Genomic DNA, 115,343 nt, shown 5'->3' with positions numbered 1-115,343 from the left:
GAATGTAATAACTATAACGCAGGCCAGTAGCAAAAACACACTTGCCACCATAATGCCATAAAATTTCTTGTCGAATTTTAAATGCATAAATATCAGCAATACCAAAACCGACTTGATACTTGCCAGTAGTAATGCCATGGTAACCGTATATGGGCCCAAATCAATTTCTGTTACTGCTACTGATACAAATGTCATAAACAGCAGTGCGATCAAGACATATACATATGTTTTGTATTTTACGATGTGTGTATGTTGGTCTTTTTCCATAGTGCTTTATTTAGGTAATGAGATAAAATAATGGGAAAAGGAAAATCCAAATTAAATCGACAAGGTGCCAATACAGTCCACTATTTTCGAGAATGACGAAATTATCATGCTGCACCTCATTTTTAACAACCAAGTGCATTACATATCCAATAAATGCCATACCTATAACAATGTGAAGAGCATGTAAGCCTGTCATTGCGTAGTACAATCCAAAGAATAGTAATTCACCTCTACTTGCTTCTTGCAATGTCATACTTCCCGGATAAATTCCATGAGAGATTTTACCACTCCATTCGAAATATTTGTTCACCATAAAAGCCAGGGCCAACAGAAGAGTAACCCCCATTAATATCAGCGTAAGCTTTTTGTTCTTGTACTGAATGGCACTAATCGACATGGCAATAGTCATACTGCTTACCAGTAGAATAACTGTATTGATTGTACCCAGAGTAGTGTCCAGCTCTTCGGCAGCCAAATGAAAAGCCAAAGGATTTAAATATCGATAAACCGAATAGGCAATGAATAGTCCACCAAATAATAGAAGTTCGGTGAAAATGAAAATCCACATACCGGTTTTAGCACCTTCATCGTCTCTGTGTTCGTCTATGTGTACCTGATGATCATTCATATCCGTATGGGTGTTTGGTTACAGTTGGAATTTCTTCAAAATTTTCAAGGCTTGGAGGACTTGCCACAGTCCATTCCAGAGTTTTGCCTTTCCAAGGATCAGCCACGGCTGGTTCACCATGTTTTGCAGAGCGTACTAGGTTGGTAATAATTATTATCAAACCTGAAATCATTAGTAATGCACCTAGTGATGATACGATATTTGGGCCATGGAATTCATCAACATAGTCGTAATATCTGCGAGGCATACCTGTCATACCCAAATAGAACATTGGCAGGTAAAGGATATTGAATCCTGTAAAGAATATTGCCAAACCAATATTCGCCCATGATTTGTCGTACATTTTGCCAAACATTTTAGGATACCAATAATGAATGGCTCCAAAGAAGGCATAGCCTGTTCCACCAAATACAATAAAGTGGAAGTGAGCCACAACAAAAGCGGTATCATGCAAATGCACATTGGTTGATAATGCTCCCAACACCATTCCCGATAATCCACCAACCATAAAGACAAACAGGAAGCAAAGTGCCCATAAGAATGGGGTTTGAATATCAATAGATGCCTTATGAAGAGTTGCCACCCAGTTAAAAATTTTAATTGCACTAGGTATGGCTACGAAGAATGTTAGTATAGAGAATGTGTAAAGGGCGGTACCACTCATTCCCGAGGTAAACATGTGATGTCCCCACACAAAGTAACCAACAAAAGCAATGGCCAATGTAGAAACCACAATTGCCTTGTATCCGAAGATGGTCTTACGTGCAAATGTTGGAATGATTTCAGAAATCACACCCATGGCAGGTAATATCATGATGTATACAGCAGGGTGGGAGTAGATCCAGAACAGATGCTGATAAAGGATTGGATCGCCTCCTAATGCAGGATCGAAAAATCCAATCTGCATGGTGCGTTCCAATACAATCATTAAAAGGGTAACACCTACAATCGGAGTTGCCAGTACTTGAATCCAGGAAGTTCCGTATAGTGCCCAAGGGAACAGTGGCATTTTCATCCAAGTCATTCCCGGAGCACGCATTCTGTGAATGGTTACAATAAAGTTAATACCTGTAGCAATGGATGAGAAACCTAAAACAAATGCACCCGTAACCGCCGGTAGCATATTGGTTCCTGTTCTGAAACTATATGGAGCGTAGAATGTCCAACCTGTATCTGGAGGACCATCACCTATAAACTGAGCTGATAATGCAATGAAAGCTCCAATAATATAAATCCACCATGAGAGTAGGTTTAACTTTGGGAAGGCTACATCTTTTGCTCCAATCATGATTGGCAGAAAGAAATTCCCAAAAACAGCTGGCAAGCCTGGTACCACAATCAGGAATATCATTGTAATACCATGCAGTGTAAAGAAGCTGTTGTAGGTTTGAGCATCCATAATGGTCTTGCCCGGAGCAATAAGCTCAATTTTCATGGCAAGTCCAAGCAGGGCTGCTACACTAAACAATACTAACATGCTGTACAAATAGAGCAGACCAATGCGTTTGTGGTCTGTCGAGAAAATCCAGGCAAACAGTCCTTTGAATCGTCCTTTGTATTCAAGGTAACTCACCTCGGTGTGCTGATTTACGGCTTCTGACATATGTGTAGGTATTAATTTATTTGACTACAGATTACACGATAATTACTGTTTTTGAATGGTGTAATTTGTGGTTAACTTCTTTTTTTTCGTGGTTTTCTAATCACCAGTAATAGGAATATGATGATTCCCATTGCAAGTATGATTGTACCTGTAATTTTTGTAATATTTAAAACATAGGCCTGTCCTACAGGATCATATGAATAACAATATTGTAATATTTTATTGATGGTAGGTCCGGCTTGACCTTTGGACGCCTCAAGCATGGCCAGCTTAAATTCGAATGGAAGAAAATAAGTTCCATTTAAATATCGGGTAATCTTACCTTCTGGACTCAATACGATAACTGTAGCTGCATGTGTATAGTCGTTACCAGTTTTTTTGTAACGAAATCCCATGCTTTGTGTTGCTTTAGCTATGTTAAGACTGTCTGCAGTGAAGAACTTCCAACCTTCTTCGGTGTTTTTTTCTTTTACCAAAGATTTGTAGTTGTTTTTCTTTTTAATGGCCAAGTCAATGGTTTCTGTAGGATCAAAACTGATTGTGATTACTTGGTAATCTTCGGAAAGTTCTAAGTCACTTTTTTCAATAACTTCTGCCAATCCATCCATTAAGGGACTGCAAATTCCGGGACATCGGTAGTATACAAATATTAATGCAGTAGGCTTATCGATCTGCTTTTTTAGATTAACCAATTCACCTGCTTCGTTGGTAATCATTATGTCCTCAGGGATATATTCTTCAAGGTGTTCTATTACACCTACCTCAAAGTCATAATATAACTCTTTAGCATTTTGACTAACCGAAATAAAAGATTGAAGAAGAAAGGCAAGGCAAATAGCAAGTTTTAACTTCATAGTTATTCCTCCAAATTTTAGGGTTAAGGAGAGAAAATGGGCAATAATCCAATAAAATTATTCTCGTCCGGTTAAGTGGTTCTATATAAATATATAAAATAATTTTGTAGTTTTTTATGCTTAACTTTCTTTTTTTACGACACTTAGCTATTTAGATGATAGATTTATTTTGATAATATCACTTGTGTTGATTATTTTTATTAGGTCTAAACAAGAATCTGAAGCATGAAATTAATAAACCTAATATTTGTCTTTTTCTCATTCTTTCTAGTTACGGCTTGCGGAGGATCTGATAAAAAGAAGACAGTAAGTACAGATCAGAATATAAGTTTGTCGGAACAGGACTTAGAGAAAGGAGCAGTTTTATATCGAGCGAAGTGTATGAATTGCCATATGAAGTCGGGGAAAGGAATAGAAAAGTTTTATCCGCCTTTGGCAGATGCTGATTATTTACGAGAGAATTTAGAAGATGCCATTTACATGGTGAAGTTTGGAAGTAATAAACCTATAAAAGTAAATGGAGTGAAATACAATAGCCTGATGCCTGCCTCTGGATTGACTGATGAGGAATTGGTTTTGGTATTCAATTACATACTAAATTCTTGGGGAAACGATTATGGAAGTATCACTCTCGATCAGGTTAAGGTAGTAAAAAGAAAATAAAAAGAGATCATTCGTTAGAATGATCTCTTTTGAGAATATTTTAACTTACACTGGTTCTAACTCTAAAATGCTCTTTTCTTAGTTTTTTTACCGATAAGATTTTAATTTCTTCTTCGCCTGTTTTTTCATCTATTTTTCGAACCGCAATTTTGCTTCTTTTTTGATGATCTGGATAATGACAGGATTTGTATTTTTTGCCACTATCGCAATAGCACTTTTCATTGCGTTCCATTTTTACGTAGTAAAATTCTTCCTCATTAGTTGAATTGAAGAAGTTTAAAATGTTGTCGAGTAAATTCTTCATTGTACAAGAGTTTTTAGGATTACATTTTGGGTTCTATTAAGTTAATGTTTATCCTAATTGGAAGCAAATGAAATTGTAAATTTAACCGTGTACACCTAATATTTGTCCACCATCAACGCTAATGGTCTGACCAGTGATGTATCCCGAAGCGGGAGATAATAGCCAAGCTGCCAATTGCCCTAAATCATCAGGATTTCCCATTTTTTTCATTCGAATTCCTGCTGCTATTTTATCTTTGGCTTCCTGTGTTGTGATATTTTCCTGCTCAGCTTTTTTATCCAATAAACGATTGATGGCCGGAGTTTCATGATAACCTGGTCCAACAATATTTAAAGTTACACCCGAATCAGCAATTTCCTGAGATAATGTTTTTACAAATCCTACCACGGAAAGTCTTAAGGATGTACTTAGAACCAAATTGTCGATAGGCTGTTTTACAGATGAACTTTCCAGGAACACCATTCTTCCATAAGATTCTTTCATCATTAAGGGAATTAGGGCTTGCGTAAGTGCTACTTTCCAACGCAGTAATTGATGATAGGCATTGTCCCAATCTTCAATTTTTGTTTCTAAGGTTTTCATAGCTGGCGGACCTCCGGCATTTACAAATACACCTGAAATTTTCCTGTTATTTATTTTATCCAGTAAAACTTGTATGCTCTCAGGTACGGTAATGTCAGCACTTAACCTTTCAATGGAGTTGGGGTACTCTTTCTCTAGTTCAATTAGTTTTTCATTGCTACGTGCAATAGCAATTACTTTGGCTCCATCCTGAACCAGGTAGTTTAATACTGCAGCTCCAAAACCAGAAGTTGCACCGCAGACTACAAAAAGTTGATCTTTAATATTTAAATCCATGTAGAAATTATTTTTAGATTGAATTTCTACTAAAAATACCTTTTTCTTTTTGGATTTTATTCTTGACTTGTAATGATTATGAGTTTTTTAACGGAAGAACTCATTGATGATTTGAAGAAATACGAATATCATAGGTGAAACAAGTAATATGGCATCGAATCGATCTAATAAACCACCATGACCAGGGATCAAGTTTCCTGAATCTTTGATGTTAATGCTTCTTTTTAGTAAGGATTCTACCAAATCACCCATGGATCCGAATACCACAACAATAGCTCCGCCAATGATCCATTGTGCAGAAGTTAATTCCTTTGAGTATAATGAAATCAAATATGCAATGGCAAGTGTAATTACTGCACCTCCAATGCTTCCTTCCCATGATTTTTTAGGAGAAATTCTCTCGAATAAACGATGTTTTCCAAAGTTTACTCCAACCAAATAGGCTCCAGTGTCATTCGCCCAAATTAAAACGAAAATGCCCATTAAAATCTCCCAATGAAATTGATTATCTCCAAAAGGGAACACCATGAAATTCAAAAGAGAAAAGGGTAACGCTACATACAACAATCCCATAAATGTATAAGCTATGTTCCCAAAAGGATTTTCTTTTTTTCGGTACATCTCAATTATTGGGATAAGTACCAGTAAAGGAACAAACAAGGCAAATAGTGTGGAATTGTTATAATGAGTGTATGCAAAGCATGATGTGAACAAAAGTGCTGCGCCAATTAATCCTGTGGCAATTTGAGGAACGCAATTGTTTTTTTGAATGAGCTTGTAGAATTCAAAGCTAGCTAGAATTGTAATACCCATAAATACTGCAAAAAAAGCAAAGGGATGAATAATGATTCCTGCTATAAGTACAATTACGAATATCGCTCCAAATAATGTTCTTGTTAAAAAGTTCCCCACGTGAAATGAATTAATAGTTCTTTGATGCAAGCATCAATTTGTTCAGTTAGTGTTTCAGCTTTCAAAAATAGTGTTTTTTCACGACTTATTTGAGTAAGATCTTCTGAGATCATGTTTTAACAACATCTTACAGATTGTTTGTCAGCATATCTTTAAAATGTGTCAAAAAGAAAAGCTGAATTACCATTGGTAATCCAGCTTTCAAATATTCAGTTAATACAGATTAAACTGCTTTACTTTCATTATCACCTTCAGTGGTTGGAGGAACAATTTTCTTTTCTTCTACTTCTTGCTCTTTGCCAAAATTTCTTTTGCCAAAGATTTCTTCAAGATCCTCGCTAAAGATTACCTCACGTTCTAAAAGAAGTTCTGCCAATTTATTATGACCTTCTTCATTATCACGAAGTACTTGTTTTGCTCTTTCGTAGCTGTTTTCAATCAAAGTTTTTACCTCTTGATCGATCAACTCAGCAGTTTTTTCACTGTAAGGTTTCGAGAATGAATAATCAGATTGTCCCGATGAATCGTAGTAACTAACATTACCAACCTTATCGCTCATACCAAAGATTGATACCATTGCAATTGCTTGCTTGGTTACTTTCTCTAAATCGTTCTGAGCACCTGTTGATACTTTGCCAAAAGTAATTTCTTCGGCAGCTCTACCTCCAAGAGTAGAACACATTTCATCAAGCATTTGCTCTTTGGTTGTAATACTTCTCTCTTCAGGAAGGTACCAAGCAGCACCAAGAGCTTTACCACGAGGAACAATGGTAACTTTTACCAAAGGATGAGCATGCTCTAGCAACCATGAAATTGTGGCATGACCAGCTTCGTGAAAAGCAATTGTCTTTTTCTCTTCTAAAGAAATGATCTTGTTTTTCTTTTCAAGACCACCAATAATACGATCGATCGCATCAAGGAAATCTTGTTTTTCAATGATATCTTTTTTCTTTCTAGCCGCAATCAAAGCAGCTTCATTACAAACATTGGCAATATCAGCACCCGAGAAACCTGGAGTTTGCTTTGCAAGAAATTCCTGATCAATTTTAGGATCAAGCTTTAATGGTTTTAAGTGTACATTAAAGATCTCTCTTCTTTCGTTCAAATCTGGCAATTCAACATGAATCTGACGATCGAAACGACCTGCACGCATTAAGGCACGGTCAAGAATGTCAGCACGGTTGGTTGCTGCCAAAATAATAACTCCTGAATTGGTATCGAAACCATCCATTTCTGTCAACAACTGGTTCAAGGTATTCTCACGTTCGTCGTTCGATCCCATATTTGGGTTTTTACCACGGGCACGACCAATTGCATCAATCTCATCGATAAATACAATACAAGGCGCTTTCTCTTTGGCTTGTTTGAACAAATCACGAACACGGCTTGCACCAACACCTACGAACATTTCAACAAAATCGGAACCCGACATGCTGAAGAAAGGAACGTTTGCTTCACCAGCAACAGCTTTTGCCAATAAGGTTTTACCAGTTCCCGGAGGGCCTACAAGTAAAGCTCCTTTAGGAATTTTACCACCCAATTTAGTATATCGTTGTGGATGTTTTAGGAATTCTACAATTTCTTCTACTTCCTGTTTGGCTTCAGCAAGACCTGCAACATCATTAAAGTTTACATTGATATTTGATTCCTTGTCAAAAACTTTAGCTTTCGATTTACCAACGTTAAAGATGTTACCACCTCCGCCACCGCCACCGGCACCACGGCTCATTCTGCGGAAAACATAGAACCAAATTCCGATGATTAAAGCAAAAGGAAGTATCCACATAATAAAATCACCAAAAGGATTTTCCTGAGTGGTATATTCAGGCTCAATTCTGTCGTATTCAGAGATTTTTTCTTGTGCTTTCTCTAGTTGCTGAGCAAATTGTTCAACAGTACCAATAGGAAAGGTATAATGTGGACCTGATTTAGATGGAGAATCAAAACTAGATTCGAAAAGATCAGGATACTTGTCTAAACTTTCTTCTCTTAGGTAAACGTTTACTTCTAAAAGATTTCTGATCACAACAATTCGGTCAACATCCTGGTTGCGGATCATTTCATTTTTAACCTTTTGCCAACTGGTTTCTTTTGGGCTCTGTCCCAAGTCCAGCAAGTTAAGGGCAATAAAGGCTACTGCGATTAAACCATAAATCCAATAAGCATTGAATTTAGGAGGCTTAATCATGTTGTTCCCATTTTTCCCTTTTGAAAAAGGAGATTTATTTTGATTATTATTCTCTGTCATTCTTTTTAGTTAAAGGTTATTGATTAGGCTGAGGATCCTCCATTCGGGTTATTGGAGCATCTGCCCATAAACTTTCTAATTGGTAAAAATCTCTATATTCTTTTTGGAAAATATGAACTACAACATCCGCATAGTCTAAAAGGATCCACTGTGCATTTTGCAATCCCTCTTTTTTCCATACTTTTTCGTTAATTTCTTCTCTTACGTAATCTTCAACGGAATCAGCTAAACCCGTAACATGCGTAGTAGATGTTCCGTGACAGACTATAAAATATTTACATACCGAGCTGTCAATATTTCTTAAATCTATTTTTACAATATCTTCTGCTTTCCTCTCTTGCAACCCTTCAATAATTGCATCTGCCAGCTCCTCTGAGTTATACTCCTGCTTTTTTGTCATATTTTAATTTTACTTACAAAGATAATTTTTTTTTATTCTCAATAACTTCCTTTTGCATATTGCTTGTCGAAAGTGATATAATTTACTAATCTACAGATTTTATAACCTTTTAAGCGTTATAATTGTTTAATCTTTCTTCTTATTTTTGTCGATCAGGAATGTATTATTTTTAAAGATAGTAATTCCACAAATCATAAACCAACAAGCCATTACATGCAGCAAAAATTATTTACTCCCCAATTAATTGTACGCAAGAACGAGATAAATTCCACAAATAATTTTGCCTTGGAATTGATAAAATCCGCAAATCCTGCAGCCGGAACTGTCGTTTTGACATTAAATCAGACAAAAGGCCGCGGACAGCAAACAAATTCTTGGGAAAGTGAAAGTGGCAAAAACCTTACCATTAGTATCATTCTGAGACCAGAATTTCTGCCAATACCCGATCAATTTAATATTTCGATGGTTATTTCTCTTGGTGTATATGATTATTTGAAAGAATATGTAGATGATGTATTCATTAAATGGCCCAATGACATTTATCTGGGTGATAAGAAAATTGCAGGAATCTTGATCGAACACTCCATAATGGGATCTGTATTGAGCACATCAGTATGTGGCATTGGATTAAATATCAATCAACGCAAGTTTATTTCCGATGCTCCAAATCCAATTTCTCTATCAAACTGTACAAATCAAGAGTATGATTTAGAAATAGAACTTTCAAACTTATTGGGTAAAATTGAAAATAGATATTTCCAACTTAAGGATGGTGACAAAAAACAGTTGGAAAAAGATTACTTAGACACGCTTTATTGGATGAATGAAATACATTCTTATAAGGATGAAAATGGTATGTTTTCAGGAGAAATTGTGGGAATTACAGAATGGGGACAATTGAGAATTGTTGCAGAAGGAGAGGAAAGAATTTACAATTTTAAAGAGGTGAGTTTTATAAGATAGAGATTTGTAATAGCTATAAGCCTCAAGCTACAAGCTTCAAGGGGGAAAATACTTGTGACTTGTAACTTGGAGCTTTTTAGCTAAAAGCTGTCAGCTCTCAGCGTCAGCAAAAAAGTGCTGTTAGCTGAGAGCTGAATGTTGTAAGCTAGTATCTATACTAAAAATTCAATGACAATTTTACATTCACATTTCGTCCTGGATTGTAAAATCTTAATGGTTTAATACTAGAAAGGTGATCTATGTATGTTTTATCGAACAAATTGCTTACACCTGTCAATAGCTTAGCATCAAAGTTTCCAATTTTAAACGAAGTTCCTGTCTGAATATTAAACAGATGATATGCTGCAGTTTTGGTTTCGAACTGAGCAGGATCATCTTGATCCATAGCATATTTCCATTCAAATTTGATAAAAGGATTCTTAAATTGTTTGTTGCCCTTCCCAAAGAATTCCAGGCTCGTATTCAATTTGTGTTGTGGTATAAAAGGCAATCTTCCGCCATCATCTTGCTTACCAATTACCATTGAATAATCGGAATGAACTTTTAGGTAATTTACTGGTACTATATTTATCGAGATTTCACCACCATATAACTTGGCATCTTGCTGATCGTAAGCATAAACAAATCCAGCTCCTTCTGGTGCAGGTTCATCAGTTGGTGCCAGGTAAATAAAATCGTACACCTTATTGTAGAAAAGTGAAAAATCGATATTGTGGTTGCTTGTATGGTAATGCAGTCCCAAATCGGTTTCGAAACTTTTCTGAGCATCCAAGTCGGTATTTCCTTCCTCGAATCTGTTACCATGAAGACCATGTTGTGAAAGTTCAGCTAAATTTGGTACACGGTACCCTGTAGCAAAGTTGGTTCTCATTAATAATGATTCAGAAAGATGAAATGTTGCACCTAAGGAAGCATTCAGGTTATCAAACTTACGATTGATATGCACCATTTCTTCTTCATGATGCTCACCTTCTTCCTCATGATGTTCTTCTCCCTCTTCTTCGTGGTGATCACCTTCCTCTTCATGATGCTCATCTTCTGGTTCTCCGTGAGAGTGTCCACCCGCTTCTTGTTCAGGAACGTAAAGAGATCTGTGATCATACCTAACTCCAAATTGAATATCGGCTTTTCCAATTTCTTTTTTCAACAAAGAGAATAAAGAAAAGTCATCAATTTTTGCATCGGGAATAATTCTATTTGGTGCTCCCTGATTTTTATTGGACTGATGCATTCCTTGAACTCCTACCAGGAATTCGGTGTTTTCTCCTGTTGGGAAATACAACTTACTGTCATAGGTGAAAGTTTTTAAATCCATATCCACCAATCGAAAATATTCTGAATTAGGATTACCTTTTAATTGTCGGTTATTGAATTGATATGCAGCATTCACTTCCAATTTGTAATTTCCCAGAAATAATCGATTCCTCGACGAAATAAGATGTTGAGTTAAATCCTGAAACCAATAGTGATTCTTTCGATTACCTTCACCAACTACCTCTAAAGCTTCACCGTTTGTCATGCCTAATTTAGGCTGTAGGTAGTCATAATAAAGTTTAAAACTTCCGAAGTTTTTAATCATACCTAAACCCAATTGTAAACCTTCCGAATTGAAACGGGTATTTGGTACATAGTCACCGTTACCATCTTTGTAATCGCGGTGAGATTGTTTTGTTGCTCTTACCATCCAGAACAAACTATTCGAACTTCCTTTAACGCCAATGTTGTGATTCCAACCATTGGATACAGAATGAAATTCAGAAGAAACATCTGCTTGAACTGAATTAGCCGGAGCAGGTTTTTCGCGAAGAATATTAATCACACCACCCATTGCATCCGATCCGTAAAGCAATGAGGCTGGACCTTTTATCACTTCGATATGATTGGCTCCTTGTTCATTAACCAAAAATGGATGATCGGTTGAAAACTGGAAATTTTCTAAGCGAACACCATTGTTAAGGAAAATGATGTTGTTTAAGGATAATCCTCTGATAACAGGAGTACTTACAGCCGGACTTCTTGAAATTACATCAACACCAGGTATGCTGGAAAGCTTTTCTCCCAGCGAAGGATTCACCAAATTTTCCAATTTCTCTTTATTAAGAACTGAAATTTTAATGGAGTTTTCATGCTGAGCAGAAGGAAAACCACCAGAAACTACAATGTCTTGTGTGGTAACTGAGGTAAATTCTAGATCCACATTGAGTTGTGTGTTTTCAGACTGAATGTTAATTGTTTTGATAATTGATTCGTAACCAACAAAGGAAAATTGAACCGTTAACTTCCCTTGGGGTAAGTGTTCCAATACATAAGTACCATCAGAATTACTTACTGCACCTTTTTGTAATTCAGGTACAAAAATACTTACTCCAGGTAGGGGAGTGCCATCGTTTTGATCTGTAACAGTCCCGCTTAATTTGTTGTTGCTTATCTCTACTGATGAGAAAGCGTATAAAGGCAATAGTAATAATACTGCCAGAAAATATCTGATCATGATATGAAAAGAGTTTTTTGATTTAGTAAAAATAAATGTACAAGCCAATGAGTGATATCAACATAGATTCACTTCAAATGCATAATTTTAAGACTTGTTTTTTAAGGTTATTTATATGTCAAAAAACTCTGGAGGAGCACGTAAGCTAAAATCAAACCTGGGAGGAGTTTGAATTTTAATGGTTTGTTTTGCTTTGTGAGATATCAGTTCAATACTACTAACAGCAGGTATGTGAACCATATCAGTAGAATCAAAATAGAAGTAGTCGAAATCTTGAATTGCACAAATGTCAGCTACATCAGGAGCATGATTTGTACAAGAATGACAATGATGCTCGTGATTGGGGAACATCATGTGCTGAGCTTTAATTACTATTGGCATTACAAATGCCAAGGCAAGCAAAAAGCCAAGAATTCTATATCTATTATTTAGATTCATTTAAAACAAATCTATTCAAAATATTGGAAGACACAAAAAAAGCCGTTGAGTTATTCAACAGCTTTTCAAAATTACTTTGCGGTACTATTCCATATTCTGAAGCGCACTGAAAGGAATTTGTGTCAATCCCTCAGCCAGTTGATTGATGCCTTTTTCCAATTTCTTTTTCAGCATCATTTTCATCATGGCATTTAATTCAGCATGCACGGTTAATCGAACTCTAGTGTCGTAAGGTCCTTTATCAATTAATTGAATCCATAAATAAAATTCGAATGGACTTCTGCCGTATCCAGTTAATTTTAAGGTTTTATTTTCTTCTTTTTCGACAAATTGTAATCCAGCTTCACCGAATCCTTTAATCACAAATGTACAGTTGTCTTCAGTTGCTTCCCAATGTTCGATGTGTTCTTTAATGTTCATCTTCTTTTTGGTTTGAGCTTCAATTTGCTCTTGCACCTGAGGATTTTCTGCAGCCAATTCAAAAACTTTGGCAATTTTTCTAAAATCTGATAAGAAACCATATACATCGCCTACCAGATGTGGAATCTTATGTACTTCACTTACAATTTTTGTTGTCGACATTAGTCTTCGTATTAAGAATACAAAAGAGGGTACTCCATAGGAATACTCTCTTTTCTAAAATTATTTTTTAATCGGTAAACCAGTGATTAAACTCCCCAGCTTGCCGGATCTTTTCTCCATTCTTTCAATTGATCAACATCTTCAGCTTTAACGTATCCAATTTCTTGAGCACGATCAATCATGATGTTGTATTCACTTAAAGTATCAAGCTTACAATTGTTTTCAGTAAAATTATCAACTGCTTTTTGGAAACCATAAGTAAAAATAGCTACCATACCTAATACTTCGCAACCAGCTTCTCTTAAAGCCTGAACCGCTTTTAAGCTACTACCACCAGTTGAGATTAAATCTTCGATAACCACAACTTTTTGTCCTGGCTTAATTTCGCCTTCAATTAAGTTGGTCATTCCGTGAGCTTTTGCCGATGAACGAATGTAAACCATTGGTTTGTTCATTTCTTCAGCAACCAAAGCTCCCTGTGCAATTGCACCGGTTGCAACACCTGCAATTACTTCAACTTCAGGATATTTTTCCATTACAACTTCAGCAAAAGCTTTCTTAATATAGGTTCTAACCTCTGGGTAAGAAAGGGTTTTACGGTTGTCACAATAAATAGGAGATTTCCATCCCGATGCCCAGGTAAATGGGTTTGTTGGTTCTAGTTTAATTGCCTTAATTTGTAGCAAATATTCAGCGACTTGTTTAGCAGTATCTTGCATACTTTCTCTGGATTTATGGATTGTTATACGAATTCAAAACACGGAAATTCAAAGCATTATGTTTTTCCGATGTATTTGATATGGTTTTGTTAACAAAATTACTAAGACATATCATGCCGATAGATTGCTTACACTCAATTATAAACGCAGTGCAATAAGTGAGTAGATTAAGCAAAGAATCGGTATTAAAAATCTACCGCAAATGTATAAAGTATTTTTTAAAGATCGATTGATTTTTTTAGGTGATAAAAACGAAAGTGTGAATTTTGAAGGAATGGTTTATGCCTGGACGGAAGGAGAATCTTTGGAAGGCCTGATTCATCAGTTTGATGAGGAAGAACACAGAGAGCAAATTTTTGTGGTTGCCGACGATCTTGAAGCGCTTTTTGCTCATTTTAAATCGTGCTTTAAATACATTGAAGCTGCAGGTGGAAAAGTGTACAATTCGAACCATGAGATTTTAGCCATTTACCGATTGGACAAATGGGATTTGCCAAAGGGAAAAGTGGAGAAGGGTGAAGAAATTCCGGAAGCTGCCATTCGAGAGGTGGAAGAGGAGTGCGGAATTTCAGGTGTTGAGATCGAAAAGGAACTCAACTCGACCTATCATACCTATTGGATGAAAGGAAAGTTTGTTTTGAAACGCACCTATTGGTATCAAATGACCTATTCAGGTTGCGAAGAATTGGTTCCTCAAACCGAGGAGGATATTCAGGAAGTAAAATGGTTGGGCCAAGATAATTTGCAAGCGTTTAAAACCAATACTTATGCTTCCATACTGGAAGTGATTGCATAACCGATAAAATTAGAGAATGCTTAATTGGAGAATACTGGATTGGAAAAAGAAGCTAAATAAAAGAAGCAATACCGAATTGCTTGCTTTATTTCAGGAAAGCAATAGAATTAATATCGATCCACAGATATATGCAGGTAATTTACTATTTGAAAGAGGATACAATCCTACCGAACTGCTAAGAATAAAGAATGATCTAAAGAATGCTATTGAAGCTGCATTTGAGAAAATGCATGGAAAAAGTTATTCAGAGATTGTTAGGGAAAATGTGATAAGAGAATTGTTTTATTGTACAATGTTGGCTGTTTTGCTCACATTAGGTTACAGCAGACAAGGCTTTCTTGAGTTTGATGATTTATTTGAGAGTAATATTCCAGTATATGTGGTTTTGGTATGTATTTCCTTCCTTCGTATGCTTTTTATCAAGCGAAGCAATCAAATAGCAATTCAAAAATATCAAAAATCCTTACAGGAAAAGCAGGAATTAATTTCTAGGATTGATAGGGAATTGAAGTTTTAATTCTTCTGTCCCTTCCTCGCAGCATCCCTGGCAATTTTTATAAACTCCAAATGGATGTATTCCTTTGGTGCCTGCGCAGGTGCTTTTACGATATTTCCCTTCGGATCGATTAGCACATAACTAGGAAAAGCTTTCACGTTGTATTCATGAATTAGCTGATGCTGATCGCCAATGGGTATAAATTTCCAGCTGTATTTGTTGGTTTTAGAGAACTCCAACCACTTTTTCACATCCCAATCGCAAACAATGCTTAAGAACTCAATGTGCTGTCCGAATTGTTGCTTTAGTTTTTCAATTTCTTTAAAATCTTGCAAGCAAGGGTAAGATTGTGTGTTACAGAAATTCAGGTATAGGTATTTTCCTTTGTAATCATCCAATTGAACTCCAGCAAGATTGAAATCGGGAGCAGGGTAGTTTTTCTGCAAGTGAGTAATATTGGAAATGTAGTTGCGGCAAAGCTTTTTGTTGTAAGTGTGGTTCGATGCTTTTATGACATCTTGTAGAATCGAAAGCGTTTTTTCTTTTCCAATAAATTTTCGCGTATAGGAATCAAAAGTGGAGGTTGCAATGATCATATCCAGCAATTGAGCATTGTTATAGGCAGGGTATTTTTGCATCAACTTTTTGATTTCGGCATAGGTGTTTTCTGCTTTGTAAGCATTGCTTAATGCCAGGCTTTCTTTCTGTTTAAAATATCCGTTAAAAAAGTTCCCATACTGTTTTTTATACAAACTCATATAGGCTGGATTGTTCAGCTGAATTTTCTGATTCTGGAAAAAATTATTCTCAATTTTCAGGAAAGAATTTGGGTTCGATAAAAACTCCAAAAATCCCAATCGGTATCGAAAATATTCGGTAAAAAACTTATTTTTTATGCTGCCAAACTCCTGTTTTAGCTGTTCTGAGAATTGAATTCCTGCTGATTTCTCTTTTTTTCTGTAAATCTTGTAAAAGTTCTGATTGATAAAGGAATCCATTTTGTCATCCAATGTGCGAATGATTCGGTTTAATTCGTTTGGTTCGACGTTCGCAATTCCAATCATCAATTCATCGGCTTCGAAAAAAGGATTTAGCTTTTGTGCCGGTGTTAGTTCTTGCTTTGGAGGTAATCTTAGCTCATATTTTTTGCCAGGTTCAACATACATGAAAGCTTTGTACACTTCCAAAGGAAGATAGATAAGTTGGGTTTTATCAATATCCAACTCTACGGAATATTCGCCATTTACATCCACTTTAAAATCGGTAATTTTCTCACTCGTATAGGTAAAAGCATCGGTATGATACATGATGCTAATGGTACTTCCAGCATAAGTTTTTGCTGTTCCCGAAAGGATTACTTTTTCGGCGTTAGCGGCAAAGGAAATCAATAGGGAAAAAGTAAGAAAAAACAGATTTTTCATGGCGAAACTTTCAGAGGTTCTCTATTTCAGAATTTTTAAGGCGATGTCAACATACTTTGGAATATCCATGGTAATCGGACCTTGTTTAATTTCATCTTTTGCTTTACCAAAACGAACTACCACTGCATTTTTCTCAGCAATAGAATAGATGTATTGTCCACGATGTCCGCGCATATACGGAATATTCATGTCTTTGTAGGGAAGAATCCAGTATTGGTATCCGTAATGATCGAGCGGTGCAGTTTTTTCTTCGTTTAACAAATATGCTGCAGTTGTGGTAGCATCTGCTAAATATTGCTCTGAAATTAACTGTTTGCCATTCCATGCACCTTTGTTCAATACCAATTGACCAAAACGTGCCGCATCGCGAGCATTGGTGTTAAAACAGCAGAATGATTTTTCGTCGCCATCTTTTTTATCCAAACTCCAAAGTGCCGTATTTACCGCGTGCATTGGTTTCCAAAGTGTTCTTTCAGCATATTTCGAAATGGTTTCGCCGGTGGCTTCTTCCACAATAAAAGCCAATAGCTGAGTGTTTCCACTTTGATATCTGAAACGAACCCCAGGTTTCTCGATTAACTCCTGATCGGTACTAACCTGTCGCAGCTTCTTGCCATAATAGGCTTTTGTAGTAATGGATGTTGGGCTGCTGTATGCTTCGTCCCAATCTAAACCTGAACTCATGGTAAGCAAATTCTTAATAGTTACTTTACCACGTTCATCATAGGCAAATTCTTCCAGGTAATTTCCAATCGGTTCATCTACCGATTTAATTTTGCCTTCGTCAATTGCGATACCAATCAACAGACTTACGATACTTTTGGTAGCAGAAAAAATATTGGAATGAGAATCTGAATCATATCCATCCCAATATTCTTCGTACAATACTTTTCCGTCTTGTATGATCAAATAAGCAACTGTTTCATGATTTTCCAGATATTCACGATCTGAAGATTCCAATTCATATTTGTTGTATGAATCAGCCTCTTTCCACTCTCTGCCATCGGCAACATTAACTTCGGTATTTTCGAAAATCTTGTAATCGTCGATATTGGCATACCAATAAATAAGACTCGTTCTTAAATAATTAGGAGCTATAAGCATCCAAAGTGCCGTTAGTAAAGCTAGAATTAAAACAGTTTTGCTTATTCTTGACATGGTTTATGGATTTAGTTTGTATGCATCAGGATCTGTTACTTCCGGTAAAAATTGCGAAGCATCGCCACCATGACGAATGATATCGCGAACAATGGTCGAGGTAATCATGGTATGCTCGGGTGTGGTTAAAAGAAAGATTGATTCTAACTCGTAAACCATTTTTTTATTGATTTGAGCAATTGCACGTTCGTACTCAAAGTCGGCAGCGGTTCTCAAACCTCTTAAAATAAAGTGTGCATTTTTCTTTTTACAGTACTCAACTGTAAGTCCTTCGAAAGTTTCTACCTCAATTTTTGGATTGTTTTGAAAAGCTTCTTTAATCCACTGTATGCGTTTATCAATTGGGAAAAACTGTCTCTTTTCAGAGTTATATCCTATTGCAATAATAATTTTATCGAATAGAGGTAAAGCCCGGGTAACAATAGATTCGTGTCCGATAGTAAAAGGATCGAATGATCCGGGAAAAATAGCAATGCGTTCCATTTAGTTGTAATTTTTAAAGCAAAAATAGACATTATTCTGCTTTAATTTTTTTAATCAAGTTTATAAAATAATCTGCTGCTTGCAGCATGTGCGATTCGTACCACGAGAACATCTCTCCATCTACCAATTTAATTTTAGCATTGGGAAGAATATCTCGAATTTCTTTGATGTTGGCTTCCTCGAATGGATATGGTTCCGAAGATAGCAGTACCAAATCAGGGTTTAAATCCTTAATCTCTTCTGCTGTCAGGTTCGGATATCTTTCTTGTGGATCGGGTAGAATATTTTCAAATCCACACATCTCCAGCATTGAATTAATGAAAGAGTTTTTACCAACTCCCATGAAAGGATTTCTCCAAATCAGGTACAATACTTTTATGGGTTCTGCACTTTTAGGAATTTTAGCAAAACCAGCTCGTATTTTATTTGTGATTTCGAAAGCCTTAGGCTCTGTACCCGTTATTTTTCCTGTGTTTAAAATATTTTGTAGGGCGTCCTCGTAATTTCGAACCTTACTAACATACACTGGAAAATCTTCCATTAAGGCCTCAACCTGTGCTTTGTTGTTTTCCTCTTCGTTAACCAGTATTAAATCCGGATTCAAAAGGTTGATTTTATCGACGTACAAGTTTTTAGGACCTCCGATATTAGGCAGCTTTTCAATCTTTCCTTTAGGATATCTACAAAACTTGGTGCGTGAAATTATCTTGCCTTCCAATCCCAAATCGAATAAAAATTCGGTTGTTGATGGAACTGCAGGAATGATTCTTTTGGGTGGAAAGGGAATGTTTACCTCTCGACCCAAATCATCAGTAACTTTAATAAAATCAGCCATTACTTAATTTTAATTTCTTTGTAAGAACTCACAAAAAGTATGTTACCCATATCTTCAAAGCCAGTAAACAAATCAACACCTTCTTCAACCACTTCTTCATGGTTAAAACCTAGAATACTTAAATCGGCATCCATCGATTTTGACATGATTACCTGTTTCTTGTTGGCGTAATTTGCATTTATCAACTGGATATTGCTTGGAGATATTGGTAATCGACCAGATTTGATTAAAGCCAATAGTTTTTCTTTCTGGCTTTCCAGCTGGTCGCCCGGATAGATTGCAAAAATCTTAATGGTTCCCTTCTTCCAATCAGGATGTCCTTGAATGATGTAGGCCAAAAGAATCATCAGGTTTGCATTCTCCAAGTCGTTGGCACCAATCCAAACATGAATTTCTTTCTGATATCCAAATCCTTTATAGGATGTATTCAAAATACAAACGTCGAAATGAGTTGATTCAAGCAGTTTGTAATTGTCAATCACATAATTTAATCTTTCAGGTTCCGTTCTCGAGAACTCGAAAAGTATGGTGTTATAACCGTGTCCGGATATGCCTGATAACTGCATTACCTGTGCAATTGCCGAAGTCATGGAAGGAGAAATAATCGTATCGAGATAAACCCGGTTTTTACTTCCCGAAGCCAGGTTAATCAACTTGTTCATTACCTGTTTCGATTCCTCATTGGTTTCCTCGTTTAAGAATCCTTCCAAGAAATGAATATAGGTTCCAAACCCGTATTTATAGGAGATCCATCTTAACAAATCGAATGCCGATCGGCGCTTGAAAGAATCTTGCGAAATACAAATGGCAAAAGGCCTCCAGCTCAGTTCACGATCTCCTTTTTCAGCACGCTGCGCAAATATTTGCAAGTGTCGACTCAACTGGAAAACTACTCCGCGGAAAAGTTTCGCCAAGCCCCTGTTTTCTTTCGTGGTTACGTTGATTCCATAGTAGATTCCTCCCATTATCATTAATGACAATATGGCATAGGTCATATTCATTTGGAACATGATCCAAACCGAAAGAACTGCTCCCATTAAGGATAAATACCACTTAGAACGGAAGGTTGGACGGTATGAAGGATCAGCTGCAAAATGCTCAAGGAAGGAGATGATACAAATGGCACCATAGGTTACCATGAAGAACATGGAAATAATCTGGGCCACAAAATCAACATCGCCAATAAAAACAAAAACAAATGCAATAGCTATAGAAATCACCGATGCATTAATGGGTTCGTTGTTTTTCTTGCTTTCGGATTTTAACCATTTGTTCAATCCTTTTTGAGGGAAAATATCATCTAAACCAATTGCCTGTAGGGTTCTTGGTGCTACCATTATTGAACCCAAGGCTGAAGAAAGTGAAGCCGCAGCCAAACCAATTGGAATAATTGGACCCCAAATGGCAATCTTTCTCATGATTAACTGATCGCTAGCCAAATCTTCAGGACTTGCAGATACGGTAAATTTGTAGGCTGCCCAAATGTAAATCAACAGTCCACCAACGGTAGCCCAAATGGTTCCTCTAGGTATCGATTTTCTCGGATTTCTTAAATCGCCGGAAAGGCCTAGTCCTGCAGCTAAACCTGTAAAAGCCGGGAAAACAATAGTGAATACATAAAAGAAGCTCTTTGGATTTTCAACGGTAGCATCCAAAACCATTTCTGTTGGAGCATTATCTGGCGATCCGATAAAGAACATGACCAATGAAAGACCTAAAGTTGCTACCACAACATACAAGGCTTTCATCCCCATATTGGCACCTCGATAGAGAAATAAACCAGCCAAAAGGGTCATGGTTGGAATACTAATGGCTCTTTTGTCGTAAATTAAAAGGCCATAATTATCCGCAAGCCATTGAATTGCCGGATCAAAAGCCTCGGCAAAGGCAATCACATAAAAAGCCACCGAAATTGCCTGCGAAAGGTAGAGTGTAATTCCAATTGCGGCACCAATGTTTAATCCAAACGATCGGGAAATAATGTAGTAGGCTCCACCACCTAACACTTTTTGGTTGGTTGCAATCTCTGCAACAGCCATTGCTGTAGGAATGGTAATTAAATGACCTAAAATAATGATTCCAATTACTCCAATAAATCCAACATTACCAACAGCCCAACCGAAACGAAGGAACAAAATTGCTCCTAAAATGGTTGAGATGGCAGTTAGGAAAACTGGCATGGTGCCAAAATTGGCTTTGTTTTTCAGTAAATTATCGGGCATAGTTAAATTTCTTTAGTCTCTTTTATCAAAGTGCTAAATATAGTTAATCGAAATTGATAATGAATACTACAGGTTTGAAAGATGTGAGGAGACTTGTGATTTTAACAAATCTATGTTCTTATCATTTTGGTGATATATGATTTTTCCATTTTCATCGAGTAAGAATGCATTGAAACCTCTGTCTAAATATCGCACTACTTCAATGTTTTGGTTCAAGCTTCCAATTTCAATGCAATTTAATTCAGGTCTTGGTTCAGGATGCCAAGCTTTGGTTTTTGTAGTTCCCGGAATCCTTACCCTGGCATATGATGAGTATCTTATGATGTTAACGACTTCCAATGAAGGAAAAGTGCTTGTAATATCTTTGATTCCATCATAATATTCTTGAGCTCGATTAGGAAACCAACATCTCCAAATGTATAGTAATATAGGTTTTCCTTTGTGCTGAGAGAGCTGATATTCTTTGCCATCTAAAGTTTTTGACTTGATTTCAGGAAACTGGCCTTTGTTTTTAAGAGTTTCAATAATATTAACCCTCTTTTGCAAATTGTTAACGTACAATCCATTTGGATTGGCCAGTTTTAAGGTTTTCAATTGTTCTTTTACATACTCCAGACTTCGTTTGGAAGCAAAATATTCCTGATAAATCAGATAAGCAACTACCGGAGAGGAAGCATATTTGAAATAATATTCATCTCTGAATTGATTTAGTCTGGTATATTCCTTCATGAATTGATTTTTTTTAACCGAATCTGATTGTATTTCCGGAATTTCCAGATTTTCAGCAATTTTTAATTTTTGTTTGTTGTTTTCGGCTAGTTTTTCTTGAAAATCCTCATACCTGTCTTGGGCTGGTGAACCTTTTAATTTGCCCATCAAAAATTTGTGGTTCATATCCTTTTTATGAACAAATAGGCTCATTTTGGTTGGAGATAGAAATACTTTTCCAGCTCTTCGTCCTGCAAGTTTGAATTCACCTATAAATGCTTGTTCACATGGTGCTTCGAATTTGAATTCTCCATTTTTGGTTTTAACAGAATCGATAAACTCCTTGGTTTCTCCATCATACTTGTACAGGTAAATGTATTCTTCCTGAAGTCCACCAATCATTCCTTGCAAGCTGAAAGTTTTCTGAGCATTGACAGGGGTTATTGAAATCAATGCAAATAGAAAAAGCCAAAATATTTTAGTCATTGTATATGTGTTTAGGTGTTAATTTAGAAATTAAAGATAACAATAATCAGTTGTAATCATAAGCATAGGCAAACGATTAAAGTTGAAATTGCATGATAGTATTCGTAAATTATATAGAGATTTTAAACCAAAAATCGAAATCATGAAGAAAGTAACTGTATTAGGAGCCGGATTGGTTGGGAAACTAATCGCTATTGATTTAAGTGAATCTTTTGCTGTAACTGCCATTGATCATGATGCAAATGCATTGGAACAATTGGCCAGGCATCCTAAAATCAAGACCAAGAAAGCCGATTTGTCGGTTGAAGGCACAGTTCGGAAATTAGTTGCTGATTCGGATTTGGTAGTTGGGGCTGTGCCCGGAAGCATGGGATTCAAAGTAGTTCGAGAAGTAATAGAGGCAGGAAGAAATATGGTGGATATTTCTTTTTTCCCTGAAGATGCTTTTGAATTGGATGATCTTGCCAAAAATAACAACTGCTGTATTGTTACGGATTGTGGTGTTGCTCCAGGCATGGGAAACTTGATTTTGGGTTATCACAATGAGAAAATGAGGGTGAAAAGTTTTAAATGTCTTGTTGGAGGATTGCCTTTCAAAAGAGAGTGGCCATGGGAGTATAAAGCAGTTTTTTCTCCTATTGATGTGATTGAGGAATATACCAGACCTGCTCGATATGTTCAGAATGGAGATATTGTAGTCCGCGAGGCTTTGTCTGATCCCGAACTGATCCATTTTGAAAATGTTGGAACGCTTGAGGCATGGAATTCTGATGGATTACGCAGTCTGATTAAAACCATGGGTGTTCCCAATATGATTGAAAAAACCTTACGTTATCCTGGAACCATTGAGTATTTGAGAGTGTTGAGAGATACTGGCTATTTTTCTCATGAGAAGATTAATATTGATGGGGTGAAAATCAAACCCATTGATTTGACCTCAAAATTGTTATTCTCGAAATGGAAGTTGAAGCCGGGAGAGAAAGAGTTTACCGTGATGCGAGTAGAAGTAGAAGGTCTACAGAATGGTTTAAAAAAATGCCTTGTATACGATTTATTCGATGAGTTTGATGATGAAAAAGGATTTACATCAATGGCACGAACTACAGGATATACCTGTACTGCAGTTGCCAATATCTTGCTAAAAGGCAAATACTCTCGCAAAGGAATCAATCCTCCTGAATTTCTGGGTAAAGATGCTGATTGCTTTAATTTTGTTTTTGAGTATCTGAAAGAAAGAGGAGTTGTTTACAAAGTGAATATGAACAAATGAGATGAACTCATTTAAAATTCAAGTTTTAACGTTTTTAGTTGAACTTTTAATATAGAATCGTGTCCTTTTAATGTTGCGAGTTGACATTTCAATGTAAAAAGTTCATGTTTTAACATCGCAAGCTAAGCTGTCAACGTAGAAACCTGAACTTGCAATGTTGATACTTCAAGTTTTAATCTTAAAACTTCAGCTTTTAATGAAAATTGATGTCCTGATGAGCTAAAATGACAGCAAAAAAAGTTTAAAGCTCAACTTTCAATATCGAAACCTTAGGTTTCAACATTAAAACATCAGCTGTCAATGTTGAAGCCACAAGTATTAACGTTGAAACCTCAGCTTTTAATACTGAAACTTCACGTTAAGAAGTAGAGAGCTTAACTTTTAAGATTAAAAATTGATGTTTAAACGGTTCAAATATTACAGATAATCCAATGAAGAATCTTCAATTTTTGCAAAAGGAGCTACAGCACGGTTATATATCCCTTGTACATAGGCAATGGCCATACCGTAATTGGTAACAGGAATGCCTGCATCTATGGCAGGTTGTAATCTATTTCCCAATTGTTTTGGCGTAATCATACATCCACCACACTGAATGAGTAATGCATAATCCGACATTTCTCCAGGAATTTCATCTAAACCTGCAATCACTACAAAATCAAGTTGTTTTCCGGTATAATTCGAAATCCAGCGCGGAATTTTAACTCTTCCAATATCATCACAAGAAGTATGGTGAGTACAGCTTTCCAGCAATAGAACTTTGTCTCCATCTTTCAGCTCTGAAATTTTTGGAGTTCCCTGAAGGTAAGCAGAAAAATTGCCTTTGAAATGTGCCAGCATAATGCTAAAACTGGTCAAAGCAATATCAGATGGGATAGAAGCTCCAGCTTTCAGGAATACCTGGCTATCGGTTACAACAAGCTTAGGTTTGATTCCTGTTTTTCTAAGGAATGCATCTACTTCGCGTTCTTTTAAAACAATACAGATGGCATCGTTGTCCAAAATATCACGAATGGCTTGTACTTGTGGTAGAATCAATCGTCCTTCAGGCGCTTCAATATCAATTGGCGTAATTAAAAGAACAATATCACCATAGCTAATTAAATCGCCAAGAAGCGATGGCGTAGTAAATGCCGATTCGGGAATGGTTTTCTTGATGCTCTTTACAATAGGCTCAATGTCGCCGTCTACCGAATTGAAATGCAGAACTTCTTTTGCTCCTGCTTCAGTTAGTTTTCCTAAAGTTTCCTGATGCAATAGTTCTAGATCCTCCTTATTGTGAATGGCGATAAAAGGAACATCTTGCTTTTTGAATTTTTCAATCAAGCCTTTTTCAAAATCACCAAATGTATTTTTGGTAATGACCAAGATGGCCAAATCGATGGTTTTAATGGCCTGATTGGTTTTAAGAATTCGCTTTTTTCCCAATTCACCTGTATCATCTATCCCGGCAGTATCGATAAGTATTACCGGGCCAAATCCTGTGATTTCAAAAGATTTTTTTACAGGATCCGTGGTAGTACCTGCAACATCAGAAACAATAGCAATATCCTGCCCCGCAAGGAAGTTGATTAATGTACTTTTCCCGTTATTTCTTCTACCAAAAATTCCAATATGTGGACGACGTTCTCTACCCATGTTTTTGCAGTGATCAGTTACCAATGAACAGTTATCGGTTATTTCGTATTAATTGTTTCGCTTAAAACGAATCCTAATTTTAATAATTCTTCTGGAGTAATCAGTTCTTTTAGCTTGTCATTCGACAAAATTTCAAGCTTATTGTTGGCTTCCAGTATTGTACAAGAATTCTTCTTCATCTCCTTAGCCAGTTTTGCAGCCTCATGATATCCAATATATGGAGAAAGAGCTGTGGCTACCGAAGGATTATAAAGCACATTTTCTTCGGTAGAACTCGACTGTATCGACAGTTCCTTGAATAGATTCTCAGCAAGTGTATTGTTTGCAGCAATCAGCAATTTGATGCTATCCAATAAGGCATGACCAATAGAAGGCAGGTATGCATTTAATTCAAGGCAACCTTGTCCCGATAGGTTACTAATCATTACATCATTAGAATAAACTTTATGAGCCGAACTAATTACAAACTCTGGAATTACAGGATTTACTTTACCCGGCATAATGGAACTACCCACTTGTTTTTGTGGCAAGTGAAGTTCTCTGTTCTGAAATAAATCGGATCCTAAAAGTCGAAGATCGGCAACCATTTTTTCCAGGTTTACCGCATGAGCTTTTAATGTTGCATGCACTTCAACAAATCCATCTTGATTTGCAGTTGCATCCGATAAATTTTCGGAACGCGTAATTGGCAATCCCGTTAGCTTGCGCAGATTAGGAACCACTTCCATGATAAAGAATCGAGGTATAGAAAGTCCTGTTCCTATGGCACCGCCACCAAGATTCACCTCCTTGATTCTTTCGAAACATTTGGAAACTCTCCACCAGTCTCTCGACAAAGCATTGTTGTATGTACTAAATAGTTTATCGTATGAGGATGGAACGGCAGCCTGCATTTGAGTGTATCCAATGCGCAAAACATTTCTGTAATTGCTTTCTGTTTTTTCCACCTGCAAACGCAAGTTGTTAATTGATTCTTCCAATTCCTGAAGCAAACGAATTGTCGCAACTTTTAGCGATGTTGGAATAACATCGTTAGTAGATTGGAACACATTGGCATGTTCGAAAGGATCTACTTTATCGTAATCGCCACAATTTTCACCTGCTTGTTGCAAAGCCCTGTTGGAGATAATCTCATTTACATTCATGTTGATGCTGGTTCCAGCACCACCTTGTATGGCAGGCACAATGAAATGCTCGAAATGCTTGCCCAGGTTTATTTCATCAGCAGCATCATTTAAGTTTTCAATCAGATTTTTATCAAACAATTGAAAAGGAAATTCCTGGTTTGGAAACTTACGATCGATTCCTTTCAGAAAATCAAGGTAAGTTTTGTAACAGGCTTGTTTCACAACTCCAACAGCCATATACCATTCTTTATGAAATTGGGTGTTGTCCGGAAAATTTTCCTTCGCACGAAGAGAATGAATTCCCCAAAGTGAATCTTTGGGAATCTCTCGTTTACCAATAAAATCTGATTCAATTCTCATGATTAATTTGCTGATTTGGTATATGCTTTTACATCTTCAACACTAATGCTATCCTGTCCAAGGATGATTAATCGCTCGATGATGTTTCTGAACTCTCGAATATTACCGGTATAATTGATCTTTTTTAGCTCTTCAATTGCGTCTTCATCAATTCCTTTTACTGGTAATCCCATTTCGCCACAAATCATATCAATAAAATGATTGGCAAGCAATGGAATGTCATCAATTCGGTCATTTAAAGAAGGAACCTCAATTAAAATCACGCTTAAGCGGTGATACAAATCCTCACGGAAATTGTTGTTTTCGATTTCTTCTTTTAGGTTTTTATTGGTTGCTGCAATTACACGAACATTAACTTTAATCTCCTTATCGCCACCAACACGGGTAATTCTGTTTTCCTGCAAAGCTCTTAATACTTTTGCTTGCGCAGATAAACTCATGTCACCAATTTCATCCAAGAAAAGCGTTCCACCATCGGCCAATTCGAATTTGCCTTTGCGTTGCTTATGAGCTGAGGTAAATGATCCTTTTTCGTGGCCAAACAATTCACTTTCGATTAGTTCAGAAGGAATTGCAGCACAATTTACTTCTATAAATGGGCTTTTACAGCGATTGCTTTGTTCGTGGATTCGATGTGCAACCAATTCTTTACCAGTTCCATTGGGTCCGGTGATTAAAACTCTGGCATCGGTTGGTGCTACCTTATCAATCATTTGATTTACATCCTGAATTGCATCAGCCTCACCAATCATTTCATATTTCTTGCTGACTTTTCTTTTCAGAACTTTGGTTTCTGTAATCAGCTTCGATTTATCCATTGCATTGCGAATGGTAATCAGAATTCTATTTAGATCAAGGGGCTTTTCAATGAAATCGAAAGCTCCTTTCTTTATTGCTTCAACTGCAGTGTCGATATTTCCATGGCCCGAAATCATGATAACTGGAGTATCGATGGCCAATTCCTGTATTTTATCCAATACTTCAATACCATCCATTTGTGGCATTTTAATGTCGCATAAAATAACATCGAACTCATCATTTTTTGCCATCTCCAATCCAGCAATGCCATCCTCGGCAAGGCTGATGTCGTAGCTTTCATAACTTAGAATTTCTTTCAAAGTATTTCGAATACTTCTTTCGTCATCAATGATCAGAATTTTAGACATAGCTATTTTTTTGATTCTACAGCTGCAGCTGTTTTGTTAGTGTTTTTTTCGATGTGCTCAAACAAAGCACCTTCCTTTAGAGCATATGAAGATTGGTACAATTTACTAAAACCAGCTTCTTTTACCAGATGATTGATGAAAATACTTGCCACCACCATCAGCTCAACTCTAACAGGATCCATTCCTTTTATGCTTTTTCTTTCTTCCAGGCTTGAGCTTAAAAAGATTTGATGCAAACGGAAGAAATCTTTCAGTTTAATTTCAAATTGAGATTCTGGCAATCCATTTGTTTGATAGCCATCAGCCAAAAGAATTTGTTTGAAAGTATCAAATGATCCGGATGAACCGATTAAGGTTTTCACATTGTGAAGATCCAATGCCTCGAATAAATCGGGCAATTGCTCTTTTAAATACTCATCTACCTTTGCAATATCTCCTTTTGTCATTGGATCTGAAGGCGTGAACATTTCGAGCAATCGAGTCATCCCTAGCGGATAACTTTTTTTCCAGAATACTTTTTCGTTGTTGGCAATGATAATTTCATTGCTGCCACCTCCGATATCCAAAATAGCAACAGCTTCGTGATTTAATTCAACAGCATTTTTTGTTCCTGTATAAATTAAATCAGCCTCGCGTTCACCGGAAATGATCTCTATGTTTACTTGATAGTTTTCTTCAATTAATCGGACGAATTCCTCTCCATTCGCTGCTGAACGAATGGCTGAAGTAGCGAAGGCAATTTTCTCGATAGAATTGTATTCTTCTGATATGCGATTCATTTCATCAAATGCATTTTTTGCTCTTTGAATCGCTTCGTCGGTTATTTTATTTTGATTAATTCCGCCCTTGCCAATTTTGGTAGGGTACTTCGAACGGTGTAGGATGTTAGGATGTTTCCCTTCGCTCCATTCTGCTACCAATAAATTGAATGTATTGGTTCCTAAATCAATTACAGAAATCCGTTTCTTTTGCATATATAAAGGTTAAAGTTTTAAGTGAATGTGATCTAACCTAAGTTTTAGGAATAGAATCATTATCGAAGATAGTAAAATCTTTGTTTAAGAAATATAACTTTTGTCAATGTCTTGTAAATACTGATAAAAGACATATTTCAGCTTCTTCAAAAACTATGCCTAATTTAAAGTTTATGAAAAATGCCTCGTGAAGAGGCATTTTCTATAATTGATACAACATTTGTTAGTTGTGATATCTTAACCACTTCCATATTTCTTTGTAGGAAACTTTCTTTCCATACATCAATATACCTGTTCGGTATATTTTGGCTGCTATCCATGTGATTAAAAGGAATGTTCCGATTAGTAACGACATGGAAAGTAGCAACTCCCAAATTGGAACACCAAAAGGAATTCTTACCAACATTACAATTGGTGAGGTAAATGGAATTATAGACCCCCAGAAGGCCAAACTGCTCTCAGGATTTTTTGCCACGGCAAAACCAATGTATAATGCAAGAATCAAAGGTATTGTAATTGGCAGCATAAACTGTTGGGTTTCTGTTTCGTTGTCAACAGCACTACCAACTGCAGCGAATAGGGCTGAGTACAATAAATATCCACCTAAAAAGAAGAAGATAAATGCACCAACAATTCCTGCCACATATGCCAAATCAAAAGTCCCCAAAATATCCTGAGCCATTTTTAACTGGCCAGCATCTAAAGAAGCAGCTCCTGCTGGCAATTCAGCAACCGATTTTGCTTGCTGTAAGGTCTCCATATCAACACCTGGCAAAACTAATGCTGAGCCAACAGTAATAATGATACCGGTTAATACCACCCACATTATAAATTGAGTAAGCCCAACCATAGCAACACCGACAATTTTTCCCATCATTAGTTGGAATGGTTTAACCGAGGATATAATTACCTCAACAATACGGTTACTTTTCTCTTCGATTACACCTCTCATTACCTGAACACCATACATGAAAATAAACATGTAAATGATGAAACTGGCAGCAAAACCAATCCCCATTGCAATTTCAGTAGAGCTCTGCTTAATTTCACCACCTTCGCCAAACTTAATGGTTCGCATAGAGATAGGAGTTCTGGTTGCAGCTAATTTTTCTTCTAAATCAGGCATGTTTGCTTCTGCAATAATTTTAGATCGCTTTAGCTTTTCGATATGTTGCCTGATTTGTCTCCCCACACTTGATTTAACTTCAATAGTTACTTGTTTGTGCGAGAATAATTCTGCGGTTTTGGTTTGCAGAATGTTTTTAGGAATTACCAAAATTGCATAATATCCTTTCTTCTCCATACTGCTTTTTACTTCCTCAAAAGAGGCATTTTGCAAGTAGTTGTATGTGGTGAATTCGCTGCTTTTAACAGGTTCAACCAATTCTGATTCGTTTAAAACAGCAATGGTTCTTTTTTCAGTATCATCTTTTAACATCATCCAAATCATGAATGCATAAATTCCTGCAATCAGCAATGGAGTAAGAAAAGTAAGAATCAGGAATGACCTTTTCTTAACACGAGAAAGGTATTCTCTTTGTATAATGATAAATATCTTGTTCATTTTGTAAATCTTGTGGTTAGATGGTTTTGCTTTCTTTTACTACTCTAATGAAAATATCATTCATGTTAGGAATGATTTCTCGGAATGAAACAATGTTTAAATAGGGCAGTAGCTGTTCTAATAATTCATTAGAAGTAGATCCGTTATTTAGTTTGATCTTAAGCGTATTAAATTCAATTCCCTTTGCTTGATCAATAATTTCAAAATCAGCTTTAAGTACCTGATCCAACTTGTCGAACTCACCTATGTAGTTAATCTCGTAGGTGTTGGTTCTGTATTTTTTCTTGATTTGTTCCACCGGACCATCAAGAATTTTTTCTGATTTGTTAATTAAAGCAATGTGATCGCAGATTTCTTCAACCGAACCCATATTGTGAGTTGAAAATATGATGGTAGCACCTTTGTCTCTTAATTCCAGAATTTCTTTTTTCAACAAATTGGCATTAATAGGGTCGAAACCACTGAAAGGCTCATCAAAAATTAATAATTCAGGCTCATGAAGAATGGTAACAATGAACTGCACTTTTTGCGCCATCCCTTTTGAAAGTTCTTCTACCTTTTTATCCCACCAAGGTAAAATGTCAAACTTATCGAACCAGGCTTTCAATTTCTTGGTGGCTTCTTTTTGACTCATGCCCTTTAACTGAGCAAGATAAACAGCTTGTTCGCCAACTTTCATCTTTTTATATAATCCTCTTTCTTCAGGAAGGTAACCAATGCGTTTTACATCTTCAGGTTTTAAAGGTTGGCCGTTAAAAAACACCTCTCCGGCATCGGGACCAGTAATTTGGTTGATGATACGTATCAATGTTGTTTTACCAGCTCCATTTGGACCAAGTAATCCAAATATGCTGCCTTTCGGAACAGATATACTTACCTTGTTAAGTGCTTTATGTCCTGCATATTGCTTAACAACGTCTTTTGCTTCGAAAAATGTCATGAATTATAGTTTTGGTTAGTGACACTCTAATTTGAATTGAAATCTAAAATACACAATTTATAATGATGTCTAGATAAAAAATCGATATAAAGAAGTTGATACAGGTTTTAACTTGTTTTTTTATCGATATAAAGTTTAAGCAAAAAGAAACCCCGACATTTCTGCCGGGGTTGATCATTATATTTTTATATCTATTCGAAGAAGTTTCTTACTTTTTTGAAGAAGCTTTTTTCTTGCGATGTTGGTTTTGGCTGGAATGATTCAGAGTTTTGAAGTTTCTCTAAAATCTTCTTTTCATCTTTGCTAACATTGTTTGGAACCCAAACGTTGATCTTAACCAATAGATCACCTCTGCCATATCCATTTACATCAGGAAGACCTTTTCCTCTCAATCGTAAAATCTTACCAGGCTGAGTACCTCCATCAATTTTCACTTTCACCTTGTTTTCGATGGTTGGAATCTCAACAGCTGTTCCTAAAATAGAATCAGGAATACTGATGAACAGGTTGTAAAGCAAGTCGTTTTCATCACGAACCAATTCTGGATGCTCTTCTTCCTGAATCAGAATTAACAAGTCACCATTAATTCCACCACGACGAGCAGCGTTACCTTTTCCACTAACCGAAAGTTGCATGCCTTCAGCAACGCCAGCAGGAATGTTAATTGAGATTACCTCTTCGTCACGAACAATACCTTCACCAGCACAGCTAGTACATTTGTTGGTAATCATTTTACCTTCGCCGTTACAAGAAGGACAGGTTGATGCTGTTTGCATTTGCCCTAAGATGGTATTCTGTACTCTGGTAACTTGTCCTGAACCATTACAGGTAGAACAAGTTGAGAATGAAGAACCATCTTTTGCTCCAGAACCGTTACATGAGTTACACTCAACGTATTTTTTAACTTTGATTTTCTTTTCGACACCTTCAGCAATTTCCTTTAAAGTCAATTTTACTTTAACACGAAGATTGCTACCACGGTTTACTCGACGTGAACTGCGGCCTCCGCCACCAAATCCACCTCCGAAGAAAGATCCGCCACCGAAAATATCTCCAAAGTGTGAGAAAATATCTTCCATGTTCATTCCGCCGCCGAAACCACCACCGGCAGCTCCGCCCATTCCGGCATGACCAAATTGATCGTAACGTTGACGCTTTTCAGGATTACTTAAAACTTCATAAGCTTCAGCTGCTTCTTTAAAGTTTTCTTCAGCCTGTTTATCATCAGGGTTTTTGTCAGGGTGAAATTGAATCGCCTTTTTACGATATGCTTTTTTTAATTCGGCTTCCGAGGCAGATTTTGAAACCCCTAATACCTCATAATAATCTCTTTTCGACATCTTTTTTCAACTTAGAATTAGGAATCAGAGAACTATTCTCCTACAACAACTTTTGAGAAACGGATCACTTTTTCATTCAAAGTATATCCTTTTTCAACGCAATCAACAACTTTACCTTTCATGTCCTCTGATGGAGCAGGAATTTTTGTAATTGCTTCGTGAATGTCGGTATCAAATTCTTTATTAATTGCTTCAATCTCTTTAACTCCATTTTGCGAAATGAAATCTTTGAAATTGTTGTAAATCAAATGAACACCTTCTTTTAAAGCTTCTACATCTTTTGCTTCGTCGATAGATTGTAGAGCTCTTTCGAAGTTATCCATTACAGGAAGAACATTAACAAGAATCTTTTCACCTGCCGATTTGGTAAGCTCCATTTTCTCTTTTAAAGTTCTTTTTCTATAGTTGTCGAACTCAGCGGATAAACGCATGTACTTGTCGTTGATATCCTGAAGTTTTGTTCCAAGTTCTTCTATTTCGTCAGCTTTTTTCTCTTTAGCCGATTTCTTTTTTTCTTTCTTTTCAGCCTTTGGTTCTTCTTTTACCTCTTTCTCCTCAACAGGCTGTTCTACCTTAGTTTCCAAATCCTTTTCTTCCAATTCTTCTTTTTTTGATTTGCTTGTATCTTTTGTCATTTTTCAATGATTTTTAGCGTTCTAAATTAACACGGCAGTAGTAAACAAATAACCTGCCAATTTGCTCCTTTACGACAAATTGGCACAAAGATAGAATTTGAAACTGTAATAATTTCCTTTTTCATGTCTTTTCATGCAGATAATTATACAATTAGCAGTTAGGGAAGAGGCAAGTTCTCATATTTCTTCGAAAATTCACCAAGTAAAGTGTTTGATCTAATTCTTTGTCTACATAAAAGCTCTATTTTCCCCATACCCTGTATACTACCTTTACAAGGTATGGGAAAAATATTGGGAGTTAATGTCATGATGAATTTTCATAATAAACATCTTTTAATTATATTTAGTAGAGATATTTATTACTTATGGAAATTAAAATTGATACCAACGATTTTTGCATTCGGTTATACAAGGATGTTGCATACCTTAAGGTAAGAGGAATGCAGGATCAGGAGGCTGTTGATTTTTTCATCAAAACAATTGATGAAATGCTCGAAAAGTATCCTAACAAGAATTTTTCATCAATTTGTGATCTTACAGAATTAATTCTTTCTAGTCCAAAAATTGCACGACAGGTTAATGAAGCAATAAAAAAAATAAGTAGTTCGCTTAATTATGAGTACAATGCGGTAATTGTTCAGCCTAAGTTTTTACAAATTATTCAGGCCTATATATTTTCATTTTATATGAATAATACCAATGTAAAAACACAAGTGTTTAGAGATGTACAAAAAGCATTTCATTGGTTGGATAAGAAAGGCTATCAAACGGATGAGTTGAGAGAGTTCCTAATGATTCAATCAAAATAAAAAGCCGATAATCACTGTTTGATTATCGGCTTTAGCTTATGTCGGTTTCTATCTGTTATTTTTTCATGATCTGATGAAGAAAATTATCCAAGTTAGCTCCTCTAAGGTCTTTCGCCAAAATAATGCCATTGCCATCAATTAGAAAATTAGCTGGAATAGAATTAATACCAAACTTATTTGAGGTAGGAGAGTGCCACCCTTTCAATTCACTCACGTGATATTTCCAAGTCAATTTATCTTTAGAAATGGCCGCTTTCCAGCTTGCTAACTTTTTATCCAAAGAAAAACTATAGATTTCAAATCCGCTACCATTTTTAAATTCAGTGTTTTTGAATTGATTGTATGCATTTACTAGAATTGGATTTTCTGCTCTACATGGAGGACACCATGATGCCCAAAAATCAACCAAGACAACTTTGCCTTTCAAATCACTTAATTTTAAGTTTTTTCCATCGATTGACTTGGCAACAATATCAGGAAGTTTATCACCAACATTAAAACCTTCTTTGGCTTCTTTTGATTTATTGCCTGCGTAGGCAGAAATTGAGAATAAAAATGTTAGTAGTAGAAATGTATATTTAAACTTTTTCATATGTGTTATAATTAACTATTAAATAATCTGTCTAATTTGTAAAGCCAAAATAGATATATCTAATTATTTAAACTGTTAAGGAATAGTTAATTAACAATTCGTTTGATATTTGCACCAATGGCATTCAATCTCAAATCAATGTTTTCGTACCCTCTGTCAATCTGGTCGATATTGTGAATTATACTCTTTCCTTCAGCTGATAAAGCTGCAATTAACAAGGCAACTCCTGCACGAATATCGGGTGATACCATTGTGGTTGGGCGCAATTGATTTTCCTGGTTTAAACCAATTACAGTGGCACGGTGTGGATCACAAAGAATGATTTGTGCACCCATATCAATTAATTTATCCGTAAAGAATAAACGACTTTCGAACATTTTTTGATGAATCAATACGCTTCCTTTTGCCTGAGTTGCTACTACCAGAAACACACTTAATAAATCTGGAGTTAGTCCAGGCCATGGCGCATCGGCAACAGTAAGAATTGAACCATCGATAAAAGTTTCAATTTCGTAGTTTTCCTGCTTTGGAATAAAAATATCATCGCCCCTAAGTTCCATCTTAATTCCTAGTCGTTTAAAGGCATCAGGAATCATTCCCAATTCTTTATAGGCAACATCTTTAATGGTAATTTCAGATTTTGTCATGGCAGCTAATCCAATAAAACTGCCAATTTCGATCATATCTGGTAGAATTTTGTGTTCACATCCACCAAGTTTTTCAACACCTTCAATTTCAAGTAAATTAGAGCCAACTCCAGTTATTTTTGCTCCCATCAAAATTAGCATTCTACACAATTGTTGGATGTATGGTTCACAGGCAGCATTGTAAATGGTAGTAGTTCCTTCGGCTAAAACTGCAGCCATAATAATATTGGCTGTTCCGGTAACTGATGCTTCATCAAGAAGCATATAGGTTCCTTTTAGTTTTTTTGCTTCAACGCGATAGAAGTTTTCACCTTGATTGAAATTGAATTCAGCACCTAGCTTTTGGAATCCAATAAAGTGAGTGTCTAATCTTCTGCGCCCAATTTTATCACCACCAGGGCGTGGAATGTATCCTTTCCCAAATCGAGCCAAAAGAGGACCGATAATCATGATAGAACCACGAAGAGAAGATCCTTTTTTTACAAATTCAGGCGAATTTAGATATTCTAAATCTACATTTTCGGCTTTAAAAGTATAACTGTTCTTCGATTCTTGAGAAACCTGAACTCCTAAATCTGATAAAAGTTCGATTAATTTATTTACATCAAGAATGTTGGGTATGTTATGGATTGTTACTTTTTCGTCAGTTAATAGTGTTGCACAAAGAATTTGTAAAGCTTCATTCTTTGCTCCCTGTGGAGTTAGCTCACCTTTTAGTGGTTGACCTCCAATTATTTCGAAAGTGCTCATTTGGTCTGTGTTTTGGTGTGAATGATAGCTTAAAGATAACCATAAAAGCGAAGGAAAAAACGGAAATATTAAGCTTGTTGAATAAAAAAGCCGGTTAAAAAACCGGCTTTCTGTAATTATCTATTTTTGTTGTGCTTGCGATGATCATTTCGATGTCCGCCACTATGCTTTTTGCGTGGTTTATTTTTCTGTGAGAAATCTTTATCTCTGGCTTCGCGTAATTTCAATTCTTCAGGAATAGTTAACTGTCCATTTGAAAGTTCTACGATATCTTGAAAAATTTTATCATCAGGTACACTGTCCTTGTTCCAGTTGATGAATGATTTTTTCATATGGTTTGCAATCATTAAAATCAAAGCATCTTTTTCCTTTTGCTCTTCAATTTCGATTGCTTTTGCAATTAAAGATTCAATTGTTTTACCGTAGTGGCGATATTTAATTCGCTCGTTTTTATATGGAACCTTTTGTGGTTTCTCAGACAATTTTTCTTTTGTAGGAGTTTCAAAAGGAGAATCAATATCCAATTTAAAATCCGACATCAAAGCAAGGTGATCCCAAAGTTTATGTCTGAAATCGCTAACATCTCTTAGGTGTGGATACATGTTACCCATAACAGCGATAATGCTTTTGGCCACTTTATTTCTTTCGTCTCTATCTTCCACAGTTAGAGCAAAGTCAACCATTTTCTGAACGTTTCGCCCATATTCAGGAAGTACAAGGTGTTTCCTGTTCGAATTGTAATCCATTTATTCAGTTGTGTTAATTACGGTAATCAATTTCTTTTATATAAAAGGTAGTTGCGTTGTTTCAACACAATACATACCAAAATAAAATTGAAGTCTGTTTCTTAATAATTCGTAGTGACTATTTCTGATTTGTCGCTTATTTTATTGAAGTAAATAAGAATTTTAAACGTTTCGTTTTTGGTAATCGACAAACTTAGAAAGTCTTAGAACTCATTGCAAATGTATATGTTTTCTTTAATCATTACAAATTGTGAGAGAATTATCCTACAATTTTAAGTTTCGCAAATTTAAGTAGCAATTGTTTTTGTCCAACTGTTTTAAAGAATACAGTTGCTTTAATATTCGGTTTGTTTCCTTCCAATTGCAACACTTTACCTTTTCCGAATCGCTGGTGTTCAACTACCATTCCTGGTTGAATTGTATCAGGATCTGAAGGAGTGAAGTTTGGATCGACGTTTTGATTGCTACTTTGCTTGATACGTGAAACTGGTTGATTTAGTTTAGGTTTAGCCGAAAAACTTCTTTTTTGTTGAAATCTAATTGGTGAATTAGGAACTTCGAATTCAGTTGTACTTTGGTAATTGTCGCGACCATTTCCTGAGAACTCTGGCTCTTGTTCGTAAGTATATTCTACAAATCTTTCGTCAATTTCACGAATAAATCTACTTGGTCGGGGATAACTCATATTCCCCCATTTGTATCTCGATTTTGCGAATGAAAGAGTTGCTTTTTTCTCTGCACGAGTTAAGGCAACATAGAATAGTCTTCGCTCTTCCTCAAGCTCTTGCTGTGTGCTGGTTGCCATTTGTGAAGGAAACAACTCCTCTTCCAAACCTACAATATACAAGTATGGGAATTCCAAACCTTTTGCCGAGTGAATGGTCATTAAGGTTACCTTATCTCGATCTTCGTCTTTTTCATTATCCTGATCTGTTAACAAGGCCACATCTTCCAAAAAGTTTGGCAAATGTAATTCACGACCTTCTTCCAATGCATTCTGTGTAAATTCTTGTATACCGTTCAGCAATTCCTGTATATTCTCATGTCGTGAAACCCCTTCCGGAGATCTGTCGTTGTATAATTCTTTAATGATTCCGGTAGAGTTGGCAATATTGTTAGCCAAGTCGAAAGCCGTTTCAGTTGCCAATTGAGCCTGAAAACCTTTAATCAAATTGGTAAACTTCGCAATTTTTGAGATTGTTCCAGTATTTAATCCATAAGGACGCTCATGTAAACCGCAAATAATATCCCACATGCTAACTACATTTTGCGTTGCAGCTTCTTGTAGTTTAGCAATGGTAGTAGCTCCAATTCCACGCTTAGGATAGTTAATTACCCTTTTTATAGCTTCTTCATCGTGCGGATTTACAGCCATTCTACAATAGGCCAAAAGATCTTTAATCTCTTTACGTTGATAGAAAGAAAGTCCACCATAAATTTTATATGGAAGGTTTAACTTTCGTAAGGATTCCTCGAAAATTCTTGATTGAGCATTGGTTCGATATAAAATTGCAAAGTCTTGGTAAGCACAATGCGATCGCATTCTGGTTTCGAAAATATCATTCGTAATCAAGTAGCCTTCTTCATGGTCGGTTAAAGCTTTTACAATTCTGATTTTATCCCCTTCTTCATTATCCGAAAATGATTCTTTCTGAATCTGGCCTTTGTTTTTATGAATTATGCTATTGGCAGCGTTTACAATATTCTGAGTAGATCGATAGTTTTGTTCCAGTTTGTATAACTGGTAATTTGGATAATCGTTTCTAAAGTTCAGAATGTTTTCAATTTTGGCACCACGGAAAGAGTAAATACTCTGAGCATCGTCACCTACAACACATACATTCTTGTGTTGCTCTGCCAATTTTTTTACAATTAAATATTGTGCGTAATTGGTATCCTGATACTCATCTACCAAAACGTATTTGAATTTATCTTGATATTTGGCTAATATTTCTGGAAAATCCCTGAATAAGATGTTGGTTTGCAAAAGCAAATCATCAAAATCCATTGCATTGGCTTGTTTGCATCTTTGTGAATATCTGCTGTAAATTTCTGAGATGCGTGGCTTTCTTGCTTCTGCATCTGCTTTTTGAGCTTTTGCATTGTTGGCATAGGCTGCAGATGTCACTAAATTATTTTTAGCCGATGAAATTCGATTCTGAACTTCGTTAGGTTTGTAAACCTTATCATCTAACTGCATTTCTTTAATGATGGCGCGATAAAGATTACGCGAATCTTGTGTATCGTAAATGGTAAAGTTGGAATCGAAACCTAAATGTTCAGCCTCGTATCTTAAAATTCTTGAAAAAATAGAGTGGAATGTTCCCATCCATAAGCTTTGCGCCTGCTCTAGACCAACTACATTGGCAATTCTGTCTTTCATTTCGCGAGCCGCCTTGTTGGTAAAGGTTAAGGCCAAAACCGAATAAGGACGAACACCCTGATTCAACAAGTGAGCAATTCTGTAGGTAAGTACTCTGGTTTTACCCGATCCTGCACCTGCAATTACAAGCGATGGTCCGGTGTAATTTTCAACAGCTTCTTTCTGAACAGGGTTTAACTCATTCAAATATTCCATTCTAACAATTCTTTATCTGTAAATTTCGAGTGTCAAAAATAACACTTGTATATTAATATTGAATTCTTTTTATGAATTAAGCCACAAGTTAATTGATTAATATGGAAAAAACGGCTTAATTTTTTTTAATATTGTAAATCAAGATAAGCTAAATTAAATGTCCCAAATAAAGATGATAATCAAATCCGATTTTAGATATTCCCTTAAGTTATTTATTGCTTTTGTTGTAATGTTCTCTGCTATTTTATTGGAGAAAGCTAATGGACAGATATCTGCCGAGAAAGCAAGTTATAGAACTCTAACAGAGTATACCAGCACAGCAAACGATTCAGTTTTTGTGTTTTGTGATAATATAGGAACTGGAGTTGGTGAATTGAGAGCTGATTCTCCAGATGGAACAAATGGCTGGACATTTGCTTGGACCAAGTGGGATGCTACAGCCAATGATTTTGTAACCAATTTGATAACAGAACCAAATCAGAGTTTTTCTATATTGTCAAATTTAACTGATGGAAGATATCAGGTAGTAATGTCAAAAAGTGGAGAAACTGATGAGACAAGTATTGCATGGGTTTTAAATAATAGCAATACCGATCCGGTTCTAACTTTAAGCCAAATGAATTGTGATGGGGTATACTTTACGGGGTCATTTGCAAAAAAAGAACTGCAGTATCAGGATGTTCCCGATGCAAGCCAATTAAATGTGCAGGTTGATGATAGAGTTGTATTCTCTCTTCGAAGAAATGGAGAGGAAAAGCAAGGGACTCCACTTGTGTCTTATGATGGATCAGATGAGAGGCTTTTCGATGGGGAAGCATATGAAGGTGATGAGACATATCAGTTGGTTGTAACAGATCAATATGCTTGTGAATTTACATCCAATTCAATAGTATCCAATACTTACGTGGTTAAAGCTGATTTTTCTGTTGATCCAAAGAAAGGTGAGGCTGCTTTAGAAGTGAAGTTTACAAACAACTCTATCAACGCTACTGATTATGACTGGTATTTGTATCAGGATTCTGAAAGGGTTCCTGAAGATGTAACTGAGGATGAAGATCGTTTATTGACAGATGGCGTTTTAACAACTGAAGATAAAGATCCGTTTGAATTTACTTACAAGCATCCAGGAAAGTATCAAGTCAAATTGATTGTAAAGTCTAATAAAGGACCTAAGGAATGTATTCATGAAATGATGTTAAGTACTCCAATTATGGTAGATACTTCTTTGGTTCAAGTTCCGAATGTGTTTACGCCAAATGGAGATGGTAGGAATGATATTTGGAAAGTTAAGACTCAATCACTGTTTTTAGAAAGTTTTCATGCAATTGTTTTTAATCGATGGGGCCGAGTTGTTTATGAATGGAGAAATCCTGAAGAAGGTTGGAATGGAGAAGTAAATGGCAAAATGGCTACGCCAGGAACTTACTTTTATGTGATTACTGCAGTTGGCCGAGAGGAGAAAACCAAAAAATATACGAAGAAAGGTTCCTTTATGCTGATAAGGAAATAAAAAGGAACTGACTTGTTGAAATAAAAGTCTAGACTTGCGATGAAAAAGGTCTAGACCTTTTTTCTTTACATATAATGTGTTGAGTAATAATCAAAAAAAAACCGCCTCGAAAGTGAGACGGTTTTAGGTTTATACTTAAAAATACAATTATGCTTCTGCAGTTTCTTCTTCGTAAGCTGCTAATAATTCTTCCTGAACATCTCCTGGAACTTTTTCGTAACCATCAAATTTCATAGTGAATTGGGCACGACCACCAGTTAATGAACTCAATGAAGTTGAGTAGCGGTTCATTTCCTTTAATGGAACTTTAGCAAGAATCTTCTGGAATCCTTTTTCAGCTTCCATACCCATAATCATAGCTCTACGAGTTTGAAGATCACTCATTACATCACCCATTCTATCTTCAGGAACCAATACTTCTACATCGTAAATAGGTTCAAGGATTTTAGGACCAGCATTTTTAAATGCCGTACTAAATGCGTGACGACCTGCCAATTTAAATGAAATTTCATTCGAGTCTACAGCGTGCATTTTACCATCGTAAACTACAACGCGAATATCACGTGCATACGAACCGGTTAATGGACCTTCATCCATTTTTTCCATTACACCCTTAAGGATAGCAGGAAGGAATCTGGTATCAATAGCACCACCAACAATACAGTTACAGAAAACTAATTTTCCGCCCCAGTCTAGTTCATGCTCTTCAGTACCTCTTAAATTAACTTTTAGTTCTTTACCATTTACATTATACATTACTGGATCAGGCATTCCTTCAGTGTATGGTTCAATAATTATATGAACTTCACCAAATTGTCCTGAACCGCCCGATTGTTTCTTGTGGCGATAATCTGCCTGAGCAAGTTTGGTAATGGTTTCACGATAAGGAATCTTAGGATCAAGGAATTCAATTTCCATCTTATCATTATTCAGCAATCTCCACTTTAAAGTATTCATATGAAATTCACCTTGTCCGTGAAGAATGATTTGCTTCAATTCTTTCGAATATTCAATAATAATTGTAGGATCTTCTTCGTGAATACGATGTAATAACTCTCCTAATCTTTCTTCATCACCATCTTCCTTAGCTTTAACAGCAGTTCTGTATTTTGGTTCTGGGAATTCAATTTCTTTATATGTGAAATCACAATCTTTACCATTTAAGGTGTGATTGTTTTTAGTATTCTTCAATTTAACGGTTGCTCCGATATCTCCCGCAACAAGTTCAGAAACTCTTTCTCTGTTTCTTCCTGCTACCAAATAGAGTTGAGATAATCTTTCCTTAGTGCCATTGTTGATGTTGTTTAAGTCATCCCCTTCCTTAACACTACCAGAAATCACTTTAAAATAACTAACCTCACCAATATGTGGTTCCATTGATGTTTTAAATACAAATAGTGAAGTAGGAGCATTAACGTCACATTTAGCTTCTCTTCCACTTACTGTTGGAATAGCAGGCATTTCTGTAACGAATGGAACGATATTGCCAATAAACTCCATTAAACGACGCACGCCCATGTCTTTTTTAGCTGAAATGCAGAATACAGGGAAAAGATCACCTGCGATCATTCCTTTTTTCATTCCTTCGCGCATTTCATCTTCGGTAAGAGTTCCCTTATCGAAATACAATTCCATAAGAGCTTCATCATTCTCAGCAGCCGATTCTACCAATTCATTGTGTAGTTCATCAGCTTTATCTTTTTCCGAATCAGGAATGTCTAAAATCTGAGGTTCACCACCGTCTGGTCCCCATTGGTACATTTTCATTTTAAGTACATCCACAACAGCGTTAAAGTTTACGCCAACGTTTACAGGATACTGTACAATTGAAACTTTGTTGCCAAAGTTAGTCTTCGCTGATTCTATTGATTGTTCAAAATTAGCTTTGTCGTGGTCTAACTGATTCACTACAAAGATTAGAGGAGTGTTTAATGCAGCTGCTCTTCTACCAATAATTTCGGTACCAACTTCAACGCCATGCTGTGCATTGATAAGCATTAAACCAGTGTCGGTTACATTTAAAGCGGAAATTACACCTCCAGAAAAATCGTCTGCACCTGGAGTGTCAATAAAATTGATTTTCTTCCCTAGCCATTCTGTATACAAAACTGTTGAAAATACAGAGTTACCATATTCATGTTCGACAGGATTGTAATCAGAAACGGTGTTATTATCTTCCACGTTTCCGCGTCTTGTAATAACACCGCCTTCAAACAACATAGATTCGGCTAGGGTAGTTTTACCCGAGCCGGCGTTGCCAATGAGGGCGATGTTCTTAATTTCGTTTGATTGATACACTTTCATAATCGTATTTTTTTGGGTTTATATAAAATAAGTATCAAAAACCGGGTGTTAGGTTAGTGCCCGGCTTTAGGTTTTAAGGCTTACCAAATTAATTAACTTTTTAATAAGATACAATATACATTGTGCCTATTTTGTGGAAAATAATTGACATGCAGGATTTTTGGTCGTATTTTTGTCTTTATCCCGCGATTTTTCTAAGCTGTGTAGAGCTGAGTCGGAACTTATTTAAAATCAGTTGATTTTTTTATTTGATCACTATTTGACTTTTAAAAGGGTTTTCTTACCTTTGTGCGCTGATTTCAAGGGGATTTTTGCAAAAATCAACATAACGATTGTTGTTTTTAGTAAATAAATAATACCTTTGCAAACCAATTTGTTAAAATATATTTAATTAAAAAGTAATTGTTAATATGCCTACAATTCAACAGTTAGTTCGAAAAGGAAGAACCAAGCTTCAAGAGAAGAGCAAGGCTCCAGCGTTGGATTCTTGTCCTCAAAGAAGAGGGGTTTGCGTGCGTGTGTATACCACTACACCTAAGAAGCCTAACTCAGCAATGCGTAAAGTTGCTCGTGTTAGATTGACTAACGGAAAAGAAGTGAATGCTTACATTCCGGGTGAAGGACACAATTTGCAAGAGCACTCTATCGTATTGATCAGAGGTGGTCGTGTAAAGGACCTTCCAGGGGTAAGATATCACCTTGTTCGTGGTGCTCTTGATGCTTCAGGGGTAGAAGGTCGTATGCAGCGTCGTTCTAAGTATGGTACTAAGAGACCAAAGAAAAAGTAAAATCTAGTTTGTAACTGTAGGAGTTATAGTTTATGTGTTGTTCCCACTTGGTTGAGTAAATAGTCGAGAGATTGTTGAAGACGCACTTGGGCAGCTAACATACGAATAGCTCGTAAACTAAAAGAAATGAGAAAATCAAGACCTAAAAAAAGAATCTTGTTGCCAGATCCAAAATTTAATGATGTTTTGGTTACAAGATTTGTAAATGACTTGATGATGGACGGTAAGAAAAATCTTGCGTTCAAAATTTTCTACGATTCATTAGAGATCGTTAAGTCTAAAACTGAAAAGCTTGAAAAATCTCCACTTGAGATTTGGAAAAAAGCTTTGGAAAACATTACTCCAGCTGTAGAGGTTAAGTCTCGCCGTGTAGGTGGTGCTACTTTCCAGGTTCCAATGGAAATTCGTCCAGAAAGAAAAGTTTCTATTTCTATTAAGAATATGATTCTTTTTGCTCGTAAGAGATCTGGTAAGTCTATGGCTGAAAAATTGTCTGCAGAAATTATTGCTGCTTTCAATGAAGAAGGTGGAGCTTTCAAGAAGAAGGAAGATACTCACAGAATGGCTGAAGCTAACCGTGCTTTCGCTCACTTTAGATTTTAATAGAATTGTTTAAGCAATTTGTAGAGGACAAAGAAAATGGCTAAGAGAGATTTAAAATTTACCAGAAACATTGGTATCATGGCACACATCGACGCCGGTAAAACAACTACTACCGAGCGTATTTTGTATTATACAGGTGTATCTCACAAAATTGGTGAGGTTCATGATGGTGCTGCTACAATGGACTGGATGGAGCAAGAGCAAGAAAGAGGTATTACAATTACTTCTGCTGCTACGACTTGTTTTTGGAACTACGATAGCAAGAAGTATCAAATCAACATTATTGATACCCCGGGTCACGTTGACTTTACTGTAGAGGTAGAGCGTTCTTTGCGTGTTCTTGATGGTGCTGTTGCATGTTTCTGTGCAGTAGGTGGTGTTGAGGCTCAGTCTGAAACAGTTTGGAGACAAGCTGATAAATACAAAGTGCCTCGTATGGGTTTTGTGAACAAGATGGACCGTTCTGGTGCTGACTTTTTCAAAGCTGTACGTGAGGTAAAAGAAAAGTTGGGAGCTAATCCTGTGCCTATTCAAATTCCAATCGGATCAGAAGAGAACTTCAAAGGTGTAATCGATTTGATTACAATGAAGGCTATTGTATGGTACGATGATGAAAATGGTACTAACTATACTTTAGAAGAGATTCCAGATCACTTGGTAGCTGATGCTAATGAGTGGAGAGAGAAGCTTGTTGAGGCTGTAGCTGAGCAAGACGAGGAGTTGTTGGAGCGTTTCTTCGAAGATCCAGATTCAATTACTGAAGAGGAGATGTTGGCTGTTATCCGTAAAGCAACTATTGCTATGGATATCGTTCCAATGTTGTGTGGTTCTGCATTTAAGAATAAAGGTGTTCAGCGTTTGTTGGATGCAATTATTACTTATATGCCATCGCCACTTGATATTGATGCAATTGTAGGTACTGTTCCTGGTTCAGACGAGGAAGTTGTTCGTCAGCCAGATGTGGATGAACCTTTGGCAGCTTTAGCATTTAAAATTGCTACTGACCCATTTGTAGGTCGTTTGGCATTTACTCGTGTATATTCTGGTTTTATTGATGCTGGTTCATACGTGTTCAATACTCGTTCAGGTAACAAAGAACGTATTTCTCGTATTTATCAAATGCACTCAAACAAGCAAAATGCTATCGATCGTGTAGAAGCTGGTGATATTTGTGCTTGTGTTGGTTTTAAAGATGTTCGTACAGGTGATACTCTTTGTCAAAAAGAAAACCCAATCGAGCTAGAATCTATGGATTTCCCAGATCCAGTAATCGGTATCGCTGTTGAGCCATTGACTCAAAAAGATGTTGATAAATTGGGAATGGCGCTTGGTAAATTGGCTGAAGAGGATCCAACATTCCAGGTTAAAACTGACGAAGATTCAGGTCAAACTGTAATCTCAGGTATGGGTGAGCTTCACTTGGATATTATTATCGACCGTTTGAAGCGTGAGTTTAAAGTAGAATGTAATCAAGGTGCACCTCAGGTAGCTTACAAAGAAGCTATTACTGGTACTGTTGAACACCGTGAGGTATTCAAGAAGCAGTCTGGTGGACGTGGTAAGTTTGCTGATATTCAATTCCACATTGGCCCAGCTGATGAAGAATTCGAAGGTGAAGGGTTACAATTCATCGATCAAATTAAAGGTGGTAACATTCCTAAGGAATACGTTCCTTCTGTTCAGAAAGGTTTCGAAGAAGCTATGAAGAATGGTGTGTTGGCAGGTTACTCTGTTGATCGTTTGAAAGTTACTTTGTTTGACGGATCTTTCCATCCAGTTGACTCGGATCAATTATCATTTGAGATGGCTGCTAAAATGGGATTCAAGGCTGCATGTGCTAAAGCATCTCCAGTATTACTTGAGCCTGTTATGAAGCTTGAGGTAATTACTCCAGAAGAATACATGGGTGACATCATCGGTGACTTGAACAAGCGTCGTGGTCAGGTTGAAGGAATGGAGTCTAAGCATGGTGCTCGTGTTGTAAATGCTAAAGTACCTTTGGCAGAGCAATTCGGTTATGTAACTGTGTTGAGAACCTTATCTTCAGGTCGTGCAAACTCTTCTATGGAATTCTCTCACTTCGAGGAAGTACCTAAAGGTATCGCTAAAGAAGTTGTTGAGAATGCAAAGGGTAAAGTTGAATTATTATAATTATATCATCGTATAATATCTAAATAAGATGAGCCAAAAAATTAGAATTAAACTGAAATCTTACGATCACAACTTGGTTGACAAGTCGGCTGAGAAAATCGTAAAAACAGTTAAGGCTACAGGTGCGGTTGTTAGTGGTCCAATTCCACTTCCAACTCACAAAAGAATTTTTACTGTTCTTCGTTCTACTTTCGTGAACAAGAAATCAAGAGAACAGTTTCAACTTTCTTCTTTCAAGCGTTTAATTGATATTTACAGTTCTACTGCAAATACAATTGATGCTTTGATGAAGCTAGAGTTGCCTAGCGGTGTAGAAGTTGAAATTAAAGTTTGATAATCTAGTAAGATTTATTTTTAAAAAGTAAAGAGAAATGCCAGGATTAATTGGAAAAAAAATCGGAATGACTTCCGTTTACAGTGCCGAGGGAAAAAATATTCCATGCACTGTCATTGAGGCAGGTCCATGTGTTGTAACTCAGATCAAAACTGTTGAGACTGATGGTTACGAAGCACTTCAGTTGGCTTTTGATGAAAAGAAAGAAAAGCGAACAACTAAGGCGCTAGATGGGCACTTTAAAAAGGCAAACACAACTCCTAAGAAAAAACTAGTTGAGTTTTCAGATTTTGAAAATGAATACCAGTTAGGAGACGTTATCGATGTTGAATTATTCGAAGACACTCCATATGTGGATGTTACCGGAGTTTCAAAAGGTAAAGGTTTCCAAGGGGTAGTAAAACGTCATGGTTTTGGCGGAGTAGGTGGCGCGACACACGGTCAGCATAACCGTTTACGTGCACCTGGTTCTATTGGTGCTGCATCTTACCCAGCTCGCGTATTTAAAGGCATGAGAATGGCCGGACGTACAGGTGGGGACAACGTGAAGGTTCAAAACCTTCAAGTACTTAAGGTTATCAAAGAAAATAACCTATTGTTAGTTAAAGGATCTCTTCCAGGGTCTAAAGGTTCATACGTAATTATTGAGAAGTAATGGAATTAGCGATTTTAAACACAGCTGGAGAAGATACTGGTAGAAAAATTGAATTGAATGATTCAGTTTTTGGCATCGAACCAAATGAGCATGCTATTTACCTAGACGTTAAACAATTTTTGGCGAACCAACGTCAGGGAACTCACAAATCGAAAGAAAGAGCTGAGATTTCTGGTAGTACTGCCAAACTAAAGAAACAAAAAGGTACTGGTACAGCACGTGCTGGTAGCATCAAGTCACCTATCTTCAGAGGAGGTGGACGCGTATTCGGTCCTCGTCCAAGAAACTACGGTTTCAAATTGAATAAAAAACTGAAGCAGTTGGCTCGTAAATCTGCTTTAACGATCAAAGCTCAAAACGATGCTTTAATGGTAGTTGAAGACTTCAATTTCGAAGCTCCTAAGACAAAAGAATTTGTTAATATTCAGAATAGCTTAAAAGTAGCTGATAAAAAAGTGCTTTTAGTTTTATCTGAAGATAATAAAAACATATATTTGTCTTCTCGTAATTTGAAGAATGTTAACGTTGTTCGTGTTTCTGACCTTGCAACTTATGACATTATGAAAGCTTCAACTTTGGTGTTTGTAGAAAGTTCTGTAAAAGGACTTGATGAAATGTTTAAACTAAACTAAGTTTAAAAAAATGGATATTTTAATTAAGCCAATCGTTACTGAGAAAATGACTGAACAAAGCGAAAAATTCAATCGCTTTGGTTTTGTTGTTAATCGTAGAGCGACAAAGATCGAAATTAAGGCAGCAGTAGAATCAATGTACAATGTTAAAGTGGCATCTGTTAATACCATGAATTATCAAGGTAAAAAGAAAAGCCGTTTTACAAAAGCTGGTGCTATTGAGGGAAGAACTGCGTCTTTTAAAAAGGCGATCGTTACTTTAGTTGAAGGTGATAATATAGATTTTTATAGCAATATTTAATTAGAAAATGGCTGTACGTAAATTAAAACCTGTAACTCCTGGTCAAAGAAATAAGATCTTAAATACCTTTGAGCAGGTAACTACAGACAAACCTGAGAAATCATTGTTAAGACCAATGAAAAAAACTGGTGGTAGAAATAACACCGGTAAGATGACAATGAGATATATAGGTGGTGGTCACAAGAGAAGATATAGAGTTATTGATTTCAAAAGAGACAAGGACAATGTTCCAGCAAAAGTTGTTTCGATTGAGTACGATCCAAACCGTACTGCACGCATCGCATTGCTTGTGTATGCCGACGGTGAGAAACGTTACATCATCGCTCCAAACGGACTTGAAGTTGGACAAACTTTGCTTTCTGGTGAAAAAGTAGCTCCAGAAATCGGAAACTCAATGCCATTATCTGATATCCCATTAGGTACAATAATTCACAATATTGAATTAAGACCCTCTCAAGGTGCTGTGATGGCTCGTAGCGCTGGTGCATATGCTCAACTTGTTTCAAGAGAAGGCAAATATGCAATGATCAAATTACCTTCTGGAGAAGTTAGAATGATCCTAGTAACTTGTAAGGCAACTATCGGTACTGTTTCAAATACTGACCATGCGTTGGAAAGAAGCGGTAAAGCTGGTCGTACTCGTTGGTTAGGTAGAAGACCTCGTGTTCGTGGTGTGGTAATGAATCCAGTGGATCACCCAATGGGTGGTGGTGAAGGTAAATCTTCAGGTGGACATCCACGTTCTAGAACCGGTGTATTAGCTAAAGGGTTCAAAACTCGAGCTAAGAAAAACGCTTCTAATAAGTATATTGTAGAAAGAAGGAAAAAGTAATTTGATTAATTAGATTGTTATGAGTCGTTCATTAAAAAAAGGCCCTTTTATCGATTTCAAATTGGAGAAACGAGTATTGGAGCAAAATGAGTCAGGAAAAAAATCTGTGATTAAAACCTGGTCAAGACGTTCTATGATCTCTCCGGATTTCGTAGGTCACACAGTTGCCGTTCACAACGGAAACAAATTCATTCCAGTTTATGTTACTGAAAATATGGTAGGACATAAATTAGGTGAATTTGCGCCAACTCGTACTTTTAGAGGTCACGCTGACAAGAAGAAAAAATAGCGTGAAGCGTTTTAATTAACATTTTGAATTTGTAAAAATGGGTGCAAGAAAAAGAATAAGAGCAAACCAAATAAAGGAGGAAAAAAAGAGCAAAGCATTTGCTAGCTTGAAAAATGTTCCTACTTCGCCTCGTAAAATGAGACTTGTTGCCGATATGGTAAGAGGTATGGAGGTGAACCGAGCTTTAGATGTACTTCGTTTCAGTCCGAAAGAAGCATCGATTCGCGTAGAGAAACTATTGCTTTCTGCGATTGCCAACTGGCAAGCAAAGAACGAAGGTCAAAGAATTGAGGAAAATGAATTATTCATCAAAGAAATTTGTGTTGATTCAGCTAGAATTCTTAAGCGTCTTAGACCAGCTCCACAGGGGAGAGCACATAGAATTAGAAAAAGATCAAATCATGTAACTATATTGTTGGCAAGTAAAACTGCTGAGAATACTAAAGAATAGTTAGAATGGGACAAAAAGTAAATCCAATAGGAAATAGACTAGGAATCATCAGAGGATGGGATTCTAACTGGTTTGGCGGAAAAAACTACGGCGATAAGCTTGTTGAAGATACCAAAATTAGAAAGTACCTAAATGCTCGTTTAGCTAAAGCAAGTATTTCTAAGATCATTATTGAAAGAACTCTTAAATTAATCACTATCACTATCAACACTGCTCGTCCTGGTATCATTATCGGGAAAGGTGGTCAAGAAGTTGACAAGTTGAAAGAAGAGTTGAAGAAGATTACAGACAAGGAAGTACAAATTAATATCTTCGAAATTAAACGTCCAGAAATGGATGCTGTAATCGTTGCTAATAACATCGCTCGTCAGATTGAAGGCCGTATCGCCTACAGAAGAGCAATTAAGATGGCTATTGCTTCTACTATGAGAATGGGTGCTGAAGGAATCAAAATTCAGATTTCTGGCCGTTTAAATGGAGCGGAAATGGCACGTTCTGAAATGTATAAAGAAGGACGTACTCCACTTCATACCTTAAGAGCTGATATCGATTACTGTCAAGCTGAAGCTTTGACTACTTACGGTTTGATCGGTATCAAAGTTTGGATCTGTAAAGGTGAAGTTTACGGTAAACGTGATCTTACTCCTAACGCTGGCATGAAAGATAGCCGTGGTCCAAAAGGAAAAGGTGGTTTTAATAGAAGAAAAAAGAAGTAGTCTTTAAATTTTAAAGAATTAGTACGATGTTACAACCAAAAAGGACAAAATTTAGAAGACAACAAAAGGGAAGAATGAAAGGTAACGCTGGTCGCGGTACTGAATTAGCATTCGGATCTTTTGGGATCAAGTCACTTGAAGAAAAGTGGATTACTGGTCGTCAAATTGAAGCTGCTCGTGTGGCAGTAACCCGATATATGCAGAGACAAGGTCAAATCTGGATTCGTATTTTCCCAGATAAGCCAATCACTAAGAAGCCTGCAGAGGTACGTATGGGTAAGGGTAAGGGTTCTCCAGAAGGATTCGTTGCTCCTGTTTCACCAGGAAGAATGTTATTCGAATGTGAGGGTGTTCCTTACGAAGTAGCAAAAGAGGCATTGCGTCTTGCAGCTCAAAAATTACCTGTTACTACAAAGTTTGTCGTAAGACGTGATTATGTTGAAAGTTCAAATGATTAATCATGAAGAATTCAGAAATTAAAGAGTTAACAACACAGGAAATAGTAGAAAAGTTGGATGCTGAGAGAGCATCATTAACTCGCTTCAGACTAAATCACGCTATTTCACCTTTGGAAAATCCTTTGCAAATTAAGGAAACGAGACGCAACATTGCCAAATTGATGACAGAGTTACGTCAGAGACAATTAACTGAAAAGTAAAAAAGTGATGGAAAGAAATCTTAGAAAAGAGCGTATCGGGGTTGTGGTTAGCAACAAAATGGAAAAATCCATTACTGTTGCAGTTCACACAAAGGAAAAACACCCGATTTACGGTAAATTTGTGAACAAAACCAAAAAATTCACTGCTCACGATGAGGAAAACACCTGTAACGAAGGTGATACCGTAAAAATCATGGAAACCCGACCTTTAAGTAAAAATAAGAGTTGGAGATTAGTGGAAATTATTGAAAGAGCTAAGTAATCATGATACAAACAGAAAGTAGACTATTAGTAGCTGATAACAGTGGAGCAAAGGAAGTACTTTGTATCCGCGTGTTAGGCGGTACCAAAAAACGTTATGCTTCAATTGGAGATAAAATTGTGGTTACCGTGAAGAACGCTATCGCCGGTTCCGATATGAAAAAAGGAACAGTAACAAAAGCAGTTGTTGTTCGCACCAAAAAAGAGATTAGAAGACAAGACGGATCTTATATTCGCTTCGATGATAACGCATGTGTTTTATTAAACACTGCTGGTGAAATGAGAGGAACCCGTATTTTTGGACCTGTTGCAAGAGAGTTACGTGACACTGATATGAAGATCGTTTCTTTAGCACCAGAAGTTTTATAATCTTTGTAAACCTAGAACAATGAAGTTACATATTAAAAAGGGTGATACCGTTATTGTAAACGCTGGGGAATCAAAAGGACAGGAAGGTAAAGTATTAGAAGTTCTTGTTGACAAGCAACGTGCGATCGTTGAAGGTGTTAATATGATTTCTAAACACACCAAGCCAAACGCTGAGAATCCTCAAGGTGGTATCGTTAAAAAAGAAGCCTCAATTCACATTTCAAACTTAAATGTGAAAGATCCTTCAACAGGAAAAGCTACCCGTATTGGTAGAAAAGAGGGCGACAACAATAAATTAGTTAGATACTCTAAAAAGTCAGGGGAGGAGATTAAGTAATGAGCTATACACCGACTCTTAAAAAACAGTATGCAGAAGAAATCGTTCCTGCTTTAATGAAGGAATTCGATTACAAAACTGTAATGCAAGCACCTAAATTAACGAAGATAGTAATTAACCAAGGTGTTGGTTCGGCGATTGCTGATAAGAAAATACTTGAATTCTCTGTAAACGAGCTTACTGCAATTACTGGTCAGAAAGCTGTTCAGACTTTGTCTTCTAAAGATATCTCGAACTTTAAGTTACGTAAAGGTATGCCAATTGGTACTACTGTAACTTTACGTCGTGAGCGTATGTACGAATTTCTTGAAAAATTAGTTCGTGTTGCTTTACCACGTATCCGTGACTTTAAAGGTATCAAGAGTAAATTAGACGGTAGAGGTAACTATACTTTAGGTATCGAAGAACAAATCATTTTCCCTGAGATTGTTTTGGATAACGTAAACAAAATCATGGGTATGAACATTACCTTCGTTACTACTGCGAATACCGACGAAGAAGCTTATGCTCTTTTGAGAGAATTTGGATTACCATTTAAAAATCTAAAAAAATAAGACGATGGCTAAAGAATCAATGAAAGCTCGCGAAGTTAAGCGTCAGAAATTAGTTGAAAAATACGCAGCTAAAAGAGCTAAACTTAAAGAGGAAGGCGATTACATCGCTCTTAGTCGTTTGCCAAAAAACTCATCACCTGTTCGTTTGCACAACAGATGTAAGTTAACCGGTCGTCCGAAAGGTTATATGAGACAATTCGGAGTAAGTCGTATCACTTTCCGTGAAATGGCTTCAGCTGGTTTAATCCCAGGAGTTAAGAAGGCAAGTTGGTAATCAAAATTTGTTTATCAGATTATTGTTAAATATTGTCCCGAGAAATCGGGATCAATTTAATTTTTTATTATATGACAGATCCAATAGCAGATTTTCTTACACGTTTAAGAAATGCGATCATGGCAAATCACAAAGTTGTTGAGGTGCCAGCATCGAACGTGAAAAAAGAAATGACAAAGATTCTTAAGGATAAAGGTTATATCCTTAACTACAAATTTGTAGACGATGGACTTCAAGGAGTAATTAAAATTGCTTTGAAATACCATCCTGAAACCAAAATTCCAGCAATCAAAGATCTTAAGCGTGTGTCAAAACCAGGTTTGAGAAAATATTGTGGAGCTTTAGAATTACCTCGCGTACTTAACGGTTTAGGAATTGCGATTCTTTCAACTTCTCAGGGAGTTATGACTGACAAAGAAGCTCGTCAGAAGCATGTTGGTGGTGAAATATTGTGTTACGTTTATTAATTAAGGAGGATTAGAAATGTCACGAATTGGAAAATTACCTATCAATTTGCCTGCCGGAGTAAGCGTAACGGTAAATAAAGATAATTCAGTAGTTGTTAAAGGACCTAAAGGTGAATTAACACAACAAATTGATGCCGAAATCAAAGTTTCTGTTGAAGAAAACAAAGTTGTTCTTGAACGTCCTTCTGATCAGAAAAGACATAAAGCTATGCACGGTTTATACCGTTCATTAGTGAACAACATGGTTATTGGTGTAACTGAAGGTTATAAAATTGAGCAAGAATTAGTGGGTGTTGGTTACCGTGCAACTTCAAAAGGTCAGCTTTTGGAATTAGCTTTAGGTTACTCTCACTTGATCCACATGGAAATTGCTCCAGAGGTTAAAGTAACTGCTGTAACTGAAAAACGTGCTAACCCAATTATCACTCTTGAGAGTTGCGATAAGCACTTAGTAGGTCAAGTAGCTGCTAAAATCAGATCATTCAGAAAACCTGAGCCATATAAAGGTAAAGGTATTAAATTTGTTGGAGAACAGCTTAGAAGAAAAGCTGGTAAATCTGCAGGTAAATAATTTCTAAAACAGTAAATTATGGCTTTAACTAAGCAAGAAAGAAGACTAAGAATTAAAAGAAGAATTCGCAAGTCTGTTTCTGGAACTGCTGAAAGACCAAGAATGTCAGTTTTTCGTTCAAATAAGCAGATTTCAGTACAATTGATCGACGATCTTTCAGGTAAAACTTTGATGGCGACTAGCTCACAAATCAAAGAGATTGCTGAAAAATCAGTAAATAAAATTGAACAAGCTGAACTAGTAGGACAAGCAATTGCTGAAAAAGCAAGCGCTGCAGGTATCACTAGTGTTGTTTTCGATAGAAATGGTTACTTATACCATGGTAGAGTTAAATCATTAGCGGACGCTGCTCGTAAAGGTGGCCTTAAATTTTAATAATTATGGCAGATATCAAAAACGTTAAGACCAGCGACGCAGAATTGAAAGACAGACTGGTTGCTATTAATCGTGTTACTAAAGTAACAAAAGGTGGTAGAACTTTTAGTTTCTCTGCAATTGTTGTTGTAGGAAACGAGAATGGATTAGTAGGATGGGGACTTGGTAAAGCAAACGAGGTTACCACTGCTATTGCAAAAGGAGTAGAGGCTGCTAAGAAAAATTTGATTAAAGTACCTGTTTACAAAGGAACTATTCCTCACGAACAATTATCTAGATATGGCGGAGCACAGGTTTTTATTAAGCCTGCTTCTCACGGTACCGGGGTTAAAGCTGGTGGTGCGATGCGTGCCGTACTAGAGAGTGTTGGGGTAACCGACGTACTTGCTAAATCAAAAGGTTCATCAAACCCTCACAACCTTGTAAAAGCTACTTTCAATGCACTTGCTGAATTGAGAGATGCTCATACAGTTGCTGAGCACAGAGGTGTTTCATTAGATAAAGTGTTTAACGGATAATTTAAGGAAAATGGCTAAGATTAAAATCACTCAAGTAAAGAGCAAAATCGGTAGTACCGAACGCCAGAAAAAAACCTTGGAAGCATTAGGTTTGAATAAAATCAATGCTACTGTTGAACATGAAGCTACACCTCAAATTAAAGGTATGGTGGCTAAAGTACAACACTTGGTTTCCGTAGAAGAATAATCATTGTAAATATTTAGTAATAAATAGATATGGACTTAAGTAACTTAAAACCCGCTGCAGGATCGATTAAATCTAACAAGAGAATCGGTCGCGGTCAAGGATCAGGTAGAGGCGGTACCTCAACAAGAGGACATAAAGGTGCGAAGTCAAGATCTGGATACTCTAAAAAAGTTGGTTTCGAAGGGGGTCAAATGCCTTTGCAACGAAGAGTTCCTAAGTTTGGATTTAAGAACATCAACAGAAAAGAATACAAAGCTATTAATGTTGAAGTTTTACAAGCCTTAGCAGAAAAAAATAACATTACAGCTATCGACGTAGAAGTTTTAGTAAATGCTGGTTTAGCATCAAAGAACGATAATATTAAGATTTTAGGTAATGGTACAATTACTGCTAAGTTAGAAGTAAAAGCTCATGCATTCTCGAAATCTGCTCAAGCAGCGATTGAAGCAGTAGAAGGAACAGTTGTTAAATTGTAAGATTAAATATGAAAGGTTTAATAGAAACATTGAAGAACATCTGGAAGATTGAAGATTTAAGATCTCGTATCTTAACTACAATTGGTCTTCTTTTAGTGTACCGTTTAGGTGCTAAGGTGGTTTTGCCAGGTATTGACCCGGCACATTTGGACGCGTTAAAATCTCAAACAGCGGATGGGGTTTTAGGATTGTTGAACATGTTTTCGGGAGGTGCGTTTGCGAACGCCTCGATATTTGCTCTCGGTATCATGCCATACATTTCTGCCTCTATTGTAATCCAGTTAATGGGAATTGCGGTTCCTTATTTCCAAAGATTACAACGTGAAGGAGAAAGTGGACGTAGAAAAATCAATCAGATCACACGTTACCTAACCGTTATTATCCTTGTTCTTCAAGCACCAGGATATTTATTAAACTTACATACAACTTTACCTGAAGCAGCCTTTATTTTAAAAGGTACATTCTTTACGGTATCTTCTGTGGTAATTCTTGCGGCAGGATCAATGTTCATTATGTGGTTGGGTGAAAAAATTACTGATAAAGGAATCGGTAATGGTATTTCAATTATCATCATGATCGGTATTATTGCAAGATTACCATTCTCGTTCATTGCTGAATTAGGATCAAGAATTGAAGGACATGGCGGTGGTTTAATCGTTTTGGTTCTTGAAATTGTTGTTCTATTCATCATTTTTGCACTAACAATTTTGTTGGTACAAGGAACAAGAAAGATACCTGTACAATATGCTAAAAGAATCGTAGGTAACAAGCAATATGGTGGAGTACGTCAGTATATTCCTTTGAAAGTGAATGCTGCTGGTGTTATGCCAATCATCTTTGCTCAGGCAATTATGTTCTTGCCAATGGCGTTTGTTAACTATGCTAGTTCCGATGCATTAACAGGAGTAGCTGCAGCCTTATCTAACTTTACCGGATTTTGGTACAACGCTCTGTTCTTTGTAATGATTGTTTTATTCACATATTTCTATACTGCTATTACAGTAAATCCAACGCAAATGGCTGAGGATATGAAGAAAAATGGTGGGTTTATTCCAGGTATTAAACCAGGAAAGAAAACTATCGATTTCCTTGATACTGTAATGTCACGTATTACTTTACCTGGATCAATCTTCTTAGGTTTAGTAGCAATCTTACCAGCTTTTGCAATGATTGCTGGAGTGAATAATGAATTTGCACAATTTTACGGTGGTACTTCATTGTTGATTTTGGTTGGTGTAGTGCTTGATACATTACAGCAAATTGAGTCTCACTTATTAATGCGTCATTACGACGGATTGATGAAGTCTGGTAGAATAAAAGGTAAAACTCCGGGAGGAGCTGCTGCTTATTAAAATATTTTTGCTTTCTTTGCAGTGATTTTTTATAAGACAGAGGAAGAAATAGACTTAATGTCTAAAAGTAACAATCTGGTGGCTAGGACCTTAGGTGAGATATCTAAGGCCATAGCTCCAGGTGTTTCAACCTTAAGCTTAGATAAAATTGCAGAGGAGTACATAAGAGACAATGGTGCAAAGCCTGCGTTTCTTGGTTATGATGGATTCCCAAATACCCTGTGTATTTCAATTAATAATCAGGTAGTTCATGGAGTTCCATCTTCCTATGAGTTGAAAGAAGGCGATATTGTATCCTGTGATTGTGGTGTTTTGTTGAATGGCTTTTATGGCGATTCGGCATACACTTTTTCTGTTGGAACAGTGAAGCCGGAAATTCAACAATTGTTGAGGGTTACCAAAGAAGCTCTTTATAAAGGAATAGAAAAAGCTGTCGAAGGTAATCATCTAAGAGATATCGGTTTTGCCATTCAAAAGCATGCTGAGAAGAATGATTACTCGGTTGTTCGAGAAATGGTAGGGCACGGAATAGGAAAAAGTCTTCATGAAGATCCTCAGGTTCCGAATTATGGACGACAAGGTCGAGGATTAAAATTGAGAGACGGATTAGTACTTGCAATCGAACCCATGATTAATCTTGGTAAGCGAGATATTTATCAGGAAGATGATGGATGGACAATTGTAACGGCCGATGGACAAGCATCCGCACATTTCGAACATACAATAGTTGTTCGTAAGGGAAAGGCTCAAATCCTGTCCGGTTTTGAATTTATTGAAGAATAAACTAATAAAATATAAAGAGCTTATGGCTAAACAGCCTTCAATAGAACAAGACGGTACTATTACCGAAGCATTATCAAATGCTATGTTTCGTGTAGAACTTGAAAACGGTCATGTGATTACAGCGCACATTTCCGGTAAAATGAGAATGCACTACATTAAGATCTTACCAGGTGATAAAGTGAAAGTAGAAATGTCACCATATGATCTTACTAAAGGGCGCATTACTTTTAGATACAAAAATTAAACTCGATAAAAATGAAAGTAAGAGCATCTGTAAAGAAACGTTCTGAAGATTGTAAAATCGTAAGAAGAAAAGGACGTTTGTATGTGATTAATAAAAAGAATCCTAAGTTCAAGCAACGTCAGGGATAATTTGATTAATTTTATAATAAGATAAATATTTAATTTATGGCTAGAATTGTTGGAGTTGATCTGCCTCAAAACAAAAGAGGTGTAATTAGCTTGACTTATATCTTCGGTATTGGTCGTAGCGCTGCTCGTCAGATTTTGGACGAAGCTGGTGTAGCGTATGATACTAAGGTAAAAGACTGGACAGATGATGAATCTGCTAAGATTCGTCAGGCGATTAATGCAAGCTTTAAGGTTGAAGGGGAGTTGCGTTCTTTAACTCAACTGAATATTAAGCGTTTGATGGATATTGGTTGTTATCGTGGTGTTCGTCACCGTATTGGTTTACCATTGCGTGGACAAAAAACCAAAAACAACTCACGTACCAGAAAAGGTAAAAGAAAAACAGTTGCAAACAAAAAGAAAGCGACTAAATAATTGTTAAGTTATGGCAAAGAAGTCAACATCAGTAAAGAAAAAAGTTGTGAAGATTGAGGCTGTAGGACAGGCTCATATCCATTCATCGTTTAACAATATTATTATCTCTTTAACCAATAATAACGGACAAGTTATTTCATGGTCTTCAGCTGGTAAAATGGGCTTTAGAGGTTCTAAAAAGAACACTCCTTACGCTGCTCAGCAAGCTGCAACTGATTGTGGAAAAGTAGCTCACGATTTAGGGTTGAGAAAAGTAAAAGTATTTGTTAAAGGTCCAGGTAACGGACGTGAATCTGCAATTCGTGCAATCAATGCATGTGGAATCGATATTTCTGAAATTGTAGATGTTACTCCACTTCCACACAACGGATGTCGTCCTCCTAAGAGACGTAGAGTTTAATAAGTATAAGGTTTAATAAAAAATGCAAGCTTAAGATTGGATTATTTTTTTTGAATCCTCTCAAAAAAATCGCGGCACTTTTGTAATTCAAATCTGAGTAAGCAAAGTTTCTATTATTAGAAAAATTTAAATTTTAAATAACATGGCTAGATATATAGGACCAAAGTCAAAAATTGCTAGAAAATTTGGTGAGCCAATTTTTGGACCTGATAAAGCATTTGAAAATAAAAATTACCCTCCAGGACAGCACGGTAACAGCCGTCGTAGAAAAAAAATGTCTGAGTACGGGGTACAATTGAAAGAAAAGCAAAAAGCGAAATACACTTACGGTGTATTGGAGAAACAATTCTCGAACTTATTTAAAAAGGCCGCAAGAAGTAAGGGTATTACCGGTGAAGTTTTGTTACAACTTCTTGAATGTCGTTTAGATAATGTAGTTTACAGATTAGGTGTTGCTCCAACAAGATCAGCTGCACGTCAGTTGGTTAGCCATAAGCACGTAACAGTAAACGGACAGATCTGTAACATTCCTTCTTACTCGGTAAAAACCGGAGATATTATTGGAATTCGTGAAAAATCGAAATCTTTAGAAGTTATTACCGATTCTTTATCAACTGCCAGATATAACCAAGCATCTTGGTTGGAATGGGATCAAACCTCTCTTAGCGGTAAGTTTCTTAACGTACCTGAAAGAACAGAAATTCCTGAAAATATCAAGGAACAGTTAATCGTTGAATTGTATTCTAAGTAATAAATAGTTAATAAGTAATTTATGGCAATTTTAGCTTTCCAAAAACCGGACAAAGTTATCATGCTCGACGCAGACGATAGATTCGGAAAATTCGAATTTCGTCCATTAGAGCCTGGATATGGTATTACAATAGGTAACGCATTAAGAAGAATTCTTCTTTCTTCTCTTGAGGGTTTCGCTATTACAACTATCAAGATTCAGGGAGTTGACCATGAGTTTTCAACTATTCCAGGAGTTATCGAAGATGTAACTGAGATGGTCCTGAACTTGAAGCAGGTACGGTTTAAACAAAGAGTTGAGGAAGTGGACAATGAATTGGTAACAGTTACCATTTCAGATCAGGAAACTTTTACAGCAGGCGATATTAACAAGTTCCTTACCGGTTTCGAAGTGTTAAATCCGGAGCTTGTAATTTGCAGAATGGATAGCTCTGCTAAATTGCAGTTAGATTTAACTATTAATAAAGGTCGAGGTTATGTACCTTCTGTTGAGAACAAACCTGTTGATGCTGAATTTGGTGTGATTCCAATCGACTCAATTTACACTCCTATTAAGAATGTAAAATACGAAGTTGAAAACTATCGTGTAGAGCAGAAAACTGACTACGAAAAGTTAATTTTCGAAATCACTACTGATGGTTCTATTCACCCTAAAGATGCGTTGAAAGAAGCTGCTAAAATTCTTATTTATCACTTCATGCTATTCTCTGATGAAAAGATTACTCTTGATTCTGATGAGAAATTTGCAAACGAAGAGTTTGATGAAGAAGTATTACACATGCGTCAGTTATTGAAGACCAAATTGGTTGACATGGATCTTTCAGTTCGTGCTTTGAACTGTTTGAAAGCTGCCGACGTTGATACTTTAGGAGACTTAGTACAGTACAACAGAAATGATCTTCTTAAATTTAGAAACTTTGGTAAGAAATCTCTAACCGAATTAGATGATCTATTAGTATCATTGAATCTTACTTTCGGTATGGATATTTCTAAGTACAAATTAGATAAGGAATAAGGTAAAATGAGACATAGAAAGAAATTTAATCACTTAGGAAGAAAGACAGCTCATAGAAAAGCTATGCTTGCAAATATGGCTTCTTCCTTGATTTTGCATAAAAGAATCTCAACTACTACTGCTAAAGCTAAAGCTTTAAAAATGTATGTTGAGCCATTGATCACCAAAAGTAAAAACGATACTACTCACTCAAGACGTATTGTATTTAGCTACTTAAAACAAAAAGAAGCTGTTACTGAATTGTTCAGAGAAGTATCTCCAAAAATTACTAACAGAAACGGTGGATATACTAGAATTTTAAAAACTGGTAATCGTTTAGGTGATAATGCTGAGATGTGTATTGTAGAATTAGTTGATTTCAACGAAACTTACACAACTGAGAAGAAAGCAGAAGCTAAAAAGTCTACTAGAAGAAGACGTGGTGGAAAATCTGCTGCTAAAGCGGAAGAAACTGCTGTTGAAGCTAAGGCTGAAGAGGCAACTGAACCAAAAGAAGAAAAGGGAGAAGAATAGTCTTCCTTTAAATAATATTAAAGGGATAAAGTTTGGCTTTATCCCTTTTTTAATGCCCTAAAAATTTTTGTAACGTTTGCGTAGATTCTTGATATGTTTTATATGCAAAAAGCATTATAATTTGCTTGAAAATGTCGAAATTTAGGGTTGAAAATTAAGAAGTTAAAATTATTTGCTATTATAATTATTTAATACGTAAGTTATGTCTGAAATTGTAAAGATTCACGGTCGTGAGATTCTAGACTCACGTGGAAACCCAACTATCGAAGTTGAAGTAACATTAGCAAGCGGTGTAATGGGACGCGCAGCAGTTCCATCAGGAGCTTCTACTGGTGAAAATGAAGCGTTAGAGCTTCGTGATGGCGATAAAGCTCGTTACTTAGGTAAAGGTGTTCTTAAAGCTGTTGAAAACGTAAATACTGTTATTGCTGAAGCTTTAGTAGGTATGGACGCTACTGATCAAGTTGCTGTTGATACTAAAATGTTAGAACTTGATGGTACTAAGACTAAGTCTAACTTGGGTGCTAACGCTATGTTAGGTGTTTCTTTGGCAACTGCAAAAGCTGCTGCTGACTACTCAGGTATGCCATTGTACCGTTACATTGGTGGTACTAACGCTAATGTTCTTCCTGTACCTATGATGAACATCATCAACGGTGGTTCTCACTCTGATGCTACTATCGCATTCCAGGAGTTCATGATCCGTCCAGTTGGTGCTCCTTCATTCCGTGAAGCATTAAGAATGGGTGCTGAAGTATTCCACGCTCTTGCAAAAGTATTGAAAGGTAAAGGTCTTTCTACTGCAGTAGGTGACGAAGGTGGATTTGCTCCAATGTTAGGTGGTACTGAAGAAGCTATTGAAAGCATTCTTACTGCTATTACAAACGCTGGTTACAAGCCAGGTCGTAAAGAAGATGGTGGTGATGTTTCTATTGCTATGGACTGTGCTGCTTCTGAGTTCTACAAAGATGGTGTATATGATTACAGCATTTTTGAGCCAAACGGAGTTAAAAGAAACTCTGAAGAGCAAGCTGCTTACCTAGCTGAGTTGATCGCTAAATACCCAATCGATTCTATCGAGGACGGTATGGACGAAGGTGACTGGGACGGATGGGTTGCTTTGAACGCTTTAGTTGGTGATAAGTGTCAATTAGTAGGTGACGATTTGTTCGTAACTAACGTTGAGTACTTGTCAAAAGGTATCGAGTTGAAAGCTGCTAACTCAATCTTGATTAAAGTAAACCAAATTGGTACTTTAACTGAGACTTTGAATGCTATTGAAATGGCTCACCGTGCAGGTTATACTTCAGTAACTTCTCACCGTTCAGGTGAAACTGAAGATGCTACTATTGCTGATATCGCAGTAGCAACTAACTCAGGTCAGATCAAAACTGGTTCATTGAGCCGTTCAGATCGTATGGCTAAGTACAACCAATTACTTCGTATCGAAGAAGAATTGGGAGCTAACGCTAAATTCGGATGTTAATCCAATTAAGTATATAAAAGAAAAGGGATCCAATTGGATCCCTTTTTTTTTATTCAAATATTTAGAGTTTAAACATACTCTTGAATTAGCTCATAAATGGTCTTGCATTGGAATGGTTTCGACAAATATACATCCATTCCAATTTCTACCGATATATCTTTATCATCAGAATAATAATTCGCAGTAAAGGCAATTATTGGAGTTGGTCTTTCAACTTCTCGATCTTCCTCAATTTTTCGAATTCTTAAAGAAGCCTCGATACCACCCATAATTGGCATCTGCAAGTCCATTAGAATAATGTCGTATTCTTCATCCTGAAACTTCTCTACAGCCTGCTTACCATTTTCAGCAATATCAACTCTACCTACCTTGTTTTTCAAATATACCTCTAGAGTTTTTCTATTGCTCGGCTGATCTTCAACCAACAAAACTTTTACATCTTTAATGTCTTTATCGGTTTTGTTAGGATGAGTTTTAACGATTTGAATCGATTCAATACTCTCTTCCCAATATATCTTCTTTTTAGTCTCAATGCCTATTTCTTCAAGCAATGCAGCTAGTCTTTCATTTACCATTTTTTGCATATCATATATCCCAATGATTAATATTTAAAAATAGAAAAATTAATGTACAATTAAAAAATAGTTTTCGTAAAATAATCAACATAAAACAATTTTGGTTTCTGTATTAATTCTTAATGTATTGCATGCTAATCAATTTAAATCATGATGAACTACAAGCAATTTTTTTATTTTTGCATTTATTGAATTAGATAAATTAAAAACACACGATAATGTCAGACGATAAGAAGATTATATTTTCGATGATGGGGGTGAGTAAAATATTCCCTCCTCAGAAAAAAGTATTGAATAACATCAACCTATCATTCTTTTATGGAGCTAAGATTGGGATCATTGGTTTGAATGGTTCTGGTAAATCTACCTTGCTAAAAATTATTGCAGGATTAGAAAAATCATTCGATGGGCATGTGGTTTGGCCAAAAGAACACACCATTGGATATTTGGAGCAGGAACCTCAGTTAGATGATAACAAAACGGTAAAAGAAATTGTACAGGAAGGTGTGCAAGAAATTGTACAAGTATTAGCCGACTATGAAGCTGTGAATTTAAAATTTGCGGATCCTGAAGTATTAGAAGATCCTGACAAGATGCAGGCTGTTATGGACGAGCAAGCTGTTCTTCAGGAAAAGATTGACCGATTTGATGCCTGGAATCTGGATACCAAATTGGAAAGAGCAATGGATGCACTTCGTTGCCCGGATGGTGAAGCATTAGTAAAGCATTTATCCGGAGGTGAACGCAGACGTGTAGCATTGTGTCGTTTATTACTTCAAGAGCCAGATATTCTGTTGTTGGATGAGCCTACCAACCACTTGGATGCTGAATCGGTACAGTGGTTAGAACAGCATCTTCACCAGTATCCTGGAACTGTAATTTGTATTACTCACGACCGTTACTTCCTGGATAATGTGGCAGGTTGGATTCTTGAGTTAGATAGAGGAGAGGGTATTCCTTGGAAAGGAAACTATACTTCTTGGTTGGATCAGAAATCGAAGCGATTGGCCCAGGAGGAAAAAGTAGCAAGCAAGAGAAGAAAAACACTTGAGCGAGAGTTGGAATGGGTTAATATGGCTCCTAAAGCTCGTCAGGCGAAAAATAAGGCTCGTTTGAAAGCTTACGATACTTTGATGAACCAGGATGTGAAACAAAAGGAAGAGAAATTAGAGATTTTTATTCCGAATGGTCCACGATTGGGTAATAAAGTGATTCACGCCAAAGAGGTTTCGAAAGGATTTGAAAACAAACTGTTATTCGAAAATCTGGAATTTGAATTGCCACCAGCAGGAATTGTTGGAGTGATTGGTCCTAACGGTGCGGGTAAAACAACCTTGTTCCGTATGATTATGGGATTAGAGCAAGCAAACAAAGGAACTTTTGAAGTTGGTGAAACTGTAAAAGTTGGATACGTAGATCAGCAACATGCTGATATCGATCCAGAGAAAACTGTTTATGAAGTAATTTCGGGTGGAGGAGACTTGATTTCTGTTGGAGGAAGACAGTTGAATGCTCGAGCTTACGTTAGTCGATTCAATTTCTCAGGTGCCGATCAGGAAAAGAAGTGTGGAGTACTTTCAGGTGGTGAAAGAAACCGCTTACATTTGGCATTAACTTTAAAGGAAGAAGCCAATGTGCTATTGCTTGATGAGCCTACCAATGATATTGATGTAAATACACTTCGTGCTCTGGAAGAAGGTTTGGAGAGTTTTGCGGGTTGTGCGGTTGTAATTTCTCACGACCGTTGGTTCTTGGATCGTGTTGCGACTCACATTTTAGCCTTCGAGGGAAATTCTGAGGTGTATTATTTCGAAGGAAGCTATTCCGATTATGAAATCAATCGCAAAAAACGTTTGGGCGATGAAGGACCTAAGCGAATTAGATACAAAAAATTAATTGCAGATTAAAGCAAGAGAGGGAAGGTTTAAGAAATGAATCTTCCCTTATTTTTTGTAACTTAAGCTTATATTATTCTTAATTCAAAAACATTATGAGCGAATTTGCAACACCTAGCGATGAAAGAAATTGGGCAATGTTTTGTCACCTATCCGCATTTTCTGGATTAATTATACCTTTCGGAAATATTATAGGACCACTTATTCTTTGGTCTATGAAAAAAGAGCATTCAGCTTTGGTAGATAGAGAAGGAAAAAAAGCACTGAATTTCCAGATATCTATGAGTATATATCTTTTTGTTTCTGCCTTCTTAATAATAATTGGTATAGGTATTTTACTACTTATTGCACTTGGGTTAATAAATCTTATTTTTGTGGTGATGGCGGTTGTTAAAACACTCAATGGTGAGGATTACCAATATCCGTTAAGTATAAAAATATTAAATTGATTCAATGAAGCAATTCTCGTTATACAAGACAATCTACTTTTTAGGGGTTGTCTTAATTTTTGTTGGTGGTTACCGATTATTTAAAAACCTTTCTTACGGCGATTGGATGTTTTCAGCAGGTATTCTTTGCTATTCTGGTGTACAGGTATTTCTCTTGTTCTTCAAAGCATTATCAGAATGGAAACTTTTTGAATACCTCAAGCTAACGGTAAATGTATTGTTTCTGATATCAATCATACTATTGCTGATTTTGAATTTACAGGAATGGTACTATCCATTTATATTGGGTTTGTTAATTGATTTTTTCTCCAATATCCTAAAAAGAATAAACAGACACCCTGCGTAAGAGAAATACTACTAACATTCCGGTAATCTGAAAAAAGTATTTTCAAGCTTCCCTAACTTGTGGGAAGCCCCAAAAAGATATTTTTAAGCTTCCCTAACTTGTGAGAAGCTTAAAAAGGATATTTACCAGCTTTCCTAACTTGTGAGAAGCTTCAAAAAGATATTTTCAAGCTTCCTTAACTTGTGAGAAGCTTCAAAAAGATTTTTTCACATATCATACTCTACTTAAGCTACAAACTGTGCTACTATCGAAATATTGTATATTTTTGTAGATCTGATAAAAAACCAAAATAAAGAATAAGAAATGGCTCAAAAACCGTCTATTCCTAAAGGAACGAGAGATTTTTCACCTGTTGAAATGGTGAAGAGAAATTACATTTTCGATACCATTAAAGAGGTTTTTCAATTGTATGGATTTATGCCGATTGAAACTCCATCAATGGAAAATCTTTCAACTCTTATGGGAAAATATGGAGAAGAAGGGGATAAATTACTTTTTAAAGTATTGAATTCGGGTGATTTTATCTCGAAAGTGCGTGATGAACAATTGCAAGAGCGTAATTCGGTTAAGCTAACTACTAAGATTAGTGAAAAAGGTCTGCGTTACGACCTAACCGTACCATTTGCGCGTTACGTTGTGCAGCATCGCAACGATATCAGTTTCCCTTTCAAGAGATACCAAATTCAGCCGGTATGGAGAGCCGATCGTCCACAAAAAGGACGTTACCGTGAATTTTATCAGTGCGATGTTGATGTAATTGGTAGTAATTCACTTTTGAACGAGGTGGAGTTGATCCAAATTGTTGATGAAGTTTATCGCAGATTGCAGCTAAATGTAGTTGTGAAATTAAACAACCGTAAGATTTTAGCAGGTATTGCTGAGATTATTGGTGAGGCTGAAAAAATTATCGATATCACTGTTGCTATCGATAAGCTTGACAAAATTGGTTTGGAAAATGTAAACAAGGAATTGGCAGAAAAAGGAGTATCAGCGCAAGCTATTGAAACTTTGCAACCAATTATTTTGTTATCGGGAACCAATGCCGAAAAAGCAGCAAAATTAAAAGAGCTTTTAGCTGATTCGGAAGTTGGAATGAAAGGTATCGAGGAATTGGAAACAGTATTCAACTACCTTGATAGCTTAAATGTTGAAACCGAAGTTGAATTAGATTTAACGCTTGCCAGAGGATTGAACTATTACACCGGAGCTATTTTCGAAGTAAAATCGAAAGACATGGAGTTTGGTAGTATTACTGGTGGTGGTCGTTACGATGATTTAACTGGTATTTTCGGATTGAAAGATGTTTCGGGTGTGGGTATTTCATTTGGTGCCGATCGTATTTACGATGTGTTGGAGCAAATGAATAAATTTCCTGAAGAAACTGCTGCAACCACTAAAGTATTATTCATCAATTTTGGTGAAAAAGAGGAGCTATTCTGTCTACCGATTTTATCAAAATTGAGAGCGAATGGAATTAATGCAGAGATATATCCGGCATCGCAGAAAATGAAGAAGCAAATGACTTATGCCAACAATAAAAATATCCCTTACGTGATTATGGTTGGAGAGACCGAAATGGAAGAAGGAGTTGTGAGCTTGAAGAACATGGAATCTGGCGATCAAGAAAAATTAACTCCGGAACAATTGATTGAAAAATTGGCCTAATTAAATGGCTTGAATGAAAGAGGGGGGTCACATGATGGCTCTCTTTCAATATTATAGCTATGGAGGTGAGGTGAAGCTGTTGATACCATTTATATAGACAAATATCAGATGCTTAATATATATCCAACACCTCTAATTGTATTAATTTTAACCGAATTATCATCTTTAAATAAGTCTCGTAGTTTTGAGATGGTATTATGTAGGCTAGCTACATTGGGAACATCAGCATTACTTTTCCACATGATTTGGGCCAGTTCCTCCTTACTCACAATCTCATTGGTCTTCTTCATCATCAGTTCCAAAGCATTTTTTTCAAAAGGGCTCAGTTTTTTAAGAAAGTCATCATTACAAAACAGATCATTACACACCAGGTTAAGTCTATAATTACCTCTTTCGATGTATAATTCCTGTTGTTTTTTTTCTGTAAATCTTTTGATATAGGATACTAGAACTGGTATTGAAAAAGGTTTTGTTAAGTAAGCATTTCCTCCAGTATTCATTCCTTTTATAATCAATTCATCTTCGGTATGCGATGAAACAAACAGGATAGGTAATTTGGGATATTTTTCTAAAATATTTACAGCATGGTCAATTCCGTTTTCCTTGCCAATTTCTACATCTAAAATGAGAATATCAGGCCTTAAGCTTTCAATAATACTATTGATGCTAATTAATGAATTTTGAAAGTGAACTCTATATTTATAGTCTGATTCCAAAATAGAACTCACAAAATTTCCTAATTGAATATCATCATCAACAAATAAAATTTTTAACTCTTTCATCCTATCTTTAATTAAATAATTATTGTAAAAGTTTACTCAACCTAATGATATTCTTATTGTGGTAATACAATTTTGAAGGTACTTCCTTCGCCCTCTTCACTCTCTAATTTTATAAAACCATTATGCGCCCGGATAATATGATTACAGAAGGATAATCCAATTCCATATCCATGGTAATTGTTTTTTATTCGATAAAATTCTCTGAATATTTTTTTCTGTTCTTTTATAGCAATTCCAATTCCAAAGTCGGTTATTAAAATCTTTGTTTGATCTTTTTTCTTTTCAGCATGAATAAGAATTTTTGATCCATTTTCTGAATACTTAAAGGCATTATCTAATAAATTTCGTAATGCCATTTCGAAATACAATTCGTTTACATTCAGAATAATATTTTCTGGAATTGTGTTGTTCAATCCAATTAATTTATTCTCATAAATTACATTCAACTCTGAAACAATTTCTTCAAATTTCAGCGATAAAGGAAAAGGGCTTTTTTCAATTTTAGAACCTTCTAGATTAGATCGTGTAATGATCAATATCTGTTCAATTTTCTTAATTAACTTTGATATATTTATACTTGCTTTACTCAATTGATCTTGGAATATAGGCTCAGGATTTTTATTTTTTAAATAATCTAAAAGAGTATACACATAGTTAAGTGGAGATTTTAAATCATGAACAATGCCAGTTATATTTCTTTTGTGAGTATCAATTTTTATTACCATTTTTTGAATATCCCACAACAACCACATCATAAATAACCCAACTAGTAAAACGGCAACAGCAGAAACACTTATTGATAATAACATTTCACCCATAAATGAGTTGGAATTTATGTTGTAACTCATTTTAAATTTAAATGTTTCTTTAGTTCCCAAATAAAACTGTATTGTTTCAAAGTTTCTTCCGTTACTGGTTTCATTGTTGTGTATTTGACGGTATAAAACTGTATCATTTTTATAAAGTAACATCTCGTAAGATCTTATTTTATCGAATCCTTTAAAATGATTTTGAAATAAAGAATCTATTTTGTTTATGTTAATTTTACCATTATTCAGGCTTTGATCTGTAAAAATTCCTTCGATTGCCTTATATAGTGAAAAATTAGGAATGTAATGATCAGTAGCAATATTCACCTTGCCCAACTCCTTAGTTGTATCTTGTGATATTTCCAGATCAGAAGTTTCTTTAATAGCCAGGGATGCTGTGTTTGGATTGCGGCCAATTGTGCCGTAACCTTTTAAAGCATGAAAATTTACAATACTTTTTACAGAGTTTTCCAATTCTTGTTTAAAAGCAATTTGTTCTCTCGAAATTTGTTGTGATAGCCATATGATTTGGGAGGTAACAAGCACCATTAGTAAACAAACTATGAAGAGTCCCAGTATTGTTGTTTTTTGATTTTTCATAAATAGAATACAATTGCAATTTATTCAATTGTGTTTTTTTTATTTAAACTTATTTTAAATAAAAAATAATTTTAAACATCATTCTAATTAAATGTTAATGTAAATATAATTACTTTATTGCTAAAACCTAATCGTTAAATTAGATATTATTATTACAATAGTGGCTGAAAATTTAAATTGAAAGCCCTATTTACTTATGTTATAAGAGCAATACCGCCTTTATTTATTCATATTCTATATTACCACAATCAGTAATCTTTATTCAAAGCATAACTGGAATTTATCTAATTAATCGTGGTTAGGTACCTATTCGAATTACATTCAAGCACATCCTAATTTTGAATCAAAATCAAACTAACACCTCTCTATGGTTGTCTGATTTATTTCACTTTGGAAAAACAATGATCATATGGGGTATTAAGAAACTTAATTAAGAATTGTTTAACCTTAAAAAAAGTACTTATGAAAACTGATTGGAAATTATTCGAAACTATTCCTAATGAACAATTGTCACAAATAAAAGGTGGAGAAGAGAGGAAGTATATCATTGTATATATAGATGGAAAACCGGTTAAAATTTTCATATAATAACATCACAACATGTCTATCTATAAACTAGGGAAAAACAATTTAGGATAATTGCCGCCTTTGAACTAAGAAAAACTTGTTGAAAACCTCAATCAAAGGCGGCAAAGTAGTTGAATTGTAAGGCAACCACAAATGAGGTTCTGTTAATCCAAACACAAAGTAATAATAATTAAAATTAATAAAATGAAAAATAATAAAATTAACACAGTTCAGAATATTGAAGAATTAAAAGATAAATTATCATCAATGGAAATGGAAGATAGACTTGAGATGGTTAACATGATGGCAGCAGAAGCTGAAGGTGGTGAAAGAGACTGTTGTGGTTGCAAGGATGTAGATAAGCCTGCTGATGATTCAACAAAATAGTAATAAAATAAGGATATGAGGTTGAATGCCTCATATCCTACTTTAAAGATTAATAAACATGCTAAATCGCAATATAACTCTTAAGCAATTGGAAATTGTAAAAAACAGTGAGCAATTTGTTGTTGTTTACAGGGATAAAATATTTTATGTCGGCGATTTGATGGGTTTAATCTTAATCGACCTTAAAAATGGGCTTTGTTTAGAGGAGATATGTAAAAAGAATAATCAAGTTGATTCGTGTCCTTTCATTAAAGTTGAAATCAATAATTTCTTGGATAATATCGGAAATTCCTCTAAGAGCAAGCAAAACAATTATATCTATTTTAAAGTGCCCTTACTTAAACAAAAAGTAGTGGTGTTTTTATCACGATTTTTTATTCCATTATTTAAATCCAGAACAATTGCATACATGTCGGTTATATCAATTGCCTGTAACTTACTTTATCTGTTCAACAGTCAAGTGTTACCTGATGTAAAATTGAATTCAACAACAGCATTGTATTACTACATTATTTTATTGATTTGTTTTGTGATTCATGAACTAGGACACACGGCAGCTTCGATCAGTTTTAATGTTACTCCAAAGGAAATAGGTTTTGGTATTTATATCATATTTCCTGTTTTATATGCAGATGTAACTCGTGTATGGATTCTGGATAAATCAAAGAAAATTATTGTGAATTATGCAGGTATTTATTTACAGTTGATACTAAACTGCGTATTAATAGTTGTTCAGATGGCTTGCAGCAATACATATGCTAATTTATTTAATGGTATTATAAAAGCAAATATATCTGTAATCATATTTTCTTTATTTCCATTTATAAAAAATGATGGATATTGGATTATTAGTGATTATTTCGGACTGAATAACCTATTGAGTAAAGCAAAAAGAGTTCCGGTTTACCTGTGGTTAAATAAAAAAATAGACTTCTCCCCGAAAAGCAATATAGTCATTATTCTATTTTCGTTATGTTATTATATATTTAGGTTTTATGTTATATATATAACTGCAAAGTTATTCACAAGAGTGCTTTTTTCTATGCCAAATGAGACAATAGATTTTGGTTTTATTTTAAAATTAAGTTTAAGTGGGCTTGGTTTATTCTTCTCTGTATATAGTACCTATAAATTGATTGAACTCCTTGTCGGTGAGTATAAAAATAATGCAACATTAAAAAATGTGTGAAATGAATTTAATTAAATCGAATTATACAATTTTTTCATTGGAATCTCCGGAATTTAAAGATATTAATGAGGCGGTTGTTTTTATTGGAGTTCCATTCGGAAAAGGAAATTTTAAAAATGACAAGTGTTCAAAGTTTCCGGGATATTTGAGAAGTTATATGTATGGTAAAAATATCAAACTTAAAAACCAATGTAATTTTAAATATCTATCTACAAAAATTGACTTTGAAAAGTTAAAAGAACTTATCAAAAATAATCAGATCGTAGATTTGGGAGATATATGGATTTTGAACAATGAAAATGCCAAATTTACTTATGAAAATATCTACAACACCTACAAAAGTTTTCTTGAAAAAAAGATAGTACCATTTTCCATCGGGGGCGATCATTCTATTAGTTATCCTATTGTTAAAGCATTAAGTCATTTTCATGAGCAAATACAAATTCTTCATTTTGATGCTCATTTGGATGTATCGAACTCAGAATTACAGAAAAAATTTTCGGAAGAGGGAAGAGTTACGCACCACTTTGGAAATGTAATGAAATTATGTGCTGACTTAAATCAGGTGAAAAAAATTGTACACATTGGTATCAGGGATTTTGTTAATATGAACTACGAGCTGCCCCAAGAATCGATTGTGATTTATAATGATGAAATTGAGAGTAACTTGCTCGATGCCATTGATCCCAATATTCCAACCTATATTTCTTTTGATATCGATGTATTGTGTCCATCGTTAGCACCTGGGACAGCCACTCCTGTATGTAATGGACTCTTCTTCTCTGACATTGTAAATGTTTTAAAAATTCTTCCGGATGATTTGAACGTAATTGGTATTGATTTGGTTGAAGTTAATCCAGAACTAGATCAGAAAAACCAAACAACTCAAATTGCCACACAACTGATTTCTTTATTAGTAAATACCATTAAATTATGAATGTAAAATATAAACAAGCGGTTGACGAAATAAAGGAGAATACTAAAAATCTCTCTCAAATAGATGCTCGTGGTAGATTAAAATTTTTGAATTGTATTAGTGCCAGAAGAGTTTTTTTAAAGGATAATTTTGATGGTTTGGAATTTTATAGGAATATTATTCAAGCCCGAGAATTTTCCATTATTGATGAAGAGGATAAGCTGAATTCATCCTCGTTTAAGGTAATTGGAGCAAAGGCTGAATATTTAAATCAAGTTAATATCTATGCTCTATTTCATTTGGGTTCATACAGATTACCAAATCACTACTTTTCTTCTCAGGGGATGAATTTTTCGATACTGCTTAATGACAGTGCTTATCAGTTACGGGACAAGTATAAAGATTTATTCCAAATTCATAAGACCGAAGAGAACCAAAAGTTGAACTTTATAAATGCAGAAATTCCAAGTTCATTGTTGCAAATTATCAGATCCTTGCGTTCTGGGTATTCCTTGAGTGTTTACATAGATGGAAATGAGGGTGTAGTTAATTCTGAAAACCAGGAAAAATTTGCGGCTGTTAATTTCTTTGGCGAAAAAATATTGACTCGCAAAGGAATTGCTAATGTGGCATACCGAACTGGAACACCTATTATTCCTGTTATTACTTTCAAGGAGAATGATACAAATATAATCGAATTTTTGGAGCCTATCGAGGCAGATAAATCAATAAAACAGGCTGAAAGCACATTAAAACTTATCCAGACTTTATGGAATGTTTTAGAGATGTATGTGAAAAAATATCCTAATCAGTGGCAAGGTTGGATTTGGATACATAAGTTTATCAATAGAAAAGGAGTAAGTTGTATACAAAAAGGAAAGTTAAATGGCCAATTTATTTTTAATGCAGAAAGATATTCTTTCCTGAAAAAGAATCAAACCGTATTTCTGTTCGATCATGAAACCTTTATCAATTTTAAGATTAATAATTCGCTTTTTACGATACTTGATTATTTGCGATTCAATAAGTTAGAATATGAAAGGCTTCGAGAAATTATTTCTGAAAACCTTTTGAATGATCTTTATACCAATAAAATTATACTAAACTCTTAATAGCTATGAAACTAAAAACATCTGAGTATATTTATACATCGCCTATAACAATTAAGGATAAGTTTAAATTAATTTATTCTACTAGATCGGGACAACTTTTGGTTATTCCTAAAAGTTATTTAAGCCAAAAAGAAAACAAGACATCTATTGATATGAATAAATTGAGTAAGGAATATTTATTTGGTTTAAAAGATAAGAGCTTTTTGGTGCCGGAAAATGAGAATGAAATTGAAACCGTTGTAGAGAATGCACTTCAAAGTGCACAAGACACCGAAGTTCTTTATAAAATTATTTCATTGTCGGCCAATTGCCAGTTGGCTTGTAAATATTGCGGACAGTCCAATTACAATAAAAATATTTCTGAAAATTTTTATTCTTCAATTGAAGAAAGAATTGTAAATAATTTGAAAACAAATCAATTTAAGCAATTGAAAATAGGATGGTTTGGTGGAGAGCCTTTGCTTGCAATAAACACAATAAAGAACTTTTCAGAAAAATTTATTGTTTTGGCAGAAAAATTTAATTGTTCGTACGAGGGGATGATTACTACCAATGGCTATTCTCTCTCGTTGGAAAATTTTAAGTTACTAAGAAAATACAAGGTTAATGTTTTTGAAGTAACTATTGACGGCCCAAAAACTACTCATGATAAACGCAGAAACTTAAAAAATGGAAGTGGTTCTTTCGATAAAATTATTAGTAATTTAAAAAGTATCCATCAATATTGTATAGAAAATAAAGAAAATCCAACCATAAATATAAGGTGCAATATAGATAAAGAAAATCAGAATGATATTGAGGAACTAATAACATATTTGCATGACAATAAATTGTTTCCGTTAATTCGATTTTATATTGCACCTATTATTGACTGGGGAAATGATGCATCTAAGAATTCCCTTTCTAAAAAGGAATTTTCACAACTTCACATGAACACCATCAAACATTTGAAAGAAAATGATATAAAATCGGTATTTCCATTTTTTCCAACTGCTCCTAAATTATCTCTTTGTACCCTTACGAGTGAATATGGCGAACTGTTTGATGTAGAGGGAAATATTTACAAGTGTACGGAAACTTCCTATGTAGATGCATATCAGGATAAACTGTTTAATATTGGTTCTCTTAAGGAACCATTCAAGAAGTACGATCACAATCTTAGAAAAGATTGGTATGCAAAAATTTTAAATGGAGAACTCAAGTGTTCAACTTGCAAGTTTTATCCGTTATGTGGAGGAGGATGTCCAAAATCTTGGATGGAAGGCGAGCCACCTTGCCCTAGTTTTGTTTATAATTTTGAAGAAAGATTATTAACATACTTTTATATGACCAGAACTGACAATCAAGTATCTAATAAAAAGCAGTATTATGAAGCTTAAATTATTCATTTTTCTAATATGTTTTGTCTTTGGTAAAATCTGTTTGTCGCAGAATACAATCAAAGGGACAATAACTGATGATAAGCATATTCCCATAGAGGGATTTAATGCTACACTATTAAACCCTTCTGATAGCACATTGATTAAAGGAGGTTTCTTTTTAAACGGGAAGTTTGAATTGCAATGCAATAAGAAGGAGAAGTTTCTAGTTTATTTAAGCTCACTGGGATTTCAGGATACTATCTTCCCTATTGAAGTAATTGATACGGTTAAGATCATTCCTGAAATACATTTAAAAAAGCAGGATATTCAATTGGATGATGTTACTGTTAAAGCAAGAAGACAGCTTTATATGCAAACAGCAGATAAATTAGTTATGAATGTTGAAAAAACAGTCTTAAAAGAAGCAGGTGATGCTACGGATGTTCTAAAAAAATCAGTTAAAGTAAATGTTGATAGTGAAAATAATATTTCGGTTTTAGGAAAGGGGAAAGCTTTTGTTTATTTAAATGGTAAGAAAATATCATCCAATGAGATACTATCCCTGATTCCTTCAGAAGAAATTAAGTCTGTTGAAATAATAGATAATCCATCGGCTCAGTATGACGCAGAAGCAATGGCCGTTGTAAATATCATCACCAACAAGAATAGTAATTTGGGTTCGGCAGCAAAGGTTATTCACACAACAACTAAACGAAACTCTTTTGAGAATTCTACCAATCTGCAATTTTCAAAAAGAAGTCCTAAGAACAACTTGTATGTAAGTTATTATTTTTTGAATAAGAAGCGCAAGTACGAAAATGAGTACATCAGGGATTATACGCAAACAGAATCGCCTTCCGTATTATTGAATGAAGTAAATGAGAAATTTTCATTGAATCCGCAACACTCATTGCGGATAAATGATGAAATTGTATTTAATAAATACAATAGCCTTAATTTGGTACTTAATGGAAGTTATTATAAAGGAAAGTATAATACTGACAACCGAAATAGAATATTCGATAGTAGTATAACGGATGATGCGAATGAGGAATTTACTTCTGATATTGACAGTCGAATAAAAAGAACTTTATTGAATGGATTAATCAATTATAGGATAAAATCAGAGAATAATAATCGTGTTTTAGATCTGTCTGCAGAAAAATACTACTATGATAGTGAGAAAGATGAATCGATTCTTGAGGTACTGAATGGGAAGCCTAGTAAAAAAGCAAATGAGATTGATAATCAATTTAACTTTTATACTTTGCAGACCGATTACAAGCAAGTTTTTAATCCATCGTTAAAATTAAACTCAGGAATTCGATATTCCAGATATAAGAATGAAAGTACAACCAATTATAATTCTTCGGTAAGTTCGAGAAATGAGTTCTTTGAAAATTTAGAAGATGAATTTATTGCACATGGAGTATTGATGTTTTCAGCAAACAAATGGAGTTCTAAATTGGGAGTACGACTAGAAAAATTGAAGCGCGATACCGAATTAGGTAATGAAGAAATAGTGGACAGAGATTCGTGGGATTGGTTGCCTAGCTTTTTGCTTAGCAGAAAATTGAGCGAGAAGTCTCAATTAAGTTTGTCGTATTCCAAGAAATTGGTTCGACCATCTTTTCAGGATTTAAATCCTTCAATTAGTTATATTGATTCATTGTCTTACTTTCAGGGGAATCCTAATTTAAAAAATGCGCGGATACAAAATCTTAATATGAAGTTTTCTTATATGAAGTATGCATCAATATCTTTGTTCTACAAAAAAACTAAGAATGCCATTGTATGGTATATTGACTCTTCTGAAGAAAATGATCAAATTGCAATTGGAACACAAAAGAATATTGATTTGCAAACTACTTGGGGTATGGATGTAGTAATACCATATCAAACTAAAAAATATACTGTTTATCTCGCTTCGGGATTTGAAAAAATCAATAACAAAGGCTTTTATGCGGATCTTGATAAGACCAAATGGTATGTTAAATCTGGTATTGACCTAAGTCTTCCTTATAAATTAAATGTCAACCTTACTGGATTGTATTTCTCTGATGGAGTTAACGGAATATGGTCGTATGAAGAAGCATTTAAAATTGATGCTGGTCTGAGTCGAGCTTTTTTAAATGATAAATTGAATGTTTCCTTAACCTTTGAAGATATTTTCAAGTCGAATGAGATGGAATCTAATGCTAAGTTCAATAATAGATTTATTACTTATAAGTACTATTACGATGATTCTTTTGTTCGTTTAAGAGTTAGTTATAAATTGAATAAAATTAAGAAGGGTTCCAGAATAAAATCTCTCCTGAAAGATCAGGAAAATAGAATTAAGTCTATGTATAAATAAATTTTTATAAAAAGAGGCTGTCGATTGACAGCCCTTTTTGTATGCTTTAGTTTCTTTCACGTCGCCCCATATGACGGCCTTTTTCTTTAATCTTTCGCAGTAACATGCCCTGAAATTTTTTCTCGGCATGATAAAGTTCCAAGACCTTTTTTATGGGAAGTATCTTTTTAAACTTCTCGTGATATTCCTTATTCAGTTGAGCATCTTTAATTCGATACTCAATCATATTATCACTAATTTGAACCAATTCTTTATCAGGAACACTATCTAAACCATTTCTGATTTTGCGAAACAATACTCTTCCTTCCTGTCTAAGTTGTTCTTTTTTGTCTTCCAATTCATTGTAAACAGGCCAGAACAATTGTGCCTCCTCAGGAGTTAATTCCAACCTTTGGGTAATGAATGATACCTTTTGTGCTTGAATTTCCTTGTGCATTCTGCCATGTCCTTCACCTCTTCCGTGCTGTGCATTAGCCGACAAGCAAAATGTCAGTAATATAGATATTGATAGGATTAATCTGTTCATATTTCAATAATTATAAGTTCGCCAATAATTCATCGGTTGCGATATCGTAATCCGAAAGATACTCAATAATTTCATCAGAAGAAGTTTCGGACATGCTGTCAAAGAAGAAATCAGATTCTACATTCTCAGTATTAACGGCACTGCTGTCCTCTATTTGTGAAATTGGTTGATTTTGAAAATCAGTAGGAACTGCAGTAGTCAAAATCAATTTGGCTATAAGTACAAATGCAAGTACACTAGCAGCCATCCACATATATGGCTTCAGAATTTGAATCAAATTCTTTTCCTTTGGATTCTCTTCCTGTTCTATTCTTTCATTAATTCGATCACTTAGGTTCTCGAAATAATTTTCAGGAACTTTAAATGGTTGATCTTTTTTCATATCCGACAGATTATTCATGATTCGTATATTTTTTAGACTGTCAAAATTCAATTTGGTTTAATCGCTATTGCTGAATTAATGTATCTAACATTCAAGCTTTAACAGAGATTCAATTTTCTTTACTGCATGATGATAGGAAGCTTTTAAAGCTCCAACTGAAGTTTCAAGAATTTCCGACATATCCTCGTACTTCATTTCATCAAAATATTTCATGTTAAAAACCAGGCGTTGTTTTTCGGGCAATTGTAATATTGCCTTTTGCAATTCGATCTGAGCCTGATCTCCATCGAAATATTCATCAGCTTCCAAATTTGCAATCAGCATTTCTTCCACATCTTTATTGGCAAAGGCAATGCTTCTTCTTTGCTTGTCTTTCAGAAATGTTAACGATTCGTTGGTTGCAATTCTATACATCCAGGTAAAAAGTTTTGCATCGTACCTAAAGTTAAGCAAGCCTTTCCAAATCTTCACGAAAGTGTTCTGCAAAACATCGTCTGCATCGTCGTGCGACAATACAATTTTCCTGATTTGCCAGTACAGCCTTTCCTGATATTTTTTTACCAAAAGAGAAAATGCTTCACTTTGAGTTTTCTTATCCTGAAAAAGTTGTAAAATTTCTTCGTCAGTTATTTGATTCATCTATTGTTTAATTAAAGCTTTAACCTGATAATGCATGATAAAAGTAGCCATTTGCAACTGTATCACGAAAGGTAAGACCTAATTCTTTTGAAAAGGTTTAATTGAAGTGTAAAAATAGCTAATCACCCAAACAAATTTTCAAGCTATTCCCTTTCTTCTGCGTTAAACTTTTTCGCCGTAGTTATTGCTATGCCTGTAAAGTTTGCCTTGAATAAAGAAAAATATAATTGAAAAATTTAGTTCGTTTAATTAACGATATTTACACTAGGGCAAAAAAAATCCGGAATCAAATTGATTCCGGATTCATATCTTGAATTGTGAATTATTTTTGAAGAAGAGCTTCAACTTCTTTCACAACATTTTCAGCAGTATAACCAAATTTCTCATCAAGAACTCCAGCAGGAGCTGAGTAACCAAAATGATCTAAACCAACAGCTTTACCGTTAGCACCAACCAATCCTTGAAGAGTAACAGGCAAACCAGCAGTTAAACCAAGAACAGGAATTCCAGCAGGAATTATTTCGTTTTGGTATTCTGCAGATTGTTGTCTGAATAATCCTTCTGAAGGAACTGAAACGATTTGTACTTTCAAACCTTTGTCAGCTTTCAAAATTTCAGCACCAGCGACTAAAGTAGAAACTTCAGAACCACTAGCCAATAGAATAACATCAGGAGTAGATTCTGGTTTTTCAACAATGTAAGCACCTTTTTCTGCAGCCAAAGCTTCTTCGTATCTGTTTCCGCTTGCAGCAGGAAGATCTTTAATATTCTGACGAGATAAGATCAATGCAGTAGGAGTTTTTGTGTTCTCCATAGCCATTTTCCAAGCAACGGTAGCTTCATCAACATCAGCAGGACGAAGAGCCAATAAACTCATTTCACCTGAGTGATTTTTCAATTGCTCCAATAAACGAATTTGAGCTTCTTGCTCGATTGGCTGGTGAGTTGGTCCATCTTCACCTACACGGAAAGCATCGTGAGTCCAGATGTACTTCACAGGAACTTCCATAAGAGCAGATAAACGCACTGCAGGCTTCATATAATCAGAGAATACGAAGAATGTACCACATGCAGCGGTAACACCACCGTGAAGAGCAATACCGTTACAAATTGCAGCCATTGTTAGCTCAGCAACACCCGCTTGCAAGAATGCACCAGAGAAATCGCCTTTAACAATTGCTTTTGTCTCTTTTAAGAATCCATCTGTTTTATCTGAGTTACTCAAATCGGCAGATGAAACGATCATGTTGTCAACATTCTTTGCCAATTCAGCCAAAACAGCAGAAGAAGCAGCACGAGTTGCAGCACCTGATTTCTGTACAATTGCAGCATAATCGATTTCCGGAGCATCACCGCTAAAGAATTTTTCCAATTTAGCAGCTAGTTCAGGATTTGCTTTTGCCCATTCAGCTTGTTCAGCTTTTTTAGCAGCAGCATATTCTTGTTTCTTTTTAAGAACTTCTTTGTAGTATTCTTCAACTTCAGGGAAAATCTGGAATGGATTTTCTGGGTTACCTCCTAAGTTTTCAACAGTTTTGTCTAGAGAAGCACCCGCAGCACCTAATGGTTGACCGTGAGTTGATACCATATTTTCAAAGCTAGCACCTTCAGCGTCAACAGCACCTTTACCCATTAAGGTTTCACCAATAATAAGAGTAGGGCGTTCTGTTTCGTTGTTAGCAGCAAGCAAAGCTACGCGAATTTCTGAAGCGTTGTTACCATCGATGGTAATTACGTTCCATCCCCAAGCTTCGTATTTTTTAGCTGTATCTTCGGTTGTAACTTCTTCAACTTTAGTTGAAAGCTGAATGTTGTTAGAGTCGTAGAACATGATTAGGTTACTTAAACCTAGAGTTCCTGCAATTCTACCAGCACCTTGTGCAATTTCTTCCTGAATACCACCATCAGAAATGAAAGCATAAGTTTTGTGTGACATCCAATCACCGAAACGAGCCGCTAAGAAACGCTCAGCAATTGCTGCACCAACAGCCATTGTGTGACCTTGTCCTAATGGACCAGAAGTATTTTCAACACCTCTTTCGAAATCTACTTCAGGGTGACCAGGAGTTGGAGAACCCCATTGTCTGAAGTTTTTCAGATCATCCATGCTATAATTTCCTACTAATGCAAGAATAGAATATAACATTGGAGACATATGACCCGGATCAAGGAAAAATCTATCACGATTAATCCATAGTTTATCAGTTGGGTCGAAGTTTAAAAATTCGGAGTAAAGTACATTTACAAAATCAGCACCGCCCATTGCACCTCCAGGGTGACCAGATTTTGCTTTTTCTACCATAGCAGCTGCAAGAATACGGATATTATCCGATGCCTTATCAGTTACCGTAAGATCCATTTGGTTGTTCATTTCTTTTAGATCCATTTGAAATTAAATGAGATTTTAATGATAAAAACTTGGTAAGGTTTTATTTAATGGATGCAAAGATATACAAAAATGTTATCCTGCATGAGCGAATCCCATCTAAATAATAGATACTTAGAGAAAAGTAAGATATTTTATAAAACTGTAAATCAATATGTTTAGAATCTTACAGATCTTGACTTTCCTGAAAATATCTCAAAGCTTGTTTTTCTGGAGTTTTGAGATAGTGAAGCGTTTTTGTTTCTGTAGATTACATGATAAACACCAGGTTGCAGGGTTAAAGTTTCTCTTAGCTTTTTATCATCAATGTCATAAATCCACTCTAGTTTACCTTTGCGTTGTACAAAAAGACTGCAAGGTCCGCTTGATGGTTTAAAAATGGTAGCCAAGCCAGGTTGAGGAATTTTAATACTGGTTGTAGAACTTTGGGCAATTTTTACATTTGGAATTGTAATTCTTGGAAGAGTAAGAACCTCTAAATTATAATTACCAGTTATATATTTGATGCTTTGATTTACTTTTTGTGTATTTATAATCTGGGTATCAATTTTAACTAGAGTTTGCAAATCCTTATACATATTAGTTCGATTCGATTCAATTTTTAAAAATCCTTGAGGAGCATCGAATCCTATTTTGCTATGTTTTCCTGGCTGAATGGTGACACTATCTTTATACAATTCAGGAATGGTATGAATGGTAATGTTGTAGGTTAAAAGAGGATCAATATATAAAGTGTCCGGATTTCCTTTTGCATTGAGAGTGTGCATAAACTGATAGCGAACCTTTCCCGAAACATTGTTGTAGAAAGTCATGGCCACATCAGTTTCTGTTGGATAACCATTGGCATCTATCAAATTCACCTGGGCAGATGTTTTGTTTAAAACTTGAGACATTACATATTCTAAAGTACCGCCAAACTTTTCTTCATGCTCAACTTGTAAATAGTTTCCAATACATTCAAAACTACTTTTAAAATTAACATCAAGACCAATACCTATAATAAATGGTTTTAAAATGATTCCAGCTTTTTGCAATTTGTCAGATACTTCACACGGATCACCATCACATGCTTCCACACCATCAGTAATTAAAATCACCACGTTACGAATCCCAGCTTTGGTAATGGGAAAGTCATTGGCTGCCATTTCCAACGAGTGTGCTATTGGTGTAGTTCCTTTTGGAATAAGATATCGTAAAGTTTGCCTGATTTTTCCAGCATTATTATGTGAGAATGGAACTTCTAGCTTGGTGTCGTTGCAATCTTGAGGAGGAACAGGACTTTGATGACCATATACCCTTAGTGCCATCTCAACATTATTTTCGCATTCAAGGCTATCCACCATTCTGATTAGGAACTTTCTGGCAATATCTATTTTCTTTGACTTTTCCCAAGAACCATTCATACTTTGAGAGGCATCGAAAATGAAAAGAATTCTTGTTTTTTCTTCAGCTTGAGTAGCTTTGTTTTGCGCAAATGATGTTTCAGCAAAAATAACTGCTAGTAGGGCGATGATTAAGTGGGGATATAGTTTCAAAACAAAATATTAATGATTTATCTGACAAAAATAAGAAACCATTTATTATTGAATAACTTAATCAATCCAAAAAAATAAAATTCTCACTTTCCTGATCAATAATCCGCTCTATAATTCTCAAATTATCCAAACTTTGTAACCTCATTATTTTTGATGAAATATCTGTTGAGGTACTAAATAATTCAATGGCTTTTGTAAGTTTTTTCTTGGCTTTTAAAAAGTGATAATACTGCAATGCATCAATATCTCCTTCGTAGTTCAGAATAATTCTTGCATATCGGTAATACTCCATGGCCAAGTTAAATTTGTTCGCCGGATTAACACGGAAAATTTCATCAGCAGTTTTTAACCTCTGTTTTGCACTCGATAGTTGCTTATATTCTGCAATACTATCATTAAAATGAAAGTGCTTTGGAGCTTCATCTAAATGTTTGATAATGGCTTCTTCACCTGCATTAAATACCTCCAAAGAAACAGGATTCGTTAAAAATTGCCACATAGGTATTAATGGCAAATGTGTATTAATAAATTCTTCTGGCAGAGCCATGAAAAACTCATTGGCCTGACTTTTTATTCCAGTATGCTCTAAAATAGCGTTGGCCCAGCTTAAATCAAAACAAAACCAAACTCCATCAACTTTTGCGACATTCCATGCATGTGTGGCACGATCCTGTAATGCTCCATTTTTAGTAATATATCCACTAATTGAATAGCATTCTATTCCCGATTGATCACAGAAATATTGAAATAGACGCGAAAATCCTTCGCATACAGCTATTCTTCGTTTTAGAACACAAACTGGTGATGAACAATTGTTTGAGCCAATATAGAATAATACTTGGGGATCATATAACAGTTCAATTTGATTTTTGTAATTGATGTTTTTAATAATCCAAAAATAGAAAGCTCTTACTGCTTCAGCTTGATTAGTGCTTGGTTCGATTAAATAATTGTGAAGATTTATAATGTTATTGGTGACACTATCAGGCGTTTTTCTAACATGTCTGTCGATATGACCAAATTTAATATTTTGTGACTCCTGAGCATTTATTGATGCAAGAGGAATAAAGGACAGAAGTAATATGACTATTAATTTTCGATTCATAGTTGTGACATAAAACTAGCAAAATATAAGTTAAATAGTTCATTTCGTAAGATTCTTTTTATTCGATTAACATTTTTTTAGGAGATAAAAAGGAAAATTGGCACATCGGAAATTTAAATGTACTTTTGCACAGATTTTTAAAAATAGAATTAAAAGCAAATCAAAATAATATAGAATTGCCATGGCATTACAGTGCGGAATTGTAGGATTACCAAACGTGGGTAAATCGACTTTGTTTAATTGTTTGTCGAATGCGAAAGCACAATCGGCTAACTTTCCTTTTTGTACCATTGAACCAAATGTGGGTGTGATTACCATTCCTGATGAAAGATTAATTAGATTGTCAGAGTTGGTGAAGCCAGAAAGAGTTCAACCTTCTGTAATGGAGATTGTGGATATTGCTGGTTTGGTAAAAGGAGCTAGTAAAGGCGAAGGACTAGGAAATAAATTCTTATCGAATATTCGTGAGACCAATGCAATTATTCATGTATTGCGTTGTTTCGAAAATGATAATATCGTTCATGTTGATGGTTCTGTTGATCCAATTCGTGATAAAGAAACGATTGATATTGAATTGCAATTAAAGGATTTGGAAACTGTTGAGGCAAGACTGCAAAAAGCAGCCAAGTTGGCAAAGGTTGGAAAAAATCCGGAAGCAAAAAGATTGTGTGAAGTTTTGGAGCGTTACCGAGAAGCATTGATGCAGGGAAAATCAGCTCGTGTGATTGAATTGAGCGAGGCAGAGGAAAAGGTAACAACGGATCTTCACTTGCTAACAACTAAGCCTATTCTTTATGTTTGTAATGTTGACGAATCATCAGTAAAAGAAGGAAATAAACATGTTGATGCTGTAAGAGAAGCTGTAAAAGATGAAAATGCTGAAGTGCTGGTTGTTGGTGCAGGTATTGAATCTGATATTGCGGAATTGGAAACATACGAAGAGAAACAAATGTTTTTGGAAGACTTAGGTTTGGAAGAACCAGGGGTGAATAAGTTGATTAAAGCTGCTTTCAGACTTCTTGATTTGGAAACTTATTTTACTGCGGGAGTAAAAGAGGTGAGATCATGGACTTACCCAAAGGGTGCAAAAGCTCCGCAGGCAGCAGGTGTTATTCATACCGATTTTGAAAAAGGATTTATTCGTGCAGAGGTAATTAAATATGAAGATTACTCAGAACTTGGATCTGAAAATGCTTGTAAAGAAGCTGGAAAAATGAATGTAGAAGGTAAAGAATACGTTGTTCAGGATGGTGATATCATGCACTTCCGTTTTAATGTATAATTTACTTCAGACAATATACAAGATGGCCATTCAGTTTTGAGTGGCCATTTTTTGTATAAAATATATCAAACATTAGGAGTATATTTGCCACGGTGAATGATTTAGTATTATTCATTACCAATTACTCATTATTAATTAAATATACATGTTGCGTACACTTTTATTAATTGGCATGGGAGGTTTTTTGGGAAGTGTTTCCCGGTTTTTAATTGGACAGGGATTGCACCGAATTTTCGATACCATTTTTCCAATTGGAACCATGACAGTTAATATTGTAGGTAGTTTTATCATCGGAGTTGTTTACTCGCTTGCTGAGCGTGATAATTTAATTAGTCCTGAAATCAGGATGTTTCTTGCAGTAGGTTTTTGTGGTGGTTTTACCACATTCTCATCCTTCGCATTCGATAAATTGAACCTTTTAAAAGACAGCGGATTTTTGTATCTTTCTATGTATGTGGGAGGAAGCGTGTTTCTTGGCCTGTTGGCAGTATATTTAGGTACCCAGATTCATAAATTGTTTTAGTTCAGATTTTAGATTGAGATTATCAGTTCTAAGATATGATAACTTACATCTGAAGCGATGAAACTAAAAGGAAAGGCAAAATTACTTCGAGTATTTATTGGTGAAGCCGATAGGGTTTACCAGCGTCCTTTGTACGAAGCCATTGTTTATGGAGCCAAAAAATATGGCTTGGCTGGCGTTACGGTTCATCGTGGAATCATGTCTTTCGGAGCCAGTTCAAGAATTCATACCTCTAAAATATTTGCCCTTGCCGATGATTTGCCAATAATTGTTGAGATTGTTGACTCCACCGAAAAAGTAGAAGGGTTCCTTCATATCCTTGAATTGCTAATTGAAAAATCGGGTGGTGGAGGAATGATAACCATGGAACAAGTTGATGTGATTCGTTATCAACCACAAACTAAATAAGCCTGTAATTCTGCACAACATTTCCATAAATCAGAGTGAATCCATTATATTTGTTGCGGACAATTTTTAACCGCCAACACATATTTAAGGATGAACAAACGAATCGGATTTATATTACTGATATTTTTTATTGCCAACCTATCATTAGCTCACGCACAGCGAACTCGCAAAATTCCATCGGAACAACCAAAGTTGGTTGTGGGAATTGTAGTAGATCATTTGCGTCCTGATTATTATTTCCGATTTTCGAACCTGATTGGCGAAAAAGGCTTTAAGCGTTTAATGAACCAGGGAACCTACTGTAAAAATGCAAAGTTTAGCTACTTGTATTCACAAACAGGTCCCGATCATGCAACCATATTTACCGGAACGCCACCAGCTTATCATGGGGTGATTTCGCACGGGTGGTACGATCGATTATCAGGTGAATTAAACCTGGCAAAAGATGATCAAGCAGCTAAAATTGTTGGAATCGAAACAAAAGAAAAAGGCAAATCTCCTAAAAACTTATTGGCACCAACCGTTGGCGATGAAATCAAGTTATTCAATAACCATTCCAGGGTAATTGGAGTGGGCTTAAATGCCGAAGCTGCATTGTTTTCAGCAGGTCATGGGGCCGATGGAGCTTATTGGATGGATGATTTATCAGGAAAGTTTGTTACATCTTCTCATTATCAGGACACCCTTTACAATTGGGTAAGTGAGTTCAATAATAAGAACTTTGCTGATTTTTATATGGATCGTATCTGGACCCCATTCGATGGACAAGACAAGCCAGGAATTTCAGAAAAGATTTTGGGTAAGGTTGGACTTTCATCAGATTTCTATTACGATTTGAATAAGGAGAAGAGAACCTATGGATACAAAGCCATTAAAGCTACTCCTTTTGGTAACATGCTGGTAAAGGACTTTGCTATTTCTGCTATAATAAATGAAAACTTAGGGCGCGATGATGATACCGATTTTCTAGCCGTAACTTTTTCATGCTTGGATTACAAACACAGAGAACTTTCTCCTTTTTCTGCGGAAATGATTGATAATTTTATCAGATTGGATAGAGAAGTTGAACATTTTCTGGATTTCCTGGATGAACAGATTGGTTTGGAAAATGTGCTTGTTTTCTTGACTGCAGATCAATCGGCAAACTATACGCCTGAAAATTTAAAAGCACAAAACATTCCTAACGGATATTTTAGTTCCTACAATGCAATGGCACTTCTTAAATCATATTTGAATGTATTGTACGGTAGTGGCGATTGGATTTTAGGATACGATTCTCAGCAGGTCTATTTAAACCATCAGTTGATTGAAGATTCGAAACTATCTTTGGAAGAGATGCAGTTGAAAGCAGCCAATTTCTTGATTCAGTTTACAGGTGTGGCCAGCACGATTCCGGCCAGCAGTTTAATTACTGCCAACTATACGCATGGGGTGATGCAGAAGGTGCAGCGCTCTTTCAATCAAAAACGATCTGGCGATGTATTAATTACCCTTGAACCAGGTTGGATGCACAAGATGAAGGATGAAAGAGATGAAATTGCTCAATACAGCTACACAAATCAGGTTCCATTGTTCTGGTATGGATGGAAAATTAAACGTGGTACAGTATCTCGCACGGTTTACGTCGAAGATATCGTTCCAACAATTTCAAATTTCTTGAACATTTCAATCCCTGCAGGTTGCGATGGTAATCCTATTGAGGAGTTAACGCAGTAGGCTACGTTGAATAGAGAAGATATAGTGTTATAAGTTCAATTTTTAGTGTAAAAACTTGAAGTTTTAATGTCGAAAGGTAACACGGCAAGGTTGAAAGTTGAATTAATAACGTTCAAAGGAGAGCGTACGACATTAAAAGTTGAGTGGGTAATATTAAATCCTGAGGTTTTAGTGTTGAAACCTTACCTTTTAATGTTTTTTGTTGTCTTTCTAGGTTTGAAGGACTTGTTTTTTGATTGAAAAGACAGCTTTTCCCGCTGAAACCTGAGCTTTTAACGTTGAAATTTCAGCTGGCAATGTTGCCGACTTAGATTTCAACATTGAAAACACAAGTATTAACGTTAAAAGAACAAGAAATAATGTTGATACTTCAGGGATTCAAGGAATAAACCAACAAATACCCATCAAAATTTATGTGCTGAAAGGTATATGATTCAGAAAAATCATCACGACAAACTTCCCCTGTGAATGTATCTTGATCGGGTGAAAAAGGATGAATCTTCAACTCATTAATTAAATGCACATCCTTTTTGCCATAGAATTTAATCAAGCATTCCTTTGCGCACCAGTGTTGGTATAGGTGGAAAGTTCGATCTTGCTCTGAAATATTTTCCAGCTCCGATTCAGAAAGAAAGCGCTTTGCAATTCGATCAACCCTATCCGATAGGTATTCCATATCTAAAGCAGGAATGGAATGCTTACTTACAAATATAGCTGCAAAATTCTTGGTATGGCTAACGCTAATATTTAAATCGGAATCAATTAGAAATGGCTTCCCATGTTCGTTGTTCTCCATTCTTAAATCGGCAGCAATGTATTTCTGAACCAGCAATCGGGTAGTCAAATATTCTTTTTTCCTCGATTGGCTACCAAATCCATTGAATTTTTCAAGCTCCTTATCGCTTAATTCAACTTGATTTTTTAGGTAATCTACCTCTTCATCAATCTTCCAGATGTATAGATTACAATCGTCGCTAATATGTAGGTGTTTAAATAATGGCATTATTTCCACTCTAAGCTTTCAATCAACTTCACCATATCTTTATCGATATACTGAATTACTGGCGCCAAAGAATCTTGGTTGGGATGCTCTTTAAAGTAAAGTGCTCCACGCAAAAAATGCTTGGTACTATCCGTTGCAACAAATTGCACCGATGAGGCAGCATTTCCTTTAATTCTATAAATCAGCGCATATACATTTTTATCCTGATTTTGGAATGCTTGCTCTCCAATGGCATCAGCTTTAATGCTGTGTTTGTATGCCATTTTTCGCGAATCTTCCAGATACTCCTCAACATTTCCGTTTACACTTTTATAGCTTAAGTGAATTGTCGCCTTGTAATCGGGATACTGAATGTTTAACCAATATTTTTCGGCACCTTTTGTCTTGTCTGGTCTCACATTAGCAATTGACAATTTATCGAAACTGTATGGGTAATTATTGCTCCAGTTTTCGTACTGTTTTTCTGGCAAATCAATACGAAAATAACCTTTAGGTTTTGGCGTGTATTTTTCTTTACAGGATATAAATCCAAGTGCAAGAAAGACAATAAGAGTGTATGAAACGAACTGAGTTAACTTCATTTTGTACTTTATTCAGATGTAATGTTTTTATTTGGCTAATTTTACTTTAGGTGGAAGAAAACGAATTTTCTTGATTCTTCTATTATCAACGGCTTCTACAATAAACTTGAAATCCTTGTGCATGAATTCTTCTTTCTTTTGAGGAATTTCACCTTTCATTTCCAATAAAAGACCAGCCAATGTATCGGCGTCACCTTTAATATTTTCAAATAAATCAGAATCTAATTCTGTAATTTTAAAGAAATCGTTAAGCAAAGTTTTTCCTTCGAACAGGTAAGTGCCGTCTTTTTCTAGTGTATAAGTTTCTTTTTCTTCATCCGACTCATCTGGAATGTCTCCAATAATTTCTTCCAGGATATCTTCCATAGTAATAATACCAGATGTGCCACCATATTCATCAACAACAATGGCCATGTGATTTTTTTGAGTCTGGAACTCTTCTAACAAATCGTTGATTTTTTTGGTTTCAGGCACATAAAACGGAGGTCTGATTATCGATTGCCAACGAAATGTGTTTGGTTTGTGGTGATGAGGCAGTAGATCTTTCACATACAAAATTCCTTTCACGTTATCGAAAGTTCCATCGTAAACAGGAATTCTGGAATATCCCGAATCGATTAGAATCGATTTCAGTTTTCCAAATCCCATTCTTACGTCAATGGCAACAACATCAACACGCGATTTCATAATTTCCACCACATTGATGTTTCCAAAATTTACAATTCCTTCCAGAATTTCCATTTCTTCGGTGATTTCGTCGGCAGTTAATTCAAGTGCCTGCGATAAATCACCCATAGAGATGTTTTGTCTCTTGGAAATACGTTTGTTAACAATCGAAGTTGATTTGATTAGAATTGCCGACATCGGTCTGAATATCTTTTCCATATAGTACAATGGAAAAGCCATGAATTTCGAAAACTTAACCGATGTTTGCGTGGCATAAACCTTTGGTATAATTTCTCCAAACAATAATAACAGGAATGTGATAATCACCACCTGAACCAAAAATCCAATGGTTGGTGCATTCGAGAAATCTACTATCGAATTGGTAATAAAGCTGGAAAGGATAACAATACCAACATTTACAAAGTTATTACCAATCAGAATGGTTGCCAGTAGCTCCTCTGGCATTCTTAAAAGCTTTAATAATCGTCTGTTTTTTTGATTTTCTTCTGCTTCAATACCACTAATTTGTTGTGGTGATAAAGAAAACAAAGCAACTTCGGATCCTGAAATCAAAGCGGAGCAAAATAAAAGAAGTACCATTACAAGTAAACTTATAATGGTACTTATATCTAAAGTGTGAAAAACAATATCAGAATTGTTTAAAAATAGTGTTGAAAAACTGTCTGTTTCCAATTTTTTCTCAAGTTAGTTAACACTCGCGTAATTTAGAATGGAAGATCATCAGTTTCTTCCTCAACAGAACTATCAGCAGCTGCAGTAGTTGTTGGCTGAGTCATTTCAGAACTTGCTTGGGGAGCAGCTTCGTTATCACCTTTTCTACCCAACATTTGCATGTTCGAAGCCATAACTTCTGTAATGTATTTTTTATTTCCATCCTGATCTTCCCAAGATCTGGTTCTTAAGCTACCTTCGATATACAATTGCATACCTTTTTTTACGTAGTTTTCAGCAACCTTAGCCAATCCGCGCCAAAGAACAATGTTATGCCATTCGGTTTGGGTAACTTTTTCACCATTTTTGGTATAAGTTTCGCTTGTAGCCAAAGGAAAATTACAAACACTTACATCATTGTCGAAGTATTTTACTTCAGGATCTTTTCCTACGTTTCCTACTAGAATTACTTTGTTTACTGACATATGTTTAAATTTTTAGTTAGCAATACGTTAAAGGTACAAACTTTTATGTTGTATCATAATATATTTAAGGCTTATTTTAAATATCACAGTTTAAAATGTGATTATTAATCAGCTTAGGGAATGGATATTCTTCCGATTCCTTTTTATTCACAAAAATAAACCTTTCGAAATTTTTGATTTCCTCTGCACTAATATCAATATGAATGAACTTGGTATTGATATTTTGATGTGTCAATTTGTGCACGATATTATCACTAATTGATTGTATTACCAAATTGGATGAATCAAAAATATCATTCCATTGATCCGACTGCAGCAATTGCTCAGTTGAAAGTTCAAAATTACTCTCAATAAGGGGATATTGATACATGTTTTGCCAAATATCTTTTCCCTCTCTTTTTTCAATGGCAAAACGACCTGAACAAGATAGAAACAAATAGTAGAAGTATCGATTCTTCGGCTTAATTTGTTTGCTCTTTACCGGCAACTGATCTACCATATTTGAACTGTAGGCAAAACAATTGGAATGAACTGGGCAAGTGCTACAGTTGGGCGACTTTGGAGTACATTGTAATGCACCAAATTCAATGATTGCCTGATTGTATACTTCTGGTCTTGCATTACCCATAGTTTCAGTAGCAAGATTTTGAAATACCTTTTTCCCTTCAGTACTATCAATTGGAGTTTCTATGCCAAACAATCTTGCTAGCACTCTATAAACATTACCGTCTATTGCCGCATAAGGTAAATTGTATGCAAAAGATGAAATTGCCGCAGCAGTGTATGAGCCAACACCTTTTAAAGCAAGAATCTCTTTATAAGTATTTGGAAATATACCTTTATATATAGTATGTATGGTTTTTGCTGCATGATGTAAATTTCTGGCACGGGAATAATATCCTAGTCCTTGCCATAAATTTAAAACTTCTTGCTCATCAGCTAATGCTAAATCTGTTACAGTTGGAAACCTTTTTGTAAATTTGTAATAATAGTCAATTGCTGTGACAACTCTGGTTTGTTGTAACATGATTTCAGAAATCCATATTAGATATGGATCCTTTGTATTTCGCCAAGGCAGGTCGCGTTTGTTCTCGCAATACCAGTTTATGATTTGGTTATTAAGCATCTCGAAAAAAAATGTATGATTCAATTTTTTTCAAAAATGCGTAAAAATATTTGTTTTCAATTTCGTTAATAACTGGAAATCTTATATATTTGCAATCTGATTTGAGGAAATGATGTTGTAAATAATTGATAATTAAAGATTTTTTAAGAGATGACTAAAGCAGATATTGTTAACGAGATTTCTAAAAACACAGGAATTGAGAAAATTACAGTTCAGAAAACTGTAGAAGCTTTCATGGATACAATTAAAGGTTCATTGGTAAAAGGAAAGAATGTGTATTTGAGAGGTTTCGGAAGTTTTATCGTTAAGAAAAGAGCAGAGAAAACTGCAAGAAACATTTCTAAAAACACTACAATTATAATCCCTGAACACTTTATTCCAGCTTTCAAGCCTGCGAAAACTTTCGTAAGTAAAGTGAAAACTAACGTAAAGTAGTTTTAGATTTTTAAATTCATTAAATAATTCGAAGTTATGCCTAGCGGAAAGAAAAGAAAAAGACATAAGATGGCTACGCACAAGCGTAAGAAAAGACTAAGAAAAAACCGTCATAAGAAGAAGAAATAATTTTCTTATAGCTTGTTTGTAAGAACAAAATAAATAAACCTAAAGAACTTTTTAGTACTTTAGGTTTATCTATTTGTAAGAACTGATTACCTTTAATAAAAATAAGAAGAATTTAAATAGTGAGTAACGAGCTTGTAATTGATGTAAACCCTAATGAAATTGTAATTGCTCTGCTTAGCAACAAACAATTGGTTGAGTTAACCAGAGAGAAAAGTAATCTTCAATTTGCGGTAGGAGACATATATTTGGGAAAGGTAAAGAAGATTATGCCCGGGTTGAATGCTGCGTTTGTTGATGTTGGGTATGAGAAAGATGCATTTTTGCATTATCTTGACCTAGGACATCAATTTCGTTCTCTAAATAAATTCTTACAACAGGCCTTGGCAAGAAAAGGTCGTAATCTGTCCATCTCTAAAATGAGATTGGAACAGGATATCGATAAGAATGGTAAAATGTCCGATGTTCTTAAGTCGGGGCAATACATTCTGGTGCAGGTTGCCAAAGAGCCTATTTCTACAAAAGGACCGAGACTTTGCTCGGAAATATCCATTGCAGGACGAAATATTGTTCTGATTCCTTTTTCGGATAAAGTTTCTATTTCTCAGAAAATTAAATCAACCGAAGAGAAGAATCGTTTACGTCAGCTACTTCAGAGCATTAAGCCTAAAAACTACGGGGTTATTGTTAGAACTGTTGCTGAAGGAAAACGTGTTGCTGAATTAGATCAGGAACTTAGAACTTTGGTGGAGAAATGGGAAGGAAGTTTCCAACATATCAGAGATATGCATCCTCCAAAATTGGTTTTGGGTGAAATGGACAGAACTACTGCTATTTTGCGTGATATTTTGAATTCATCATTCGAAAATATCTATGTAAATGATGCAAGTGCTGCCAAGGATATTAAAAACTACATTGCTGGAATCGCTCCTGAGAAATCAAAAATTGTGAAACATGTTGGTGGAGATATGCCGATTTTTGATCAGTTGGGTGTTGATAAGCAAATTAAATCTTCCTTCGGGAAAACTGTTTCGTTTAAAAACGGAGCTTACCTTATCATTGAACATACCGAGGCTTTCCATGTTATTGATGTAAATAGTGGAAACCGTTCGAAAGCAGGAAACGACCAGGAAACAAACGCTGTAGAAGTTAATCTTGCTGCTGCCGATGAAATTGCTCGTCAGCTTCGCTTGCGCGATATGGGTGGAATTATTGTTGTCGATTTTATCGATATGCATTCTGCTGAGAATCGCCAGAAGGTTTTCGAACGCATGAAAGAGGTGATGGGACAGGACAGAACCAAACACAATATCTTGCCTTTAAGTAAGTTTGGTTTGATGCAAATTACTCGTCAACGTGTTCGTCCTGAAATGAACATCGAAATTCAGGAAACTTGCCCTACTTGTCTTGGTACAGGAAAAATATCACCAGCTGTGTTGTTAACCGATCAAATTGAAGAAAAACTAAAATCGGTTGCTGATAGTGGAGAAAAGAAACTTACATTAAAAGTACATCCATTTGTTGCTGCCTATATCAACAAAGGTTTCTGGAAGACATTGCGTCGTGAATGGCAATCGAAATTAGGAATTAAATTGGCGGTAAAAGAAATTCCTTCATACGATTTATTGGTATATAAGATTTTCGACAACAACAACCAGGAAATCGAACTATAATCACTTTATTGATACATATTGCAAAATCCTCTTAAATAACTGTTAAGAGGATTATATGGTTTTGTGTAATTTACTTATAATGCTAATTTTATAAGTGTTATAGTAAAAACTAAACCATATGAAACAAAAAATTCTCACCTTACTTCTGGGAATACTCCTTACCAGTTTCTTGAGCACACAAGCACAAATTTTAGAAACTGTTTCCTGGGAATTTACTACTGAAAAATTAAGTGATACAGAATTCAATCTAGTATTTAAAGCACAAATAGATCAGGATTGGCATTTGTATTCGCAGCATTTTGAAGACGGAGGACCGGTTCGATTGAGTTTTACTTTTGAGGAATCGGGAAATTATGAACGCATTGGTGAAGTAGAAGAAATTACCAAAGCAAAAAAAACTTTCGACGAAATATTCGAGATGGATATCGAATATTTTGAGCATGAAGCAATCTTAAAACAAAAAATTAAGGTTTTATCTGATGTAGCATTTACGGTTTCAGGCGAAATGGAATATCAAACTTGTAGAGAAGGGGAATGTGTGTTGTTTACTCCCGATTTTGAGTTTGCCATTAACGAGGGAAGTACAGTATCCAATCAAGTTAAGGAAGCGCCTGTAAAGGCTGAAAAGGAAAAAATCAATGCAATGAAGAATCCAAGAAAGGAATACGCTTCGTTGTGGTCATTGTTTTTTATAGCCTTTACCTTTGGATTGATCGCTTTGCTTACTCCTTGTGTATTTCCAATGATTCCGATGACAGTGTCATTCTTTATGCATAGCTCAGAAAACAGAAAGAAGGCCATTTTCAATGCAGTATTTTATGGGATTTCGATTATTGGAATATATACCATTATTGGTACAATTGTAGCCATTACTTTAGGAGCTGATTTTGCCAATTGGTTAAGTACACATTGGATTCCTAATGTAATTTTCTTTGCCATTTTCTTCATTTTTGCTTTTTCATTCTTCGGAATGTTTGAAATTACCATGCCATCTTGGTTGGTGAATAAATCAGTGGCAAAAGAGGATCAAGGAGGATTGGCAGGATCCTTCTTTATGGCATTTACATTGGTATTGGTTTCATTCTCTTGTACAGGGCCAATTGTTGGTTCTATTTTGGTTCAATCGGCAGGAGGAGAGGTTTTGGAGCCTATTATTGGAATGTTTGGATTCTCCTTGGCATTTGCATTGCCATTTACCCTTTTTGCCATTTTTCCTTCGTGGTTAAGTAATCTTCCAAAATCGGGAGGATGGCTAAATTCCGTAAAAGTTGTATTGGGATTTTTAGAATTGGCCTTAGGGTTGAAATTCTTAAGTATTGCCGATCAGACTTATCATTGGGGAATTTTGGATAGAGAAGTATACCTGGGAATTTGGATTGTAATTTTCACTTTAATGGGATTTTATCTGTTGGGTAAATTAAAATTCAGTCACGATAGTGATTTAAAATACATATCGGTACCAAGATTAATGTTGGCAATTTGTTCTTTCTCTTTCGTAGTGTATATGGTTCCAGGAATGTTTGGAGCGCCGCTAAAGGCGATTTCAGGTTATTTGCCACCACAAACCACACAAGATTTTGATATCTCCGCCATAGTTCGCGATCAGTCAGGAGCTAGTTTTAAAGGTGCCAAAAATGAGATTTGTGAAACACCAAAGTACGCTGATAAATTGCACTTGCCACATGGCTTGCAAGGTTATTTTGATTTCGAGCAAGGATTAGCTTGTGCCAAGGAGCAAAATAAACCTATTTTTATCGATTTCACGGGGCACGGTTGTGTAAACTGTAGAGAGATGGAAGCCAATGTTTGGTCTGATGCCAGAGTGCAGAAAGTACTGCGTGAGGATTATGTGATTATTGCATTATATGTGGATGACAAACAGAAACTGCCTGAAGAAGATTGGATAACTTCTACTTACGATGGAAAAGTAAAAAAGACATTGGGTAAGAAATATGCCGATTTCCAGATTACCAGATTTGGAGTAAATGCACAGCCTTATTATGTGCTTTTAGATCATGATGAGAATACTCTGGTTGAACCTCGAGCATATGACTTGAATGCGGACAGATTCCTTGAGTTTCTGGAGAACGGAAAGAAAGAGTTTGCCAAAAGATAAAATAAGAATAATGGATAAAGAACCGGAACACCAATATGTTCTGGTTTTTATTTGCCTGATATTTATAATCATTATAAGTTTTAAGAGTTTTCTGCTTCCAAAAGAATTCCTATTTTTGAAAGTTTGCCTTTCGAAAAAATGGTAAGCCGCTTTAATCTTTTAAAATTTAAATTACGTATGGAAAAATACGATGTGATTATTGTCGGAGCCGGTCCAGCCGGTATTTTTTGTGCTTACGAATTAGTAAAAAATCGAGACGACTTAAAAATCTTAATCCTTGAAAAGGGTAGGGGAATGGACAAAAGATCTTGTCCGAAACACACCAATGGTGGAACTTGTGTGCATTGTAAACCTTGTAGCATTACTACTGGTTGGGCAGGTGCAGGAGCTTTCTCTGATGGTAAATTGTCTTTATCGCACGAGGTAGGTGGAACTCTTCCAGAATATTTGGGAGTTGAGGAAACCATTGATTTAATTTCTTATACCGATAAGATTTATCTTGAGTTTGGTGCTGCTACCGATATTCACGGTGAGAAACTGACTCCTGCCATGGAGAATATTCGTCGTAAAGCAATTGAGTCGAACTTGAAATTGGTTCACTGTCCGGTTCGACACTTGGGAACCGAGAAAGCACAAGATTTGTACAGACGTTTGTACGAGTTTGTAACATCAAAAGGAGTTGAGGTACAGTTTAATTGTGCTGTGGAAAACTTAATTCTGGATGGAGATAAAATTCAAGGAGTTAAGAATGGAAAAGGAAACTATTACGCCGATTTGGTAATGGTATCGGTTGGAAGAGATGGTGCTGACTGGCTAATGAAAGAATGTAGCAAAGAAAGTATTTCTACCGAAGTAGGTGTTGTTGATATAGGTGTGCGTGTTGAATGTAGAAATGAAATCATGCAGGATATCAATGAAAACTTTTACGAAGCAAAGTTGATTCACTATACTCAAACTTTCGATGACAAGGTGAGAACTTTCTGTAGTAATCCTGGAGGATTTGTTTCATCGGAATATTACGATGGCGATTTGGCAGTTGTAAATGGGCATAGCTATAAGGATCTAAAAAGTGATAATACTAACTTTGCCTTATTGGTTTCACAAAAATTTACCGAGCCATTTAAAGCTCCAATTGAGTATGGTAAGCACATTGCACGATTGGCAAACATGCTAACCAACAATCAAATTTTGGTTCAACGATTTGGAGACTTGGTTCGCGGCCGTAGAACAACATCAAAGCGATTGTATAGAAACAATATTATTCCAACTTTGAAAGATGCCGTTCCGGGAGATATGAGTTTGGTTTTACCACATCGTATCCTAAAAGATATTGAGGAAATGATTTATGCTTTGGATAAAGTAACACCAGGTTTGGCTTCTGATGAAACGCTATTGTATGGTGTAGAGGTAAAATTCTATAGTAATATCACGAAAGTGGACGAAAGCTTCCAGTCTACATCAGTTAAGAATCTTTACCTAGGTGGTGATGGAGCTGGAATTACACGTGGTTTAATGCAAGCTTCGGTTAATGGAGTGGTAATTGCAAGAGAATTGCTTAAACAGCTTTAAATTAAATTTAGATAGAAAACAAAAGCTTGGTTACAATGGTAGCCAAGCTTTATTTTTTGTTGTTTAAATCGGTAGGAAGGTAAAAGCTGAAAGTGCTTCCTTTGTTTAATTTACTTTCAACATATACCCATCCATCAAACCTTTTGACAATTCGCTGTACAATGGCAAGCCCTAAGCCATGACCTTTAATTTTTTCTTTGCCAAGTTTTTTAGGATCTGAAAAGATGATCTTCATCTGCTCCTCGCTTAATCCTTTGCCATTATCTTTTACCCAATATTTGCAATAGCCATTTTCTTTTAGCGAGCTACCAATTTCAATTTTGACAGGATTACCTCCGTATTTGATTGCATTGCTAATGTAATTGAACCAAACTTCTTCGATTAACGGAGCATAGGCAAATGCCGAAGCCATATTGTCTTCTATTTGGATTGAAACCTGATCTCTCGTAATGTTTGGAATTCTTTCGATGGCTTCAGAAACGATATGGTTCATATCTATTTCACTAATTTCAAGCTCTTCCTTTCCACGGGTTGCGTAAACAAGTATGTTTTTAATGATTCCACTCATTTTGGAACCATTTTTCACAATCAAATCAGCAAAATATTCTCTCTTTTCATCGGTAAGATCCTTTTTGATTTTTAGCAACTCGCCGAATCCAATAATACTATTCAATTGTGCTTGTAAATCGTGAGCCACGGTGTGTGCATACGCATCTAGTTCAATATTGCGTTGCTTCAATTCATCTTCAGCTTTTATTCTTGCCGATATATCGGTAATAAAAGCCATGCCCAAAGTTGTGCCATTTGATTTTAGAAAGCTTAGACTAATTTCGACAGGAAATTCTTCTCCCGATTTTTTTTTAGCCAGGAGTTTTGAATTGGAGTCTCCCATTGATCTAATCTTCGGGTTTTGGAAGTAATATTGAATGTGAGATGAATGAACTGAACGATATTTTTCTGGGATAAGGATGTCAATGGTTTTGCCAAGCATTTCCTCTTCCGTGTATTTGAAAAGTTGAGCAGCCTTTGAATTTACAAACACAATTTTTCCAACTTTGTCAATAAATATAACTCCTTCCGACATTGATTCTACCAGAGTTTCAATTGACACATTGTTTTGAAAAAAGTCTGAAAAATCCATTCAAGCTTTATTTATTACTTTTCGAAAATACGAAGAGTGGAATATTAAGGATGATTACATTAAGAATCGTCTTTTTTTACCAGCTCCTCATTCAGTAAGATAAATTCTCGGCCTTCTTCATCATTCACCATCTTAAAGAAACTGCAATTAATGCATCCTAGTAGTTTTTCTTCTATTTCGCCTTGAATGCTCTTATTGCATAAAGTTCCTTCCACAGTCCAGCAGCTTCTTCCTGCTTTGGATCCATGATTAACTCCAGAGTGTTCAAATTTTGTACTTGCAGGACAAATTCCCAATTCATTGGTATTAGCTCCGCCTATTTCTCTCCCACAATTAAAATATTCCCAACAGTTCTTTTTCTCCATCTTTTCTCGTTCTCCGACCCTAAAATAAATAAGCTCGAACAAAATCGAATATCGATTTGATAAAGTATACTTATTTTAGGGTAAATCAATCTCTTGTAAAAGAATATGAAATATTATTTCCAAAGTTTTTTGATTTCTCTATCACTATAGGATTCAAGTTGCAATAACTCGTAAAAAGGATCACCTTCCAGTTTTAACAAATCGGCAAAAGCTGGTTCTGTTTTAATACCTGTTTCTTTAAGTTTTACCACTTCTTTATTAAAATCTTCACCTAAAAGTTTTAAAATGCGATCTTCAATCAACATGTGTCGATACGAATTCTGAGCTACTACAGGATATGCCGAACCGAAAATTTCGATATCGAAACCTTCATAATTAAAATTGGCTACTACCACCCAATAGCCAGCTTTTTCTTTTTGCTCAATTTTAAAATCTTTTTGTTTCCCATAAATTGATTCCACAACACGTTCAAAACGATCGGCATCAAAGAATCTACAGGCAATATCTAAATCGCTTTCTTTTACCGAAATGCCAATTGGAATGGTGCCGGTTAAAGTAGGATTGTATTCTGCCAAAGAATCAAGAATTCCAAGTTTGTTTAGGCAATTGTATGCTTTTACCTGAATTGGGGATCCATTTTTTAAGTAATTGATATTTCTCCAATCTTTATTGATATCGCGAAATTGTTCCGCAAGAATTTGTTTGGTATCCTCAACTTTTGAATACTCGAAACTTTTTACCTGAGAGCAACCAGCGATCATTGCAGAAACCTGTTTTTTACCATTTTTTCGATACAAACAAATAATTGGTTTATTGAATTCGGCTGCGCGACCAATTTCGTAGCCAACTCCTAGCGAAGGAGTAGTCACTTCAGCCACCACCACATCAGCATCCATTACCCATTTTAAATCTCGGTCGTGAATTTCTTCATCAGATAAATTGGTTTCCTGAACTTTTGAACCAATATGCTCTGTTAGCACATTGCCATATCTTTTTAATTCATCGATAATTTGTTTGTAGATTGCAGCATCATCTTGGCCGCCACGGATCGATCCAGAGAAGTATATTTTCATAGTGTGTTGTTTAGATTGTTCTTTTATTTCTTTCGTGCAATTCTAATATAATCGAAATCTGTATATATTCCAATAGTTCAATATTTCTTAAAACAAAATTTCCCTTTTTAAAGTTCCTATTGTGCACGATGATTAATGCGATGAGGTGAGAGTTTTACCTTAATTGTCTTTTCACATTTTCCGGAATCAGATTTTGTAATCCTTTGGCTTGTGGCGAATTAATATCGATATATTTCCAATTGCTGGCATTTTTGCCGGCAATGGCAACCATAGATCGATGAGCCTTAATGGTAAATGAATTACTTTCTTCGTCATACTTCACATTTTCCTTACCAAACTCCTGTTCGAATTTAGGTTGAACCAATGATGAGCCTTGCGACATTAATCCTGAAAGCTTTACCTTAACAATACCATAGTAATGAATCTTACAATATTTCTCGTTACCCGATTCAACAACATCAGAAATTCGGTCTATAGATTTAAAATCGGTAGTCATTTTAACACCCATATTGTCCATTCCTTGCATGACCATGATCATATTGTCCTTGCTCATCATTTCAAAAATGCGAGGATACATCATTTCGGTTACAACATCCCATTGTTTGTTGTTAAAGGCAGTGGTATAACTGATTAGATCTTTCTCGAAAGTACTCTTTAAGTTCTTTTGAGCAAATGCACTGCTTAAAAGCAGAGATAGTATTGTAATTGCAAATATTCGTTTCATATTGTTTCGTATTAATTCGCTTGAATATAATAAAAAGGAGCTTTCACTGGGACTTAAAAGATGTTAAAACTGATAATTTAGAAGAGAAAAGTATACCAAAATAGAGAACCAGCTTGAGGATAGATTAGTAGAATTCTTACTCATTATGCAAAAGGATTTATACAAGGTTAGAGACTTTCATTTTAGCTACTTTTCCATTCATTCTTCTTACTTACGCATTCATTCTTGCTACTTTTCCGTTCATTCTTCCTACTTACGCGTTCATTCTTGTTACTTTTTCATTCATTCTTCCTACTTACGCATTCATTCTTGCTACTTTTTCTTTCATTCATTCTATAAAAAATGACAATGTTCATGGGTATGTTCAAGACTTTGTTGCAACCACGCAATAAGCTTTCAGGTAATAATGGATATTATATATTTATAAGGAAAAATGTTCTGTTTACAATTGATTGGGTAGAAGTTTCCAAAATGTAAGATTTTTGTGTCTATTGCTATCAGAGGCAGTAAAAAAGCATAAAAAAACGACCAACTCCAGCAGGAATTGGTCGTTTTATATTTGTCCTTTATAGGAGTTTACTCCAATCTCATCTTACAATTGTTGGCACGAATATTTAATTTCGAAATTGACTTCTTCGAACCAACTTTTCCTTTAGCAACATAGGTCTTTTTATCTGCAGTTTCTTCGTTCTTTAAGGTAAAATCATTCGAGTTGTCGAACTTCACCGATTTGTGATTGATTTCGTAATCGATATTGCAGCCTTCCATAAAGCTTAAGCCAATGTGGCCATATTTAGAATCAAGCTTAATGAAAGAGAACATGTTGTTAATGTTGAAAACATTGATGTGACCAAATTTTAATTCGTAATCAATTTCATCACCCAACTGTGCAATTTCAAACTTGGTAAAGTTCGAAGTTCCGTATAGTGTTTCAATTTCTTTTACATCAAATTTATCGCGTACCGTTTTAATGTTTAGGTTGTCGATTACCTGAATATTGTATTCAGAATCGCGGCTTTCTCCTGATATTTTATCAGCATTCTCAATTTTGATTTCAGATCCGGAAACATCCAGTTCTGTATTCGCAAGCTGATTGATCTTTACATTAACATTAGAAAGTTTTAATCGGTTGTCACCATTTAAGCTATTGGCAGTAAAGTTTCCTCCATTTTGATTCAAGATAAATTTGGCATTGTGATCATCCAGAAATACATCGCCATTTTTCTGGATAATTTCAAGATTTACAGAAGCAGGCATTTGCACTGTATACGAGATCTTAATTTTACCCTTGTTGAACAAGGAGTTAGTCAATTTCTTAATGGAAAAGAAATCACCCAAAACTGTTTGAGCTACCAGTTGCTGACCTCCCTCGGTGAAATCAATATTGATGTTCTCAACCATGGTCGCGTTTTTATCTTCTTTTGATCCGTCAACCGTGATTAAAACTTCGAAATGAATTTCATCTTTATCCCAATTTTTAATCTGTACTTTACCATAATGGGCATCTATTTTTAGGTTTTCAACAGACTTGAATGTCTTGTCAATTTTCTTGTGTTTTGCTGCGTTAAGCGTTCCGCTTATCATGAAAACTGTAAGTAAGGCAAGTAATAATCGATACATATTGTGTGTAATTTTAGTTTTAAAATAGTTCTCTCAAAATTAATGGAATTAAAACTTATCTTCCTGATAATCGATGCGTATAAGTGCGAATTTTAACAAAGATTAAGAGAAGAATGGCAAAAAACAGACAAGTTCGGCCAATGTAATCTCCATGTTCAGTATAAAAAGTTTTACCACTTAATAAACTCAGATTTCCGCTAAGTATTGTTTTGTTCCACCAACTTGTTTTAGCAATTATCGTGCCTTTAGAGTTGATATGAGCAGAAATTCCATTGTTTGCTACGCGAATATAATCGCGACGGGTCTCAATGGCTCTTATGCGGCTAAAATTAAAATGATGTTGGTAGCCTGGAGTGTTTTTCCACCAGCCATCATTGGTAATCATGCAAATAAATCCAGGTGTTTCAGGAACTCTTTGGACACAATAATCGCCGAATATGGATTCGAAACATACTACAGGAATAATTGCAGTTGAATCGACCATAAAATAATCAGTTTCATTTCTGCTGCTGTAGGTTCCATTGTATCCGCCTATTTCAAGCGAGTATTTATCTAAGAAACCCAGATATTTATCGAAAGGAATTCGCTCGAACATCGGAACCAATTTGGTTTTGTGGTAGAATTGAGGAACAGAATCACTAATTAATAGTGCCGAGTTGAAGGATTCATTATCAATTTTACTGTGAACTCCAATTAGGAAATTTGTTTTAGGATATTTCTCTTTTAAACTGACTTGTTGTTGAAAATAAATAGATGAATTGGGGTGTTTTTCATTAATTGCCTGAAGAATTAATGTTTCTGGTCCGAACAGATAATCCGGTTGTATTGTTTTGCAAATAGAATCGGCCAATCCTATAAATTTATTATAATGGATTGCTTGATTCTCAGGGATAAACTTCTCTGTATAAGGATCGAGGTTGGGTTGAATCAAGGCAAATGTTCGTTTGCCAGAAATGTTTTCAGGCTTGATATCATTTTTAATAGAAGAATAAAGAAGAGGGAGTCCAAAAAGAACCAATAAAATGAATACTTGAGAATAGTGAAAGTCCTTTTCTCGTCGGATGATTTCAAAGATACAGAAGTTGATGAAGATTACCCATAAACTACCTCCTCTGGTGCCGGTGTATTCATACCATTGTATCCAGGAAGGAGCAGAGGCGAACGCATTGCCTAAGTTTAGCCATGGCCAGGCCAAATCCCACTGTGTATGAAAATATTCAAATCCTAACCAAATAATCAGAAATGGGATAAGTATGGAAATTCGCATGGTCTTCCTGGCTTTACTGATTAACCAAAATATCAGCGCAAGCAGCATTGAATTTATTAAAATGATGAGAATAACCCCTAAAATATGCGCTTTTGCTACCCACCAATAAGCTATTACATTCCAAACTGTAAAACTTAGAAATGTGTAGTTGAAAAGTAAATATGGGTTGTAATGATCTTTAAGTCTTTCTTCCAGAAATAGTATTGGAATCCAAGCAAACAGTATCAGGAAAAAAAGTGAAGGAATACAAAAAGGAATTCCAAGGAGGATTCCTGAACTTAAAGCAAGAAGAATATTTTTATTCACAATTATCGGTGTGTTAGGTTAACTCCCACTAAGATAATGATAATTGATGCGATTTGGGCCAGTGAAATTTGATCTCCTCCGATTACAATTCCCCAGAAAATTGCCACAATTGGAATAAGGTAAGCAATTGAAGCTGCAAATACATGCGACGATTGTTTGATAAGGCGATTGTAGAAAATAACACCAGCAAAAGTTAGTAAGGCCAACAGAGTAAGCATTAGAGCACTATTGGTAAAGTTTTCTGCTGCAAAAGGTGCACTGAGATCTGTAAATGCCAAATAAGTACCTGCCATAGGTCCCACAAAAAGGAATGCTAATGATGCAATTTCGGTACCTGTTAACTTTGGCAAGGCGAAGCTTATAAGGTTTATACTGGTAGCAACCGAAACCATAGCCATGAAAACATAAAAGATTCCCATGAAATGTGTGGTTCCATGCGATTCACCTGAAAAGATGATGATAAGAGTTCCTGCGAAACCAAGTAAAATACCCCCGATTATTTTTGTGTTGGTTTTGTTTTTAAATAATAGGATTGCCATTAATAAAGTGATTGTTGGCAGCATGGCAGTTAGCATCCCAGCAATTGAGGAGCTAATTAAGGTTTGAGCTTTGGCAAAAAAGTAGGAGGGACCAATGTTACCAGTCAACCCTGATAATACCAAAGGAATGATATTATCCTTACCAAGCTTTTTGAAATTCTTAAATATTAATGGAAGAAACAGTAAAAAAGACAGGAAAACCTGAAAGGCAGCAACCTGATCGTGGCTAAAACTTTCTAAGGCAATTTCCCTTAAAATATATGGGCTACCCCAAATAAATGATACCAATAAGAGTAATAACCAGTTGCTTTTTTTGTTTGATCCTTCCATAAGTATTTAAGAGATTTTATACTATTCCTTTTCTTCTTCGAAAGCTTTGTATTTAGCAGTTAAATCTGAAATTAGCTGGCTAAAAGTTGTAACAGCAGCAATTGTTTCTTTCGAGATTTCTTTTTGTTGAAGTTTTAGCATTAAAATGCCATACAAAGCAGTAAGGCAAACTTCAATGTCGTTGTTCTCTTCTTTCGCTTGAGATTTCTGACGGAATTCATTTATGTTTCCAGCTGCTTTTTCGAATAAACCAATATAAGCTGCATCCTTTTTGTTATTCAAAAGGTGCATGTGAAAATCGAATAGTTCATTTACATTGTTTTTCAGAATTTGTAAATGACCGCGCTCTTCAACCTTCTCAATTTTCATCATCTCAATCAAGTTTTCGTACCAGGCTCTAATTTCCTGATGTTTTTCTTCATCTTGTTTGAACTGAGAAATGATATTTTTATCAACAGCTTCAATGTCGAATTTATAAGCTCTTAAAATATCTTCAACTTGCCACATGTATAAAATGTACTCGGCCAAGTTCGTTTTTCTTTTTTCCTGTGCTATGATCATGATACAGTTATCAGTTATCAGTAAACAGTTATCACTGCTCACTGTTTATTTTATTATCCTTTTTTCAATTTATCTATCAATCGGCGTTCTAATTTTGTTGGACGACCTGCTCCTCTTTGGCGTTGTTCGAAACCATAAGTTTTGGTTGCATTTAGCAAATCCAATTGGTCTTGTGCGGTAATGTCCTCAACAAAATCAACAGCTAATTTAGCCGACATTCTTTTGCCAGATATTGCTTTAACGCGATAACTTCGAATAATGGGAGGAACGCGAATGTCGATTTTTTCGTTCAATTTTACTTCTCGTGAAGGTTTAATTGTAACGCCACCTATGCTTACCTTTCCTTTCTTACAAGCATCGGCAGCCATACTGCGGGTTTTAAAAATTCGAACCGCCCACATCCATTTGTCAACTCTTACCTTATCGTCCATATCCTGTGGTTATTTCCCGTTTTTCTTGGTGTTATAAGCCGTCATGGTTCTTTGTATCCCAATTGTACTCATTCCTTTGATCATGTTAATACAGATTTTGTACAATTCAGGCAATTTTTCAGATTCTTCTTCGGACCATTTTCCCAAAACATAGTCTACCTGCTGTCCTTTGTGAAAATCATCGCCAATTCCAAAGCGAAGACGAGCATAGTTTTGATGTCCAAGTGTTGCATTAATGTGCTTCAAGCCATTGTGTCCGGCATCGCTACCTTTTGGTCTTAAACGTAAGGTTCCAAATGGTAATGCAAGATCATCTACTAGAATCATCATGTTCTCAACAGGAATTTTTTCCTTCTGTAACCAATAATTCACAGCTTTCCCACTAAGATTCATGTAAGTGCTTGGTTTTACAAGAATATATGTTCTGCCTTTAAATTTATATTCACACATTGCTCCATAACGAGCATCTTTAAATTCAATTTTTGCAGTTTCTGCAAGTGCATCCAAAATGCTAAAACCAATATTGTGTCGGGTGTTGTGATATTCTGCACCAATATTTCCTAAACCCACAACCAGATATTTCATTGGATCAAATTTTTTATCGCTATCAGAGGAAGATATTTTCCTCAATATATTTTTCAGGAACTGTATCATAACAAATCCAAAGTTAGAATAATTGTTTAAATCTATGGATGTGTTCGATATCAGAATTAAGCTTATAAAAAACCTCCCAAACCTTATAGGCAGGGAGGTTATATTTTTTTATCTGAGAATAAATTATTCTGCAGCAGCAGCCTGAGCAGCAGCACGAGCAGCTCTTGTAAGCTTAACTTGTACAACTACGGCATTTTTAGCGTTCAATAATTCTAGGTTATCGAAAGCAAGTTCTCTAATCTGAGTACTCTTACCAAGACCTAACTCAGTCACATTGATAGGTAAGAATTCAGGAAGATCTTTCATTAAACCTTTAACTTTTAGTTTTCTCAAGTTAACTGCCAATTTACCACCGGCCTGAACACCTTTCGCGAATCCTTCAACCTTAATTGGAATCTGAACTTCGAAAGCTTTGTCTTCGAATACTTGGTAAAAATCAGCGTGGATAGCTTTATCAGTAGTAGCGTGAAATTGAACTTCTCTTAACACTGCAGTACACACTTTACCTTCGATATCGAATTTTACGATGAAAGTTTCTGGAGTGTAAAGCAATTTGTTGATGTCTTTCTCGCTAACTGCAAAGTGGATGTTTCCTTCACCACCGTACAATTCACAAGGAACCATTTCTTCTCTACGTAAAGCTTTAGTTGCTTTTTTACCTAAGTCAGTTCTTAAAGAACCTTTTAATTCTAAAGTTTTCATTTGATATGAATTTTGTGCTACTCAATGCTGTCATCAACACCCGGTAAAAAAGGTTCAGTCAACATCCCATCACACGTTTATAAATTAATTTTTACCTAAAATCCGCGCAAAGATAATGATTATAAAATAAAATTGGAACTGATTGATTCGCAATTGTAAACATTCAATATTGTTTTTGCGAAAATTTCAGCAATACTTAATGATTTAATCTTGTCAGATTCTTCTCTTAATGGAATTGAGTTGGTGAAAATCACCTCTTCTAAAGAAGAATTTTCAATTCTTTCGTAAGCAGGACCAGAAAGAACTGCGTGAGAAGCAATTGCTCTAACACTTTTAGCTCCTTTTTCTTTCAACATATCAGCAGCTTTGGTAATTGTTCCTGCTGTATCGATCATATCGTCAACAATCACAACATTTTTACCGTCAACTTCACCAATCGCTGTCATTTCACCTACAACATTAGCTTTTTCTCTTCTTTTGTGACAGATTGCCATATCAGCATGCAAATATTTAGCATAGGCATGAGCTCTTTTACTACCACCCATATCTGGAGAAGCAACTACAAGATCATTAAGCTTTAATTCTTCTACGTATGGAAGAAGAACCGATGAACCATAAAGGTGATCCACAGGAACATCAAAGAATCCCTGAATTTGATCTGCATGTAAATCCATTGTCATCACGCGGTCAACACCTGCAGCCATTAATAGGTTTGCCACCAATTTAGCTCCAATTGCTACTCTTGGGCGATCTTTTCTATCCTGACGAGCAAAACCAAAGTAAGGAATAACTGCACAAACTTTGTAAGCCGAAGCTCTTTTTGCAGCATCAATCATCAATAGAAGTTCCATCAAATTATCTGTCGGTGGATAAGTTGATTGAACGATAAAAACATGAGCTCCACGAACTGTTTCTTCGTAAGCAGTTTCAAATTCTCCATCACTGAATCTAATAATGCTAGACTCTCCAACACTTAAACCTGCAGCTTCTGCAATTTTAGCAGCAAGGTGTTCGCTGTTCGAGCCAGCAAAGATTTTAATCGGGGCTTTCATTAAAGTATTATTTGTTTATAAATCAGATATGTTTTATTGTGCAAATTTAAAAAATCTTGTCGCAAAAAAATTAAATAAATTACATTGCGGCAAATATTTTGACCAATTGATTTCTATAGGGTTTACACCTATTTAAAATAAAAAGAAGATATCTTTAGCAGAGATCTTCTTGAATTTATTTTACGGTGTTATTCCCGTGTTGTCTTAATTGTTTCTTCGATATAATTTAATATTTCATCTTTACCTAAACCATTCGATGATGAACTAATAAAATATGGAGGCATTTCTTCCCATGATTCGAGCATCACTTTCTTGTATGCCTCTAGGTTTTCAGCTAGTTTACGCTTTGTTAGCTTATCTGCTTTGGTAAAAATGATTGAAAAAGGAATACCGTTAATACCCAACCATTCCATGAATTCAGTATCCTTGGATTGTGGTTCGTGACGCGAATCAACCAATACAAAAAGGTTTACCAAATTTGGTCTGCTCTCGATGTATTTAAATATTAACCTTGAAAAACGCTGTTTTGTGTTTTTTGCAACTTTTGCAAATCCGTATCCTGGTAAATCCACCAAGTACCACTCCTTATTTATTAAGAAATGATTTACTAGTTGTGTTTTACCTGGTTTCGAAGATGTTTTTGCCAGGTTTTTATTATTGGTAATCATATTAATTAATGATGACTTCCCAACATTTGAACGCCCTATAAAGGCATACTCTGGCTTATCTGGTTTCGGACATTTTTTAACATCCGAGTTAGACATTACGAATTCTGCTGCAGTAATATTCATTGGTTCTCCGTTTTCGTGCGCAAAGGTATACAGATTCTTAAATTTTCCGAAATAAATTCATTCTTGTTTCAAGAAAATAAAAAACCTCTTCTCTAATTAGTAGAGAAGAGGCCATTTTTATTTAATGAGTTTTACTTGATGTAAACTTCAAGAATTTCAGTTTTTCCCTTAGGGAATAGGATAACATTTTCAAGTGCTGCAGGAATTAGAACAGTTTCACCTTTGGCAACTTCTGTGGTAATTCCATCTTCGCTTTCAATGGTGAAATCACCATCTAAACACATGTAAATTACAAATGAATCTAATTGAGAGTAATCTTTTTCGATTTGCTTATCGAATTCGAGTGTGTTGGTTGTAAAATACGGACAACGCACTAACTCTTTTGTCTTGTTGGTTTCTGTTTCGTAATCAGTTCTGTATTTTTTCTCAAAACTATAATCGATAGCATCAACAGCCAATTCGGTATGCAATTCTCTTGGATTACCTTGATCATCGGTTCTGTTCCAATCGTACATTCGATAGGTAACATCAGATGTTTGTTGGATTTCGGCCAATAAAATTCCTTTTCCAATGGCATGAACTCTACCTGCAGGAATAAAGAAACAACTTCCTTTTTGTACAGGTTCGTTGTTTAGGATTTCCTCCAATTTGCCTTCTTCCAGTTTGGCAACATACTTTGCCTTATCAACTTCCTGGTTGAAGCCTACGATTAATTCCGATCCTTTATCAGCTTCGATTACGTACCACATTTCGGTTTTTCCAAAGGCATTGTGTCTCTCTTTCGAAAGTTCATCATCTGGATGTACCTGGATGGATAATACATCATTGGCATCGATAAATTTGATTAGCAAGGGAAATTCCATTCCAAATTGATCGTAAACTTTATCTCCCACTAGGTCGCCCATGTAAACTTCAATAAGCTCCTCAAGGTCGTTGCCGGCAAGTTTACCATTGCTAACGACAGAAATATCTCCTTCAACTCCTGATATTTCCCAACTTTCTCCCGCGTTTGGCAGGGGAGAGAAGTCTTTGTTTAAAACTGTTTTTAATTTGCTGCCACCCCAAATTTTATCTTTTAGGATTGGCTGAAATTTTAAAGGATACAAACTCATTTTTGTACAATTAAATAATTTGATTGATGTTTATGTGGCTTTTGGGACTATTAAAATTCGTAGTCAATAACTTTTCGGTCAATTGCCATTTCCTTAATCACTTCAACCGCTTTAACATGATCTGGATGTTTAGCATACACCGATAAGGCATCCAAGTTTTCAATGTCAACATTTACGATAAAATCATATGAAGCATCTGATTTTAATTGATCGAAGCCGATTTGTAGAAATTTGATTTCGGGAATTCTATTCTCTAAACCGTCAAATGCGTTTACTAATCTCTCCTGATAAGTTTTCTCCTTCTCTTCAGACTCGAAAGCCTTGAATTTAAACATTGCAATGTGTTTGATCATTTCAATTCTTTTTTAAATAATTAGTAATTTGCTTGCCGAATTATTGCAAAAGTATCAATTTTGCAGCAAACATCTAAATATCATACAACATGTTGATTATTGGAATTGCAGGAGGTACCGGATCGGGTAAAACTACAGTTGTCAGAAAAATTATAGAGAAATTGCCACAAGGTGAAGTGGCTGTGTTGCCGCAGGATTCTTACTATAGAGATAATGCTGATATGCCATTGGAAGAACGTCAGGAAATAAATTTTGATCATCCACGTTCGGTTGAATTTGAGCTGTTAGTGGAACACATTAAAAAACTTAAGAATGGAGAAGCAATTGATCAGCCTATTTACTCATATTTAACCTGTTTGCGTTCTGAAGAAACCATTAAGGTTGAACCAAAAGAAGTTGTAATTATTGAAGGAATTTTGGCTTTGACACAACCAGAACTTCGCGATTTAATGGATTTGAAAATATTTGTTGATTGCGATGCTGATGATCGATTGAATCGAGTGATCAAAAGAGACATTGTAGAACGAGGAAGATCGGTAAATAAAGTGCTGGATCGTTATGAAAAAACAGTAAAACCAATGCACTTGCAATTTATTGAACCATCGAAAAGATATGCTGACATTATTGTTCCTCAAGGAGGAAATAATGTGGTTGCCATTAATATTCTTACTCATTTTATTGAGAAGAATTTGATTGTAAAACTATAATTGTTAATAAGATATTGAAAGGAGACTTTGTTTGAGTCTCCTTTTTTTATAACTTTTCACTTTGTTTATGATAAATCATTGCCATGCTTAATAAAATCAAAGCCGACAGTTTACTTTTTATTGATATTGAGACTGTTTCGGGAACAGGAGATTTTGAAGAACTTTCACCCAAGCTTCAGGATTTGTGGGAAAAGAAATCTAACTATTTCAGAAAAGAAGATGAATCAGCTGCTGATGTTTATCAACGGGCTGGAATATATGCAGAGTTTGGGAAAATTGTGTGCATATCAACAGGAATGATCACCTATAAAGAAGGTGGACGTAAATTTGTGGCCAAGTCTTTTTATGGGGATGATGAGCGATTGTTGTTGGAGGAATTTGGTGATATGCTTACTCGATTTTGCAGTAAACCTTATAGAAATCTTTGTGCACACAACGGCAAAGAATTCGATTTTCCGTATATCGCGAGACGTATGCTCATTAATGGAATAAACTTGCCAGATATTTTGGATATTGCAGGGAAAAAGCCTTGGGAAGTACAGTTTATCGATACTATGGAACTGTGGAAGTTTGGTGATTACAAACATTACACATCATTGGCCTTACTGTGCGAGGTGTTTAATATTCCAACTCCGAAAGATGACATTGATGGATCAATGGTAGGGGAAGTGTATTGGAAAGATGGAGATTTGGAGCGAATTGCAATTTATTGCGAGAAAGATATTCTTGCAACAGCCCAACTGTTTCTGCGATATCAGGGAGAAGATTTGATTCCAGAAGAGAATTTTGAAAGAATATTGTTGTAATAATCTTTGTTATTATACAATAATTTAACTTTTTTCGTGTTTAACAATTCAATTAAAGAGTAATAATCTAAACCTGAAAATATTAATAGAATGAAGCATTCAATTTATAAAAAGCTATCATTTGCCCTGGCTTTATTTGGAGCCCTTTCATTGTTTTCTTGCGGTGGAAGTAGTGGTGGCGAAGAGGAAGAATTTGAATTCAAACCATCTGACCTGACCAATAAATATTGGTATGCCAATCCATATAGAAATCAGAATTTCTCTACTGATGACGTACTATTAGTATATAAGTTTAATGGAAATGGGGATTTGGTAAGGCAAGAATTCAGTGGTAGAAGAGATAATAATGAGGCTGGAACTTGGAAATTATCTGAGGATAATACTTTAACCATCAATGATAAAACGATAGGAAATGTACGTGAGTATACAATTGACAAATCATCATCAGGTACGCATCTGGTTTTAAGAGGAGGTGTTGCTGTTGGTAATTGGGATTTTTATTCCGATTTGACAGAACTGAAAGATTTTACCGCTGATGCAACTATTGTAAAAGAAGTTGTTCTTTCGAATGGCAGTTTTGTGAATAAATATAGATATGACTTTGAGGTAAAAGGAGAATTCATATCACAAGCAAAGGTAATTTTAGAATCGAATAGTTTTGAATTGGTAAAATCTGCGAATGCTGATGATAAGGTAGTCTGGAGATTAAAAGAAGCTGATGCAAAAAAATATTTTGAAACTTTTAAAGGTGAGGAATTGGTTAAATTCTATGTGAAAATGAATTCGGGTGATGAGTATAAATTTGAAGATAGAATTGAAAATGTAGACATTGAAGCTCTTAATGTTGAATCTGTAAAAAATCCAGAACACAATACTGGAACGGGACCATTATCAGTTACAGTAGAATGGAAAGCTATTGATAATGCAAGTGCATACTACTACGTGCAAATTTTAAATTCCAATAAAGACGAAAATAACCCATTGGTAACCTCAAATTGGCAACCAGCCTCTAATGAGGATTGGCAAAGTATTAAGCTTGAAGAAGGGAATGCCGGAGATTTTGGATTGAATCTTGGTGATGTTTTTTACGTTAAGGTTGTGGCATATCTATACGAAGAAGGTATCGAGCCTTATCAAGGAGACATTCATGATTTTAACAAGCAGGCAAAATCACAGTATATCCGATCTGGAGGCGAGTGGTAATATAGAAGAGAATATTGACAAAAACAGAAAGGGCTGTATCAAAAGATGAAACAGCCCTTTCTGTTTTTGGTACTGATACTTCTTTGGCAAATGAATTCCTCCGCCAGCGTACGGACTCATCGAAAAAATAATTGATGTGTTCCGTCAGCGGAAGAGCTCATCAAAAAATTAATTGATGTGTTCCGCCAGCGTGCGAGCTTGTCAAAAAAATAAATGATTACTTCCGCCAGCGTACGGACTCATCGAAAAAATAATTGATGTGTTCCGTCAGCGG

General features: G+C 35.6%; 124 protein-coding genes (1 of these 124 running past the window's edge). 63 read left to right on the top strand and 61 right to left on the bottom strand.

From position 1 onward, the window contains the following. The 4 genes from DF185_RS12385 to DF185_RS12370 form a co-directional block, all read right to left on the bottom strand. Positions 1–267, bottom strand: the 5' portion of a protein-coding gene (locus DF185_RS12385) for a cytochrome C oxidase subunit IV family protein (RefSeq protein WP_110361069.1). The gene continues 21 nt to the left of window position 1, outside the view; only the first 267 of its 288 coding nucleotides appear in the window; the start codon lies at positions 265–267; its stop codon lies beyond the left edge, outside the window. 10 nt (positions 268–277) lie between these two features. Beyond that, a complete protein-coding gene (locus tag DF185_RS12380; protein WP_110361068.1) occupies positions 278–895 on the bottom strand; it encodes a cytochrome c oxidase subunit 3 family protein in 618 nt (205 codons plus the stop codon). Next, positions 888–2,498, bottom strand: coding sequence for a cytochrome c oxidase subunit I (locus DF185_RS12375; protein WP_110361067.1), 1,611 nt, complete (start codon positions 2,496–2,498; stop codon positions 888–890). The genes DF185_RS12380 and DF185_RS12375 overlap by 8 nt, the downstream gene beginning before the upstream one ends. A gap of 71 nt (positions 2,499–2,569) precedes the next feature. Continuing rightward, positions 2,570–3,352 (bottom strand): SCO family protein, encoded by a 783-nt coding sequence (locus DF185_RS12370; protein ID WP_110361066.1) that lies wholly within the window; start codon positions 3,350–3,352, stop codon positions 2,570–2,572. A 225-nt stretch (positions 3,353–3,577) separates the two neighbouring features. Between DF185_RS12370 and DF185_RS12365 the strand changes: the two genes are divergently transcribed. Next, entirely contained in the window at positions 3,578–4,015 is a 438-nt protein-coding gene (locus tag DF185_RS12365; RefSeq protein ID WP_110361065.1) for a c-type cytochrome, read from the top strand. 40 nt (positions 4,016–4,055) lie between these two features. Here the strand turns inward: DF185_RS12365 and DF185_RS12360 are convergent, their stop codons facing one another. The 5 genes from DF185_RS12360 to rsfS all read right to left on the bottom strand — a co-directional run bounded on the left by DF185_RS12360 (position 4,056) and on the right by rsfS (position 8,737). Continuing rightward, positions 4,056–4,319 carry an SEC-C metal-binding domain-containing protein gene (locus DF185_RS12360; RefSeq protein WP_110361064.1) on the bottom strand — a complete coding sequence of 88 codons (264 nt, stop codon included), beginning with the start codon at positions 4,317–4,319 and terminating at the stop codon, positions 4,056–4,058. Positions 4,320–4,400: 81 nt separating this feature from the next. After that, positions 4,401–5,177 (bottom strand): SDR family oxidoreductase, encoded by a 777-nt coding sequence (locus DF185_RS12355; protein WP_110361063.1) that lies wholly within the window; start codon positions 5,175–5,177, stop codon positions 4,401–4,403. A gap of 87 nt (positions 5,178–5,264) precedes the next feature. Further along, positions 5,265–6,089: a phosphatidate cytidylyltransferase gene (locus tag DF185_RS12350; protein ID WP_165836026.1), complete on the bottom strand. Its 825-nt coding sequence runs from the start codon at positions 6,087–6,089 to the stop codon at positions 5,265–5,267. 223 nt (positions 6,090–6,312) lie between these two features. Then, positions 6,313–8,337, bottom strand: coding sequence for an ATP-dependent zinc metalloprotease FtsH (ftsH, locus tag DF185_RS12345; RefSeq protein WP_110361061.1), 2,025 nt, complete (start codon positions 8,335–8,337; stop codon positions 6,313–6,315). Positions 8,338–8,353: 16 nt separating this feature from the next. Next, the gene (gene rsfS / locus DF185_RS12340; RefSeq protein ID WP_110361060.1) at positions 8,354–8,737 is read right to left on the bottom strand and encodes a ribosome silencing factor; all 384 of its coding nucleotides are present in this window, start codon (positions 8,735–8,737) and stop codon (positions 8,354–8,356) included. A gap of 213 nt (positions 8,738–8,950) precedes the next feature. Between rsfS and DF185_RS12335 the strand changes: the two genes are divergently transcribed. Then, a complete protein-coding gene (locus DF185_RS12335; protein WP_110361059.1) occupies positions 8,951–9,700 on the top strand; it encodes a biotin--[acetyl-CoA-carboxylase] ligase in 750 nt (249 codons plus the stop codon). Positions 9,701–9,857: 157 nt separating this feature from the next. On the opposite strand, the gene DF185_RS12330 is transcribed toward DF185_RS12335, so the two are convergent. The 4 genes from DF185_RS12330 to pyrE form a co-directional block, all read right to left on the bottom strand. Continuing rightward, positions 9,858–12,191, bottom strand: coding sequence for a TonB-dependent receptor (locus DF185_RS12330; protein ID WP_110361058.1), 2,334 nt, complete (start codon positions 12,189–12,191; stop codon positions 9,858–9,860). Between the two features lie 111 nt (positions 12,192–12,302). Further along, the gene (locus tag DF185_RS12325) at positions 12,303–12,629 is read right to left on the bottom strand and encodes a hypothetical protein (RefSeq protein ID WP_110361057.1); all 327 of its coding nucleotides are present in this window, start codon (positions 12,627–12,629) and stop codon (positions 12,303–12,305) included. A gap of 84 nt (positions 12,630–12,713) precedes the next feature. Continuing rightward, on the bottom strand, positions 12,714–13,211 hold the full coding sequence (locus DF185_RS12320; RefSeq protein WP_110361056.1) for a hypothetical protein: 498 nt from the start codon (positions 13,209–13,211) through the stop codon (positions 12,714–12,716). An 86-nt stretch (positions 13,212–13,297) separates the two neighbouring features. Next, positions 13,298–13,930: an orotate phosphoribosyltransferase gene (pyrE, locus tag DF185_RS12315; protein WP_110361055.1), complete on the bottom strand. Its 633-nt coding sequence runs from the start codon at positions 13,928–13,930 to the stop codon at positions 13,298–13,300. 202 nt (positions 13,931–14,132) lie between these two features. On the opposite strand from pyrE, the gene DF185_RS12310 reads away from it, so the two are divergent. Both DF185_RS12310 and DF185_RS12305 read left to right on the top strand, forming a co-directional pair. Beyond that, positions 14,133–14,726, top strand: a complete 594-nt coding sequence (locus tag DF185_RS12310) for an NUDIX hydrolase (protein ID WP_110361054.1) — start codon at positions 14,133–14,135, stop codon at positions 14,724–14,726. Positions 14,727–14,742: 16 nt separating this feature from the next. After that, positions 14,743–15,243: a hypothetical protein gene (locus DF185_RS12305; protein ID WP_110361053.1), complete on the top strand. Its 501-nt coding sequence runs from the start codon at positions 14,743–14,745 to the stop codon at positions 15,241–15,243. On the opposite strand, the gene DF185_RS12300 is transcribed toward DF185_RS12305, so the two are convergent. The 6 genes from DF185_RS12300 to DF185_RS12275 all read right to left on the bottom strand — a co-directional run bounded on the left by DF185_RS12300 (position 15,240) and on the right by DF185_RS12275 (position 22,535). Next, the gene (locus DF185_RS12300; RefSeq protein WP_110361052.1) at positions 15,240–16,643 is read right to left on the bottom strand and encodes a TlpA family protein disulfide reductase; all 1,404 of its coding nucleotides are present in this window, start codon (positions 16,641–16,643) and stop codon (positions 15,240–15,242) included. The genes DF185_RS12305 and DF185_RS12300 overlap by 4 nt on opposite strands. Before the next feature lie 21 nt (positions 16,644–16,664). Continuing rightward, positions 16,665–17,801 carry a serine hydrolase domain-containing protein gene (locus DF185_RS12295; RefSeq protein WP_110361051.1) on the bottom strand — a complete coding sequence of 379 codons (1,137 nt, stop codon included), beginning with the start codon at positions 17,799–17,801 and terminating at the stop codon, positions 16,665–16,667. A 3-nt stretch (positions 17,802–17,804) separates the two neighbouring features. Then, positions 17,805–18,284, bottom strand: a complete 480-nt coding sequence (gene coaD, locus DF185_RS12290; protein WP_110361050.1) for a pantetheine-phosphate adenylyltransferase — start codon at positions 18,282–18,284, stop codon at positions 17,805–17,807. A gap of 31 nt (positions 18,285–18,315) precedes the next feature. Then, positions 18,316–19,119: a helical backbone metal receptor gene (locus tag DF185_RS12285; protein WP_207784638.1), complete on the bottom strand. Its 804-nt coding sequence runs from the start codon at positions 19,117–19,119 to the stop codon at positions 18,316–18,318. After that, complete coding sequence (locus tag DF185_RS12280; protein WP_110361049.1) at positions 19,119–21,341, bottom strand: APC family permease; 2,223 nt, start codon at positions 21,339–21,341, stop codon at positions 19,119–19,121. Before DF185_RS12280 ends, DF185_RS12285 begins: the two co-directional genes overlap by 1 nt. 66 nt (positions 21,342–21,407) lie before the next feature. Further along, entirely contained in the window at positions 21,408–22,535 is a 1,128-nt protein-coding gene (locus DF185_RS12275) for a DUF4369 domain-containing protein (RefSeq protein ID WP_110361048.1), read from the bottom strand. 142 nt (positions 22,536–22,677) lie between these two features. Between DF185_RS12275 and DF185_RS12270 the strand changes: the two genes are divergently transcribed. Then, complete coding sequence (locus tag DF185_RS12270) at positions 22,678–23,805, top strand: saccharopine dehydrogenase family protein (protein ID WP_110361327.1); 1,128 nt, start codon at positions 22,678–22,680, stop codon at positions 23,803–23,805. 417 nt (positions 23,806–24,222) lie between these two features. Here the strand turns inward: DF185_RS12270 and hydF are convergent, their stop codons facing one another. The 8 genes from hydF to DF185_RS12230 all read right to left on the bottom strand — a co-directional run bounded on the left by hydF (position 24,223) and on the right by DF185_RS12230 (position 33,549). Continuing rightward, on the bottom strand, positions 24,223–25,443 hold the full coding sequence (gene hydF, locus DF185_RS12265; RefSeq protein ID WP_110361047.1) for a [FeFe] hydrogenase H-cluster maturation GTPase HydF: 1,221 nt from the start codon (positions 25,441–25,443) through the stop codon (positions 24,223–24,225). Between the two features lie 38 nt (positions 25,444–25,481). After that, complete coding sequence (locus DF185_RS12260) at positions 25,482–26,930, bottom strand: lyase family protein (RefSeq protein WP_110361046.1); 1,449 nt, start codon at positions 26,928–26,930, stop codon at positions 25,482–25,484. 2 nt (positions 26,931–26,932) lie between these two features. Continuing rightward, complete coding sequence (locus tag DF185_RS12255; RefSeq protein ID WP_110361045.1) at positions 26,933–28,096, bottom strand: sigma-54-dependent transcriptional regulator; 1,164 nt, start codon at positions 28,094–28,096, stop codon at positions 26,933–26,935. Between the two features lie 2 nt (positions 28,097–28,098). Further along, complete coding sequence (locus DF185_RS12250; protein WP_110361044.1) at positions 28,099–29,070, bottom strand: Ppx/GppA phosphatase family protein; 972 nt, start codon at positions 29,068–29,070, stop codon at positions 28,099–28,101. 223 nt (positions 29,071–29,293) lie between these two features. Further along, the gene (locus tag DF185_RS12245; protein ID WP_110361043.1) at positions 29,294–30,634 is read right to left on the bottom strand and encodes an ABC transporter permease; all 1,341 of its coding nucleotides are present in this window, start codon (positions 30,632–30,634) and stop codon (positions 29,294–29,296) included. A gap of 16 nt (positions 30,635–30,650) precedes the next feature. Beyond that, entirely contained in the window at positions 30,651–31,574 is a 924-nt protein-coding gene (locus DF185_RS12240) for an ABC transporter ATP-binding protein (protein WP_110361042.1), read from the bottom strand. 191 nt (positions 31,575–31,765) lie between these two features. Then, positions 31,766–32,914 (bottom strand): molecular chaperone DnaJ, encoded by a 1,149-nt coding sequence (gene dnaJ / locus DF185_RS12235; RefSeq protein ID WP_110361041.1) that lies wholly within the window; start codon positions 32,912–32,914, stop codon positions 31,766–31,768. A 32-nt stretch (positions 32,915–32,946) separates the two neighbouring features. Next, positions 32,947–33,549: a nucleotide exchange factor GrpE gene (locus DF185_RS12230; protein WP_110361040.1), complete on the bottom strand. Its 603-nt coding sequence runs from the start codon at positions 33,547–33,549 to the stop codon at positions 32,947–32,949. A 365-nt stretch (positions 33,550–33,914) separates the two neighbouring features. On the opposite strand from DF185_RS12230, the gene DF185_RS12225 reads away from it, so the two are divergent. Continuing rightward, complete coding sequence (locus DF185_RS12225) at positions 33,915–34,358, top strand: hypothetical protein (protein ID WP_110361039.1); 444 nt, start codon at positions 33,915–33,917, stop codon at positions 34,356–34,358. Positions 34,359–34,413: 55 nt separating this feature from the next. Here the strand turns inward: DF185_RS12225 and DF185_RS12220 are convergent, their stop codons facing one another. From DF185_RS12220 to DF185_RS12205, 4 genes are all read right to left on the bottom strand, one after another. Further along, on the bottom strand, positions 34,414–34,950 hold the full coding sequence (locus tag DF185_RS12220; RefSeq protein WP_110361038.1) for a TlpA family protein disulfide reductase: 537 nt from the start codon (positions 34,948–34,950) through the stop codon (positions 34,414–34,416). Between the two features lie 86 nt (positions 34,951–35,036). Further along, positions 35,037–36,347 carry a UDP-N-acetylglucosamine 1-carboxyvinyltransferase gene (gene murA / locus DF185_RS12215; protein WP_110361037.1) on the bottom strand — a complete coding sequence of 437 codons (1,311 nt, stop codon included), beginning with the start codon at positions 36,345–36,347 and terminating at the stop codon, positions 35,037–35,039. 116 nt (positions 36,348–36,463) lie between these two features. Then, positions 36,464–37,093, bottom strand: a complete 630-nt coding sequence (locus DF185_RS12210; protein ID WP_110361036.1) for a DUF4290 domain-containing protein — start codon at positions 37,091–37,093, stop codon at positions 36,464–36,466. 259 nt (positions 37,094–37,352) lie between these two features. Then, positions 37,353–39,671: an ATP-dependent helicase gene (locus DF185_RS12205; RefSeq protein ID WP_110361035.1), complete on the bottom strand. Its 2,319-nt coding sequence runs from the start codon at positions 39,669–39,671 to the stop codon at positions 37,353–37,355. A gap of 172 nt (positions 39,672–39,843) precedes the next feature. On the opposite strand from DF185_RS12205, the gene DF185_RS12200 reads away from it, so the two are divergent. Then, positions 39,844–41,181 (top strand): T9SS type B sorting domain-containing protein, encoded by a 1,338-nt coding sequence (locus DF185_RS12200; protein ID WP_165836025.1) that lies wholly within the window; start codon positions 39,844–39,846, stop codon positions 41,179–41,181. Between the two features lie 147 nt (positions 41,182–41,328). On the opposite strand, the gene fusA2 is transcribed toward DF185_RS12200, so the two are convergent. After that, entirely contained in the window at positions 41,329–43,485 is a 2,157-nt protein-coding gene (gene fusA2 / locus DF185_RS12195; protein WP_110361033.1) for an elongation factor G2, read from the bottom strand. A 410-nt stretch (positions 43,486–43,895) separates the two neighbouring features. On the opposite strand from fusA2, the gene rpsL reads away from it, so the two are divergent. From rpsL to eno, 34 genes are all read left to right on the top strand, one after another. Continuing rightward, on the top strand, positions 43,896–44,273 hold the full coding sequence (rpsL, locus tag DF185_RS12190) for a 30S ribosomal protein S12 (protein ID WP_054714004.1): 378 nt from the start codon (positions 43,896–43,898) through the stop codon (positions 44,271–44,273). 126 nt (positions 44,274–44,399) lie between these two features. Continuing rightward, entirely contained in the window at positions 44,400–44,876 is a 477-nt protein-coding gene (rpsG, locus tag DF185_RS12185) for a 30S ribosomal protein S7 (protein WP_110361032.1), read from the top strand. A gap of 36 nt (positions 44,877–44,912) precedes the next feature. Continuing rightward, the gene (gene fusA / locus DF185_RS12180; RefSeq protein ID WP_110361031.1) at positions 44,913–47,027 is read left to right on the top strand and encodes an elongation factor G; all 2,115 of its coding nucleotides are present in this window, start codon (positions 44,913–44,915) and stop codon (positions 47,025–47,027) included. A 28-nt stretch (positions 47,028–47,055) separates the two neighbouring features. Beyond that, the gene (gene rpsJ / locus DF185_RS12175; RefSeq protein WP_110361030.1) at positions 47,056–47,361 is read left to right on the top strand and encodes a 30S ribosomal protein S10; all 306 of its coding nucleotides are present in this window, start codon (positions 47,056–47,058) and stop codon (positions 47,359–47,361) included. Between the two features lie 37 nt (positions 47,362–47,398). Continuing rightward, entirely contained in the window at positions 47,399–48,016 is a 618-nt protein-coding gene (rplC, locus tag DF185_RS12170; protein ID WP_110361029.1) for a 50S ribosomal protein L3, read from the top strand. Next, on the top strand, positions 48,016–48,648 hold the full coding sequence (rplD, locus tag DF185_RS12165) for a 50S ribosomal protein L4 (protein WP_110361028.1): 633 nt from the start codon (positions 48,016–48,018) through the stop codon (positions 48,646–48,648). Before rplC ends, rplD begins: the two co-directional genes overlap by 1 nt. 10 nt (positions 48,649–48,658) lie before the next feature. Continuing rightward, positions 48,659–48,949, top strand: coding sequence for a 50S ribosomal protein L23 (gene rplW / locus DF185_RS12160; RefSeq protein WP_110361027.1), 291 nt, complete (start codon positions 48,659–48,661; stop codon positions 48,947–48,949). Positions 48,950–48,956: 7 nt separating this feature from the next. Next, the gene (rplB, locus tag DF185_RS12155) at positions 48,957–49,781 is read left to right on the top strand and encodes a 50S ribosomal protein L2 (RefSeq protein ID WP_110361026.1); all 825 of its coding nucleotides are present in this window, start codon (positions 48,957–48,959) and stop codon (positions 49,779–49,781) included. Between the two features lie 19 nt (positions 49,782–49,800). Next, complete coding sequence (rpsS, locus tag DF185_RS12150) at positions 49,801–50,070, top strand: 30S ribosomal protein S19 (protein ID WP_110361025.1); 270 nt, start codon at positions 49,801–49,803, stop codon at positions 50,068–50,070. Positions 50,071–50,107: 37 nt separating this feature from the next. Then, the gene (gene rplV / locus DF185_RS12145) at positions 50,108–50,521 is read left to right on the top strand and encodes a 50S ribosomal protein L22 (RefSeq protein ID WP_110361024.1); all 414 of its coding nucleotides are present in this window, start codon (positions 50,108–50,110) and stop codon (positions 50,519–50,521) included. Between the two features lie 5 nt (positions 50,522–50,526). Continuing rightward, positions 50,527–51,237: a 30S ribosomal protein S3 gene (gene rpsC, locus DF185_RS12140; RefSeq protein WP_110361023.1), complete on the top strand. Its 711-nt coding sequence runs from the start codon at positions 50,527–50,529 to the stop codon at positions 51,235–51,237. 26 nt (positions 51,238–51,263) lie between these two features. After that, positions 51,264–51,695 carry a 50S ribosomal protein L16 gene (rplP, locus tag DF185_RS12135; RefSeq protein WP_110361022.1) on the top strand — a complete coding sequence of 144 codons (432 nt, stop codon included), beginning with the start codon at positions 51,264–51,266 and terminating at the stop codon, positions 51,693–51,695. 2 nt (positions 51,696–51,697) lie between these two features. Then, positions 51,698–51,895: a 50S ribosomal protein L29 gene (rpmC, locus tag DF185_RS12130; RefSeq protein ID WP_054714037.1), complete on the top strand. Its 198-nt coding sequence runs from the start codon at positions 51,698–51,700 to the stop codon at positions 51,893–51,895. A 7-nt stretch (positions 51,896–51,902) separates the two neighbouring features. Continuing rightward, positions 51,903–52,157 (top strand): 30S ribosomal protein S17, encoded by a 255-nt coding sequence (rpsQ, locus tag DF185_RS12125; RefSeq protein WP_054714042.1) that lies wholly within the window; start codon positions 51,903–51,905, stop codon positions 52,155–52,157. Between the two features lie 2 nt (positions 52,158–52,159). Then, on the top strand, positions 52,160–52,525 hold the full coding sequence (rplN, locus tag DF185_RS12120; protein ID WP_110361021.1) for a 50S ribosomal protein L14: 366 nt from the start codon (positions 52,160–52,162) through the stop codon (positions 52,523–52,525). A gap of 19 nt (positions 52,526–52,544) precedes the next feature. After that, positions 52,545–52,862 (top strand): 50S ribosomal protein L24, encoded by a 318-nt coding sequence (gene rplX / locus DF185_RS12115; protein WP_110361020.1) that lies wholly within the window; start codon positions 52,545–52,547, stop codon positions 52,860–52,862. Further along, entirely contained in the window at positions 52,862–53,416 is a 555-nt protein-coding gene (gene rplE / locus DF185_RS12110) for a 50S ribosomal protein L5 (RefSeq protein WP_110361019.1), read from the top strand. The genes rplX and rplE overlap by 1 nt, the downstream gene beginning before the upstream one ends. A 4-nt stretch (positions 53,417–53,420) precedes the next feature. Further along, positions 53,421–53,690, top strand: coding sequence for a 30S ribosomal protein S14 (gene rpsN, locus DF185_RS12105; protein WP_110361018.1), 270 nt, complete (start codon positions 53,421–53,423; stop codon positions 53,688–53,690). A gap of 71 nt (positions 53,691–53,761) precedes the next feature. After that, a complete protein-coding gene (rpsH, locus tag DF185_RS12100; RefSeq protein WP_054714057.1) occupies positions 53,762–54,157 on the top strand; it encodes a 30S ribosomal protein S8 in 396 nt (131 codons plus the stop codon). Between the two features lie 16 nt (positions 54,158–54,173). Next, positions 54,174–54,728 (top strand): 50S ribosomal protein L6, encoded by a 555-nt coding sequence (gene rplF, locus DF185_RS12095; RefSeq protein WP_110361017.1) that lies wholly within the window; start codon positions 54,174–54,176, stop codon positions 54,726–54,728. An 18-nt stretch (positions 54,729–54,746) separates the two neighbouring features. Then, a complete protein-coding gene (gene rplR, locus DF185_RS12090) occupies positions 54,747–55,103 on the top strand; it encodes a 50S ribosomal protein L18 (protein WP_110361016.1) in 357 nt (118 codons plus the stop codon). 5 nt (positions 55,104–55,108) lie between these two features. Beyond that, positions 55,109–55,621, top strand: coding sequence for a 30S ribosomal protein S5 (gene rpsE, locus DF185_RS12085; RefSeq protein ID WP_054714068.1), 513 nt, complete (start codon positions 55,109–55,111; stop codon positions 55,619–55,621). Positions 55,622–55,631: 10 nt separating this feature from the next. Then, positions 55,632–55,808 carry a 50S ribosomal protein L30 gene (gene rpmD, locus DF185_RS12080; protein WP_110361015.1) on the top strand — a complete coding sequence of 59 codons (177 nt, stop codon included), beginning with the start codon at positions 55,632–55,634 and terminating at the stop codon, positions 55,806–55,808. A 29-nt stretch (positions 55,809–55,837) separates the two neighbouring features. After that, positions 55,838–56,284: a 50S ribosomal protein L15 gene (gene rplO / locus DF185_RS12075; protein WP_110361014.1), complete on the top strand. Its 447-nt coding sequence runs from the start codon at positions 55,838–55,840 to the stop codon at positions 56,282–56,284. Between the two features lie 8 nt (positions 56,285–56,292). After that, a complete protein-coding gene (gene secY / locus DF185_RS12070; RefSeq protein WP_110361013.1) occupies positions 56,293–57,636 on the top strand; it encodes a preprotein translocase subunit SecY in 1,344 nt (447 codons plus the stop codon). A gap of 21 nt (positions 57,637–57,657) precedes the next feature. Continuing rightward, positions 57,658–58,419 (top strand): type I methionyl aminopeptidase, encoded by a 762-nt coding sequence (map, locus tag DF185_RS12065; protein WP_110361012.1) that lies wholly within the window; start codon positions 57,658–57,660, stop codon positions 58,417–58,419. A 22-nt stretch (positions 58,420–58,441) separates the two neighbouring features. Beyond that, positions 58,442–58,663, top strand: a complete 222-nt coding sequence (gene infA / locus DF185_RS12060) for a translation initiation factor IF-1 (RefSeq protein ID WP_054714084.1) — start codon at positions 58,442–58,444, stop codon at positions 58,661–58,663. Between the two features lie 11 nt (positions 58,664–58,674). Continuing rightward, positions 58,675–58,791, top strand: coding sequence for a type B 50S ribosomal protein L36 (ykgO, locus tag DF185_RS12055; protein ID WP_054714088.1), 117 nt, complete (start codon positions 58,675–58,677; stop codon positions 58,789–58,791). A gap of 36 nt (positions 58,792–58,827) precedes the next feature. Further along, positions 58,828–59,205, top strand: coding sequence for a 30S ribosomal protein S13 (gene rpsM, locus DF185_RS12050; protein ID WP_110361011.1), 378 nt, complete (start codon positions 58,828–58,830; stop codon positions 59,203–59,205). Positions 59,206–59,215: 10 nt separating this feature from the next. After that, positions 59,216–59,605: a 30S ribosomal protein S11 gene (rpsK, locus tag DF185_RS12045; RefSeq protein ID WP_110361010.1), complete on the top strand. Its 390-nt coding sequence runs from the start codon at positions 59,216–59,218 to the stop codon at positions 59,603–59,605. 142 nt (positions 59,606–59,747) lie between these two features. Then, positions 59,748–60,356, top strand: a complete 609-nt coding sequence (rpsD, locus tag DF185_RS12040; protein ID WP_110361009.1) for a 30S ribosomal protein S4 — start codon at positions 59,748–59,750, stop codon at positions 60,354–60,356. A 21-nt stretch (positions 60,357–60,377) separates the two neighbouring features. Further along, positions 60,378–61,370 carry a DNA-directed RNA polymerase subunit alpha gene (locus tag DF185_RS12035; protein ID WP_110361008.1) on the top strand — a complete coding sequence of 331 codons (993 nt, stop codon included), beginning with the start codon at positions 60,378–60,380 and terminating at the stop codon, positions 61,368–61,370. Between the two features lie 6 nt (positions 61,371–61,376). Beyond that, on the top strand, positions 61,377–61,883 hold the full coding sequence (gene rplQ / locus DF185_RS12030; RefSeq protein WP_110361007.1) for a 50S ribosomal protein L17: 507 nt from the start codon (positions 61,377–61,379) through the stop codon (positions 61,881–61,883). 202 nt (positions 61,884–62,085) lie between these two features. Beyond that, positions 62,086–63,369 carry a phosphopyruvate hydratase gene (gene eno, locus DF185_RS12025; protein WP_110361006.1) on the top strand — a complete coding sequence of 428 codons (1,284 nt, stop codon included), beginning with the start codon at positions 62,086–62,088 and terminating at the stop codon, positions 63,367–63,369. A 68-nt stretch (positions 63,370–63,437) separates the two neighbouring features. On the opposite strand, the gene DF185_RS12020 is transcribed toward eno, so the two are convergent. Next, positions 63,438–63,944 carry a response regulator gene (locus tag DF185_RS12020; RefSeq protein ID WP_165836024.1) on the bottom strand — a complete coding sequence of 169 codons (507 nt, stop codon included), beginning with the start codon at positions 63,942–63,944 and terminating at the stop codon, positions 63,438–63,440. A 218-nt stretch (positions 63,945–64,162) separates the two neighbouring features. Here DF185_RS12020 and ettA point away from each other — a divergent pair, with 218 nt between their 5' ends. The 4 genes from ettA (at position 64,163) to hisS (ending at position 68,299) form a co-directional block, all read left to right on the top strand. Then, on the top strand, positions 64,163–65,851 hold the full coding sequence (gene ettA, locus DF185_RS12015) for an energy-dependent translational throttle protein EttA (RefSeq protein ID WP_110361004.1): 1,689 nt from the start codon (positions 64,163–64,165) through the stop codon (positions 65,849–65,851). A gap of 83 nt (positions 65,852–65,934) precedes the next feature. Further along, positions 65,935–66,288 (top strand): DUF4870 domain-containing protein, encoded by a 354-nt coding sequence (locus DF185_RS12010; protein ID WP_110361003.1) that lies wholly within the window; start codon positions 65,935–65,937, stop codon positions 66,286–66,288. 4 nt (positions 66,289–66,292) lie between these two features. After that, positions 66,293–66,634, top strand: a complete 342-nt coding sequence (locus tag DF185_RS12005) for a hypothetical protein (RefSeq protein WP_110361002.1) — start codon at positions 66,293–66,295, stop codon at positions 66,632–66,634. A 303-nt stretch (positions 66,635–66,937) separates the two neighbouring features. Beyond that, positions 66,938–68,299 (top strand): histidine--tRNA ligase, encoded by a 1,362-nt coding sequence (gene hisS / locus DF185_RS12000; protein WP_110361001.1) that lies wholly within the window; start codon positions 66,938–66,940, stop codon positions 68,297–68,299. A gap of 104 nt (positions 68,300–68,403) precedes the next feature. Here the strand turns inward: hisS and DF185_RS11995 are convergent, their stop codons facing one another. Next, a complete protein-coding gene (locus DF185_RS11995) occupies positions 68,404–69,081 on the bottom strand; it encodes a response regulator transcription factor (RefSeq protein WP_110361000.1) in 678 nt (225 codons plus the stop codon). A gap of 53 nt (positions 69,082–69,134) precedes the next feature. Continuing rightward, positions 69,135–70,490, bottom strand: coding sequence for a sensor histidine kinase (locus DF185_RS11990; RefSeq protein ID WP_110360999.1), 1,356 nt, complete (start codon positions 70,488–70,490; stop codon positions 69,135–69,137). A gap of 462 nt (positions 70,491–70,952) precedes the next feature. On the opposite strand from DF185_RS11990, the gene DF185_RS24070 reads away from it, so the two are divergent. The 7 genes from DF185_RS24070 to DF185_RS11960 all read left to right on the top strand — a co-directional run bounded on the left by DF185_RS24070 (position 70,953) and on the right by DF185_RS11960 (position 78,378). Continuing rightward, entirely contained in the window at positions 70,953–71,078 is a 126-nt protein-coding gene (locus DF185_RS24070) for a hypothetical protein (protein ID WP_262509989.1), read from the top strand. Between the two features lie 183 nt (positions 71,079–71,261). Beyond that, entirely contained in the window at positions 71,262–71,444 is a 183-nt protein-coding gene (locus DF185_RS11985) for a hypothetical protein (RefSeq protein WP_110360998.1), read from the top strand. Between the two features lie 58 nt (positions 71,445–71,502). Beyond that, entirely contained in the window at positions 71,503–72,633 is a 1,131-nt protein-coding gene (locus DF185_RS11980) for a zinc metalloprotease (protein ID WP_110360997.1), read from the top strand. A gap of 1 nt (position 72,634) precedes the next feature. Further along, positions 72,635–73,570: an arginase family protein gene (locus tag DF185_RS11975; RefSeq protein WP_165836023.1), complete on the top strand. Its 936-nt coding sequence runs from the start codon at positions 72,635–72,637 to the stop codon at positions 73,568–73,570. Then, positions 73,567–74,661, top strand: coding sequence for an LpxL/LpxP family acyltransferase (locus tag DF185_RS11970; RefSeq protein WP_110360995.1), 1,095 nt, complete (start codon positions 73,567–73,569; stop codon positions 74,659–74,661). Before DF185_RS11975 ends, DF185_RS11970 begins: the two co-directional genes overlap by 4 nt. Before the next feature lie 5 nt (positions 74,662–74,666). Continuing rightward, positions 74,667–76,040: a radical SAM/SPASM domain-containing protein gene (locus DF185_RS11965; protein ID WP_110360994.1), complete on the top strand. Its 1,374-nt coding sequence runs from the start codon at positions 74,667–74,669 to the stop codon at positions 76,038–76,040. Beyond that, complete coding sequence (locus DF185_RS11960; RefSeq protein ID WP_110360993.1) at positions 76,030–78,378, top strand: TonB-dependent receptor family protein; 2,349 nt, start codon at positions 76,030–76,032, stop codon at positions 78,376–78,378. The genes DF185_RS11965 and DF185_RS11960 overlap by 11 nt, the downstream gene beginning before the upstream one ends. Positions 78,379–78,424: 46 nt before the next feature. Here the strand turns inward: DF185_RS11960 and DF185_RS11955 are convergent, their stop codons facing one another. From DF185_RS11955 to DF185_RS11930, 6 genes are all read right to left on the bottom strand, one after another. Then, a complete protein-coding gene (locus DF185_RS11955; RefSeq protein ID WP_133250030.1) occupies positions 78,425–78,904 on the bottom strand; it encodes a hypothetical protein in 480 nt (159 codons plus the stop codon). Positions 78,905–78,914: 10 nt separating this feature from the next. Next, a complete protein-coding gene (locus tag DF185_RS11950) occupies positions 78,915–79,304 on the bottom strand; it encodes a hypothetical protein (protein WP_110360991.1) in 390 nt (129 codons plus the stop codon). A 66-nt stretch (positions 79,305–79,370) separates the two neighbouring features. Further along, positions 79,371–79,925 (bottom strand): RNA polymerase sigma factor, encoded by a 555-nt coding sequence (locus DF185_RS11945; protein ID WP_110360990.1) that lies wholly within the window; start codon positions 79,923–79,925, stop codon positions 79,371–79,373. A gap of 322 nt (positions 79,926–80,247) precedes the next feature. After that, the gene (locus tag DF185_RS11940; protein WP_243421769.1) at positions 80,248–82,311 is read right to left on the bottom strand and encodes a transketolase family protein; all 2,064 of its coding nucleotides are present in this window, start codon (positions 82,309–82,311) and stop codon (positions 80,248–80,250) included. Positions 82,312–82,469: 158 nt separating this feature from the next. Continuing rightward, the gene (locus DF185_RS11935; RefSeq protein ID WP_110360989.1) at positions 82,470–83,846 is read right to left on the bottom strand and encodes a vWA domain-containing protein; all 1,377 of its coding nucleotides are present in this window, start codon (positions 83,844–83,846) and stop codon (positions 82,470–82,472) included. A gap of 61 nt (positions 83,847–83,907) precedes the next feature. Further along, positions 83,908–84,951 (bottom strand): transglutaminase domain-containing protein, encoded by a 1,044-nt coding sequence (locus DF185_RS11930; RefSeq protein WP_110360988.1) that lies wholly within the window; start codon positions 84,949–84,951, stop codon positions 83,908–83,910. 181 nt (positions 84,952–85,132) lie between these two features. Between DF185_RS11930 and ychF the strand changes: the two genes are divergently transcribed. The 4 genes from ychF (at position 85,133) to DF185_RS11910 (ending at position 88,880) form a co-directional block, all read left to right on the top strand. Continuing rightward, positions 85,133–86,233 (top strand): redox-regulated ATPase YchF, encoded by a 1,101-nt coding sequence (gene ychF, locus DF185_RS11925; protein ID WP_110360987.1) that lies wholly within the window; start codon positions 85,133–85,135, stop codon positions 86,231–86,233. Positions 86,234–86,378: 145 nt separating this feature from the next. Continuing rightward, entirely contained in the window at positions 86,379–86,756 is a 378-nt protein-coding gene (gene crcB, locus DF185_RS11920; RefSeq protein WP_110360986.1) for a fluoride efflux transporter CrcB, read from the top strand. A gap of 57 nt (positions 86,757–86,813) precedes the next feature. Next, positions 86,814–87,164: a DUF190 domain-containing protein gene (locus tag DF185_RS11915; RefSeq protein WP_110360985.1), complete on the top strand. Its 351-nt coding sequence runs from the start codon at positions 86,814–86,816 to the stop codon at positions 87,162–87,164. A 90-nt stretch (positions 87,165–87,254) separates the two neighbouring features. Continuing rightward, positions 87,255–88,880 (top strand): alkaline phosphatase family protein, encoded by a 1,626-nt coding sequence (locus DF185_RS11910; RefSeq protein WP_110360984.1) that lies wholly within the window; start codon positions 87,255–87,257, stop codon positions 88,878–88,880. Positions 88,881–89,250: 370 nt separating this feature from the next. Here the strand turns inward: DF185_RS11910 and DF185_RS11905 are convergent, their stop codons facing one another. From DF185_RS11905 to mutY, 5 genes are all read right to left on the bottom strand, one after another. Further along, a complete protein-coding gene (locus DF185_RS11905) occupies positions 89,251–89,883 on the bottom strand; it encodes a 4'-phosphopantetheinyl transferase family protein (RefSeq protein ID WP_110360983.1) in 633 nt (210 codons plus the stop codon). Next, positions 89,883–90,464, bottom strand: a complete 582-nt coding sequence (gene gldD, locus DF185_RS11900; RefSeq protein WP_110360982.1) for a gliding motility lipoprotein GldD — start codon at positions 90,462–90,464, stop codon at positions 89,883–89,885. Before gldD ends, DF185_RS11905 begins: the two co-directional genes overlap by 1 nt. 27 nt (positions 90,465–90,491) lie before the next feature. Next, positions 90,492–91,730, bottom strand: coding sequence for a gliding motility-associated protein GldE (gene gldE / locus DF185_RS11895; protein ID WP_110360981.1), 1,239 nt, complete (start codon positions 91,728–91,730; stop codon positions 90,492–90,494). A 125-nt stretch (positions 91,731–91,855) separates the two neighbouring features. After that, on the bottom strand, positions 91,856–92,287 hold the full coding sequence (locus DF185_RS11890) for a single-stranded DNA-binding protein (protein WP_110360980.1): 432 nt from the start codon (positions 92,285–92,287) through the stop codon (positions 91,856–91,858). 76 nt (positions 92,288–92,363) lie between these two features. Beyond that, positions 92,364–93,413 carry an A/G-specific adenine glycosylase gene (gene mutY / locus DF185_RS11885; protein WP_110360979.1) on the bottom strand — a complete coding sequence of 350 codons (1,050 nt, stop codon included), beginning with the start codon at positions 93,411–93,413 and terminating at the stop codon, positions 92,364–92,366. A 150-nt stretch (positions 93,414–93,563) separates the two neighbouring features. Here mutY and DF185_RS11880 point away from each other — a divergent pair, with 150 nt between their 5' ends. The 4 genes from DF185_RS11880 to DF185_RS11865 all read left to right on the top strand — a co-directional run bounded on the left by DF185_RS11880 (position 93,564) and on the right by DF185_RS11865 (position 99,332). Then, positions 93,564–93,848, top strand: a complete 285-nt coding sequence (locus tag DF185_RS11880; protein WP_054714163.1) for an HU family DNA-binding protein — start codon at positions 93,564–93,566, stop codon at positions 93,846–93,848. Between the two features lie 248 nt (positions 93,849–94,096). Next, positions 94,097–95,647 (top strand): Rne/Rng family ribonuclease, encoded by a 1,551-nt coding sequence (locus DF185_RS11875; protein WP_110360978.1) that lies wholly within the window; start codon positions 94,097–94,099, stop codon positions 95,645–95,647. A 118-nt stretch (positions 95,648–95,765) separates the two neighbouring features. Then, the gene (locus tag DF185_RS11870; RefSeq protein ID WP_110360977.1) at positions 95,766–97,763 is read left to right on the top strand and encodes a protein-disulfide reductase DsbD family protein; all 1,998 of its coding nucleotides are present in this window, start codon (positions 95,766–95,768) and stop codon (positions 97,761–97,763) included. Between the two features lie 177 nt (positions 97,764–97,940). After that, positions 97,941–99,332, top strand: a complete 1,392-nt coding sequence (locus tag DF185_RS11865; protein ID WP_110361325.1) for an NAD(P)/FAD-dependent oxidoreductase — start codon at positions 97,941–97,943, stop codon at positions 99,330–99,332. 49 nt (positions 99,333–99,381) lie between these two features. On the opposite strand, the gene DF185_RS11860 is transcribed toward DF185_RS11865, so the two are convergent. The 15 genes from DF185_RS11860 to DF185_RS11790 form a co-directional block, all read right to left on the bottom strand. Beyond that, positions 99,382–100,473, bottom strand: a complete 1,092-nt coding sequence (locus tag DF185_RS11860; RefSeq protein ID WP_110360976.1) for a sensor histidine kinase — start codon at positions 100,471–100,473, stop codon at positions 99,382–99,384. A 59-nt stretch (positions 100,474–100,532) separates the two neighbouring features. Then, on the bottom strand, positions 100,533–100,838 hold the full coding sequence (locus DF185_RS11855) for a two-CW domain-containing protein (protein ID WP_110360975.1): 306 nt from the start codon (positions 100,836–100,838) through the stop codon (positions 100,533–100,535). A 113-nt stretch (positions 100,839–100,951) separates the two neighbouring features. Next, positions 100,952–101,911: a DUF4269 domain-containing protein gene (locus DF185_RS23600; RefSeq protein WP_165836022.1), complete on the bottom strand. Its 960-nt coding sequence runs from the start codon at positions 101,909–101,911 to the stop codon at positions 100,952–100,954. Positions 101,912–102,065: 154 nt separating this feature from the next. Further along, a complete protein-coding gene (locus DF185_RS11845) occupies positions 102,066–102,635 on the bottom strand; it encodes a hypothetical protein (RefSeq protein ID WP_110360974.1) in 570 nt (189 codons plus the stop codon). A 576-nt stretch (positions 102,636–103,211) separates the two neighbouring features. Then, positions 103,212–104,255, bottom strand: a complete 1,044-nt coding sequence (locus DF185_RS11840) for a hypothetical protein (RefSeq protein WP_110360973.1) — start codon at positions 104,253–104,255, stop codon at positions 103,212–103,214. A 55-nt stretch (positions 104,256–104,310) separates the two neighbouring features. Next, complete coding sequence (gene lnt, locus DF185_RS11835; protein ID WP_165836021.1) at positions 104,311–105,828, bottom strand: apolipoprotein N-acyltransferase; 1,518 nt, start codon at positions 105,826–105,828, stop codon at positions 104,311–104,313. Between the two features lie 2 nt (positions 105,829–105,830). Further along, positions 105,831–106,697 (bottom strand): DMT family transporter, encoded by an 867-nt coding sequence (locus DF185_RS11830; protein WP_110360971.1) that lies wholly within the window; start codon positions 106,695–106,697, stop codon positions 105,831–105,833. Between the two features lie 21 nt (positions 106,698–106,718). Beyond that, positions 106,719–107,258: a DUF4924 family protein gene (locus DF185_RS11825; protein WP_110360970.1), complete on the bottom strand. Its 540-nt coding sequence runs from the start codon at positions 107,256–107,258 to the stop codon at positions 106,719–106,721. Positions 107,259–107,311: 53 nt separating this feature from the next. Further along, positions 107,312–107,689 carry an RNA-binding S4 domain-containing protein gene (locus DF185_RS11820; protein ID WP_110360969.1) on the bottom strand — a complete coding sequence of 126 codons (378 nt, stop codon included), beginning with the start codon at positions 107,687–107,689 and terminating at the stop codon, positions 107,312–107,314. A gap of 9 nt (positions 107,690–107,698) precedes the next feature. Beyond that, entirely contained in the window at positions 107,699–108,274 is a 576-nt protein-coding gene (gene pth / locus DF185_RS11815) for an aminoacyl-tRNA hydrolase (protein WP_110361324.1), read from the bottom strand. Between the two features lie 192 nt (positions 108,275–108,466). Next, on the bottom strand, positions 108,467–109,045 hold the full coding sequence (locus tag DF185_RS11810) for a 50S ribosomal protein L25/general stress protein Ctc (RefSeq protein WP_110360968.1): 579 nt from the start codon (positions 109,043–109,045) through the stop codon (positions 108,467–108,469). A 119-nt stretch (positions 109,046–109,164) separates the two neighbouring features. Continuing rightward, a complete protein-coding gene (locus DF185_RS11805) occupies positions 109,165–110,097 on the bottom strand; it encodes a ribose-phosphate pyrophosphokinase (protein WP_110360967.1) in 933 nt (310 codons plus the stop codon). A gap of 188 nt (positions 110,098–110,285) precedes the next feature. Further along, on the bottom strand, positions 110,286–110,888 hold the full coding sequence (gene yihA / locus DF185_RS11800) for a ribosome biogenesis GTP-binding protein YihA/YsxC (RefSeq protein ID WP_110360966.1): 603 nt from the start codon (positions 110,886–110,888) through the stop codon (positions 110,286–110,288). A 131-nt stretch (positions 110,889–111,019) separates the two neighbouring features. After that, positions 111,020–112,000, bottom strand: a complete 981-nt coding sequence (locus tag DF185_RS11795; protein ID WP_110360965.1) for a type I phosphomannose isomerase catalytic subunit — start codon at positions 111,998–112,000, stop codon at positions 111,020–111,022. Between the two features lie 50 nt (positions 112,001–112,050). Continuing rightward, positions 112,051–112,353 carry a Dabb family protein gene (locus DF185_RS11790; protein WP_110360964.1) on the bottom strand — a complete coding sequence of 101 codons (303 nt, stop codon included), beginning with the start codon at positions 112,351–112,353 and terminating at the stop codon, positions 112,051–112,053. An 89-nt stretch (positions 112,354–112,442) separates the two neighbouring features. Between DF185_RS11790 and udk the strand changes: the two genes are divergently transcribed. The 3 genes from udk (at position 112,443) to DF185_RS11775 (ending at position 115,069) form a co-directional block, all read left to right on the top strand. Then, positions 112,443–113,060, top strand: coding sequence for a uridine kinase (udk, locus tag DF185_RS11785; protein ID WP_110360963.1), 618 nt, complete (start codon positions 112,443–112,445; stop codon positions 113,058–113,060). A gap of 83 nt (positions 113,061–113,143) precedes the next feature. Next, positions 113,144–113,866 carry a 3'-5' exonuclease gene (locus DF185_RS11780; protein ID WP_110360962.1) on the top strand — a complete coding sequence of 241 codons (723 nt, stop codon included), beginning with the start codon at positions 113,144–113,146 and terminating at the stop codon, positions 113,864–113,866. 90 nt (positions 113,867–113,956) lie between these two features. Continuing rightward, positions 113,957–115,069 (top strand): hypothetical protein, encoded by a 1,113-nt coding sequence (locus tag DF185_RS11775; RefSeq protein WP_110360961.1) that lies wholly within the window; start codon positions 113,957–113,959, stop codon positions 115,067–115,069. Positions 115,070–115,343: the final 274 nt, after the last annotated feature.

It is taken from the genome of Marinifilum breve (assembly GCF_003202155.1).
Taxonomy (GTDB): domain Bacteria; phylum Bacteroidota; class Bacteroidia; order Bacteroidales; family Marinifilaceae; genus Marinifilum; species Marinifilum breve.
Note: the sequence above shows the minus strand (reverse complement) of the source record. Positions and strands in the feature narration are given on the sequence as shown.

Coding starts and splice junctions, on each gene's coding strand:
- rpsE (WP_054714068.1), top strand. CDS start 55,109: ATGGCAGATATCAAAAACGTTAAGACCAGCGACGCAGAATTGAAAGAC.
- DF185_RS12245 (WP_110361043.1), bottom strand. CDS start 30,634: ATGAACAAGATATTTATCATTATACAAAGAGAATACCTTTCTCGTGTT.
- ychF (WP_110360987.1), top strand. CDS start 85,133: ATGGCATTACAGTGCGGAATTGTAGGATTACCAAACGTGGGTAAATCG.
- rplO (WP_110361014.1), top strand. CDS start 55,838: ATGGACTTAAGTAACTTAAAACCCGCTGCAGGATCGATTAAATCTAAC.
- DF185_RS11870 (WP_110360977.1), top strand. CDS start 95,766: ATGAAACAAAAAATTCTCACCTTACTTCTGGGAATACTCCTTACCAGT.
- DF185_RS11795 (WP_110360965.1), bottom strand. CDS start 112,000: ATGAGTTTGTATCCTTTAAAATTTCAGCCAATCCTAAAAGATAAAATT.
- DF185_RS11790 (WP_110360964.1), bottom strand. CDS start 112,353: ATGATCAAACACATTGCAATGTTTAAATTCAAGGCTTTCGAGTCTGAA.
- rplB (WP_110361026.1), top strand. CDS start 48,957: ATGGCTGTACGTAAATTAAAACCTGTAACTCCTGGTCAAAGAAATAAG.
- DF185_RS11845 (WP_110360974.1), bottom strand. CDS start 102,635: ATGAAACGAATATTTGCAATTACAATACTATCTCTGCTTTTAAGCAGT.
- DF185_RS12325 (WP_110361057.1), bottom strand. CDS start 12,629: ATGAATCTAAATAATAGATATAGAATTCTTGGCTTTTTGCTTGCCTTG.
- DF185_RS11990 (WP_110360999.1), bottom strand. CDS start 70,490: ATGAAAAATCAAAAAACAACAATACTGGGACTCTTCATAGTTTGTTTA.
- rplQ (WP_110361007.1), top strand. CDS start 61,377: ATGAGACATAGAAAGAAATTTAATCACTTAGGAAGAAAGACAGCTCAT.
- DF185_RS12255 (WP_110361045.1), bottom strand. CDS start 28,096: ATGTCTAAAATTCTGATCATTGATGACGAAAGAAGTATTCGAAATACT.
- DF185_RS12365 (WP_110361065.1), top strand. CDS start 3,578: ATGAAATTAATAAACCTAATATTTGTCTTTTTCTCATTCTTTCTAGTT.
- DF185_RS12285 (WP_207784638.1), bottom strand. CDS start 19,119: ATGGCTGATTTTATTAAAGTTACTGATGATTTGGGTCGAGAGGTAAAC.
- DF185_RS11890 (WP_110360980.1), bottom strand. CDS start 92,287: ATGTCAGTAAACAAAGTAATTCTAGTAGGAAACGTAGGAAAAGATCCT.
- DF185_RS12200 (WP_165836025.1), top strand. CDS start 39,844: ATGATAATCAAATCCGATTTTAGATATTCCCTTAAGTTATTTATTGCT.
- DF185_RS12240 (WP_110361042.1), bottom strand. CDS start 31,574: ATGACATTTTTCGAAGCAAAAGACGTTGTTAAGCAATATGCAGGACAT.
- DF185_RS12220 (WP_110361038.1), bottom strand. CDS start 34,950: ATGAAAAAGTTTAAATATACATTTCTACTACTAACATTTTTATTCTCA.
- eno (WP_110361006.1), top strand. CDS start 62,086: ATGTCTGAAATTGTAAAGATTCACGGTCGTGAGATTCTAGACTCACGT.
- DF185_RS11915 (WP_110360985.1), top strand. CDS start 86,814: ATGAAACTAAAAGGAAAGGCAAAATTACTTCGAGTATTTATTGGTGAA.
- DF185_RS11940 (WP_243421769.1), bottom strand. CDS start 82,311: ATGGATCTAAAAGAAATGAACAACCAAATGGATCTTACGGTAACTGAT.
- DF185_RS12355 (WP_110361063.1), bottom strand. CDS start 5,177: ATGGATTTAAATATTAAAGATCAACTTTTTGTAGTCTGCGGTGCAACT.
- rplC (WP_110361029.1), top strand. CDS start 47,399: ATGCCAGGATTAATTGGAAAAAAAATCGGAATGACTTCCGTTTACAGT.
- secY (WP_110361013.1), top strand. CDS start 56,293: ATGAAAGGTTTAATAGAAACATTGAAGAACATCTGGAAGATTGAAGAT.
- ftsH (WP_110361061.1), bottom strand. CDS start 8,337: ATGACAGAGAATAATAATCAAAATAAATCTCCTTTTTCAAAAGGGAAA.
- DF185_RS11810 (WP_110360968.1), bottom strand. CDS start 109,045: ATGAAAACTTTAGAATTAAAAGGTTCTTTAAGAACTGACTTAGGTAAA.
- DF185_RS11830 (WP_110360971.1), bottom strand. CDS start 106,697: ATGGAAGGATCAAACAAAAAAAGCAACTGGTTATTACTCTTATTGGTA.
- DF185_RS11855 (WP_110360975.1), bottom strand. CDS start 100,838: ATGGAGAAAAAGAACTGTTGGGAATATTTTAATTGTGGGAGAGAAATA.
- DF185_RS11930 (WP_110360988.1), bottom strand. CDS start 84,951: ATGAATCGAAAATTAATAGTCATATTACTTCTGTCCTTTATTCCTCTT.
- DF185_RS24070 (WP_262509989.1), top strand. CDS start 70,953: ATGAAAACTGATTGGAAATTATTCGAAACTATTCCTAATGAACAATTG.
- DF185_RS11995 (WP_110361000.1), bottom strand. CDS start 69,081: ATGAAAGAGTTAAAAATTTTATTTGTTGATGATGATATTCAATTAGGA.
- mutY (WP_110360979.1), bottom strand. CDS start 93,413: ATGCTTAATAACCAAATCATAAACTGGTATTGCGAGAACAAACGCGAC.
- DF185_RS12270 (WP_110361327.1), top strand. CDS start 22,678: ATGAAGAAAGTAACTGTATTAGGAGCCGGATTGGTTGGGAAACTAATC.
- pyrE (WP_110361055.1), bottom strand. CDS start 13,930: ATGCAAGATACTGCTAAACAAGTCGCTGAATATTTGCTACAAATTAAG.
- rpmC (WP_054714037.1), top strand. CDS start 51,698: ATGAAGAATTCAGAAATTAAAGAGTTAACAACACAGGAAATAGTAGAA.
- DF185_RS11950 (WP_110360991.1), bottom strand. CDS start 79,304: ATGAATAATCTGTCGGATATGAAAAAAGATCAACCATTTAAAGTTCCT.
- DF185_RS12010 (WP_110361003.1), top strand. CDS start 65,935: ATGAGCGAATTTGCAACACCTAGCGATGAAAGAAATTGGGCAATGTTT.
- rpsM (WP_110361011.1), top strand. CDS start 58,828: ATGGCTAGAATTGTTGGAGTTGATCTGCCTCAAAACAAAAGAGGTGTA.
- DF185_RS12320 (WP_110361056.1), bottom strand. CDS start 13,211: ATGTCGACAACAAAAATTGTAAGTGAAGTACATAAGATTCCACATCTG.
- rpsN (WP_110361018.1), top strand. CDS start 53,421: ATGGCTAAAGAATCAATGAAAGCTCGCGAAGTTAAGCGTCAGAAATTA.
- yihA (WP_110360966.1), bottom strand. CDS start 110,888: ATGAATATTACTGCAGCAGAATTCGTAATGTCTAACTCGGATGTTAAA.
- fusA2 (WP_110361033.1), bottom strand. CDS start 43,485: ATGAAAGTGTATCAATCAAACGAAATTAAGAACATCGCCCTCATTGGC.
- udk (WP_110360963.1), top strand. CDS start 112,443: ATGTTGATTATTGGAATTGCAGGAGGTACCGGATCGGGTAAAACTACA.
- DF185_RS11905 (WP_110360983.1), bottom strand. CDS start 89,883: ATGCCATTATTTAAACACCTACATATTAGCGACGATTGTAATCTATAC.
- DF185_RS23600 (WP_165836022.1), bottom strand. CDS start 101,911: ATGAAAATATACTTCTCTGGATCGATCCGTGGCGGCCAAGATGATGCT.
- DF185_RS11865 (WP_110361325.1), top strand. CDS start 97,941: ATGGAAAAATACGATGTGATTATTGTCGGAGCCGGTCCAGCCGGTATT.
- DF185_RS11825 (WP_110360970.1), bottom strand. CDS start 107,258: ATGATCATAGCACAGGAAAAAAGAAAAACGAACTTGGCCGAGTACATT.
- DF185_RS11775 (WP_110360961.1), top strand. CDS start 113,957: ATGAAGCATTCAATTTATAAAAAGCTATCATTTGCCCTGGCTTTATTT.
- murA (WP_110361037.1), bottom strand. CDS start 36,347: ATGAGCACTTTCGAAATAATTGGAGGTCAACCACTAAAAGGTGAGCTA.
- DF185_RS12360 (WP_110361064.1), bottom strand. CDS start 4,319: ATGAAGAATTTACTCGACAACATTTTAAACTTCTTCAATTCAACTAAT.
- rpsC (WP_110361023.1), top strand. CDS start 50,527: ATGGGACAAAAAGTAAATCCAATAGGAAATAGACTAGGAATCATCAGA.
- rplW (WP_110361027.1), top strand. CDS start 48,659: ATGGATATTTTAATTAAGCCAATCGTTACTGAGAAAATGACTGAACAA.
- rplX (WP_110361020.1), top strand. CDS start 52,545: ATGAAGTTACATATTAAAAAGGGTGATACCGTTATTGTAAACGCTGGG.
- DF185_RS11780 (WP_110360962.1), top strand. CDS start 113,144: ATGCTTAATAAAATCAAAGCCGACAGTTTACTTTTTATTGATATTGAG.
- DF185_RS12230 (WP_110361040.1), bottom strand. CDS start 33,549: ATGACAAAAGATACAAGCAAATCAAAAAAAGAAGAATTGGAAGAAAAG.
- rpsQ (WP_054714042.1), top strand. CDS start 51,903: ATGGAAAGAAATCTTAGAAAAGAGCGTATCGGGGTTGTGGTTAGCAAC.
- DF185_RS12250 (WP_110361044.1), bottom strand. CDS start 29,070: ATGCAAAAGAAACGGATTTCTGTAATTGATTTAGGAACCAATACATTC.
- pth (WP_110361324.1), bottom strand. CDS start 108,274: ATGAAATATCTGGTTGTGGGTTTAGGAAATATTGGTGCAGAATATCAC.
- DF185_RS12260 (WP_110361046.1), bottom strand. CDS start 26,930: ATGAGAATTGAATCAGATTTTATTGGTAAACGAGAGATTCCCAAAGAT.
- DF185_RS11910 (WP_110360984.1), top strand. CDS start 87,255: ATGAACAAACGAATCGGATTTATATTACTGATATTTTTTATTGCCAAC.
- rpsG (WP_110361032.1), top strand. CDS start 44,400: ATGAGAAAATCAAGACCTAAAAAAAGAATCTTGTTGCCAGATCCAAAA.
- DF185_RS12205 (WP_110361035.1), bottom strand. CDS start 39,671: ATGGAATATTTGAATGAGTTAAACCCTGTTCAGAAAGAAGCTGTTGAA.
- DF185_RS12330 (WP_110361058.1), bottom strand. CDS start 12,191: ATGATCAGATATTTTCTGGCAGTATTATTACTATTGCCTTTATACGCT.
- DF185_RS12280 (WP_110361049.1), bottom strand. CDS start 21,341: ATGCCCGATAATTTACTGAAAAACAAAGCCAATTTTGGCACCATGCCA.
- ettA (WP_110361004.1), top strand. CDS start 64,163: ATGTCAGACGATAAGAAGATTATATTTTCGATGATGGGGGTGAGTAAA.
- rpmD (WP_110361015.1), top strand. CDS start 55,632: ATGGCTAAGATTAAAATCACTCAAGTAAAGAGCAAAATCGGTAGTACC.
- rplV (WP_110361024.1), top strand. CDS start 50,108: ATGGGTGCAAGAAAAAGAATAAGAGCAAACCAAATAAAGGAGGAAAAA.
- DF185_RS12295 (WP_110361051.1), bottom strand. CDS start 17,801: ATGTCAAGAATAAGCAAAACTGTTTTAATTCTAGCTTTACTAACGGCA.
- rpsK (WP_110361010.1), top strand. CDS start 59,216: ATGGCAAAGAAGTCAACATCAGTAAAGAAAAAAGTTGTGAAGATTGAG.
- DF185_RS11880 (WP_054714163.1), top strand. CDS start 93,564: ATGACTAAAGCAGATATTGTTAACGAGATTTCTAAAAACACAGGAATT.
- rpsJ (WP_110361030.1), top strand. CDS start 47,056: ATGAGCCAAAAAATTAGAATTAAACTGAAATCTTACGATCACAACTTG.
- rplE (WP_110361019.1), top strand. CDS start 52,862: ATGAGCTATACACCGACTCTTAAAAAACAGTATGCAGAAGAAATCGTT.
- DF185_RS12310 (WP_110361054.1), top strand. CDS start 14,133: ATGTATAAAGTATTTTTTAAAGATCGATTGATTTTTTTAGGTGATAAA.
- gldE (WP_110360981.1), bottom strand. CDS start 91,730: ATGGTACTTCTTTTATTTTGCTCCGCTTTGATTTCAGGATCCGAAGTT.
- gldD (WP_110360982.1), bottom strand. CDS start 90,464: ATGAAGTTAACTCAGTTCGTTTCATACACTCTTATTGTCTTTCTTGCA.
- DF185_RS12305 (WP_110361053.1), top strand. CDS start 14,743: ATGCTTAATTGGAGAATACTGGATTGGAAAAAGAAGCTAAATAAAAGA.
- DF185_RS12020 (WP_165836024.1), bottom strand. CDS start 63,944: ATGGTAAATGAAAGACTAGCTGCATTGCTTGAAGAAATAGGCATTGAG.
- DF185_RS12275 (WP_110361048.1), bottom strand. CDS start 22,535: ATGACTAAAATATTTTGGCTTTTTCTATTTGCATTGATTTCAATAACC.
- DF185_RS11960 (WP_110360993.1), top strand. CDS start 76,030: ATGAAGCTTAAATTATTCATTTTTCTAATATGTTTTGTCTTTGGTAAA.
- infA (WP_054714084.1), top strand. CDS start 58,442: ATGGCTAAACAGCCTTCAATAGAACAAGACGGTACTATTACCGAAGCA.
- DF185_RS11820 (WP_110360969.1), bottom strand. CDS start 107,689: ATGGACGATAAGGTAAGAGTTGACAAATGGATGTGGGCGGTTCGAATT.
- DF185_RS12380 (WP_110361068.1), bottom strand. CDS start 895: ATGAATGATCATCAGGTACACATAGACGAACACAGAGACGATGAAGGT.
- DF185_RS12300 (WP_110361052.1), bottom strand. CDS start 16,643: ATGAAAAATCTGTTTTTTCTTACTTTTTCCCTATTGATTTCCTTTGCC.
- DF185_RS11860 (WP_110360976.1), bottom strand. CDS start 100,473: ATGGATTTTTCAGACTTTTTTCAAAACAATGTGTCAATTGAAACTCTG.
- rplD (WP_110361028.1), top strand. CDS start 48,016: ATGGAATTAGCGATTTTAAACACAGCTGGAGAAGATACTGGTAGAAAA.
- rplR (WP_110361016.1), top strand. CDS start 54,747: ATGGCTTTAACTAAGCAAGAAAGAAGACTAAGAATTAAAAGAAGAATT.
- DF185_RS11980 (WP_110360997.1), top strand. CDS start 71,503: ATGCTAAATCGCAATATAACTCTTAAGCAATTGGAAATTGTAAAAAAC.
- DF185_RS11975 (WP_165836023.1), top strand. CDS start 72,635: ATGAATTTAATTAAATCGAATTATACAATTTTTTCATTGGAATCTCCG.
- dnaJ (WP_110361041.1), bottom strand. CDS start 32,914: ATGTCGAAAAGAGATTATTATGAGGTATTAGGGGTTTCAAAATCTGCC.
- DF185_RS12225 (WP_110361039.1), top strand. CDS start 33,915: ATGGAAATTAAAATTGATACCAACGATTTTTGCATTCGGTTATACAAG.
- DF185_RS11965 (WP_110360994.1), top strand. CDS start 74,667: ATGAAACTAAAAACATCTGAGTATATTTATACATCGCCTATAACAATT.
- DF185_RS12210 (WP_110361036.1), bottom strand. CDS start 37,093: ATGGATTACAATTCGAACAGGAAACACCTTGTACTTCCTGAATATGGG.
- DF185_RS11955 (WP_133250030.1), bottom strand. CDS start 78,904: ATGAACAGATTAATCCTATCAATATCTATATTACTGACATTTTGCTTG.
- fusA (WP_110361031.1), top strand. CDS start 44,913: ATGGCTAAGAGAGATTTAAAATTTACCAGAAACATTGGTATCATGGCA.
- rpsH (WP_054714057.1), top strand. CDS start 53,762: ATGACAGATCCAATAGCAGATTTTCTTACACGTTTAAGAAATGCGATC.
- DF185_RS11840 (WP_110360973.1), bottom strand. CDS start 104,255: ATGTATCGATTATTACTTGCCTTACTTACAGTTTTCATGATAAGCGGA.
- rplF (WP_110361017.1), top strand. CDS start 54,174: ATGTCACGAATTGGAAAATTACCTATCAATTTGCCTGCCGGAGTAAGC.
- rpsL (WP_054714004.1), top strand. CDS start 43,896: ATGCCTACAATTCAACAGTTAGTTCGAAAAGGAAGAACCAAGCTTCAA.
- DF185_RS12335 (WP_110361059.1), top strand. CDS start 8,951: ATGCAGCAAAAATTATTTACTCCCCAATTAATTGTACGCAAGAACGAG.
- DF185_RS12005 (WP_110361002.1), top strand. CDS start 66,293: ATGAAGCAATTCTCGTTATACAAGACAATCTACTTTTTAGGGGTTGTC.
- coaD (WP_110361050.1), bottom strand. CDS start 18,284: ATGGAACGCATTGCTATTTTTCCCGGATCATTCGATCCTTTTACTATC.
- DF185_RS12375 (WP_110361067.1), bottom strand. CDS start 2,498: ATGTCAGAAGCCGTAAATCAGCACACCGAGGTGAGTTACCTTGAATAC.
- rsfS (WP_110361060.1), bottom strand. CDS start 8,737: ATGACAAAAAAGCAGGAGTATAACTCAGAGGAGCTGGCAGATGCAATT.
- rpsS (WP_110361025.1), top strand. CDS start 49,801: ATGAGTCGTTCATTAAAAAAAGGCCCTTTTATCGATTTCAAATTGGAG.
- rplN (WP_110361021.1), top strand. CDS start 52,160: ATGATACAAACAGAAAGTAGACTATTAGTAGCTGATAACAGTGGAGCA.
- DF185_RS12035 (WP_110361008.1), top strand. CDS start 60,378: ATGGCAATTTTAGCTTTCCAAAAACCGGACAAAGTTATCATGCTCGAC.
- DF185_RS11970 (WP_110360995.1), top strand. CDS start 73,567: ATGAATGTAAAATATAAACAAGCGGTTGACGAAATAAAGGAGAATACT.
- DF185_RS11985 (WP_110360998.1), top strand. CDS start 71,262: ATGAAAAATAATAAAATTAACACAGTTCAGAATATTGAAGAATTAAAA.
- DF185_RS11945 (WP_110360990.1), bottom strand. CDS start 79,925: ATGAATCAAATAACTGACGAAGAAATTTTACAACTTTTTCAGGATAAG.
- DF185_RS12370 (WP_110361066.1), bottom strand. CDS start 3,352: ATGAAGTTAAAACTTGCTATTTGCCTTGCCTTTCTTCTTCAATCTTTT.
- ykgO (WP_054714088.1), top strand. CDS start 58,675: ATGAAAGTAAGAGCATCTGTAAAGAAACGTTCTGAAGATTGTAAAATC.
- crcB (WP_110360986.1), top strand. CDS start 86,379: ATGTTGCGTACACTTTTATTAATTGGCATGGGAGGTTTTTTGGGAAGT.
- rpsD (WP_110361009.1), top strand. CDS start 59,748: ATGGCTAGATATATAGGACCAAAGTCAAAAATTGCTAGAAAATTTGGT.
- rplP (WP_110361022.1), top strand. CDS start 51,264: ATGTTACAACCAAAAAGGACAAAATTTAGAAGACAACAAAAGGGAAGA.
- DF185_RS11805 (WP_110360967.1), bottom strand. CDS start 110,097: ATGAAAGCCCCGATTAAAATCTTTGCTGGCTCGAACAGCGAACACCTT.
- hisS (WP_110361001.1), top strand. CDS start 66,938: ATGGCTCAAAAACCGTCTATTCCTAAAGGAACGAGAGATTTTTCACCT.
- hydF (WP_110361047.1), bottom strand. CDS start 25,443: ATGGGTAGAGAACGTCGTCCACATATTGGAATTTTTGGTAGAAGAAAT.